This window comes from Candidatus Mesenet endosymbiont of Phosphuga atrata (assembly GCF_964020175.1).
Classification (GTDB): Bacteria; Pseudomonadota; Alphaproteobacteria; order Rickettsiales; family Anaplasmataceae; genus Mesenet.
This window is the reverse complement of sequence record NZ_OZ026541.1, coordinates 461,372-576,714: the sequence shown is the minus strand read 5'-3', so window position 1 is coordinate 576,714 and position 115,343 is coordinate 461,372. Positions and strand designations below refer to the sequence as shown.

The following is a 115,343-nucleotide window of genomic DNA, read 5'->3' as shown; positions in this document are numbered from 1 at the left end:
CTTAGCCAACTTTTTATTGTATGCCAACAGTGCTCAATGGGATTCAAATCTGGAGAATATGTAGGAAGATAGAGCAGATGGCAATATGCGCTTTCTATTAATTCCTTTGTTTTGGCAGTTTTATGGAAAGTAGCATTGTCCATAATTATTGTGGTGCCACGCTGCAATTGTGGCAGTAATATTTGCCCTAACCACATATTAAACACTTCCTTATCACATCCACCTGTAAAAGTCATTGGTGCGATAAATCTTTTCTCAATCCAACCTCCTATCATACTAATTCTTTGGCGTTTTTTACCTAAAATATCCGCATAAATTTTCTCTCCTCGCAAAGCTCTTCCATATTCCCGATATAACCTATTGTCAACTCCAGCTTCATCTACATACACAATGCTCGAATGGTCTATTTTGGCGATCTTTTTAATAAATTTTTGTCTATCCTCATAACTTCGCTCTCGATAAATTGTGACTTTTTTTTAATGTGATTTTTAGCTGTTATACCAAATTGCACTTATTCCGAAACCAAGGTTCTGTTTCATCTCTGCTAGCGTATGATCTGGGTGCTTTTTTACATACTCTGCAAGCATTTGTGGGTCTATTTTTCGTATGAAACCACTGGGTTTCGTTGGTTTCAGACTTTCACCAGCAGCTTTCTTTTTTAGCCACCTATATAATGTCGCTATCCCCACCTCAAAAAGCTCCGCAATCTCAGCTTTTGATTTTCCTTTTTTAACCAAAGATACTGCTTTTTCCGTAAATCCACGCTGTACGCCATTTCCTTCATTCCCCAAAATGCTCATTATACCTTTATCATTTGTTTTTGAAAGTACTATAGTAGCATAAAGGAGTTCCATCACTTACTTTGATATCTACATGAATCCCTTGCGCAAGTAATTTTTTAATTTGTTCAATATCACCGTTTTTTGCAGCATTGTGCATTAAATGTGCATTTTTATGAGAATCTAGCCAATCTGGTTTATATGAAGTAATGGTTATAGCATTCTTATCTAATGGTAATTTAACAGGTAATTTTGCTTCAAAAATATTTGAGTTAAATAATATATCAATAGCTGGCTCAACATTTGCAAGAATTGGGTTAGATAAAAGCTTATTACGGTAAGAATCGCCAATATAGCGTAATTCCAGCACTAAATTAAGTGCTATAAATTCTACAATATCCCTTCCTGATACAGTTTCATCACCAAGATTAACTACGCGCTCTAATTCAGTACTATCTTCTCTAACATAATGATAAGTTTTTGTAGGAAAATTGACATTGTGACAATATATCTATATTAATATATAGAATAATGAATAAAAAGATTTAAAAAATTAGTTGATAGCATTCATTAGTATAGGGGGTACTAAGATGAAAAAAGTTAAAAATTCAGAATTATTAAAAAGAATTTTATTCTGCTTAATATGCATAGCAATTATCGTCTCTATTACTTTTTTATTTGCCTACTTGCACTCAATTTTGCTCAGTAAAGGGCATGAATTAGCTGCACGTTATATCAATGAGGCTATGCCTGTTGTATTATTAGTTACTTTGCTTTTTATGGTGTGGTTCGTATATGATCAAGTGTTCAGTAAAATGAAGGAAATAGAGCTGCCTATTTCGATAGAATTAGCTAATTCAGGTGATAAAAAGATAACATTTGCTGATGTTGTAGTAGATGACTCCTTAAAACAACGATTACGGATGGTTTGCTGCAACCAAATGACAGAAGAAATGCGCAAGATGTTTAAGAGCAAAAGTATCACCTCACTAGGAGGTTATATATTATATGGTCCACCTGGGAATGGCAAAACTCTTATTGCTCGTGCAGTTGCAGGAGAATCGAATATGAACTTCATAAGTATTTCAGGTTCTGAACTTATTGGAGTGTATGTTGGTCATGGTGCACATGCTGTACGCGAACTTTTTAAAACAGCAAAAAGATATTCCCCTTGTATAGTCTTTATAGATGAAATAGATGCAATTGCTCCAAAGCGAAGTGGGGGTTTCATTAACAACTCAGCTTATCATTGTCGAGAGAGTTTAACACAATTATTAACTGCAATAGACGGATTTGAGAGTAGAAAAGGTATAATAGTGATTGGTGCAACTAACCTTATCGACGATATAGATCCAGCACTTATTAGACCTGGACGTTTAGGTCAGAAAGTTTTTATACCTAATCCAGACACAAAGGCGAGGCAAAAAATATTGGAGCTTTATATGCAAGATACAGAGACTGATCAGAAGCTAAATCTTAAAGATGTCGCAAAAAGAACCAAAGAGTATTCGGGAGCTGAGTTGGAGCAATTGGTAAATGAGGCAAAAATTTGCGCAGTTGAACAAGGATGTTCTACAGTTAATATGGAAGATTTTAATCGCACATTTCAAAGGCTAAACCAAGAAAGAGATATGGTGAGATCATTCTCAGACGTACATGTACAAACGGAAGAAATGGTTTCTTATACGGCATTAACGTAAAAATAGAAATCTAAAAAAGTCAAACGAGAAAATAACAAATAAAAGCTGGTGAATTATGAAGAGGCGTATTATCCTGGTGCCAGAAAATACTCTACTCCTACTGCCTAATTTTGAATGTTGATACCATACTTTGCTTCTTCTACAAGATATCATCTTTGATATTAACAGATTATCAAATTACAATTAAGCAATTTTTAAGGATGCAAGCTTTTCTTATAGGGTATTTTCCTTCATCTGTTAAACACTGTTTTGAGCTTGATTTTGAATTTAAATCAGCAAAATTACCTAAGAATGATCTATAATCGCATTTTTAGGGTTATTTGGTATAATTTCCTCTTCTATACCTAATGTACAATAATTACTATACTTTTAATATTTCTTGTTCTTTTACAGATAATAGTTTCTCTATTCTTCCTACGCTGTCATTGGTAATTTTTTGTATCTGATCATTAATATCACGGGCATCATCTTCCGATATCTCTTTGTTTTTTTCCATACTTTTTATTTTGTCAATAATATCACGACGTATATTTCTGACTGCAATTTTGGCATTTTCAGCAAATTCATTCATTAACTTAATAAACTTCTTTCTGCTCTCTTCAGTAAGTTCAGGCAAAGTTACACGTATTACACTACCTTCTATTGTTGGGTTTAGGCCCAAGCTTGAGTTCAATATTGCATTTTTAACAGAACTTATAACACTTGCATCCCAAACATTGATTAATAAAGTCTTATTATCAACTACAGAAACTGATGCAACTTGACTTAATTTTAAATTACCATTGTAAACATCCACAGTAATTCCATCTAAAAATGATGGGTTTACCTTACCTGTACGTATACCCTTAATATCATTTGAGAAGACTTCTATAGTTTTTTCCATCCTCTCTTTAGTAGTATTTTTAATGTTATCCAACATTTCCTAACCTATTAATTTGAAATTTCAGTATAATCTCCATGACCTTTTACAAGATCAGTTATCTTCTCCTTATTTATAGCAAAAACTATTATAGGGATAGAGTTTTCACGTGCCATCGACACTGCAGATGCATCAATAATTTTTAAATCTTGTGATAATAAATCAGTATACGATATTTTTTTATATTTTTTTGCATCTTTATTATATTTTGGATCTGATGAATAAACACCACTTACCTGTGTGCCCTTGAGAATAACATTACAACCTATTTCAACTGCACGAAGTGTAGCAGCTGTATCGGTAGTAAAAAACGGATTTCCAGTTCCTGCTGCACATATTACAATTCTTCCTTTTTCCAAATGACGAATTGCTCTTCTCCTTATATACGTTTCACAAATAGTTACCATCGGTATTGCAGATAACACTCTAGATGGAAGATTGATCTTATCTAAAGAATTTTGCAAAATTAAAGCATTCATTACAGTTGCAAGCATACCAATATAATCATTACTTGCTCTCTCAAAACCGGTTGAAGAAGCTGAGGCGCCTCTAAATATATTACCTCCTCCAACAACTAAACATATTTGTATTCCTAACTTATGAATCTCTTTTATCTCTTTAGATAACTTATTAATAGCATCTACGTCATGACCAGATCCCTTAGAACCCATAAAAGCTTCTCCAGATACCTTTAATAGAATTCTGGAATACTTGATTTCTTTATCTAAAATCATAAAATTAAGGTCATATAATAAACAGCTTATAATCAACCAAGTTGATTGCACAATTCAATTCTGCTTCACTTGATTTAATTAAATCGACAATTTTTACTTTTTCACCTAGAAAAAATTGCTCTAAAAGTACAACTTCTTCATAATATTTAGCAATGCGGCCATTAATTATATTTTCCATAACTTTCTCAGGCTTACCTAATTTTTCTACATCTTCTATAATTTTAAGACGCTCGCTTGCCAGTTCTTCCTGGTCTAAATGACTAACAGATAGTGCTTTTGGTTTCATGCTAGCTATGTGAATAGCCAACTGTTTGCCAAGTGCTTTTAATTTTTCTTTATCACCCTTAGATTCTAGTATCACTAATGCACCAACTTTACCAAAAATAGGTGGGGCATTACCATTAAATGATGCATCTTCACTAGAAGGGATACTGCTATGAACATAGCCAGCAACTACTCCATCTTCTATGTCTAAATAGCAAATTTCACTTAAGTTGATTTTTTCCTTTAGCACCATAACTTCATTCATTATTGTTTCTTCAATACTACTGTTTACATTGTAATTACTTCTTTTAAAGCTATCTAAATCGTTAGAATTATTTCTATGTGCAAGTAAAACAAGCTTTTCAGCTAGAACTTGAAACCTACTACTACGGGCAACAAAGTCACTTTCACAATTTAATGCAATCATTGCGGCAGATTTCTCTTCTATATGAGCTATAATAACCCCTTCTTTAGCTTCTTTATCTACTCTCTTTTGTGCATTAGATAAACCTTTTTCCCTTAAATATTTAATTGCAGATTCAATATCTCCTCCACATTGCTTTAGTGCTTCTTTACAGTCAGATACACCAGCACTAGTTTTATCACGCAAAATTTTTATATCGTTTATATTCATATCACTCATTTTTGTCACTCTCCAAAGCTCTTCGATATCTTTTTTGTGAAGCATCATCTATCTCTTCCCCTGAGTCAAATTTCAGCTTCTTTTTTGGTGGCGTATTACCTATTTCTGTATTTCTTTTTAATTCCCTTTCAAATTTACTATCTTTTATATCGTCAATCTTGACACCAGACTTAGCAAGATCCAGCTCAATACCAGCTAAAATAGCTTGCGATGCAAGCTTACAGAATAATTCTATTGATCCCTTTGCATCGTCATTGCTAGGTATAAGATAATCTATTCCTGTAGGATCAGAATTTGTATCTACCATAGCAATTATTGGTATTCTCAGCTTTTGTGCTTCCTTTATAGCAATGCGTTCCTTATTTGTGTCTATAATAACTAAAATATTAGGCATACCACCCATCTCTCTAACGCCACCGATGAATCTTTCTAGTTTAAATCTTTTTTTATCAAGGTCAGATACTTCCTTCTTAGTTAAGGTAGTATCCTCGTCCTGAATCATCTTCTCATATTCTTGTAACCTCTTAACTGAAGAGGAAATGGTTGACCAATTTGTTAACATACCACCCAGCCAACGATGGTTAACGTAATATTGGCTACAATGAGTTGCAGCTTCTACAACAATAGACGCAGCTTGTAGTTTTGTTCCAACAAATAAAATACGCCACCTCTTTAAGGCAGCATCGTGTAATATTTGAAGGGCCCTTTTTAAAAATGGAACCGTCTTTCGTAAGTCAATTATATGGGTCCCATTATGAATCCCATATATATATGGAGCCATTTTAGGATTCCAGTGACTGGTTTTATGACCAAAGTGCACACCAGCTTCAATTAAATTCTGTAAAGTAAAATCGGGTGAATATACCATAGTTTTCTCCAAATAGTTTTTCCTCCATGACTATACCTAACTTAAGGACTATTTGTTTTGTCATGTGCGAAGTATAAATTTTAAGTATTATCAAAAATATACTCATAAGCAATATATATTGCAATATTTAAATGCATTATGTAATTGTTTAAATATGTTTTGTCTTAATTATTTTTTTAATGTTACTTTAAAAATATCCCTTCTACTTTATAGCGTTCCTTCTCTTAACGATATTAAGGAGAGTCGTCAGAAGGGAAGAAGCAAATGCAAAATATATATATTTTTGTGATAATTCAATATGTAATCCATCTAAGATAAGATAAACGCCAATGGCGAATATAAATAAGATCGCTACTATTTTTAATTCAGGGTAAGAACTTACCAATGAAGTTGTATGACTAGATAGGAAAAACATAACTAGCATAGAAAACATAAATGCAATTGTGATAATTACAATGTTGTGAGTTAATGCTATAGCAGTTAATATTGAGTCTATAGAGAAAACTAGATCTATTAATACAATTTGTAGTACAACTAGTATAAGCTTAGACTTAGGATCAGTATTTCTAACTTTATTACTATCCCCAATAAAGATATCTCTATACAACTCTAAAAAACTTTTAGTTGATAAAAATATACCACCTATTACTAGTACACAATCTTTTATTGATATATCAAACCATAGAAAAGAAAGTATGATTTTATCCATACTAAGTATAGAAGAAATAAAAAATAATGCTACAAGACGCATAAGAAGTGCTAAACTAAGTCCAAAAATACAAATCTTATTACGTAATGCACTAGGTATTCTTTGAACTAAAAGGGAGATAAAAATTAAATTATCTATGCCCAGAACAATTTCTAATGCCGATAGTATAAGTAGGACAAAAATATCATGAAACATTTTATGTAAAATAAATAATGCACTATCTAATGCTTAATAGGCTGATTGTTTTCTTATAAACTAATATGGTTTAAAAATCTTTAAAACTTCAAATTTATTTTGATTATGGTATGAAACTGATTAAAGTCCCTTTCAAGAAAAATTTGCCTAAATAAATCAATAACAACCTAAATCAGTCATTATCAACAAGTAAACTAACACAGTTAAAATTTCAATATAGGATTAATAACCCTGACGTGCTTTAAATCTAGGTTTTAATTTATTTAAAACATAAATCCTTTTCCCTCTACGAACAACCAAGCAATTTCTGTCACGTTTTTTGGCAAATTTTAAAGAACCAAACACTTTCATAATTTACTGCTACATAGTATGTAAGCTATATTAGAACATGATAACATTAAGTCAATTAAAAAATTTATTTTATCTTGATAAAAAGTTAATTAATAAAAGATATTTTATAATAAATATAATATATTATAAGAGGCCGGGACCGGAATTGAACCGGTATGAAAGGATTTGCAGTCCTCCGCATAAACCATTCTGCCACCCAGCCATAGAGTTAGCTTTTATATAAGCCAATTACTTTTTCTAACATAGATAATGCATCTTTTTTGTTTTTTTGAAAAGTGTTGCGTCCTATTATTGAACCATCACCTCCACCTTTGGCAATTTCTCTGACTTCATTATATAAATCACTTGGATCCTTGGCTTCTCCTCCTGAGAAAACTACTATTCTTCTTCCAGCAAAACAAGCCTTTTTAACGTATTTTATCCTTTCTGAAATCATATCAATTGCAGGAGTTTTATCACGTTCTATATAATTGGTTGGCAATTTTACCTTTATAATATTAGCACCAAGCAATGCTGCCATATGTGCTCCATATGCAACAATGTCAAGTGCAGTTTCACCTTCTTTTGAGATATCTCCACCTCTTGGATAAGACCATATTATAACTACTAAACCATATGATTTAGCTTCAGCTATTATTTCACGGGCTTCTTCAATCATATTTAAGTTATTAGAAGAACCAGGATATATAGTAAATCCAATAGCACTGCAACCTAAGCGCAATGCATCTTTTACTGAGGCAGTAATTGCTTGATCATGAGAACTTGATTTAGGATGCAAAGAATTAGAACTGTTCATTTTTAAAATAAGTGGTATAGAACCAGCATAAGACACAGCTCCAGATTCAATCATGCCAAGAGGTGCAGCATATGCACTTAATCCTGCATCGATTGCCAATTTGAAATGATAATGTGGATCATATGCTTCAGGATTGACATCAAAGCTCTTTGTTGGACCGTGCTCAAAACCTTGATCTACAGGCAAAATGACTAATTTACCACTACCACCAAGTTTACCATTCATTAAAATGCGTACTAAGTTTGCTTTAACTCCTGGATTTTCACTTTCGTAGTTATTTAGGATCTCAGTTACTCTGCTATTTAGAGCCATAATGTTTTAAAACTAACAATAACATCAAAACTATAACAATATTTCCTATCTATACAAATAAAATTAGACTTCTGTGTAAAGAGCTCTTAAAGTTGCTTTAAATAAAAACATATCAACTAAAAAAGCATTCATCTTAGCTTTTTTAAAGGTGGTTGAATAACCAAATCGAATGGGGGATAAACATGAATGAAAGAGAAAGATGGCAATACTATACTTCTCTTGCTGTGCTTGATAAACACATTGTTTATACATCAAAGCAAGAAGGGAAATATGAAAATAGTAGTATTACTCTAAAGCCAGGAAATGGCTCTATATATTTTGAGTTACATTTCGATGTAGGTAATGCTACAAAAACTAAGCAAATTTATACCTATAGTTCTGAAGTAAAAAATAATTATTCAAAAAGTTTTACTGATACTGCTATCCTAGTTAGCTGTGAGGAAGATCATAAAAGTTATAATCTTATAAGACAATGTTTTAAAGAAGCATTAGATATAACCTTTCCAAGCAAACAAGAGTTAATTGAATGTTTGCAAGGCTTTGTCTATGATGAACGATGTCAGAAATATTGGCGTTTACCTAGTGATTTAGCAGTAGATAGTGATGAATGTAACCGTCATAATAAGAAATTAAAAAGTAGAATAACTTCACGCGTACCATTATTTAGTCAAAATATTTCCAATGCATCAGTTGACTCAACTGATTTTCCTCTTATAAGGATTAATAATTCTAGCTCATATACGCTGCGGCCAAATTATACTGCTTTTAATCAAGGAGTGTTGGAGTTCAATAGTACTAATGGTATGTCATCTAATGGAAACGAAAATTCTGGAATTTTTTTAGCTTTTTTACCACTTTTCTTTCTAGCAGGGTTATTCATAGTGACTAGATACGTTATCTGTCAGTTAAAAAACAAAGTATATGTAGAAAAAAGTAAGGAGCGAATAGCTTTGCAAGAAGTTGATGTTGAAAATAATTTTAAACCCACAAAAAACAACCTTTAAGATTATGTTGCCTTTTATAATGGATAAATAGATTTGAGTATTAAATACTTAAGTTGAATTTACACTGAATCTATTAAACAGCATGTTTAATTAAATTTTTAATATAATTATTATTAGTCTTTTTTATCTCTTCTACAGTGCCGCAGAACAGAATTTTTCCATGGTATAGTACTGCTATTTTATTTGCAATTCTAAATGCACTATGAATATCATGTGTAATTGTAATTATTGTTGAATTTAGTTCATTAGATAACTTAATTATTATGTCACTAATTAAATCTGTTACTATCGGATCAAGTCCAGACGTCGGTTCATCAAGGATTATCATTTGTGGACTATGAGCTATTGCTCTTGCAAGTGCTACCCTTTTTTTCATGCCACCTGAGAGCTCTAAAGGAAACATATCAGCTGTATCTCGGCTTAACCTTACCATATTTAACTTATCTATTGCCAGCTTCTTTGCCTCTTTTTCACTTACATTTAAACGTTTTTTAAAATTGAACGATATATTTTCCCACACAGTTATGCTATCAAATAGGGCACTATTTTGAAACAAAACTCCAAAATTCAGTACTTTATTATTGCCTGGAATATTTATTTTAATTGTTCCTAGATCAGGGCTCATAAGGCCAATGATGATCTTAGTAAGAACAGACTTTCCGCTTCCTGACTCACCAATGATAACTAGGGATTCTCCTCTTGACACTTGTAAATTAATCCCATCGAGTATTTTTCTACCATTAAAGGACAAATGCAAATCTGAAATTGATATTATATTGCTCATGAATAGGTTAAAGTGATAATATAGTTTAATAATATTATAAAAATTGAAGACAATACGACAGCTGAAGTTGTTGCAACTCCGACACCACGTGCACCTTCTTTGCAAGAATAACCATAATAGCAGCTTACAAGTGATATAACTGCTCCAAAAACAAAAGATTTTATAAGTCCAAGTGTTAAATCGCACATATTTAAGGATTTGATGGCATGTTTTATGTATATATCTGGGCTGTAATGCAATTCAAAAACTGCCACTAAATATCCTCCATATATTCCTATCAAATTAGCACAGGTTATAAGTATAGGTAGAGTAATGACCAATGCTATAATTCGTGGAGCGATAAGATATTTAAAAGGATTAACACCAAGCGTTATAAGTGCATCTATTTGCTCACTTATACGCATAGTACCAATTTCTGCTGCTATTGCTGCTCCTACTTTTCCTGCAATTATTAGCCCTATTAAAACCGGTCCTAACTCTCTTGTAATTGATGTAACGACTATATATGGTATTATGGAATCAGGGTTAATAATTGGTGGATTTAATCCACTTTGCAGTACTATTATTGCACCAATAAAAATTGAAGCTAGGCCAACAATTGGTAGAGAAAAATATCCTACTTCCATGATTTGTTTTAAAAGAGTATGAAAGTAGTAAGGTGGCAAAAAACACTGATAGATAGATTTAATAAAAAAAATAAACATCCTGCCAATGGATGACAGAAAATTAATTGAGTATTTACCACTACCTATAAATATACCCATAGTGTAAAATAGCATCACACTTTACCCCAGCAACACAAGTTATATATTACAGAATAAATTAGCAGCTACATAGTAAAAAAGGGTTAATACAAAAAATTTATCTTAAAATTTTTTAATTGATATATTCCATTTTATGATTTTTTTGGATTGGAATAGTTCCAATCCAATACATTCTTATTTTTGCGTTTAACTCTCTACTTTATTACATAATTATACAATTCTTATTATCTTTTTCTACTTTTGTAGTATCAAAGGAAGTACTAGGGCTATCTTTGGAATCAGACATTTGAGCTCTTTTAGCGGGGCTGCCAGAATTCTGAATGTACTTATCCATCAACGGCTTTAAATTTTTAGATAAGTTTTTCACGCAATTTTCAATTGATTTATTTGAGTGGTGCTTTAGTGCTAATTTTTTATATACTTCCCTTATCTCACCTTCAGTAGCATTTCTATCTACACCTAGCACTTCATAGTAATTGATGAACATAATATCTCTATATATTTAAATGGTTTATATTATAACATTATTTTATTAAAAAATAAAGCTATTTTCTTAATTTATCTAATATCTTTTTAACTAAACTATCAGCGTTGATGTTAAAATGTTCATATAGTTTCTTATATGGAGCAGAGCAGCCAAAGCTTTCCATACCAACAAAAATTCCATCTTGACCTATATATTTATGCCACCCCAGGCTGCTTCCTGCTTCAACTGCAGCTTTAATGTTATTATTATTTAAAATTTCTAACTTGTATTTATTGCTTTGCTGATCAAAAAGTTGCCAGCACGGCATGGATACAACTCTTACTCCAATTCCTTTTTGCTGGAGTTTATTCTTTGTTTCTATGGCAATTTCAACCTCTGAACCTGTAGCAAATATGGTGACATCTAAGCTATCTTTATACTCAGATAGAATATACCCACCAAATTCACAGAGATTTTCCTTTTGATATGGTCTGCCCATGTAGTTTAAATTTTGCCTCGATAACACAAAAAGGGAAGGTGAGTCTTTAGAGCTTAAAGCAATATCCAAACATTCTAAAGTCTCAAGTGCATCAGCTGGCCTAAACACAAGAAGATTTGGAATTGCCCTCAGTGATGCAAGGTGCTCAACTGGTTGATGCGTTGGCCCATCTTCACCAAGGCCAATGGAGTCATGCGTCATTACATATATCACCTGCTGCTTCATCAAAGCTGACAGACGAATTGCAGGACGGCAGTAATCAGAAAATACTAAAAACGTTCCTCCATATGGCAATATCCCACCATGAAGTGCCATGCCATTCATACATGCTGCCATCGCGTGCTCTCGTACTCCAAAATGAATATATGAACCATTAAAATTGTTTCGACTTATAATTTGCATATGCGGGTATTTTGTACAGTTTGAATCACTCAAATCAGCAGAACCACCTATAAGCTCTGGCATGATTTTTGTCAATTCCTCCATAACCCTACCAAATGAGCGCCTAGTTGCTTCACTTGGCTTTAAGTTAAAGATCTGTTTTTTTAAATTTTCCAATACCTCTTTTACATTAGGAGGCTTCTCTATAATTCTTTTAAGTTCTGCATTGGAATTAAGCTTTTCATTATATTTTTCGTAACCAGATCTAGCTCTTTCTACTGTCTTCCTCCACATATTTAACATGTCTTGTGGAATAATAAATGGCTCATGCTTCCAATTTAAATCCTGACGCATTTTAAGCACTGCACTTTCTTTAAATGGACCACTATGAGCACAAGATTTACCAGCATATTCTGCAGCAAATTTACCAATAGTAGTTTTGCAGCGAATAAGAGAGGGCCTATCGGAGTTATGTGCATTTTTGATGGCGCTTGAAATTTGAGCATAATTGTGGCCATCAATGCTTTCCACATTCCATCCGTATGAGAGAAAACGAGCAGTGATATCATCTGATAATGCTAAATCTACACTACCATCTATCGATATATTATTATCGTCAAAAATGGCAATAAGCTTATTTAACTTCAAATGACCAGCAAGTGATGCAGCTTCAGAACTTACCCCTTCCATCAAGCAGCCATCACCTAGCATAACGTAAGTGTGATGATTAACCAAATCTGGACCAAAACGTTCTCTTAAAACAGCTTCAGCTATTGCCATCCCAACTGAGCAAGCAAAACCTTGTCCTAGTGGACCTGTGGTTACTTCTACCCCTGGCGTTAATCCATACTCTGGATGACCCGGAGTTTTAGAACCAAGCTGTCTAAAGTTTTTTATTTCATCAATTCCTATATAACCAGTTAAGTATAAAATCGAATACAGTAGCATTGAGCCGTGACCGTTTGATAAGATAAATCTATCTCTATTAAACCAATTTGGATCACTTGGGTTGTGGCGTAAAAATTCTGAAAACAAAACAGTTGCAACATCTGCCATCCCAAGCGGCATTCCTGGATGCCCTGATGCAGCTTTCTGTACCGCATCAATTGATAAAAACCTTATGGCCTTTGCCATATTAAAATAATCATTTATCATTTTTTAGTATCGTATTGAAATTAATAAATCTTAGAAAAGATGCATAAATCTTGCAAGTAAAGGATTTTTCTCTGCGATAACTGCTACTCTTTACGCACACAATATTTCTGATATTATAATTTAAGTTTTTTATCAAAGATCAGATGACAGATTATGATTTAATTGTTATAGGCAGTGGACCTGGTGGCTATGTAGCAGCAATAAAAGCAGCACAGCTTGGCCTTAAAACTGCTTTAGTTGAAAAAGAGGAAAACTTAGGCGGTGTATGTTTAAACTGGGGATGCATTCCAACAAAGTCATTACTGAAAACTTCTGAGCTGTATCATTCAATAAAAAAAGCGAAAGATTTCGGCATAGAAGTTAAAGATATAAGTTTTAACATAGAAAATGTAGTAAAGCGTTCTAGAGATGTTGTGGCTAAATTAGCAAGTGGTATTAGTTATTTAATGAATAAATATAGTATCACTGTTCATAAAGGGTTTGGTAGGATAGCTAATAAAAATACAGTAGACATCACAAGTGGTAAGGAAAAAGTTAGCATATCTGCAAAACACATTATTTTGGCAACTGGAGCAAGAGCGCGCAGCCTTCCTGGTATGGAAGCAGATAATAACCTAATATGGAATGCGAAAAGCGCTATGGTGCCAAAAGTATTACCTAAATCTCTACTTATAATAGGCTCTGGAGCAATTGGTATAGAATTTGCAAGTTTCTATAACACAATGGGCAGCAAAGTTATTATTGTAGAAGCGCAAGATCGCATTTTGCCGCTTGAGGATCAAGATATTTCTAAGTTAGCACAAGATATATTTGTTAAACAGAAAATGGAGATATATACAAACAGTACTGCTAAAATTTTAAATAAAAAAAATGACTCTGTAGAACTAAGTATAATCGATAATAAAGGTAAGTCGATTCAAGTAGAAGTAGATAGGGTTCTTTTGGCTGTTGGAGTGCAACCTAACACTGAAGATATTGGTCTTGAGAACACTAAAATCGTAAAAGATAACTTAGGTTTTATAAAAACAAATCAGTGGTATGAAACAGCGGAACCAGGAATTTACGCTATTGGTGATGTCGTTGGCAACCCATGCCTAGCGCACAAGGCAAGCCATGAAGGAGTAATATGTGCAGAGAAAATTGCAGGAAAAAATGCTATTTGTTTAAAAAAAGAAAATATACCTAGTTGCATATATTCTTATCCACAAATAGCAAGTGTTGGGCTCACCGAAAAGCAGGCGATAGAAAATGGATATGAGATAAAAGTGGGTAAATTTCTTTCCAATTGTAATGGCAAATCCATTGTAATAGGTGAAGATGAGGGAATGGTAAAAACTATTATTGATAAAAAAACAGGAGAATTACTTGGTGCTCACATGATTGGAGCAGAGGTTACCGAGATGATCAGCACTTACGTTGTCAGCAGACAACTTGAAGCAGTGGATCTTGATATAAAATCATCAATATTTCCTCATCCAACTCTCTCTGAAATGATACATGAGTCGGTGCTATGTGCAGATGATGAGTCATTAAGTAGCTAAAAAATTATTTATCTAGTCTAATGACTCGCTAAGTCTTTTTAAAGAACCAAGTTTCTGTATGAGTTGGGAAATTCCCTACTTTATGTAACATTGTCCGGAAACTACTTCTGGCTGAGATGCAGCTAATGCTGTACTTGGACTTTGATAAACATTTTTTAATTCACTTAAAAACACATCTGCTTTTTCGTTTAAAGCTAATAATGCATTATCAAAATTTAATTCATTTAGATTTGAATATGATGATATCTCTTGTATTATTTCATTAGGTAATCTTTCATATTCATCTCTTGTTTTATCAGTTATTTTACTATCAACTAGTACTGCTTTGGTTATTTTAATATCATCTTTTTGTTCTAACAATAGCTTAATTGCCTTTTTATTATCTGTATGAAATTTTAAAAATTTTATGGTGATATGCTCAACAAAATCTAACATATGCTCAGGTACAAAAGACAACTGCTCATCAGAGCTATATTTTTCTTTAATTGTTTTGAACTCTTCAATTAACTTTTGTCCTTCTGCTTCATTGTTTATGTAACTAGCAATAGTTTTTGCACCTTCTTTTTTTGTGTTTGCTTCTATTAATTTACCTAAGTGCGGCATTGCTTTTATTTGTTTAAATGCTGTAAAGCATTTTTTAAGTTTAGATGAATTGTTTATTATATGTTTAGTATCATCATGTAAAATTGCGCCATAAATTAAAAGCAATACTACAATCTCTGTACGATCTCTTTCAGCAGCCTGGCGTAAAGGTGTCTTCCCCTTATTATCTTTAGCATTAACATTTACTCCATTCTCTAAAAGCAACCATACAATCTCTATATAACCACGGTAGGCAGCGCCGTGTAAAGGTATCTCACCAAGAAAATCTCGGATCTTAATACTTGCTCCATACTTTAGAAGCAATCGTACAATCTTTGTATGACCGTTGTTTACAGCCTTATGTAAAGGTGTCTCACCATAACAATTTTCAACATCAACATTTACTCCATGCTTTAAAAGCAACTCTGCAACCCCTGTATGACCATTCATGGCAGCCTCATGCAAAGGTGTAGGTACCTGATGATTATTAATTTTAGCCTCAGCATCTGCTCTCTCATCTAAAAGCCACTGTGCGATCTCTGTACGACCATATTCGGCAGCATAGTGTAAAGGTGTCTTACTATAATAACTTGCCTCAATATTTGCTTCCTTATCTAAAAGCAACTTTGCAATCTCTGTATGACCATATATGACAGCACTGTGTAAAGGTGTCTCATCATAATAACTTTTATAATTAACATCTGCTCCTTCTTTTAGTGAAGAACGTACTTTTTCTATATCGCCTTTCTCTGCTTCATAAGCTAATTGTTTTTCAAGTGACATAAATTCCCCCAAATTTATGATAATAATTAATATATTAATATATAATGCTATACTTGTCAATTTATAGATTGATATTTTACTTTTTTATAAAAATAGTTATTATATTTCTGCTATAAGAAAGTTGTTGTCTTAGTGTCCCATATTTCAATTATGTCATCGCTAAAGTTGAATGACTCAACTTTTTTTAGGGCATAACATTGACTTATATCTACAATGTTTAAATTTCCTATTGCAGGTAGCGCTTCATTGCCAAGAATTTTGCCCGCTCTGCAGCAAATTATTCTGTCAGCCAGCTTTTGCTTAAGCAATTCTGTAAATAGAATGCCTCCACCTTCTACTAATAGTCTGGTGATACCAAACTTTGTTGTTAGTTCTTGCATTACCTCCTTTAGAGAAGTTTTGTAATTATCAGCTATAAGATAATCAATATGTTTTATTCTTTCCTTTGGTTCACGGTCTGTAATTACTACAGTCTTTATTTTACTAGCTGTTTTTGCAATCTGATGCTCTGGTTTTAATCTTGCTTTGCCATCTATTATGATCCTCATTGGCGATTGCTCTTCAAGTCCAGGTAGGCGGCAATCTAGCATAGGATCATCAATTTCTAAAGTATTACCACCTATCATAACGGCATCGTGCTCAGCCCTAACCTTATGGACCCATTTTCTAGTAAGAGAACTAGTTATCCACTTACTTTCACCTGCAGAAGTGGCAATTTTGCCATCAAAGGACATTGCCATCTTTAATGTTATAAAAGGCCTGAATAGTTTTTTGCTGTAAAAAAATCCAGCATTTAATTCTTCTGCTTCTTTTTTCATCACATCGCATTTTACTTCGATTCCTGCCTTTAATAAGGCTTCAATCCCTTTACCTGATACACGACTATCTGGATCGCATGTGGCAACTACAACTTTTTTTATGCCGGAAGCAATTATAGCTGCAGTGCAGGGTGCTGTATTTCCATGATGGCAACATGGTTCAAGAGTAATATACATAGTGGAGTTATGTGCTAGATTTCCAGCACGTTCTAAGGCGATAACTTCTGCGTGAGGGCGCCCACCAGCTTGAGTCCAGCCTCTACTTATGATAACATCATCTTGAACAATAACGCAGCCAACTGTAGGATTGGGTGAGACGTTTCCTAACCCTCGCTTTGCCAGTCTTAAAGCAATTGACATGAAATGATCATCATCGTACATAAAAAATTTAAAAAGACGTCATTTCATACGAAGTATCAAATATTCTTCTATGCTCCTGAATAGCGAACCTGTCAGTCATGCCAGCAATGTAATCACAAACTATAATAGAACGCTGTTTTTCACCTACGCTAGATGCAATTTTGCTCCATTCTGTAGGTAATATATTTGGTTCATTGTGAAAAATATTGAAAAGATCGCAAATTATTCGCTTTGCTTTGCTGGTTACTCTATTAATTTTATAATGCCTATACACCTTTGCATTTAAAAATTCTTTAAGCTTTTTATTACTTTCAGTAAGCTCTGGGGAAAAATGCACTAAAGGCCTTTTTAGCTTCCTTATATCTTCAGAAGTCTCAATATTATAAACTTGAATGTTTTTTTCAACCTGCTTGACAATATCTTGAATCATGAAATTTATCATTCTCCTTAGAAATTCATATATTATTTTATTTTGTGGTAAATTTGGATATTCGTTCAATACTTCCTTAAATAACTCACCAAATAAAGGAAGAGTTGATAAATCATCAACAGTAAAAAACTTCGCCCTAAGCCCATCATCTAGATCATGTGCATTGTAAGCTATATCATCAGAAATTGCAGCAACTTGGGCTTCAGCGCTTGAGAATTCCGCAAATTTTAAATCATATTTTTCCTTCTTTTTTTCATATTCAGGTATTGTTTGTACCAAATGATTAGTAATTAGAGATTTTTTATTCTCAGGTAAAGGACCATTATGTTTGGCGATGCCTTCTAAAATTTCCCAAGTAGGGTTAATGCCGTTGAAACGAATATATCGCTGCTCAAGATACGTTAAAATTCTTAAAGATTGTATATTATGATCAAAACCAATAAAGTTCTTTGTTGCTTGATTTAAAGCATCTTCCCCTGCATGACCAAAAGGTGCGTGTCCTAAATCATGAGCTAAAGATATCGCTTCAGCAATATCTTCATTCAAACGCAATCTTTTGCATATAGAACGTGCAACTTGTGCTACTTCTAAACTGTGAGTTAATCTTGTACGATAATAATCTCCTGTGTAATTAATAAATACTTGTGTTTTATATTCTAACTTGCGAAATGCACCAGAGTGAATAATGCGGTCTCTATCGCGTTGAAAACAGCTGCGATATTTATCATCTTCTTCATCAAAAAATCTTCCTTTTGTTTGATCAAATGCACAAGCAAAGCTTGATAAAATATTTTTATTTGACATTATCTAATATTATTATTATAATATCTAGTTAAAATAAATTTGGGTATTTATGTCAATGAATTATAATATAACTCTAACTGAAAATGCAATTAGGAAAGTTCATTCCCTTATAGATGAAGAAGGTAGTTCTAATTCTGCCTTACGTGTTTTAGTATCTGGTGGTGGATGCTCTGGGTTTCAATATAATTTCAAAATGGATGAAGTACAAAATGATGATGAAGACGATGATTACGATATAGAAGATGACGATTTTGATGATGAAGATGATGATGAAGATGAACTTGATGCATCTGGTATCATGATAAATGATGAGTGCGGAAAACCAATCTTACTTGTAGATAATAATTCTGCTCAGTTCTTAAAAAATTCGGTAGTAGATTATACTGAAGATTTAAATGGATCTGGGTTTATTATCAAAAACCCTTTAGCTAAGTCTAGATGTGGTTGTGGTAATAGCTTTGCGGTTTAATATATAAGTAAATTATGGGTACAATTGGTCTATTTTCCAGCTATTATCCTCAGTTAATTGATATTTGTAGCGGGTATGATTTCTGTGCTTACCCCCATGCCAAAACTCTATGGCTTTTGGGATAACGCAGAACCCTACCCAAAAATCTGGTCTTGTAATTTCTTTATCTTTAAATTTTTCTGCCATTTCTTTCATTTCATTTCTAAAAGAATACAAGTCTTCTAGAGTACTTGATTGTTTTGAGCACCAAGCATTTATTTGACTTTCTTTTGGACGCGAAGCAAAATAATTATCAGCTTTATTGCTTTCTAATAGCTTTACTTCACCTTCAATTCTTATCTGTCTGTAAAGCTCTACCCAATAAAACACTAAAGCTGCTTTTGGATTCTCTGTTAGTTCCTTGCCTTTACGGCTATTTACATTAGTAAAAAAAACAAACTCTTTCTTGCTATATTCCTTAAGTAGTACAACTCTTGCAGATGGAGTATAATCTTTACTACAGGTTGCAAGCACCATTGCATTTTGATCCTTAACTTTTGTTTGCAAAGCTTCTTGGTACCAAAGGTCGAAGAATTCTATAGGATTTGCCGTAGGTATAATAGTCATGACACAATATTAAGGTCAGCTAACATTATTGACAGCTTTTCTTTAAATATCAAATTTTGAATATCAAAATGAATACCATTTTAAGAATATTTAAATATTAATTATTGATATTTATTATTTTTTTAAGCATAATATTTAATATACAGGGGGGATAATTATGCTATACATCAACAATCAAGCTATTGATAAAACAATTGATATCAATCAGATAATTGAAGCTATAAAAGCTTTGCCTTCTCCTTTTTCAAATTTAGAGGAAGATAAGGTAATTGAGGATAAAAGTTTATTTGAATTGTTTCGCACAAAAATAGAATTTCTAGATCATCTTGTAGAAGGCGAAAAGAGAAGTTTAATTAGTGTCACCTACTGTGGTAAAGATTACGACTTAGATAGTTATTTTGATACAATTAAAAATGAGCTTGATGAGCAAAAAATTGATTACTTTAGTTGTTGCAATATCTTAAAATATGCTGAAATGATATTAGTATATCTTGCTCAGTCAACAAAGCTTGCTAGTTTTTATTTTAAAGACATTCGTGATTTAAGTTTTAATAAATTTCAAGGTAAGTATGATAAAGAGGCACATATTGTTGCTCAAGGAGAAGTGGGTTTTTCATCTAATCAAAAGATGGGAACTTTTGGTCTATTTAGCTGTATTGCCTTAATTATTAGAGACATAAGTAGTAAAAAAACAGCTCTCATTCATGTAGATACAGGTGTTACTGAAGATCACTTATTTAATGTACTTAAATACATGCCTGCTGGCAGCAAAAAAGTTATCTTAATGGGAGCTAAGGAAGGAGATAGAAGATCACAGCAAAATCTTGAAATGGTAATAAAAGCTCTACTAAAATACGAACATGATATCAATATTGATCAGTCTAATATTCTATGTCGCCATGGACACATTACCTCATGCGTAGTTGATCCCATTACTTTTAAGATAAGGTATCTTGTACCTAAGTTAGAGATGGATAAAGAATTTAAACGATGTTCTCAACCTAGAATGCTTCAAATATTTAAAAATGTAGTTTTTACAAAAAATGGCTCTGAGTATTCTATGTCTTTTAACAATAGGTTTAAAGACAGGCTTGAATACGCTTTTGATTTAGATGTAAAAGAGTCTTACTTGCCTATAGAGATTTGTAAAGAAACTGCAAATAGCGTATTTAATATTATAAAATATATGAATATTAATAACAATTATCCTTTTTACAGTGTAAATGAAAGTTGTGTTCAAAATCATGTTAGCTATTTCGCAAAATATGCAATAGATAATGTTAAAAATGGCAGTTACGGTGAGTCTAGTGAAATGGAATTGCCAAGAGTAATGGAATTATACTGTAATGCCTTAAATAATCTAATGGGTGCAATAGACAAATATGTTTCTTCTTTTTCTAATGTTGTAGGTTTTTTAAAGAAGAAATTTATTCGAGATGTTGCTGAAACACTAAAAACCAAAAAGATCTTCATTGGACCGAACTCTCAAGAGTTAAATTTGGAGTTTTTACGTGTCATGAAAGAATACGAACTTGAAAATCTTAGTGTAGAAGAGTTTGAGTTGCAAACGTCAAAGTTAATTGGTGATTTGAAACGTTATCAATTACCATTCTCAACTGACTTCAGTGATCTTGATGGCTGTCAAAAGTTAAGAGAATTTTTGATAAGAAGTAAAGCAGAAACGTTAATTTCATCTACCAAATTGTCCGAAGTATCCTTACAAAAAGTATCGAGTTCTGTATGCTGCAATAGGTAGACTGTTTATTTTAACTTCTTCACTCTATATCTATTAACTCATACTCTGCAAAGAAAAAAGCAATTTCTTTTTTAGCGTTTTCAATGCTGTCTGAACCATGTACGCAGTTGGCATCAATATTATCGGCAAGATCACCTCTTATTGTGCCTTTATCTGCTTGTTTTGGGTCTGTCGCTCCCATAATAGTTCTGTACTTATTTACAGCATTCTCTCTAGAAAGGACTTGAACAATAACAGAGCCAGAAGTCATAAATTCAACGAGATCAGGAAAAAAGGGCCTTTCTCTATGAATCTCATAAAATAATTCTGCCTGCTTTTTTGTCAGTAGCATTTTTTTCTGGGTAATAATTTTTAATCCAGATTGTTCAATATATGAGATGACCTTACCTATAATATTACGTTTTATTACATCAGGTTTTAAAATAGAAAGAGTCTTTTCGTTCAAAATTTATCCTTTTAGTTATAATAATGTTATTTTACTTATAAATTTTCAAATTTAAAAGGGATTTTTTCATTGTACTTAAAGCTAGCGTACAATATAGTTAGCTTTAAAGGTAAATGATAGAGGTACAGGTGGGAGACTGCTGTAAAAAGAAAAAAGAAAATTCCGCATACTTTGGTCACATTAAATCATCTGTGTTTTGTGCAGTTAAGGGTCACTTTACATTCCAATTGGCATTTGTAAGCTATATTAATTATTCTTTACGTTATTTATTGCTTAAACAACAAAATAGTAATGGAGCATTGACAGAAAAATATCGCCACCTAAAAAAAAGTGCTGCTTTTTCAATGGCAAGAAATATTATTCCATTCTTTGAAATTGCTATTATCATGCCGCTTGTATGTTTTGGAATACCAAGAATCCCAGGTGTAGATAGCGCTTTACAAGATCATATGTATTTGTATTGTACTTTGATTTGTATTATCTTGATGGTAGCTATTTGTTTTACAGTTAGAACTTTTGAGCTGCGTGAGAAGCTAACTAAGTGTTTTTATAAAGATTACAATTTAGAAGAAATCAAAAGTAGTTTTAAGCAAGATGATATCCACTACCCAATCTATGAAGACGGAAATTTGATATTCAACTTTCCTGGTCATAGTAATTATAAAGATAAACAAAATGCACCTTCAAGAGGAGATTTTATTTTACTAGTTTTATTAAACATAATTACATTGCCACTTAAATTAATACAGGCTACCACTATGCTATCTCTTTCTGTTGTGGAACTTTGTGAGGCAATATTTAATCTTCCTTTTGATCTACTTACTTGTTGCAGCGATAAAGATAAATTTGCTGCAACTAAAAACGGTCTAAAGCGCTCTGGGTATTTATTTTATGGGTTTATCAGAAATGCTATTGATATAACTTTTTTTCCAGTTACGATTTTTGTGGACAGTCATTACCAAGTTTGCAAAAACATGAATTCTCCCTTTGAATGTCTGGATAATGCAGTAGCTAAATGTATAGGACAGGTAAAGTCTACATGCTGTAATGCATAGGAAAAAAGTTGCTGTAGTTTTATTTAATCTAGGTGGACCATCTTCTTTAGAAACTGTAGAGCCTTTTTTATTTAATCTTTTTTATGACAGAAGGATAATCAATTTACCAAATCCTTGGCGATTTCTCTTAGCAAAGCTAATTTCTAAGAAACGGCTCAGTACAGCAATAGAAATATATAAACAAATAGGCGGAAAATCACCAATTCTTAAAGCAACAGAGATGCAAGCAGAAAAGTTAGAAGGCAGGTTGAATGAGAGCAGTTGTGGTATTTATAAAACTTTTGTTTGCATGCGTTATTCACCTCCATTTGCTGATGAAGTCGTACAAAACGTTAATAAATTTGATCCAGATAAAGTTATCTTATTGCCGCTATATCCACAATACTCTACTACTACAACATTATCCGCAATTGAAAATTGGTACAGAGTAGCCTCTTATTATAAGTTTAATTTTATAACAGAAGTTGCATGTTGTTACTATGAAAATAAAGACTTTATCATATCTTACAGTAACTTAATAATAAAATACTATAAATTAGCTAGTGAATTTGGGAAGCCAAGGATTTTATTCTCTGCTCATAGTTTGCCTATTAGTGTTATTGAGAAAGGTGATCCATATGCATGGCAAATAGAAAAGACAAGTGAGCTGATAGCTGAGTCTTTAAATATTGAAAATTTAGATTGGAACGTATGTTATCAAAGCAAAATTGGCCCTGTAAAATGGCTGGAGCCTAGCACTAAAGATGAGTTATTGCGTGCTAAGAGTGACAAGGTGCCAGTGATTTTAGTGCCTGTTGCATTTGTTTCAGAACATTCTGAAACTTTAGTAGAATTAGACATAGAATATAAAAAGTTAATGCTTGACCATTATTATTATCGCGTTCCTACACCAGGAACTAACACTTTTTTTATTAATTGCTTATTTCAAATTTGTTTAAATGTGAAAAATAGTAAGTGTTGTAAGAGATATAAAATGTGTTGGAGGAATTATAATCTCAGGTATTTTTATTTAAATAGTAATAGATAAATCACTTGTATACTTATAGAAATATGATATTAATATTATTAACCTTTATAATTTAATAGGATAGCCTTTAGTGGTGTTTGTATTTTCATTATTTTGAAATTGGAATATGTTTTATGTCGATAACTTCTGAAAGAAAAAATGAGTTAATTAGTGAGTATCGTACTACAGGAAATGATACAGGTTCATCTTTTGTCCAGTGTGCAATTTTAAGTGTAAGAATTAGTAACTTAACGGATCATTTTAAAATACATAAGAAAGACTATCATTCTAAACGTGGATTGTTAGTCCTAATAGGTAGAAGGCGTAAGCATTTAAACTATATAAAACATAAACATGGTGACGAGGAATATAAAAAATTAATAGGAAGGTTGGGCATTAGAAAATAATTTTTTTTGAAGGATATAAGTATGTTTAAAATGATCAAAGAATCTATAGAGTGGGGTGGGTCTGTTTTGTCTTTAGAAACTGGCAAAATAGCACGTCAAGCAAACGGTTCAGTAGTTGTAAGTTATGGTGATACAGCGGTATTAGTAACTGTTGTAATTGGACAGGCAAAGGAAGATGCTGATTTTTTACCTTTAACTGTGCAGTTTGTTGCAAAAAGTTATGCTACGGGCAAAATTCCCGGCGGTTTCTTTAAAAGAGAAGGTAAGCCATCGGATAGAGAAACCTTAATTTCTAGGTTAATAGATAGGAGTATAAGGCCATTGTTCCCAGAAGGTTTTTATAACGAAGTAAGTGTAATATGTAATCTACTGACTTACGATATGATAAATGTTCCAGAAGTGCCAGCATTAATTGGTGCTGCTGCTGCTTTAGCTATCTCTGGTGCACCAATTAATGGAAGTATTGCTGGTGCAAAAGTTGGTTGCTGTTTTGATAAAAATAACAACTGTAATTATATACTCAACCCATCTGTAAAGGAGATATCATCAAGTAGATTAGATTTATTTTTATCTGGTAATGAAGATTCTATACTTATGGTTGAATCTGAAGCAAATGAGCTATCTGAAGATCAAATGCTTGAAGCTATAAAGTATGGTCATGAAAAGCTTCAGGATGTAATTAAATTAATCAAAGATTTTGCAGGTAAAGTTGAAATCAAACCTATAATTTTCACTCCTTGCAGTGAAGCTGATAATATTATTAACGAAATTAAAGAAAAATATGAAGGTGATTTTTCTCGTGCTTACACAAATATTATTAAAAAGGATAGGGTAGAAGCTCTTGATAATATTAGAAATAGTATATTAGAAGAGTTTAAAGAAAAAGATGAGCAACTTGTATCTTGTGCAATTAAAAATTTCGAACGAGTGTTGGTACGTAGTACAGTTCTGTCTACAAGTAAGAGAATAGATGGACGTTCTGCTACTGAAATACGCCCAATAGAAGTTGAAGTTAATATTTTGCCTAAAACTCATGGCTCTGCTCTTTTTACTAGAGGTAATACTCAAGCGTTAGTTGTTGCTGCTCTAGGTACCACTCAAGATGAGCAGATTGTTGATGATCTTGAAGGTGATCGGCGTGAACATTTCATGCTTCATTATAACTTTCCTCCTTATGCTGTTGGTGAATCTACAGCTTTACGTGCTCCAGGAAGAAGAGAAATTGGCCATGGTAAACTTGCATGGCGTGCTATACAGCCTGTCTTACCTGATAAAGCAAATTTTCCGTATACGATTAGATTAGTATCTGAGATTACAGAATCTGATGGTTCTTCATCTATGGCAACAGTTTGCGGTGCATCGCTTGCTCTTATGGAGGCTGGTGTTCCAATTAAATCTGCAGTTGCTGGTATTGCTATGGGGCTTATAAAAGAAGAAAATAGTAATTATGTGATTCTTTCTGATATATTGGGTGATGAAGATTATTTAGGCGATATGGATTTTAAAGTTGCGGGTACTAGGGCTGGTATTACGGCGTTACAGATGGATATGAAGATCTTTGGTATAAATTTTGATATTATTAAAGAGTCATTAGCACAAGCTAAAGAAGGTAGGCTTTATATAATGGATAAAATGGATGATGTTAAGTCAGAACCAAATGATAATCTAAAAGAAAATGTTCCTAAAATGATATCTATGCTTATAGATAAAAACAAAATTCGTAACGTTATAGGAACAGGTGGAAAAAATATCAGAGATATACAAGATAAGTGTAAGGCAGTTATCAGTATACAAGATGATGGGGCAGTAGTGATTTCTGCATCAACTACCAAACTGGCAGAGGATGCTAAAGAAATGATTATTAATATTATTGCAGATCCTAAAATAGGGGTGGTTTATGAGGCAAAAATTACTGCAACAGGAGACTATATTGCAAATGCTGAGTTTTTAGGTTCAAAACAGGGAACAATACATATTAGTGAAATAGCAGATAAAAGAATATCTTCAATAAGTGAGCACTTAAGCATTGGAAAAGTTGTCAGGGCTGCAGTTATTGGTATTGAACGTGACCGCTTTAAATTATCTATACGTAGGGTAGATCAAGAAACAGGAGAATTACTTGAAGGTGCACTTTCTGAAGTACCAAGGAGTTTTTCAAAAGATAAAGGTAGTTTCTCTAGTTATGATAATAAATCTAATAAAAGCTATGATAGTAGCAGTAGAGGTAAACCTTCTTTTATGGGCAGTAGAAATCGTAGTGGTGATTCTCGTTTTAGTGATTCTCGTGGTGGTGGTTCTCGTTTTAGTGGAGGAAATGTTAATAATCCTAGAAAGCCGAAAACATATTAGGAAGCCGGAAACTTATATATAGTTTTTTCTTTACAGCAAATAGTATTATATTTTTAGTAATAAATTGATATTTGATCGTAGTTTATACAGAAAATATAGAGATAGAGCAGCTTGTTTAGATGTAGAATGTGATTTCTTATTTAATAAGATAATTGATATAATATTTGAAAAGCTAAGCATTTTTTTAAATCAAGATGATAGCTTACTTCATCTAGGTTGCAGGAATGATAAACTGGCTAATCTTTTACAAAGTAGTAACTTTTCTTTTGAAGGAAAGTTACTACAATGTGATATTTCTTGTAATGCAATAAATAAAATCAAGTATGATAAGAAGGTTGTACTTGATGAAGAATTTCTACCGTTCGCGGAACAAACGTTCGATATTGTAATGAGCACGATGTCGTTACACTGTGTTAATAACTTGCCAAGTGTTTTGCTAAGAATTAACGATGTTCTGAAAAAAGATGGTGTGTTTATTGGTACTGTGTTTGGCTCACAAACTTTAAATGAACTGCGATATTCCATATTGAGTATTGAGTCAAAATTTGGTGTGGCGACACCCAGGGTAATACCATTTATAAATGCAGTAGATGTCACTAATTTATTAAAGCAAAGTAGATTTGTAAATTCAGTATTAGATGTATATACTATAACTGTAAAATATAAAAGTATACTTGATTTATTCCACGACTTAAGGGGTATGGGAGAAACTAATATGCTATACACAAGAAATAAAAGTTTTTTATCTAAAAGTTTGATTGCTGAGATTGAAAAGTTTTATATAGATAACTTTGTACAAGATGATCGTTACATTCCAGCAACATTCGAGATGATAATTATGCAAGGTACTAAATTAAAATAGAGAGTTAAATATAAAAATAAAAATTAGAACCGCAAAGGGGAGGAAAATATCATCTACTAAGTGGTTATCTCGTCATGTTAATGATAGGTATGTTAAAAATGCACGTACTAGTGGCTATAGATCACGTTCTGCTTTTAAGCTTATTGAAATAGATGATAAGTTTAAGCTCTTTAAAGCATGCCACAAAGTAATTGATCTAGGGGCATATCCTGGTGGCTGGTCACAAGTTATAGCACAAAGAGTTATTAAAAATAATCAAGGTTTAGTTTTTGCTGTTGATATTCAAAAAATTGAAGATATTCAGGACGTAAAATTTGTGCAGTGTGATATCATAGATGATGCGCATATTTTACATAATAAGCTGGGCTCTTATAAATTTGATCTAATACTTTCTGATATGGCACCAGAATCCTGCGGTTGTAGCAGAACAGACCATATTAGAATTATTAATCTTTGTGAAGGAGCACTCGAGCTTGCTAAGCAATTCTTAGGTAAAGATGGCAAATTCGTAGTAAAAATATTTCCAGGTGAATGCGAAAAATCTTTTTTAGATGAGTTAAAGCAAGCTTTTAAAGTAGTAAAATACTTTAAACCCAAATCTAGTAGATCTGATTCTGCAGAAATATATTTACTGGGATTAGGTTTTTGTTTATAGGAAATAAGTCTAATAACTGTTTTCTAACATAAAATCAGCTGCTAGAAATAATGAGCCACAAATTATTATATTTTTAATTTCGCTGCAAGTAGCTTCATTTAATATCTTAGATATTGCATCACTCAATGAATCACAAGCTATAGCGTTTATTCCTGCAGCTACTGCTTTCTCTTTAACAAATTTAGCATTTTGGCTGCGTGGTTCTGATTTAACGCAAACTGCACATAATAACTTTGCGTGAGGTTTAATATACCTTAAAAACCCTTCAATGTCCTTATCTTTTGTTACACCAAGTATAATATACACACCTTTTTTAAAATTATCTGCTATCCATTCAGATAAAACCTGAGCTCCTGCAGGGTTATGGGCACCATCTATAAACAATTTCCAACCATTAGGTAACATATCAATTAGCTGTCCACTTTTTACATGTTCAAGTCTTGCAGGCCAATACGTTTTTTTTATGCCAGAAGCAATGTGTTCATAATCTATATTATAGTTGTATTTTCCGCTCAGTATACTACATGCTGCTATTGCATTACCAGCATTGATAATTTGATGCGCTCCTTGTAAAGATGGCAAAGGTAATTTCAAAGATTGAACAGATGAGTTAAACGACATGGTATGATTATCATGCTGTTTACATATCCATTCATATCCTCCTCTATATAAAGGAGATTTATTTTTAGACGCATAAAACTCCAGCATTCTCATCACGGAATCTTGTTGTGGAGCTATAACACAGGTAACATTAGGCTTTATTATACCGGCCTTCTCACCAGCAATAATCTCTACTGTTGGTCCGAGATATTCAGTGTGCTCAAGCGATATAGAAGTAATAATCGTAAGCAATGGGTTATCTATTACATTTGTTGCATCAAGACGTCCGCCCATTCCCACCTCAATTAGCAATATATCAGCTTTTACACGTGAAAACGCTAAAAATGCAGCAGCTGTTGTACCTTCAAAGAAGGTAATGGGAATACCTTCGGCAGCAATTCGACACTCTTCCAGTACATTATATAATTCCCTATCAGCTATGTGTTTTCCTGCAACGGTTATTCTTTCATTGAAATTAATTAGGTGGGGTGACGTATAAGCATGAACTTTATAACCCGCAGCTTTCATTATAAAGTTAATAAAAGCTATTGTTGATCCCTTACCGTTAGTACCTGCAACGTGTATTACTGGAGGTAGTTTCTTTTCTGGATTTCCAAGCCTATTTAGTAAATTAGATATGCGATCAAGACCAAAGTCTTGAGGCCTAAAACCTAAAGGCTTTGGCCAATGCGGCATCATTTTAAAAATTATTGTTGAGGTTAGATTGTTTTAAAGTAGCTATAATATTTTTAAGTCCATGCTCTTCTATTTTTTGTTCAAACTTTAAACGTTGTGTTACAACAACACTAATACCATTAACTGTAATATCAGTTATATAAAATGAATCATCAGATTTTCTAAGTTTATAATTCATATTGATAAAATCATCATTACTACTGAATCTTGTACTTACTAAATAGCCATTGTTTCCTAAATATCGATTACCGATTATCGTAACCTTATTGCCTTTAAATTTATATAAATTATTAACATATAAATGTTCTAAGTAAATACTGTATTCTTGAATAAAAGCTTCTTTTTCCTCTGCATTTGCTAATTGCCAATGTTTTCCTATAACAAGCTTTGCCATTTTTTGAATATCAATATTCTCTTCTACTATTTTTCTTAGCTCTTGATAAGAATACTCCTTAGACTCATTAGATATACTATTTATTTGATAATTAAGGGAGCGTATAAAGTCACGAGATCTACTTAAATCTTCTGCTACATCTGGCTTTTCTATTTGGCTAATTAAGGTTGCTTGTTTTGCAAAACAATTACTATTTATAATCAATAAAAACATAAAGATTACAAAATTTATAAAAAGCCTCATATTCATTACCGCTACCTATATTCTTAATAAAATAACCGATGAAAAATAAAAATTAATTAACAGTAGAGAAAATGGGACCGGTGCGATTCGAACGCACGACCCCCAGATTAGGAATCTAGTGCTCTATCCTACTGAGCTACGGCCCCTCATTAAAAAATGAACTTAATATAAGTCATTTCTATAAAATTAGAAAGAAATAAAAATAGCAGAAGTTTTTATATTGATTATATAAAAAATCTAAAGCTTTAATTAAAAAACAGCTTCCTCCTCTAGAAGTTGGCTACTGCTATTGATAACGATAGAATTATCATTTGATATATAATCCCTAATTTTTTTTTCTATCTCATCTATAGTACTTTGATTTTGCTTTAAATAACTTTTTACATTTTCTCTTCCTTGCCCCAGGCGTATGTTATTATAAGAGTAATAAGAACCAGCTTTTTCAATAAAACCAAACTTTACTCCCATATCTATTACTTCACCCAATTTTGATATACCTTCATTATACATTATATCAAAATCAGCTTGCCTAAATGGAGGAGCTACTTTATTTTTAACTACTTTAACCTTAGTTTGATTGCCAACTATAATATCCTTATCTTTAATAGAGCTAACCTTGCGTATATCGAGCCTAATTGAAGTGTAAAATTTTAGTGCATTTCCACCTGTTGTTGTTTCAGGATTGCCATATACTACACCTATTTTCATGCGAATTTGATTTATAAATAGCAATATACAATTTGCTTTTGATACAGCAGAAGTCAACTTACGCAAAGCATGACTTAAAAGCCTTGCCTGCAGTCCCATATGCTGATCTCCCATATCTCCCTCAATTTCAGCTCTCGGTGTTAAAGCAGCAACAGAGTCAACAACTATCACATCAACTGCACCAGAGCAAACTAAATATTCAACTATATGTAATGCTTGCTCTCCTGTATCTGGTTGAGAAATAACTAAGTCATCAGTTTTTACACCTAATTTACCAGCATACAGTACGTCGAGTGCATGCTCTGCATCGATAAATGCACAAGCACCACCTTTTTTCTGTGCTTCTGCAATTACATGTAGGGCTAAAGTAGTTTTTCCAGAGCTTTCTGGACCAAAGACTTCAATAATACGTCCTTTTGGCAAGCCACCAACACCAAGTGCTGTGTCAAGAGCAATAGAACCAGTAGATATAGTGTCAATTTTTTCCACAGGATTTTGTTTCAGCCTCATGATAGCACCTTTACCAAAGGCTCTTTCAATTTGACTTATCGCACTATCAAGTGCTTTCTGTTTCTCTGAACTTATGCCGTTTTTGTTTATCTGTTTATCTACTGCTTCTGTCATGATTTTCTTTTTAGAATTAAAGATTAATTATAATTTAATTACCAGAAGCTGCAAATACATTATAAGTAAATATTTTAAGAAATAGGTTCTTGTGCATTAAATTTTTCTATGCAAGCCCTAGGTAACTTGCAAAGTATTAGCAATTTAGCTACATTTTGGCCTAAAAAATTAGGATCCTCTTTATTTTCACTATTATTTTTACAATCTTTTTTTTCAGATTCATTTACTTTTTCACAATCACCTTTTTTATCGCCTTGTATCATCTTTTTATCTTCTTTATTGAGATACTTATAAATGCTAAGTGTACCTAGTCCAATTGCTGCGACTATGCATAAGAATGTACCGAGATGCAATGGAAAAGATGTTTTATTTAAATAACCCATACCTAAACGGTCAAAATCATTACTCTGTAAGAGTGCTTGCACTTCAAATATAAATGCAACAAAGGTTAATGCTACCGAGATTGAAGCTAGAATTGGAACTAAACGTCTATGTAATCTGCTGTAGTTACAATCTATACATGAGTTATCTAAAGCATTACTTTCTACTTTCTTAAAAACTAAATTAATTGTGCTTTTTATGGTTTTTGCATTGTTCAACTTATGTATACCAAGCCCTAAGAATGCTGTGCTAACAAGTGCAAATACAATAGCTATACTAAAATGTATAGGAAGAAAAGTTATAACATTTGCACCTGTAGGTAAATTAACATTTTTCAAGAAGGGTAGGGTAGATATTCCTGCTGCATGCAGCATCAATGCACTTGCGATACTGAATAGTAAAATTGATAAGGTAAATGCTATAGGAACATAGACTTTGTTTCGATTTAATTGAGCATCTTTAATCCAATCGAGTAAGAACATCCGTGAGATAAAATATACGATTGAAACTAGTGATATTCCTGTAGGTGGGGCAAAGTTGGTATTTTGATTCTCTTTGATATATTTTTGCTCTTTATAATATTGATAACTAGATTTGCACCCTAATTCAAAATCTTCTTTTTCTTTTAATATTTCCTTATATTGATTTGTACACTCTTTTATTAAATGTACTGTTGCATCATATTCAGCTAGCTTAACACGTGGATTATTACCTATATGTTTATGATAGAGGTAAATTTTGCACATTTCAAATTTAATGCGCTCTTCTAAACCATCCTCAGCATATTGGTCAAAATAGTTATTACCTATTATCTTTAAATGTTCTTTTAAAGATTTTGTATCATTTATTTCTATACTGCATTTGCATTTCGTCATTTTCTTTGCATTGTCCCTCTACAATACTTAATTGTGGCATACTTAATGAAAAATGCAATTTTAATAATGTGTATTACTTAATAAATAAGTAATTTAAGCTTTTAAAGGTGCGGATGCCAAAAAAGAAATAGATTTTTATTAGGTAAAGCTTGCTATATGAGTATGGAAAGGGTAGGGGCATTAAAGTTTTTTGATATAGAAAAAATCAAGCAGCAAAATAAAAATAAATGTTGAAAAATAGAATCAAAAATTGATTAAAATTATTTGTTTTAGTCTAAGCTGGTGTACGTAAAAATCCATTATATGAATAGATTTTTTGATTTGATCTGGGCTTTATAAATTAGAGATGAAAAGTATGTGTTTTATTTTCCATAATAATTATTATGTATTTTGATTTTTATCAACTTTTTCAAGTTAAATAATAAACTTTAGGATATTTTGAATTTTTCCATAAGCTTCCATAAGCTCCAAATCGCTTATTGAATATGGTGGTAATAAATAAACTGAATTGCCTAAAGGCCTGATTAAAAGCCCTTGCTCTAAACATTCAATTTTTAACTTTTGTACAGTTGAATAATTACAAACATCAAACGCTGCTATTGTACCAGTAATACGCGTGTGTTTAACATTTACGCAAGTTTTAAGTAAAGCTAATCCTTCTTGATGTGCATTATTAATTTTTTTAATTGATTTGGCAGTACTAGATTTCATTAATAGGTTTAAAGAAGCAATTGCAGCTGCACAGCCCAAAGGGTTAGCAGTATAAGAATGCCCATGGGCAAAAGCTTTGGTGAAACTTTTATCTAAAAATGCTTCATAAACTTCTTCAGTAGTAACAGTTAGAGCAAGCGGTAAAAAGCCTCCTGTTAGTCCTTTAGAAAGGCATAAAAAATCAGGTATGATTTCAGTTTGCTCAAACGCAAAATTGCTACCAGCGCGACCAAAACCGGTCATAATTTCATCAAAAATTACTAAAATCTTATACTCACGTACTAAACGAATAACTTTATTAATAAATTCTGGGCGACACATCTTCATGCCACTTGCTCCTTGTACTAAGGGTTCTAAAATCAATGCGGCAATTTTATCACTGCATATATTTAAATGATTTTGCAGCACATCAAGTGCGTGCTTCTCTTTAATTTCTACTTCCTCATCTCCATCCCACGTTTCTGGAAAAGGTACTGTCATTACGGAAAAAAGTAATTTTGCAAATGCATTGTGAAAACCAGACTTAGCTCCCACGCTCATTGCTCCAAAGGTATCTCCATGATATCCTCCTTCAAAGCTTAAAAATATAGTTCTTTCAATATCACCCTGGTTATACCAATACTGATAAGCCATTTTTAGAGCCACCTCAACAGCTGTTGAACCATTATCTGAAAAAAAGAATTTGGATAAAGTGTTGGGCAGCAAGGTATATAATTTTTCACAAAGTTCAACAGCAGGCTTATGAGTAAATCCTGCAAAAATTACGTGTTCTAAAGTCATACTTTGCTCATATATAGCTTTGGCAATCTCAGGATGAGCGTGACCATGTAGATTCACCCACCAGCTAGAAATAAGATCTAAATATGATTTATCATTTTCATCGTAAAGGTATGATCCAAATGCTTTCTTAATTGCAATTGAAAATCCTGCTGTTTTTTCTTGCGTGAATGGATGCCATATAATTTTTTTATCGCGTTCACTTAAATTCATAAATTAGATGGGTTTTTAACACTTATTGTCATAATAATCATTCCAATTACAACCATAGGTATTGAAAGTAGCTGTCCTGCTGTTAAGTTAAATAAAAGATAACCAATTTGCAAATCAGGCTCACGAAAAAACTCAATTAAAAATCTAATGACGGCGTAAAACGTTATCCCAATTCCAGTTAATGCCCCTCTGTATGACCTGAGATTTGTAAAAAACAGCAGTAAGTTTAGGATTATAAAAAGCAAAAGCCCCTCCCCTACTGCCTCATATAACTGGCTTGGATGACGGGCTAGATCATCTCCTGGAAAAACAACACCCCAAGGAAGATTAGTGATTCTCCCAAATAGCTCTCCATTTATAAAATTCGCTATGCGTCCTAAAAACAGTCCAATAGGTGCTGCACAAGCAAGTAGATCCATGACAAGCAATGCAGAAACGTTGTGTTTTTTACATACTGCTATAATTGCAATAATACACCCAACCAATCCTCCATGAAAGGACATTCCCCCATGCCATATTTTAAATATTTCTATTGGTGAGTTTAAATAATAGCTTAGGTTATAGATGAAGACGTACCCTACCCTTCCCCCAAGTACTACCCCTATAATCGACCATGCAAGAAGAGAATCATGAAATTTTTGGCTAAAAATCTTATGCTTATCTACTTTATGCAAATACCAATGTGCAAATATTATTCCAAGCACATATGCAATGGAGTACCACCGAACGGACATAGGACCTACACTAAAAATCACTGGGTTAATATGTGGAAAAAGTATTACATTCATCTTTTTTAATTAAACTCTTATAAAATAAGCAAATTATTTAATGTCAAGAAAAGTAAACCTATCACGTGTAGCAAAAGCTAAATCAACAACTTTTTTATATTTACCGGTATCCCAACCTAAATCTTTAGCATCAGTTGCCATACCCAGATCACAAAATATCTTTTTCAATACCTTAGATGGAATATGATTTTTTTTCACCACCTCAGAAAATTCATTCCAGTTTTTTTGCACTATATCGTTTAAATGCTCAGCTTTTTCTTTGTCAATTTTTTTATTATTAAAAATCTCTATAAACTCATCACTGCCAAAACATTCAATGATTTCTTTTTCGTTTGCTGCTGTTGGTTTTATCGTTGGTATAATCAGTAACTTTTCCTCTTGCAACTTAGCCATGGTGAGCGTAGTTACAGCTATCTTCTCACCATGTAGAGGCAATAAGTTATGACCATAAACTGCATCCATAGCATGGGCAATCATATGCTCTCCCTGACTTGCAGGATGGCTTCCTCCACTGATTGTCATTCCAATCCCGGACAACAAAAGAGCTTCTATCAGCAGCATCACAATGCCTTTATCTTTTGCAATTAACTTTTGGTACTCTTTAAGTAATTCTTGCTCGATATCGCGTAAGAGTGAAAAAGGCAAATTGTTATATTCAGTGTTAAGTAAAAGGTGTGACAGTAGCCAATCAGCTTGTGCTGTAGAGCGACAGATAAAATCAGCAAAACCACTACGCGTAAGACGAAATGGAGCGTTTGTCACTACATCCAAATCAATATATATTGCTTTAGGCAGATGTGCCTGAAATGACTTTTTATAGCCACCGGTAAGTATTGATGCACTTGCTGACATATAGCCATTCATAGAGGCAGCAGTGGGAAAGAGGATATAGTCTTTACCACTTATATAGCTTGCATACTTACATAAATCATTTATAGTGCCGCTGCCTAAAGCGACTAAAGTGTTAAAATCTTTTGCTTTGTTAACAATAAGTTCAACCAGGCTACTTGAAGGCGGTGAATCACCTGGAATAACATGATGAGAGATGCTGGCAGCTAATTTGCTGTCTAAAAGTCTTATTGTGTTTTCATCTGCAATTAAGTAGCTACTGTTATAGCATTTTATAATACTATCTATACCACTTATAATACCTTGTTCTATCACTACCTTTTCTGTAGAAAATTTAAGTAGCTTATTTGAACAAGGATCAAAAACACCATCACTTATAATTTGTTTACTGCAATACATTTTATAATTTTTAAGAAGATACCTCTTTTACATGGAAATTAAAGCTTAAAAAATATAGCATAATATATTAGTTTACAAGATTCAAAGGGGGAAAATATGTCACTTGAAAAACAATTGATCAGGGCTATTAAAAATAGAAACGTAGGAAAAGTAAGATCTTTACTGGAGCAAGGCGCGGATGTTAATGCTAAAACGAATGATGGAATGAGTGCTATATTTGTAGCTATGACAAAAAATAAAGATATTGTAAAGCTACTTTTAGATTATAAAGCAGATGTTAATGATAAGTTTACTGACTTTGAAAGATCTAATGATGGTACCATTGTTCGTATCTATACACCTATTACATTTATGCTTATGGGTAAATTAAATAAAAGAGACAAAATAGATATATTGAAGTTATTGCTACAGGCAGGTGCAAATCCTGATACTACATGCACATACAAAGATGCTAATGATACAATTTTAGCTTCAATACTATTTAATGCAAACCCAGAGATTCTATTTCTACTTTTAATTTTTGGTGCAGAACTAAAGAATGAAGATTTAGCAATAATTAGAGAAAAAGGTGACCTTCAAAGCTGCTTTACAGCATTTGAAACAGTAAAAGTAATGCCAAATTTAGGTAAGTTAATAGAAGCAAACAAAAGCAGAGATAAAAAAGAAAATGCAGAAGTTATTGCTAAACATATAAACAACAAAACTGAAAGACAAAAATTAATTAAGGAGCTTGGAGCAATTGAAGAAGGGTATGGCTCTGATGAGCAATTATCTTTTATGCCTGAGTATTTATTAGACACTATAGATCATATCACTCTAAAATCCCGAGAAGATAAAGGGGCAGGTGTTGTATCTCTTGCTCAAAAAGCAAATACATTCTTAAGCAAGTTAAAAGATGTTCACCAAAGTCCAAACACATCATTAGCTGAATCTCAATTAAAAGGAATAGAACCTTTAGCAAAACGTCAACGTATGGAGATATGATATAAATTTCCTAATTATTCAGATCATAAAACAGTTGCTGTGGGTAGGATTTAAAAATTTTTGAAAAAATAATAAAATTCTGCAAATTTTCTGCTTCCATAGTTGTGAATGTATATGATATAAAGAGAATGCCAATCTGGAGAGATCAAGGCTGTAGAGGCGGCCTTTAAAGTGGCAGATGTATAGGAAAAAAAGATCTGAATATACTGAATAGGATCTTTGGCGACCTACTGAATAGTTTTAGCTATTTTAGGCTCTTTTGCCTAGAGTAAGGGTTGATATCCTTATAGTTATATGCCTTAAAACATATAGCCATAGCGCTTCCAATTATCAATTGGTAGTCCTTTCATGGTGGGAATCCGTGAAAAGGGCTAAAAACGCTCCTCTCTCTGATGTTGTACACGTGCTTTCTCTCCAGATTGGCACTAAATCAACAATAGGTCGAAAAAGGTTGAAAGATAAGATCAAAATAAATAATGATTCAGAGAATTATATAACAACTACTTATGAATATTTTAAATTCTTTCTTTTTTATTATGTGATTATAATTAAATATTTATTTTATAGTTAAATTATACTTTTTAAGCAATCTGGAAGTGGTAATTGCATTAGAGATTTCTTACTTACTTCTTGTAATTTAGGAACTGAAGCTAATACTTCTACTTTGCCATAAAACTCTATGGCCTTAATATTGTCTTGATTATGTGATCCATTTAAAATTACTCCCAAAATAGAGATGCCTCGCGTGCGCAATGCCTCCAAGCTAAGTAATGTATGGTTAATTGTGCCAAGAGTAGAACGAGCAACTAAAATTACAGGAATGTTGAGTTTTTTGATTAAATCAACCATAAACATGATCTTATTAATCGGTACAAGAATTCCACCAGCGCCTTCTACAATTAAGTTACGTTCTTTAGGCAAATTGATTCTGCTAATATCAATACTGCTATTTTCTAATGAAGCTGCAAGGTGTGGTGATAGAGGATTTTTATAAATATAACTTTCTTCATAGATATTACTATTAGCTAGTTTACTTACTACATCACTATCTTTATCTGCTCCTGTCTGAATGGGTTTAAAGTATGAATATCCAGTATGTAAGCAAATCCAGCTACTTATAAGAGTCTTGCCAACGCTTGTATCGGTTCCGGTTATGAAAATCTGCATTTACTTAAAACTCCAAAAAACACTTTATAAGTGATATTAATTTTATCTGTATATGTTTTAATAACTTGTTTTAAGTCAGAAGGAAGTATTACTTTGCTGCCTTGATTTGCCCCTAAATTTTTTAGATATTTAATAAACTCACTTGCATTTGCAAATTCCAATGTAAATTCCTGTGAGTCAAAAAAATATTTTTCTGGATTTAAAGCAAGCAAATAGTTTTCCAATCCTTGTTTAAGTGGATACTTATAAGTTGGAACAGGTAACGAGAGTTCTGTAAAAATTTTAGACCATTCATCAAATGTGCCATCTAGCAGGCAGGAAAAAGCTAAAACACTTGAATTTTTATATGCTTTTTCTATCATATCTTTTAAATCATTTACCCACTGAAATGCTAGATTTGAAATGACAAGATCATAGAAACCAAAATTTTGTGTTTCCATATCATCTAAAATGAAACGTATCTTTTCATACTCTATCAATTTCTTCTTTGCTTTTGTAAGCATATTAAGTGAGATATCATTTAAAGCATATTTACTTTTTGGGAAACTTTTTAGCAAAATTTCTGCAATGTATCCTGTACCAGTTCCTAAGTCTAAAATAGACTGTGGATGAAATTTAGGGAAATAATTTGTTAAGACACTAACTAATTTCACAGCACATTTTTTTTGCACAAAGGCTACACTGTCGTAAGAAGAACTTGCTCTATTGAAGTTTTTTTGTATGTGCATTTTTTTATATATATAAAATAACTAGAAAAATTTAGAAACTAAAAATCTGTTTAAGAGCACATATTAGGTGATCTAAATCACTTTTACTATGACTTACATTCAGTGCAATGCGCAATCTAGATGTTCCAGGTGGCACAGTAGGGGGGCGCACAGCAGATACAATAAATCCTTGTTTTAAAAGCTCTGCTTTTGCAGTTATAGCCATATTCTCATCACCAAGAATTATTGGTATAATATGTGTAGTGGAGTTGCCCGTATTAAACCCAAGCTCCTTTAATCTTTTTCTTATATCCTCAGCCTTTAAAGATAGATTTTGGCGCTCATTATCAAGATCTTGCACTAAGCTCCAAGCCTTAGCTGCAGCTCCAACTATCATGGGCGAGAGCGATGTTGAGTAGATAAATCCCGAACACTTGTTAATAAGATAATCTTTTACAGCATAAGAACATGCAACATATGCACCAAAGCACCCTAAAGCTTTACTAAAGGTACCTAAAACTAAATGGGGAATTTCACTAAGGTTGATTTTTGTCGATAAACCATACCCTCTATCACCCACAATACCTGTGGCATGCGCCTCATCTAAATATAAAAAAGCCTTATGTTTTTTACTTAAAGCAAAAACCGTATCTATTGGCACAACATCCCCATCCATACCAAAAATAGTTTCAGTGACGATAAATTTCGCTCTTGGGTCACTTTCAAATTTCACAAGTAAACTATTTAAATGATCCATATCATTATGCTGGTAGCGTATAAGTTCAGCTTTGCTTAAAAACACAGCTTGATATAGACTTGCGTGGTTTAATTTATCAAAAAAAACAATAGGCTTGTTTCCCAGCACAGACTGATCCAACAAACTAGCAAGCACTGCAATATTAGCTTGAAATCCTGAATTTAAAATAAGGGCTGATTCAGTTTTTTTATCTTCGGCAATTTGGCTTTCAAAAGCCTCAAATATTTGCTTGTTACCTGAAAGTAATCTAGAGCCGGTAGATCCCACTCCAAATTTTTCTCCGGCAAGTTTTGCTGCTGCAAACAGCACTTTTGACTTACTTAAACCAAGATAATCATTTGTAGAAAAATCGATACATTTCTCATCGATAACTGCCTTTGGTAGCTGCCTATATTTACCTTCACCTTTTAGTATACTACAATGTTTACAATACAGCTCATACATAAAAACCTTAAAAAATCTTAATGTTGTAATTTCTGCAGTCCCAGCTTCTGAAATAAATAATTATCTTTCTCAGGTATCGGATTTTGAGCAGTAAGTAACTTCTCTCCATAAAAAATTGAATTTGCACCAGCAAGAAAACAAAGTGCTTGCAGTTCATCTGACATTTTTTCTCTTCCGGCTGAAAGACGAATATATGATTTTGGCATTATAGTTCTTGCTACCCCGATAGTACGTATAAAATCAAATGAATCTACATCAGCTGCATTTTCAAGGGGAGTTCCAGGAATTTTGATAAGCATATTAATCGGTACAGACTCTGGAGGTTCATCCAAATTAGCAAGAAGAACCAGCATTTTTACCCTATCTTCATTAGTTTCACCCATACCAATAATGCCACCACAGCAAACTTTGATACCAGATGCACGCACACATTTCAGTGTATTTAATCTATCCTCAAATGTACGCGTTGTTATAACTTTATCATAATACTCTTTGGATGTATCAACATTATGGTTATAGAAATCTAAACCGGCTTCTTTGAGCATGTCAGCTTGATGAGGTTTTAGTAGCCCAAGAGTTACGCAAGTCTCAAGACCCAACTTTTTTACTTCTTTGACCATCTCACACACAATTTCTAGATCTTGATCACGTGGACCACGCCAAGCCGCACCCATACAGAAACGAGTACTTCCAGCTACCTTTGCACGTTTTGCTGCTTCAATTACCTCAGTGATTTCAAGCAAAGGTTCTTTCTTTAATCCAGTTTGATAATGTGCTGATTGCGGACAATAAGAGCAATTTTCTGGGCAGCTCCCTGTTTTAACACTTAAGAGCGTACTAACTTGTATTTTTTTAGGATTAAAATGCTGTCTGTGTACAGTTTGTGCTTTGTAGATCAGTTCAGGAAATGGAAGATTAAAAATCTGATCTGCCTCAGCAAAACTCCATTCCTTTTTCACATTTGCCTCTTTATTCAGTAGTCTTATCTCTAATAAATCTTTCAGCATCCAAAGCAGCCATACATCCACTACCAGCTGCAACCACAGCTTGACGGTAAACTTTATCTTGCACATCACCAGCAGCAAACACCCCAGCTTTACTTGTAATTGTTGTTCCAAGCTGAGTCACTATATAACCAGCATCATCAATTTTAACTAAGTTTTTAAATATATGAGTATTAGGGGCATGACCAATAGCAATAAAAATCCCATCAATTTCTATTTTCTTTAACTCTTGATTTCTTACAGATTTTAGTACCATTGCTGTAACTCTTTTGGGATTTTCTTCTCCAACTATTTCTTCTACAACGTGATCCCAAATAACTTTAATTTTTGGATTATTAAATAACCTGCCTTGCATAACTTCTTCGGCTCTGAGCTGATCGCGTCTATGTATTAGCACAACCTCACTTGCATGATTAGTTAAAAATAAAGCCTCTTCAACTGCAGTATTACCTCCGCCAATTACTGCAACTTTCTGTTTTTTAAAAAAGGCGCCATCGCAAGTTGCACAAGCTGAAACTCCATAGCCCTTAAACTTTTCTTCGCTTTCTATTCCAAGCCATTTAGCCTCAGCTCCTGTTGCAATTATAAGTGTACTGGATAAATATTCATTCCCATAAGAAGAAGATTTAAATTTATATTTACCACCATCTATGCATTCTACACCCTTTACTTCATCTTCTATAATCTTTGCTCCTACATTTTCCGCTTGTAGCCTCATCTGCTCCATAAGATATGGCCCTTGCACAGCTTTTGCAAATCCGGGATAATTTTCCACATCGGTAGTAATTGTAAGCTGCCCCCCTGGTTGCATGCCTGTTACAACTATTGGACTTAGATTTGCCCGAGCAGCATATATTGCAGCGGTGTACCCTGCCGCTCCGGAACCTATAATTAAAACTTTTGTTTCATGTAAGGCCATATATATTTATAGCTCCTCACTATGTGAAGTTAAGTAATCACATACTCCTTCACTGCTTGCCTGCATAGCAGCTTTACCTTCTTTCCAGTTGGCAGGGCAAACTTCTCCATGCTCTTCATGGTGCTTGATTGCATCAATTATTCTTACAATCTCATCAATATTACGACCCAAAGGTAGATCATTTATCGATTGGTGACGCACCACAAACTTATCATCAATTATAAAAGTTGCTCGCAGCGCTATTGCATCGTCATGCAGTACTTCATAATCGCGTGATATGGATTTTTTTATGTCAGAAACTAAAGAATAATTAATTTTCCCTATTCCTCCTTCGGTAATAGGTGCCTTACGCCAATGATGATGTGAAAATTTTGAATCCACACTAATACCAATAACTTCCACTTCACGATGCGTAAATTCACTAATCTTATTATTAAGTGCGATCAGTTCAGTTGGGCAGACAAAAGTAAAGTCTAGTGGATAGAAAAAGAGAACAGCATATTTCCCCTTTACTTGTTCACTAAAACAAAAATTATCTATTATTTCTCCATCTGCCATTACTGCTGGTGCAGTAAAATCCAATGCTGATCTAGTAACAAGATTCATAAAATACCTAAAACTACTAAATTATATATTAATAAGTTATTGTACAACCTTTTTATATTTTTTGAAGCTGCTTTAGAAATAAGATATTATAAGAAACAGCTATATTGTAAAACCGCATCAAATGAATAATATAGAAGCTTATCGTCTTTTATTCACTGACAGTTTAATTTCATCTTTAATTTTGCCATTGAATGAACCGTTTATATTTAAAGCAATGCTTTATTTTAATACTTATAATCATTTTTTAATGCTAGTTACAGCAACAATGGGATCCTGCATAGGAGGAGTAATTAACTGGTGTCTAGGGAGGTTAATGGTTTATATTAGGTTAAAATACAATAAAACTAACAAAATATTTAACTATTATAAAAGCGTGATTATATGTCTGATTATATTTTTAGCTTGGGTACCAATTTTTGGAAGTTTAATAACAGTTGTCTCTGGCCGCCTTAAGCTCAACTTATATTACTTAATTCCATCTTTACTTATCTCTTATGCTTCTTATTTCCTTTACCTAATATTTTATACAATTTAGATTGAGACAAAGATATAATAGAGAATTGTAAAAGAGCAGATGGTGTTGTATCTCAAAATCTAGAATTAAGCTAAGTGAAAAGTTTTTATCCTATCCTCTATAACATGGCGAAAGTGCCTAACTAACCCTTGTATAGGCCATGCTGCTGCATCGCCAAGCGCACATATAGTATGCCCTTCTACTTGGCTAGCAATATCTAGTAATTTATCTATCTCTTCAGTAGTTGAGTCACCTTTAACCATTCTCTTCATAACTCTCCACATCCAACCTGTACCTTCTCGACAAGGGCTGCATTGCCCACAAGACTCATGCATATAAAAATGAGAAAGCCTCTCTATCGCTTGAATAATGTCTGTAGATTTATCCATAACTGTAACCGCTGCAGTGCCAAGACCAGATTGTACAGTTCTTAAGGAATCAAAATCCATTTCTATAGTATCACATATTGACTTAGGAATAAGAGGTACGGAAGATCCACCAGGTATTACAGCAAGTAAGTTATCCCAACCACCACGTACTCCACCTGCATGTTTTTCGATCATCTCTCGCAGTGATATTCCCATTTCTTCTTCAACGTTACAAGGCTTGTTTACATGCCCAGAGATACAAAACACTTTAGTACCTGTATTATTTGGCTTACCTAAAGATGCAAACCAGTCACCGCCACGTGTTAAAATGTCTGGTACAACAGCGATAGTCTCAACATTATTTATTGTAGTGGGACAGCCAAATAACCCAGAAGCAGCAGGAAATGGTGGTTTAAGGCGTGGCATGCCTTTTTTTCCTTCAATAGATTCAAGCTGAGCAGTTTCTTCGCCACATATATAAGCACCAGCTCCTCTGTGAATAAAAATATCTAGATCATAACCTGAATCACAAGCGTTTTTGCCAACTAGTCCAGCTTTATACGCTTCATCTAATGCTTTTTTTAATACTTGATACTCGTTATAAAATTCGCCTCTAATATATATATATGCAACAGATGCACCTATTGCTTTGCTTGCAAGTAATGTTCCTTCTATTAACTTATGCGGCTCATGCCTTATAATATCTCTATCCTTGCATGTTCCTGGCTCAGATTCATCAGCATTTACCACCAGATAAGATGGTTTATCATCTGATTTTTCTTTAGGCATAAAGCTCCATTTTAAAGCTGTTGGAAACCCAGCTCCTCCTCTGCCTCGCAATCCAGATTTTTTTATTTCATTTATGATATCTTCTGGACTTAGCTCCAAAAACTTTTTTGTTTGCTGCCAAGCACCACGCTTTTTGGCAGCGCTTAAAAATGGACTTTCTTTGCCATTTAAGTTAGTAAATATTCTATCTTCTTCTTTTAGCATACATTATATATACATTACTTTGGATCTTTAATAAGCTGGTCTTTTAAATTGTCTAGCTTTTTTTCTATCTCACTTTGTTTAACAGCAGTTTCTTTTACTACTTCACTTAAAGCTGAAAATTCATCACGATTTACCAACTCATCATTAAGACAAGTAAACATACCAGATTTTAACTTCTGTACACTGCATACCACAGTATCTAAAACTATACCAGTAAAAGACACAGCCAAACGACTTGCATCATAGAAGAAATGTTTCATAGAAATTACAGTTACTACCGCAACATTTTATTCGTTTATAAAGTTTTGGCTATTTGTTTTTTTTACTTTCTGGCATTAACATTTCTACTCCATTAGAATCAAACTTACTTAGTGGATCATTTTTTTTAGATCTATCATTTGAATAACACAAAAAAATTGAACCAAAAGCAATCATAAAAGTACCAGAAATAGCCAACGCTACAGCACTATGTAACTTGTCAATTTTAAAAAGCAACAAAGATAACGATAAAGTAGAAGCAATCATAGAAAATATCGTTAAACCTAAAAAGATCTTTTGCCCTTTAGAAAAATTAGTAAATAGTGATTTAGACACTTTCTTTTTTGGAGAATTATGATCACTTAAAATACTACTATCTTTACTCATACGCGAAGTTTTTGTATGAGGCGTGCTAGAATCAGGAGTACTATCAATTAAACTTTCACCATCACTAAGAGACTCTTTTCTCGATTGAGCCCTTATATTTTTTTCTACTTCATGCTCATTTTCTTCTTCTTTTAGCTCAGGCTTACTTGTATCATCAGCACTCAAATCTTCATCATCAGAAGAATGTACTGTGGTTAGAATTAAATTACTTTTTTCTTCTGGTTTTGAATCATCTTCTAGTTCACGTTCATCTGTATCATTATCAATATCATCTTCCTGTCTTACAGAGTTATCATTATTAATTGTTTTTGTATTACTAGATTCACTACGCTCAAGAGGAGTAGCATAATCAGCCTCAGTACTTACAGGGCTTTGTACTGTACTAACTTGATCTACTTTTATCTCATTACGAGCCTCGCTTGTTTGTTTAACGCTTTTATTTTCACCATCACTATCTAATTTTGTATGAGCACCATCAGCACTAACTACTTCTATATCATCGGATCCACCATGTTCAGAAAAGGGTAGCTCATTGAAACCGCTATCCTGACCTACCTGTGGATTATCAACATTAGTTTTATTTGTTTGCTCAATATCTTCGTCTAAACTTTTTGCATCAAAATCAAGTTCAATTGAAGTTTTTTCGCTTATTGAATCCTCTTTGCCACTTACATTACGAGCAGTTATATTTTGTTGTTGTTCAAGAATATTGTCATTATTAGTAGCAGTACTTTCAATAGACTCATCTTTTTCTGTTGGAGTCGTCTGTTCTTTTTCTAAGTTTGTCTTAGTTATATCTCCTTGTTGTCCAATAGGAGAGTTACCACTACTAGTTGCTCTTTTATTTTTATCTTTACCTTTTCCTGGCATAACCTATCCCCCTTTTTAAACATTTGTTCTGTTACTAAAGTGTAGCGTTATTAACAATTTTACACAACTAATAAGTTATATACTTATTATGCCCCCCAAGGACAATATTGAACCTATATGTTTTTATGCCATTTTTGTCTACTGTGTAAGGAGCTGCAAGCTGCTCTATGAAATCTTCTGATTTTGAGTTATCAGAGAAAAACATTTTTGTATGTAATTCAGCAAAATCAGGATGTTGTATAAGGAAATTAATATTTTGATAATTACCTGGCATGACAGTAATAAAATTATAATAGCCCATATTATTTGTAATATATTTTCCTGAACCTAAAAAATTTGGGTCAGCATTACTTGCATCTTTTATGTTTTGATAAATTCCATTCGCATCAGCTTGCCATATAAATACCACTGCATTTTGTACTGGCACACAATTTATGTCTGTTACTTTTCCTCTTATATATATTAACTCCCCTTTAGCTATATCTGCAGAGCCAGCTTTACGTCTTAAATTATTTGATGAATTAAACTCTTCCGGCTTGTTTTCTAAGTCATAACTCTCAGGAGTTTCAGTGCATTTCGTTTCAGCAAAATTTGACGCAAATAAAACTCTACCATATAGTAGAAAGCAGATAAAAAATAACCTATAATATTTCATCCCTTTACAACCTAAAATATATTATCTAAACTTATACCTAAATTTGGATTTTTTGTAAACTTTATGTAAATACTGAAGAACGAAAAACTTAAATTTAGAAGATCATTCTATTGACATAGTTTGTCATCTTCTTAACTACAATAGTTGCAAAAGGGGGATTCAAGATGGAAAGGTATAAGCAGTATAAACAAACTAACAATCTATTACATGTTTTTTCACTTACTCTCTTTATATTTGCCTCTTTGTTCTCTGTTACAGGTATCGTTTATAGTTTAGTAACAGTAGGTATTGGTAGCCCGTTATTCTTACTATGCTCTATTGGTTTTGCTACATGTACAATGCTCTCTGCTTATAATGCTTATGCTATTTGTAATAATATCACTCATAGAAGGGGTGCTCCTAAAAAAGGAACTGCTTGCAGCACTAACGAAAAGCTTATAAGATTAGAAGATAATCTAAAAAACCTTAACCCTATTGATTTTAATAATCAATCCATCCCTAATAAAAAATATGACACACAGCAATACATTTCTTGTGTACCTGAAACAGATAAAGAGATTTTAACTCCTAAAATTGTTCAAGATGTTGAGCAGAATAAATTAAGCTTGGCTTCAAATGATGAGAAATCAAGTAACCAGCTCTTAAGAAGCCCTGGTACTCCTCAAGTATCTGGTACAGGATGTTTTGCTGTATCTAACCCTTCTATAACAAGTAGAACGAACCAACAGTCAAACAATACTTCAAATTCTCATCAGCCACAGAAAAATTCAACTTCTTCTATATACGGAATTAATACGGGTAGTAAGTCTAAAACTTTGCCTCAATCACAGAATATCAGTAATCCAAGCAAATCTACTATGCTTATTCTTCCTTCCATGCCTATTGTCATATATGATAACTCTAAAGTTTTATCTCAATCTCAAGCTGCAAAACAAAGCAATTCTAATGAACGAAACAACATTAAGAATGATAAAGAAAAAATAGATCAACAACCAAACAGTGTTGCTTCTGAGTTTCAAGCACCTCCACCACCGCCTCCTATGCCTGAGAATAGTTTCTCAGTTGATAAGCCTAAAGGTATAGATCAATTGCAACATATAAAAGATATCAGCCAAACGAAGTTAGAGTGCATTGACGAGAGTGAGAAGGATAAATATAGCAAAAGTGGTAATAGGAATGAGCTCCTTGAAGATATAAGAAAGAATACAAAGTTAAGGCACTTTACTGATGAAGAAATAAGGCAGCGTTTCAAAGCTCCTGAAAATGATGAAAGTTTAAATTTGAAAAGTCAGTTAAAGAAAAGAGCAGAGGATATGGGTTATTCCGATGAAGAGAGTGGCAGTACTACACCTGGCTCTGATTATTGGGAAGATGATGATGTCCAAACTCCTCCTAAAGCACAAGTGGAAGATAATAATAAATCTACTGAAGATCGTGTTGAGGATAGTGATCATCGTATAGACAGTGGCATCAGTGATGGTGAAAGCAGTCCAGAAAAAATTAATAATCATATTGATAAAGGTAGACGCTCATCTTCTAATAGTTATACTGAGGGAAGTGTGGAGCAGCCAAAAAATTTCTTATCACATTCATCTTCTTGCCCAAGTTTTATAGCTATTAACATGAATACCTTATAGTGGTTTAGAAAACAGAAAGCATTTTAAAAAACGTTAGCTGAATACTATAGTAGCATTTTTTCGCATATTATCAAAATATATAGCACTTTGCATTGAGACTTTTTGTTCATAAATCTTCTGTTTTATCCATTCACGCTGATCTACATATTTTTTTTGTATATTGCACAGCATTATTAATCTTAGATTGCCTTTATTATCCTTAATATCTATTATCTCTCCTACTTGTAACTTCTGTAAAGGAGCTTGCATATAAGGAGCTAGTTCCCCCATTTTTACCTCAATTTTTTCTACTTTTGGTAACCCTAAATTTTCTACCACTCTATCAAACATTAAACAGTCCACTTTCTGACTTTTTAGATCATCTAGCTTTTCATAATATTCCTTAAAACTTTCCTGGTTATTTAATAGATAAATTTGCTTTAAGCTTAAAGTCGCATCTAGCAGTGATGGATCAAATTTTATTTTATCAGTAACTTTTACTACTAAGTATGCACCATCTACAGCAATTGGATCGCTAATATCATCAACATTTAAGCTTCCTAGTATATTTTGTAACTTAGAAGGCAACTGCATTATACTTAACGCTTCTTTTTGTACAGATACTGAGAACTCAGTATAATCTTTTACAATTGCCTCAAGGCTTTCATTATTACGTAATTTTTGAACTATGTTAACAGCGGTGTTATATGAACTATTAGATTTATTAGGTATTAGTATTTCTAAAGCATTAATAATCACACTTGCTCTATCTATTTGTTGTGCAATATTGTTTACTTCCTCATTACTAATATTGATAAAAGACAATATCTTTAATTCAGAGATTTTACTCCACAATAGTTGGGATTTTATCTGCTTTATTATTGAATCATAATCTATATCATTATTTTTAACTTGCTTTATAGATTCATCATAATTTAGCTTAAATCTTTTAAAAAATAAGGGAATTTCATCATTTAATTCATTGTTACTGACAGAGATTTTAAGTTTTTTTGCCTGATTTTCAATTAATACTTCATCTATTAAGCTTTGTAAAACTTGCTTTTGATCTGTTTTGATACCAAGATGCTCCATAGATAATATACGTTTCTCAACATCCAGACTTGAAATTAACTCTCCATTAACAGTAGCAACGGTTTTAACTGAAGCAAATACACTTGTAAATATACAGGATAGTGAGAGAAAGATGATTACTAACTTATTCATTTTGTTTATCTTAACATTTTAATTAATAAATTAACATCATTTGCAAGATTCACGTCAGTTTTTATTAAATTCTCTATTTGTCTTACCGCATGAATGATAGTTGTATGGTCTCTACCACCAAAACTTCTACCAATATCAGGTAAGCTTTTCTGTGTTAGTATCTTTGCTAAGTACATTGCAACTTGTCTTGGTCTAGATAGATTGCGAGTTCTTTTGATTGAATATATATCTGACAATTTTATCTTGAAAAACTCAGATACTTTTTTCTGTATTTCATCAATTGAGATCGTTTTGTAATTTGAACGTAAAAGATCCGATAGAGTATCATTAGCTAATTCTATAGTTATATTTTTACCATTTAATAAAGAGTGAGCCATAACCTTGTTTAATGCTCCTTCTAGCTCCCTAACATTAGACTTTATATTTTTTGCTAAAAATTCAAGCACCCCATCAGGAATATCAGCTTCCATATTTTCTACTTTAGACTGTAATATTCCTAACCTAAGCTCAAAAGTTGTGTCATTAATGTCTGCTACCAATCCCCACCCTAAACGTGACTTTATTCTATCCTCAACTCCATTTAAGCTACTTGGCGATCTATCAGCGGAAATTACCAACTGTTTGTTTTGATCAATTAATGCATTAAAAGTATGAAAGAATTCTTCTTGAGTACTGTCTTTACCACTGATGAATTGTACATCATCTATCATAAGCACATCAGTTGAGCGAAATTGCTCCTTAAACACCATGATATCCCTATTTCTTAATGCTGTTATGTATTGGTACATAAATTTTTCTGCTGATAAATACACTACCTTTCTTTTACTTGAAGAATTAACAATATGCCATGCAATAGCATGCATTAGATGTGTTTTACCCAGCCCTACACCACCATATAAGAACAAAGGATTACTTCCAAGAATAGAAGCAGAAGATTCAGCAATACGCTTTGCTGCAGTGAACGCAAGCTCATTTGGCTTGCCAACAACAAAATTATCAAAAGTAAATCTTGGATCTAATGGAGAAGATAAATTATCATAACTAGTAGTAATGGTTTTATAGCCTTCCTTATCTACAACATTACTCTCTTCCTTAATAACTCGAACATCAAGTGAACGTATGGTATTATCTTCACTCTGCCATAGAGATAGTATTTTATCTATATAATGTATCGATATCCATTCCTTAATAAATCTAGTTGGAGCTGAAAGTAACACTTCTCCATTGTTATTACTGATGAATTTTAAAAAGCCAATCCAACTATTAAAAATAGCCTCCCCATAAAGCTTACGAAGTTGATTTTGTATCCTTTCCCAAATGTTATTGCAATCATCAATGGCAATAATGTGGTCACAGAATACACTTGCAACTTTAGGGCTAGTTAAATTCATAAATACACCAAAATATAATAAAAATTTAGCTCTTAAAATAAAATATTGATTAAAACTATTTGTATAAATTAACAAAAGTTACAGATTATTATCATTATGATGTTTTATTTATTAGTTGTAAAGCCTAGTAAATGCTTTTTCTTAAATCGACTATAGTAGGGGGTTACATTATAATATAGGAGCATTTTATCACTTTATAATTTTGATATAATAAATTTTTGTTGCGCGAATATATTAATTATTTTAATCTTTAATAAGATAATTAAATTAAATCCTTATTTTTTATACTATATTAACTAAAAATCAATATTTTAGGATTAATCTTAATTTATTATATTAAAAAATTAAGCTATTTAAAATCAAGGGGAAAGGTAATGAGCAACATAAGTATTAAGAAGAACAGAAATAATGATACCCTATTACAAGAGATAAAAAATTACTTATTTGGTAAAAAAAATAAGAAAGAGCTAAATTATTACACTGTGTTAGATTTTAAAGATAAAGATGATTTTACAGAGAAATGCAATAATTTTAATCACAATGTTAAGGATTACTTACTTTCTTCTCATAAGAAGAAAGCTAAAAGGCAATTAAAAGCACAATTAAAAATTGAATTAGAAGATATACAAAGCAAAAAAGGAAGGAAGAAGCTTAAAGGTGACATTGAAGAAAAAGCCCTAAAAACTAGTAAGATTATTGATAGTGAAATACGTAAGAAGGGCTTGCAGTATATAATAGATCTAGAAAATAAAGTTATATCTTGTAATTTAGACGAAACAGGCTCTAATAACAAAGTGGCTGTTTTGCAAAGGAATAATAATAAACCTTCGAATGAATCTTATAGGGATAATGCACTTAATTATCTAAGCTCCTTAGAAGAATATTTAAATATTGAATTGTCTGCTATTAATTTAGATTCCTTGCCTCAAAGTGAGCAAGATAGACTTGAGGAAGAATTTCAAAAATTTAACGAAAAGAAGCAATTTAGCGAGAAAGTAATACACGATAGTATTAAAGAAGGAGGATTACATGATGCTATACGCTTAAAAAAACAAATTCTATCTTATCAGCAAGAATTTGAAAAGGAAAAGGAAAGTGAAAAAGAAAAAAATCGTGATAACTTAAACAAAGTAGATGAAAGTTATTCAAAGATATTAGGAAATGATCAAAAAAAAATCGCGCTTTGGCACAAATTTAATCTTGATTATATAAGCCAAGTGAAAAATCATCTTGGCTTTAATCTGGAATGTCCATTAGAAGAGACAATAGAGGGATGTTTCTTAATGAAACATAAAGATAAATTAGAAAGAAAATTTGGCAAGGAAATAAAAAAATTTAATCGGGAAAGTGCCGCAAAAATTTTATCAGATTCAAGTCTACGTTTAATTTACGACGAAGGCGTAGCTAGTAAAGAGCTTAGTCCTTTAGCTTCTTATGAAGATTGTGTTAAATATCAGCAAAAAGTTAATGAGAGAGATAGCAGTGTGGGGAAATCTGAGGCAATAGTAGAAGAAGCAAATAACCAGCAACAGATTGATTTAAAGAATGAACCTCTTCCGAAACTCACTTATGAGGAGAAAGTGGTAGGGAGCGGAGAATCGGAGTGTATTGATGAGGGTTCGAGCACCGGAATAACGATACAATTGTCCACAGAAGTAGAGTTGCAAAAGAAGTTTAATGATAGGGAGGCAGAAAAAGCTTCAGTTGTAAAACATGTGGATATAAGTTATTCACCTACTATCAATGTGAATGCACCAAAACCTAAAAAAGTGTTTTCAATTACACAATCACTTAAAAAAGCGCAAGTAGTTCAAAATCTTGATAGCAATACGATGAGTAATTTGCATATAGTGCAAAAGCAGAAGAGGTTATCATTTAGTAACACAATGACATTACTATTATCAATATATGGAAGGCCTATAAGCAGCATATTTGGAATGAAAAATTTTCAAACGTCTTTTATAATTAGATTTAATTGGCCAAACTTGAACGTTAACACGGAGATAAGCAATATAAAAGCTTTAGAAAGCCCACAGGAAAAATTGACTTCCGAAACATCACAAAATGTTCAGCAGCAAGATAATAAAGAAGAAAGTAATAACTCTTTCAGTACATTTAGTAATATTAAAAACTGGTGTTATTATAATATTGTAGAACCAGTGGTAAATTTTGTTGGTGTAACACTAGAGTATAATGCACTCAACTCAAATTTAAATACAGATTATAAGAGTGATATAGAACCTGGAATTTCAGGTCGATATACAAAAACCCCTGATAATATAACGAGCAGTGTAAGTAATGAATTACATGGTGTTACTATACACAAATTATTAACTACTATAAAATGTATAGGTTGATTTTTTAAGAATGCTAAATGAATTATAAGATGACAGATCAATAATTCTTAAATAACTTCTATCTCATATTGTAAAGATGGAGATTAATCAAGACATCAATGAAGAAGGCATTTTTTTTACTTCATTAGTTCGTTTATCTCGCCATTTTTTTAATTTATCAGCAATATCATTATTGCTGATAGATAATATGGATGCAGCCATAATAGCAGCGTTGAATGCTCCACTGCTGCCTATTGCCATAGTTGCGACAGGAACTCCTTTGGGCATTTGTGTGATAGAGAGCAAACTATCTATACCATTTAAATGCTTGCTCTGAATTGGCACGCCTATAACAGGTAGATGAGTTAGTGCAGCTGTCATTCCTGGCAAATGAGCTGCACCACCAGCTCCAGCTATAATCACTTTGAAACCTTCCTTTTCTGCAGATTTAGCGAAATCAAATAACCTATCTGGCGTTCTATGAGCAGATATTATACGGATTGCGTACGATATCTGTAATTCCTTTAAAACAGTTAATGAGTTTTCCATTGTTGTAAAATCTGACTCACTGCCCATTATTATAGCTACTTCTGCTGTCATATTCTTCTCATTTTTATGATTTTTAAACCCTTTGATCACATCAGATAGTTATACTTCCGATCGCTCACAGACCAAATTTTAACTTGATGTGTTTATATAATAGCTTCACATTTACGATATAAGAAGTCATTAATTATAGCCATGGTTATTAAAGTTGCTATTTCCCTTTTTTTGTAATTCTCAGAATAGTAACGCTTAGACCTTAAAATAAGAGATTCTGGATGTCCTTGAAAGTGAATATTGCCATGCTTATCTTCAATTGCTTCAATGACATCATCATCAGAAAGCCCTATAACTTTATAACCGAGTGATTGTAACTTTTCAATATTCTCATCACTGTTATTAATCATCTCTCCATGAGCGTCAGGGAAATAAATAGCAAACCAACCATCTTCATCAGGTTGTGCAAAGCGTGATACCATTGATGACAATCTACTTTCCGGTGCTATCTTTAACTTATTAAGACGGCGATCGTTATGATAAGATTTTTTGCTCTCTTGAATCTTATGCAGCTTTTTCATGCTGATTATCTCAATCCCTTTTGCATGCATAATTCCCTGCAGCCCCCCACAAATAGAAAGCAGGCTGATATTGGGATTTTCATCTACGATTTGTACGATTGCTTTAGTCACTAATTGACGATTTGGGGTAGGAGGTAAAGGATCAGAATCAAGATTATAATAATTTCCTGGTAATAATATTCTATTTATTTTGCTATCCTTAATAAAATCCTTAACTACTTCTTTTATTTTCTTAGATTCTAATTGTTCTGCATGTATCACATCATCCTTAGTTTCAGATAATGCTTCTTCCTTTGCTTTACTGAAAAGTTTATTGTAATCAATTAATATAACATGTGCACCCATACTAACAAGCATCTCACATATTTTATCAGAAGATGCCCATTCATGGTCATAAGTTTCTTTTTCCGTTCTCAGTAAGCCAACAGTAATATCACAGTCTTTGTTAGGAAAATCTCTTACTTCTGCAATAGCAAAGTTAAATTTAAGCAAAAATAGCAACGTTAATATATTTATAAAAATTCTCATTCTCTATAAAGAAAATCATTTAAAATAGCTATAGCCACCAAAGTAGCAATTCCCCTCTCTTTTTCTTTTGCAGGGTAATTTTTATCAGATTTTATCACAAGTGCTTCTGGATGATCTTGAAAATATAGGTTTCCATGCTTATCTTCAATCACCTCAATAATGCCATCATCTGAAAATCCAACTACTTTATACCCAAGATGCTCTAACTTTTGTTTATTCTGATTACTGGTATCAACCACTCCACCGTGAGCATCAGGGAAATAAACAGAAAACCAACCATTTTTATCTGGTTTGATAAATTTAGATGCTATTTCTCCTAACCTACTTTCTGGAACGATTTTTAGCTTATGCAGATGCACATTTTCTTGCTGCGGATTTGGCATTGATATTAAATGTGCCTCTTGTTGCTTTGCATCTACCAGTTTATCAACACGAATTATTTCAACTCCTTTTGCATGCATCACACCTTGCAATCCACCACAGATAGCAATAATATGAATATTAGGATTATCATCTACTATTTTTACAATTGCTTCAGTAACTAATTGACGATTTGGTGTTGGTGGAAAAGGATCATAATCAAGATTGTAATAATTTCCAGCTATAAATATTCTGTTGATTTTATTTTCTTCAATAAAATTTTGAACAACTACCTTAATTTTATCTAATTCTAACTTATTTGCTAATAATTGATCTTTTTTAGCTTCAGATAGTGCTTCTTTTTTTATTTTATCAAAATCTACTATTTTATTATAATCAATCAGTAAAACATTTGCTCCCATATATGTAAGCATTTCATATATATTATCAGAAAATTCCCATTCATATGGGTAAGTTTCCTTCTCTGTCCTAAGCAAGCCAACCACTACCTCTTTTTGATCATTAGAAACATCCGTACTCTGATTGCTAATTTCGTTTGCGTTTACAAAACTAGATATCAGGAAAAACAGCAATATGAATATTTTAACAATAAGCAATTTATGGCAACTGTTTTGCAGCTTAAACATACAATTAATTAAAAATATAACACTATATAATATAATGCAATTTGCTATAAGAGGCAAATATTCTTGTAAAAATTTTAATAAACGTGGCTTGAGCTGGAATCGAACCAGCGACACAAGGATTTTCAGTCCTTTGCTCTACCGACTGAGCTATCAAGCCAACTTAAAAGTTCTAAACAAAAAACTTTATCATGTCTATAATAAATTTATTACATTGTTTTAAATCTTATGACGATAAAGATAGGTGTGTATCCTGGTACTTTTGATCCAATTACTTTTGGTCATGTTGATATAATTAAGAGGGCATATAATTTAGTTGACAAGTTGATCATTGGTGTAGCTTGTGACGTTAAGAAAGACATGATTTTTTCTGCTAATGCGCGAGCAGAGATGGTACGAGAAGAAATTAAATTACTCAATATAAAAGCCGAAGTGATAATATTTAATGGATTATTGATATATTTTGCTCAAAAGCAGAACGCTTCAGTGATAATTAGAGGTTTAAGGGCAGTATCGGATTTTGATTATGAATTTCAAATGAGCTGGATAAATTATAAACTATCTCCTAAAATTGAAACAATATTTTTACCTGCTGCTGAGGATACTCAGTTTATCTCTTCAAGTTTCGTTAAAGAAATTGCAAGACTGAATGGAGATGTAAGTAAGTTTGTTTCGAAAAATGTGAAAGAACAACTTTTAAATTTTTATTATAAATAACTTTTATTTAAAAAAAGAATTCAAGCTACTTTGGAAACCCAAAGTAGCTTATTTAGTAAATTATCTTTTGCGACCACAAACTTGCTTAACTTCTTTTATATTAATCATTTTACACTTTGATTCAGCATTTGAATCTAGATTATTTTGATTTATTTTCTCTATAAGAGTGGCAACTGTTCCTTTAGGTTGTTCGAAATTTCTTCTTATATCCTTTACAGAAACCTCACAACATTCTTGCTCAACAGTGATATTAACATTTGATTCTTGACGATTAGAGCCACAAATTTTTTCATCGTGATGCTCTAGTTTTGGTCCTTGAGGTTTTGGTGGTGGTATAGGTTTTGAGGATACAATAGATTTAGGCCAAAAATCATCTGGCAACTCAAAAGATTTTTGCTCTATAACTTTCTTTTGTATGATGTCTTGATTTTCTTTAGTCATACTTCCCCCTATTTTAATTAATAATAAAATATTAAAAATTACTTATAAGTCAAGAATTAAAGTTAAATTGAAGTAATATCAACCTACATGTATTTTTTCTCCATCATTAACAAAGTAATGCCCTGAAGTAATTAATTTTATATCCTTAGGAAGGCCAAAAATTAATATATTATCTTGATCTATAATTTCTACGGGTAAGAAAGAAACAGTATTATCATTTTCAACAATTTTAACGCCAATAATACCATCATCATTTAAAATCAAAGTTGAAGCAGGTACTTTGTGCGCAATTACTGTACCCACCGCTAACTGAACGTCTGCTATCATGCCTTTAGTAATAAACATTTCATAATTGTTTTTTGGAATTGTTACCTCTATTCTATAAGTCCTAGTTGCTGGACTTATTACCTTACTTATAAAACTTACTTCTCCTTCAGTCTGATAACTATTTGCTAAGTTTATCTTGGCAGTATTTCCCAATTTTATTTTGTTTACATCTTTCTCCGACACATGTACTGCAATAATAACTTCATCAAAATTAATAATAGTAGTGATAGGTTTGCTAGTAGTTATAAAATCTCCTTTTCCAACTACGATCTTATCAACGTAGCCAGATAAAGGTGCTACAACAGTTGTATTTTCTAAATTTATCTGTGCTCTTTTTAGGTCAGCTTTAGCACTTTGCACAGCAGCAAAGGCTGCTTCAGCTTGAGTTTGAGATCTATAACCCTTTTCATTTAGAGATTCAGAGGCTTGATATTCAGCTTCATATTGTTTTACAAGAGCTTTAGCTCTTTCGTACTGCTCTATGTAATCATACTCTTTTAATTTTAAAATAGCGTCTCCCTTATTTACTTTATTTCCACTTGAAACATAAATATCAACAACTTTTCCGTTGATTTCTGGTACAACATTTATGAATTGATGCATATCTACTGTTCCAGTAAAAGATAAATATATCGTTTCCTCTTGTGCTTTTGACTCCACTAGCTTAACTTGTACTGTTTCTGTGATGTTATTACCTTTTTCTATTACGTTATTGCTATAAAACAAACCGCTACTAAACCATAATATGGAAAGGATCAATATTGATAACGCTATTTTATATTTTAATTTTAAAGCTTTTAACCTAATAAGTAGATCTCGCAATTGAGCGTAAAATTTAGTGTTATTGTTCATGGTATATTTTTTTAATAATTGGCTAACATTATATTAGCATAACAGTAAATCATTCTTCTAATTAAAAAACTAAACAATGTAGAAATTATTAAATAAACTTAATTATGAGGATTGATTAATATATTAACTATAATATACCTTGAGCATTAAAATAAGTAAATTAATGATAGGTGGCAGGAAAAGGCTATTGGATGAAGCTCCTATAATAGTAACCTGAATACCAAGAGAATTAGGTGCATCGCTGCCAGATGGTAAAAATAGCAAATTTAATTATTTAGATATATTAATAAACAAGAGAATAAAGAGGACAGATATATATTTAATAATAAATGGTAATGATCCAGGATTTATAGTACTTTCAAAAATAAGTGATAAAGGTATAATGAAATTTTTAATATATAAAGAGATAGCTTAGATTTACGGGAGAAAGCGGTATCTATGGTTGAGAAAGGGAAGTCGAAAGCTGAGGTTGTGGAGCTGTTGGAATAGCAATACTATACAGATGGCTGAAAAAGCAATCTGCCGGATAAAACCAGCAAAAGCTAGTGGTTTCATACGAAAAGTGGTTAGAACAAATATTATTACCACAATTACAGTGCGATAGTTATCGATAATGCAATAAAACCGCTAAAACAAGAGAATTAATTGAAAAGGCAATTTACTCTATCTTCCTCCATATTCACCAGATCTTAATCCAATTGAAAATTGCTGGCACACAATTAAAAGCTGGCTAAGACCTAGAATGTATCAACAAGAAAACTTATTACTTCTTGTTGGTAACTCTATTATTTAGGCTTATAATTCAGTTTAGAATATATTATAGTTATGGATATATTGATTACATATTTTATAATTCTCTATCACCTTAAACCCTCTAGTATATATATGATATATAACAAGTTTATTCATTTAACGTTGCTATTTTGTACTGGCTCTAACTGTTTTAATATTGATTTTAATCTAAAAAGACATTCATCTTTATTAAGTATTACCATTATATCAATAATACTTGGTGAATTTATTGTTCCTACAATTGAAGCACGTAAAATCTTATAAATCTCACTTATTTGTATGTTATGTAAATTTGTAAACTCTTTAATTTCTATGGAGATTGTATCTCTATTCCAATTTTGATCAATAATTTCTGATAAGAAAGATGCTAACAAACCAATACTGTCAAGGTTAGATTTTATAACTTCATATGCATGTTCATCAGCAATAATTGGAGGACTTTCAACATAAAAGAGAGCTGATTTAGCTAAACTAATCAAAGAATTAGCTCTTTTTTTTAGTTCTGTAAGCCCTTGCAATAAGTAATTTTTATGCCTTTCAGTTATTCTGTTCTTAACTTCTTTTTCTAAAATTGGAATAAGCATATTGAGAAGCTGTTCATTACTCATATTATTAATATAATAACTATTGAGATGCTCAAGTTTTTTAAAATCTAAACGTGCAGGTGAACGTCCAATTCCTTGTAAATTAAATATCTTAACTGCTTGCTCATTACTTATAATCTCATCATTATTATGGCCCCAACCAAGCCTTAAAAGATAGTTGCGCATTGCTTTCGGCAATATACCCATTTTTTCATATTCAACTACACTTAAAGCATTATGCCTTTTAGATAATTTGTGACCGTTTTCATCATGAATAAGTGGAACATGTGCAAAATTAGGAGGATTAAAGCCAAACGCTTGATATATCAGTAACTGCTTAAAAGTATTAGTTAAATGATCAGAACCCCTAATTATTTGCGTGATCCCCATATCATGATCATCAACGACAACAGCAAAAATATAGGTTGGAGTCATATCTGAACGTAGAATTACTATATCATCAAGTTGTGCATTATCAATTTTCATTGTGCCATATACATTATCATTAAAAGCAATTTCCCCATCTGATGGAACCTTAAAGCGTATTGCCGGAGTGTTACAAGACGCTGGACTATTTGTACATTTATGTCTATAAGGTTTTGTCTTTAATTCTCGTTCTTCAGTATTATTAGGGGGACAAAAGCAGTAATAAGCTTTACCAATTTTAACTAAATGGTTAGCTGCTTCTATATGTCTCTCTATTCTTTGCGATTGAAATATAACTTCTCCATCGTAATCTATGTCAAGCCAAGAAAGACCCTTAATTATTGCATCTATTGCTTCTTTGGTTGATCTTTTTTGATCTGTGTCCTCTATTCTCAATAAGAATTGACCATTATTGCGCTTTGCGTATAACCAGTTAAACAAAGCAGTACGTGCTCCACCAATATGCAAAAAACCTGTCGGGGAAGGAGCAAAACGTGTGATAACTTTAGGCATTTTCAATTCTATCTAAAATAAAGTCTAAAGCAGCATCTACAGCTGCAACTTGTATTTTATTGCGATCACTGTAATTAAAGTGATATTCTTTGCAATCAATATTAATTTTGGAAAGCATACAGCTTATATATACCAAACCTACAGGTTTACAGCTTGATCCTCCATCTGGACCTGCAATTCCAGTAATTGCAACTGCAATATTGGCATTTGATCTAAGTAAAGTACCGCGTGCCATTTCATTTGCTACTTCCTTGCTAACAGCACCATAATTTCTTAATGTTTCTTCCTGCACACCTAAAATCTTACTTTTAGAATTATTAGAGTAGGTTACAAATGCACAATCTAATATTGTTGATGCTCCAGAAATAGTGGTAAATAAAAAAGATAAAAGACCACCGCTGCAAGACTCAGCAATAGCAATCTTAAAGTTACTTTCTTTAATTTTTTTGTAACATGCTAAAGCTTTATTTAGTATATCTTGATCAATCATTTTATTTGGAAATTTACTTTTTCATGAACTGAACTGTATCAAGAGCATAACTTAAAATCAATCTTATATTAATTAATCGCTTATCTTAAATGCAACGGCACTTTGTTTATCATTCATAACAATATTTAACTTTTTCCCTTTTGATAATCTCCCAGATAATATTTCATCTGCAATTTGCTCCTTTATCTCCTTGGTTATTACTCTTTCTATTGGACGAGCTCCTAACTCTTCATTATAGCCAATTCTTGCTAGATAATGCCTTGCTTCATCATCAATTTCACATTTAATTCTTTTTTTCATAAGTTGAACCTTAAGTTGTGAAATAAACTTATCTATTATGCAGGTAATAATTTCAGGCTTTAAGTGGGAAAATGATACAACAGCATCTAAACGATTACGAAACTCAGGAGTAAATACCCTTTCCATAGCTTTCTTACTGGAATCAATATTAAAATTTTTATCCCTATCAAAACCAACAGAATTCTTGCTTAATTCGAAAGTTCCAGCATTTGTTGTCATGATTAAAATTACATTACAGAAATTAACTTTACGTCCATAAGTATCAGTAACACAACCGTAATCCATCATCTGTAGCAGTATATTATATATGCTATAATGGGCTTTTTCTATCTCATCAAGCAGTAGCACGCTATGCTGATTTTTAGCAACAGCATCGGTAAGAAGTCCTCCGTTATCGTATCCTACATATCCAGGTGGAGATCCTATAATCCTTGATACAGTGTGAGGCTCCATATATTCAGACATATCAAAACGTATGAACTTCATGCCTGTATTTTCTGCTAATTGTTTAGCAAGTTCAGTTTTTCCAACTCCTGTTGGTCCAGCAAATAAATAGCTTGCCAATGGTTTATTTTCATTACCAAGACCTGACTTTGCTATTTTAATGGAATTAATAAGACAATCAATTGCCTCATCTTGACCAAAGACAAGATTTTTTAATTTTTTTTCTAAGGACTTAATTTTTTTCTGATCATTAAATGTTAGTTGGTTGCATGGCACACCAGAGATCTTCGTTATAACATTCTCAATGTCTTTTGCAGTTACCATCCTTCTCCGAGTATTTAGTAATTTACAATATGCACCAGCTTCATCAATGACATCCACAGCTTTGTCTGGCAACACTCTATCAGAGATATATCTACTTGATAACTCAGCAGCTAATTTTATTGCCTGATTGGTATAATATACACCATGATAAGCTTCATAATGAGGCTTAATACCATGTAATATCTTTATTGTTTCTAGAATAGGAGATGCTTTAATATCTATTTTTTGAAATCTCCTGGCAAGTGCTCGATCCTTCTCAAAACTATTATTATATTCTTTATAAGTAGTCGCTCCTATGCAGCGTAATGTACCACGAGCTAAAGCTGGTTTAAGTAAATTACTAGCATCGAGAAATCCACCACTTGTTGAACCAGCACCAATTATTGTATGTATCTCATCAATAAAAAGTATAGCATTTGGCCTTACTTCGATTGCTTTTATTACAGACTTAACACGCTCTTCAAAATCCCCACGATAGCGTGTTCCTGCAAGCAGACATCCTATATCAAGAGAATAAACTGTACTAAATCTTAGAGGATCTGGAACATCACCTTTAATTATTTTTAAAACTAAGCCTTCAACAATAGCGGTTTTGCCAACACCAGGATCACCCACGTATATAGGATTACTTTTTTTATGTCTTAGCAAAATTTCAATAGTTCTATTAAGCTCATATGTGCGCCCAATTACACTATCTATTTTTTCATCTTTTGCTTGATGATTCAGATTGACGCAATAGGCTTGCAGGCTTTCGTCATCTTTAAGTAGCGCATTATCTTCAGTAGTAGTAGATTGTTTTTGATCAAAATAATCGACACCAGATTCTTCATTACAATGTAATATACTAGATGCGGTATTAATAATATCACTTAGGTCTAAATTATATTCATGTAGAAAATTTGCTTTTAGCAAATGGCACTCAGAAAGCACCTCAACAAGCACGTTAGTACCATCAACTTCCCTTTTTCCCAAACCATGAGCATGTATAATAGCCCTATGTATTACACGTTGAAATGCAAAATCAGGTTTAATAGTAGCTAAGTCATATTCAACTACCATTCTGTCTTCATGCTGGAGAAAATTCACAATATTATTTCTTAGCTCACTTATTTCAACATTACACTTATATAAGATTTTCTTAACATCTATATCTTCTGTAAGAGCAAGTAACAAATGTTCAAGTTTAGCGTATTGATGTTTTAAATCACAAGCAATAGTTAATGCTCTATATAAGCTAAATTCGAGATTTTTAGATATCACTAATGCACTCCTAAATAACATATTATACTTACCATATAAGCGTTAAAAATAAGTTGAAGATGAAATGCCTTTTTAAATTTGCTAAAATTCTGTCTTTAAAGATTAGTCAATGCTGACAATAAAGAAGAAAATAATATTTTAAGGAGAAGAAAGATGCTATATACCTTCTTAAAAAGATTTTTAACTTTATATATTTTGAAGTTTAAGTTTTCTGAATAATCGTGATGAAAGATAAATTTTATTTAGAGTCTTTTTTAGAGGCATTAGTTGCGGAAAAATACGTAACACAAAACACGTTAGATGCTTATAGGCTGGACTTGCTGGGATTAATTGATTTTTTATCCGCAAAGAATATTAATTTAGTACGAGCAAGTACAGAAAATTTACGTGCCTATATAAGTTTTTTGCGTAAACAGGGTTATAAAATTAGCTCAGTACAGAGGAAAATATCATCTATTAAGCATTTCTATCGTTTCTTATGTAGTGATGAAGTAATAGATTATAACCCAACAATTAAGCTTATCGTACCTAAATCACATCGGCCATTACCGAAATATCTAAGCATAGATGAAGTAAACAAATTGCTGACTTCAAATTATGAAGCAAGATTAAACGTAATTGTGAATGTTCTTTACTCTTCTGGAATGAGGATTTCTGAACTGATAAGTATTAAGCTTGATGAGACTTTAGCAGCAATTAGTAATGGCGAAAAGTGCAGTTACATTATAATAAAAGGAAAAGGAGAGAAAGAAAGGTTAGTTTTATTGAACGAAACAGCAATTAACAGCATTAATAAATATCTCACTATTCGAGCAAAATTTATCACAAATAATCAAGAATCAAAGTGGTTATTTCCCGGAGATAAGTTTGACAATCCAATCACTAGACAACGCATAGGCCAGCTACTTAAAGACTTAGCAAGAAAATGTGCTATAGATGAGAAAAAAGTCTCCCCACACGTTATTAGGCATTCCTTTGCCACTCACTTACTTAATAATGGCGCTGATATTATTTTTATTCAAAAAATGCTAGGGCACAGCAGCATATCTACCACACAAATATACACTCATGTTGCTAATGAAAAACTTAAAAATATCTTACTTAAGTTACATCCACTGGCTAAAGAAAAGCCAATATAATTGCTTTTTTTAAAAGAACTATATAGTTATAAGACATTGTTTAGGGGGAAATATGCCTGGGGGGAGTGCAGCTGAAATAGATATAGAGTTTTTCAGTAATAAAGAAGGTAAAACACATATAACATCTCCACCAAAGCCGAAATCTCTCTTTGGTTGGTATGATTCTGAATTTATAAAAGCTTCACTTGGGGATATTACTACTAATGAATATGCTAATAAGGAAGCAAATGCAATTATTATCGTACAAAGTGAAGCTTATGAATCAAACAACGATAAGGAGTCAGATAAAGAATTTATAAAAAATGTGGTAAGTGAAGAGTTTAGTCAGGCACTTATGCTTCTTAAGCAAACAAAACTTTCAGTATGCTTCATTAGAAGTATTCCTCATTATGATGAAGGATATGAAGAAAAAATTACTGAGCATTACATATTTTTATACTTTTTCCGTAACCACAATCATAAGAAAAGTGTTCTGATAATTGATCCTCAAGGATCAAAGTTCGGCACCGATCAAAACGAAAAAGCTATTGATGAAGAATTTGTTGATATTATCTATTATGCTGCGAAAAAAAGTGGAGCTAAGTTGTATGTTTCTGAAGATGTCATACAACAAGATGGCCGTTCTTGTGGGCCAATATGTGTAGAGTTAGTTCGAGCTTTTTATGAAATAGATAGTGATGAAGGAAAAAAAGAAAGATTGTTTGAGATTTTGAAAAAAAACGAACCTAAGCCTGGCCTTTTCGACTATTTTACATCAAAGCAACTTTATAGGCTCTGTAAACTTGGCACTGATATTATACCTCAGAACGTAATTGATGATTTTAGTATAAAAGAACCAGTTACATTTGTTGATGGTAATCATGAAGATGTTGGTGGGGAGAAGACTAGAGAAAAACATCACAACACTACTGCCTCTGTTGACAAAAAGAAAAAGTATTTAAAGGAAAGTTACTTTATATCCCATATCAAGCCCTTTCTTATAAAATTAGGTGCAGATCCAAATCTACTAGATCTAGAAAAATTATGTCCATCTTTTAAAAGCGGGATTATTACTGGTGCTGAAATACTTGATCAGGTAAAAACTTCAAAAAATGCAGTAGACACACCAGAAGCTAAAGGCAAAAAGAAAGATAAGAGAAAAAAGTCACTAATAAAAAAAGATAATAAAAGGGTTACACTTCAGTTAGCCGATGGGCAAATAAAAAATCCATACACACAATTAAGCAATGAGGAAAAAAGAGATCATCAACATACTAGAAAGAATATAAAACGGATTGCTGATGAAGATCACAATGAATACACAGAAATTCAGAGTGAAGAATGCTTGCAAAAATTCAATCCTTGCTTAACATTACTGATTGCTGTCTGTATTTCTGGTTCTATCTTATCTTCCATGTTATTACTTACAGGTAATAATGGTATGAGTATAGGGAAAATGATAAATATAGGTATTCTGGCTACTTCATCAATAACGCTTGTCTGCACTATTTCTGTTGTATGTTTTGTAAAAAATAAGGAACAAAAAGTAGCACCTAAGATAGATGATCCAAATATACAAGCTGAGCTACAACAAACTAAGAGTTATAATTAGTTACTTTATATAATTAATACTTCTTCATCTGCAGAAATAAGAGTTTCAAAAATGGTTGCTTTTTTAATAAATAAATGATATTATTTCCGGTATAGTAGCTATTGGTTTTGTTATGAATGGTGGTGGTCAATTTATAAATAATAACTTAAATTCCCAAGTTAACTTTTTGAAAGACTGGTACACTCCTGAAATCATGAAAGCATCACTTAGCGATATTACTGCTAAAGAATACATTGATAAAAAAGCAAGTGCAATTATTGCAGTACAAAGCGAGAGTAGTGTTGAAGCGTATGGATTTGAACTAAATCAACAAAAGGATCAAAAACTTATAAAAGAAGCAGTAAATAAAGAATTCAAGCAAGCATTTCAGCTGCTTGAAGAAACAAAATTGCCTGTATGTTTTATTAGGGGGATACCTCATTGTGATGAAGGATACCGAGCACAAGTTGCTGGGCATTATGTGTTTTTATACTTTTTTCATGGTCATAAAGATAAGAAAAGCGTCTTAGTAGTTGATCCTCAGGGTTCAAAATTCGGTGACCGCCCTACTGATCAAGGAGAAAAAGCTATTGATGAAGAATTTATTGATATTATTCGTCATGCTGCAAAAGAAAATGCAGCTCAGATATATGTTTCTCAAGATGTAATACAACAAGATGGTCGTTCATGTGGACCTGTGAGTGTGGAACTAGCACGAGCTTTTTATGAAGCAAGCAGCAACGAAAAGAAAAAAGAAAAATTATTTGAAATTTTAAAAGACAGTCAGCTTAAGAGCACTAAGTTGAATGACAACTCAACATTAAAATATCAACTTTGCAAGCTTGGAAATTCTATTATATCTCAGAAAATCATTGATGATTTTAATAATAAAGTTAAGCATGAATTTACTAATAATGGAAAAAAACCTACTGAAGAGGTTGGAGGGCAGAAAGTTAGGGAGGCTCATTATCATACTAGTATTCTTATCAATCAAAAGGGCATAAATAAGATAAAAAGAGGAGACGAGAACTACAATGAGAATGTTAAACCGTTTTTGAGAGCACTAAATGCAAGTGAAGGTTTGTTAAAAAGCATATGTTCATCTTTTAAGAGTGGTATTATTACCGGAACATCACTTCTCAATCAAGAACAAATCCAACAAGTTCAGCGAAAAAGAGAAAAAATACTTGACATAAAAGAGAGAAAAAACGCTAAGTCTGAGATTTCAAATGAGCACAAATCAAGTAAATCAGAACTACATAACAGTGCTCAAGATCATAAACCAGCAGGGAAGTGTGGATTATTAATGGGGTTAATGGTAGCTAGCATGTTTGCTATCATATTTTTTGCTTTCTTTTTATCTAGAAGTGATACAGATATAGGAAAAGAAATTTGTGGTGCTGGCCTTGCTGTTTCGATATTAGTGTTTGTTTCTACTATCGCTTATCTTTGTCTGAGAAAAACTCCAGATTCTAAAATGACTATAGGTATAAAAACTCCTCTTATAGAAACTACAACTACTACAGTTTAGCCTTCCCAAAAATGAACTTAATTAGAAATATCAGCTTTAACTTATTTCTAGTTGTTTGGGCAGCTTTATATACTATAGCTGCCTTGCCTATACTTCTTATGCCATTACCAGTTATTATTGTGTTTTCTTCATTTGCTGTAAGAATTGTACTTTTGATGCTGAAATTGATTTGTGGTATTACCTATGAAGTTAGAGGGAAAGAAAATATTCCAGATAGATCTTTTATAGTTGCATCTAAGCATCAATCTCCTTTAGAAACATTCATTTTGATGGTTTTATTCAAACGGACGGTTTTTATCCTAAAAAAAGAGTTACTTTGGCTACCTTTTATTGGGCTACATTTTTTTGCACTAAAGATGATATTCATTGATCGCAAGGGTGGCAGTAGTGTTATACATAATATGACTAAAACCACAAAACTTCGTTTAAAAGAAGGAAGAACTGTAGTGATATTTCCAGAAGGAACTAGAGTGGCAATTGGTCAAAAAAGAGAATATAAATCTGGTATTGCGTTTCTATATTCAAATTTATCCGTACCGGTTTTACCTATTGCACTCAATACAGGACTGTTTTGGCCAAGAAATATAATGTCTCTACAAAGAAACTGCGGGAAAGTTATAGTGGAAATATTGCCACCTATATATCCTGGGCTTACTAAGAAGGATTTTCTTACTTTATTACAAAACTCCATTGAAGAAAGAAGTATATTATTGACTTAAGTTTATGTTTCATATTAAATTATGAGGGATTTAATAATTTATTGGTTGTAAATATGGCAAACACTGCAAGTGCTAAAAAGATGATAAGGAAAATAGAAAAACGCACTTTAATTAACAATATGCGTAAAAACAAAACACGTACTACTGTTAGAAAAGTAATGGATGCGATAAGTGCAGGTAGCTATGAAAGTGCAATGTTAGCATTTAAAAGTGCTATGTCTAATTTGCATAGATGCGTAACTAAAGGTGTGATGCATAAAAACACAGCTGCACGTAAGATAAGTCGTTTGAATGCAAAAATACATAAATTATTTAAAAGCACAAATTCACAGGTCAATTTAGTAGAAAAAAGCTAGTGTAACGGGTTTATAATATTATTACTTAAGAAAAAGTCTAAAAACTCAGAAAGTTCTATTAAATTTGTGAAAATAATAGAATTCGTGCTAGTATAAATTAAATCAATTGCTTATAAAACTATTCTTTTTACTTACTTCAAAGAACGATAAATTGTCAGCAGACAGTGAAGAATATAAGATATTGTTTACATCTTTTAATGTAGTTTTTTCAAAATTATTTATATAATTGTCGATATAATCTACATTAAAGTTATGCAGCTGCATTTTCGTTAAATAGTGAATTATGTTATCATTATTTGATAATGAAAAAATAAACGAATTAATGATATTAATTCTTGCATCTTCAAACAGTTGACTATTTATTCCTTTTTCTTTAATTTCGTTAAAAACTTGTTTTATAGCCGATATAGCTTGAGCAGCTGTAGAATTATCAGTATATAAAACACCACTTAAAATGTTGCTATGCTCGTTGGTATCAAGAAAAGTGCTAATATGATATGTAATTCCTAGTTTGTCACGTAATTCATGCATTAACACGGAATTTAAGCTCATACCACCAAGAGCATAGTTTAAAAGATAAACCTTATAGTAATTAGGGTCATCTATAGCAATTCCTTCTTGTCCAAAGAACACTACACTTTGTGGGATATCCATAAAAGCATGACCATTCTTGCCCAAATTAAGGTTAGCGTTTTCAACCCTATGTACTGATTTCTCTGCTTTAGTAGGTAACTGTAATAAATAATTGTCAATCAACTCACTTAGCTCTTGCGAGCTTGCAGAGCCTACAACGCTAATTACCATTTTCTCTTGATTAAAATTTCTTTTTACATACTGCAGAACATCATCTTGCGTAATATTTTTGATAGTATCAAGCGACCCGTATTCAGCATTTGCATAAGGATGCTTACCAAACAGTAACTTCCTTAATCCACTTTTTGCTACAAACTGAGGATCATTATCAAGCTTTTTGATTAGGACAGTCTGCATTTCTTTTGCCCTGTTAAAACCATTGTCATCAAAATTGGGTCTTAGTAAATAATCACTAAGTAAAAATATCGCATCAGGCAAGTTTTCGGATAAAGTTTTTAAATAGACATGAAAATATTCTTTACTGACATTAGAGGATAATTTAATGCCCTTATTTTCAAGCTTTCTTGCAAATTCTAAAGCATTACTATTACCTGCACCCTCGTGAAGAAATGCAGAAGTAAAAGCAGCAAGCCCTTGCTTTTCCTGGTCATCATATGCATAACCAGAGTTTTTAAATGTAATATCTAAAGACACAACTGGTAAATCATGATTTTCCACAAATAAAAACTTAAAATTATTATTGGTAGTAATTTCTTCTACTTTAATGTTCACATCGCCAGCATGAAATGCTGTACAAAAAAATAGTAAAAGAAATAGTAGTAGTTTATTGTGCATTACTTTCACCCTCTTTAGGAAGTAAATAACCAACCAATTTAGCTTTAGTAAAAATAGAACTAATCTCTGGGTTTATCTCATCCACACTAATATTATCAAATTCCTTATAAGTTATATCTATATTTTCGATTGGAATACCCAAGACTAAATTACTACCATAAAAATAAGCTATAGATGTTAAATCGTCCAAATCATAAATTTTGTTAGCTTTATACCTATATTTTGCACTTTGCAATTCTTCATCAGATATACCTTTATTAATAAAATTAGCAATAGCTTCATTTAATGCATTTTCTATTTCTTGTATCTGTACTCCACTTTTGGGTAATATTGAAACTTTTATAGCACTGTCATTATACACCATTTCATCATAATCCACACTAATGCTAACTGCTAAATTTTTGTTTAAAACTAAGTCCTCATATAACTTGCTAGACATTCCTCCACCCAAAATGTCAGCTATTAAACTAATTTTTAGATAGTTCTTTCCAGTTACCTTGCTTGGAACTTTATACCATACAAATAACTCAGGCTCCTGTACTCCATCACTATCTAAAGTGACAGCTATGTTGGCATTATGCTCTGGTTCAGATCCAGGGAAACGCTTAGCTACTGGGCCAGATTCTACAGATCCATAATGTTCTTTTGCTAGACTTAATACCTTGTTGGTATCAACGTCACCAACAACTACAAGTATTGCATTGTTTGGATAATAATATTTATTGTAAAAACTTAAAGCATCACTTTTATTTAAAGAATTAATTTCATTTTCTAAGCCAGCAACTGGCCTACCATAATTACTTCTGTAAAACGCTCTTTCCATTTCTTCTCTAAGTATTGCTCTAGGGGAATTATCTATCCTCATTTTCCTTTCTTCCAGTACAATATTACGTTCCTTCTCTGCTGCTTCATCTGTTATATTTAAATTACGCATTCTATCTGCTTCAATTTCCATAGCTAAACTCAAGTCCCTTTTTTGCACTAGCTCGTAATACACAGTAAAATCAGCAGAGGTTCCAGCATTAAATTGACCACCTATCTCCCCTATAGTGGCAGATACATCTTTAAATTTTTTAGTACCTTTAAACATTAAGTGTTCTAAGTAATGAGCAAGCCCCGACTTGCCAACTGGATCATCAGCTCCTCCAACCTTATACCAAATCATGTGCATTACTGCTGGAATTCTATGATTTGGTATAATATAAACCTCCATACCATTTTCCAATTCTTCGTGACTGATTCTCGCATCAAGTGCAAAAGCTGATTGACTAATTATAAAAAATGAGAGGAGGATAAACAGTTTATATATCATGTTTAGAATCAACATATGATTAAATATTTAATACTTGATATAAAATAAAGATGCAATAGTTTTTATTACGCTTTTTTGATTAAATCATAAACATACCACTTAAAGATCAATAAGAGCATCCCTATAACTATAAAAGTATCTGCGAGGTTAAAAGTTGGCCAATGCCATTTTATGATTTTTATATCTATAAAATCATAAACTGCACCCCAGTATATTCTATCAATAAGATTTCCCATAGCACCGCCAATTATCAGGCTAAAATTAAAGCGAACTAGCTTACTACGTGTTTTGTATAAAACATAAGTAAATATACAGGTGATAATAATTGAAGATAATGAAAAAATAATATTATTCCTTGGCAAATCATCAAATAAGCCAAAACTAATTCCAGAATTCCAGATCTCTATGAATTTTAAAAAGCTACAGATCTTAATTGTACCTTTGCTTGCAATCAGCAACCTAATCAATAATTTACTTATCTGATCAATAAGTACAATGATAGATATAATTAAGGGGTAAAACATTCTCATAAACAATCCTTTAATTTGCGTGCTTCTATTACGTCAGAACGTATCTGTGCTATAAGTTCTTCAGCATCAGAAAATTTCTTTTCTGGACGCAAGAATCTTAAAAATTCTATTTTTACCAAATGATCGTATAAGTTATAATTAAAGTCAAATATATACATCTCAAGTATTGGTTTTTTAAAATCTTCAAAGGTTGGTCTGACTCCAATGTTTACTAACCCATAAAAATGATTATTATTTTGTACTACTTTAGCAAAGTAAACACCAAATTTTGGCTTAACCACATCATCATCAATATTTAAGTTTATAGTCGGAAAACCAATTTTTTTACCTCTACCCACTCCTCTTACCACAGTACCGCTCATGCAATATGGCCTGCCAAGTAATTTATTTGCAAATTCTGTGTTGCCGCAAGTTAAGCACTCTCTAATTAAAGATGAAGAACAAACAGTATTATCTTCTATAGCCAGTGAGTTAAGCTCTACAATCTTATAATCACAGATTGCCGCAAAGTCTTTAATCAATTTTAAGTTGCCCAAACGCTTATAACCAAAAACACATTCATAACCTGTTACTATATATTTAGCTTGGTAATTATTAACTAGTACTTCCTGAATGAAGCACTCTGGGGTCATTTTTGCAAAATTTTGATCAAAATTTATAATATATAGGTAATCTATACTATGATTTTTTATAAACTCTATTTTCTGCTTTACATCTGTTAGTCTAAAATCTTTTTTATTGAATAGAATAGATGCAGGATGAGGTTCAAAAGTGAGTACAGCAGAAGGAATGCCTTTTTCTACAGATAAACTTTTAACAGCGGATATAACATGACTGTGACCTAGATGGACTCCATCAAAATTGCCAAACGCTAAAGCAACTTCTCTACCTTTATATTCTTTATAATCATAAACAACTTCCATGCTAGTTCAATTAGGTGAATTTTAATAAAAGATACTTATAATCAAACCAAAAGTAAAATGGAGAGTGATTTATGGCACATACAAAACCAGTTGTGATTTATACAATAGAAGGATGCCGTTGGTGCATAAAAGCAAAAGCATTGCTTGATGAAAAGCAAATACAATATCAGGAGTTTATTATAAGAACAAAAAATGGCGAAATTAATTATGATCTGTTAAATGAGATGAAAACGAAGTCTAACAATGCTGCAACAGTCCCTCAAATATTCATTGGTGATGAACATATTGGTGGCTATGGTGATTTAGAGAAACTTAATGCGGAGAATAAATTAGATAAAATGTTACAAGATTATTCTTTTTACATGGCAGATATTTATGAAAATGATATGGATCAACTTGATGCGTTAGATATAGTATTACGTACTAACTATGACGATATATTATAATAAAATTTAAATTGTTTTAGGGAGAATATTTTTCTACCTAAAAGACACTACTTTTGATATTGTATAAGATTACCTATAAGGCTGTAATAAATCAAGATAAATACAATTTCTATCCAGCTTTCTTAAGACCCCCTGCGAAAGTGAGGAAATAGGTATCAAATTTGGCAGAGGGCAATAAGTTATGAAAAAGTGGCAAATATATTTTCCGTTAATTAACTGGTCTGACGAAAGAATCAAGAAAAGTTTAATATGTTAATAAAAATATATAGTTTTTATAAGGTTTTTACGATTTTTAGCAACTTGATTGCATTGGTGTTAACTAACCCTCCACCTAATCGTTTAGTGGTATAAAGCTTTACAAATCCTTTGCTGGTGAATGGATCTCTTAAAATTTTCATTCCTCTATGATCTACTATTTTATATGCCTGTTTAAAATTTGCGATAGCTATCACTTTATGCGATTCTTCTATGCCACTTGGAAGCTTTGACTTAGCGTCCCGAGCGCTAGAGGCAAGCCCTGCCGGCATCTCAGCTACTTGGTAGACCGGAATTCCCATTATTGTATCTTTTGCTCCCAAAGATAACCCTGGTTGCCATAAGTATTGACTTGATTGCTCCAGTTTTAACAATCTCACTTCTTGTAATACACTTCTATTCATCAAAAACGATGCATTTTTAGCATAATATTCATTTAATGAATAATATAGTTTGATTACTGCATCACTATTTAATTCTTTAGACTCTATTTGTTCTACTTCCCCTTGCCTTTTACTGTTTTTATAGGACAATATTCCTTGAGGTTGTGTTTTTCCATCTCCTTTGATGAAAGCTTCATTTTCTTTTGCACTAAAAGCTTCAACTAGTTTATCTACCAGCCATGCTTCAATGTTAACGAATGCATCATCAAGCAGCTTTTGAGTAATTTGTGGTTGGGCATACAGCTCATAAGTTGTAATCTTTATATTTTTAAATTTTTGCGTATTTTGATCTTCTGATATTTCTTCACTTTCTTCGTGCCAACCAACAAAGGTTTTATCATCACCTTCAATTATATATTCTATACTTTCAGTTGATATTTCTTCGCTAGAACAAAGCTGACGCATAGGAGAAATATCTATGATATTTTGATGTATACGCTTTGATATTTCTTTTATGATTAAATACCCTCCTTCTGGTCCAGTAGAAGTTAAAGCTTTTTGCTCATATTTCATTAAATTATCTGCTGTACCCTTACGCAAATATTCAGAAAAAGCTTTATTCTGAAAACAATTATCCTCAAATTTTCCGTTTATTTCTGGCCTCTGCATAGCCGTTTCTAATGTTTCTATTCTCTCTTTATAATCATCAATTGCACCACTAATTTTATTTAGCTGCTCAGTAGTTGCAGATTCTGCGTGACCTTTGCTTTCTATTTCTTTAAGTCTACGCTCATTAATTAGTTTAAATTGCTCCCATGATGAAGCAAGATCATTAATACGACAGGCAATATCAGTAAGTGACATAAGTAACCTCCTATAAATTAAAATTTTCAGAAAAAGCCTAATGTTTAATTATGGTTTGAAATTTTTGATTAGACTGAAGTGTTTTTAAAAGAACAATCCTTTCGCATGATAAATTACTTGTTCGACTTATGTCAAACACTTACTCAAGCTCCATAACAAGTGCACAATTTACCTCTTTGCTTTTGATATTATATGCATCACCTGTAAAGCATGGTTCTTTACTGTCTTTTGTATTAATTCCCCTAATTTTCCCTGTAGTTGGGTTACCATCATCCATTTTTTTATCTATAAGGTATGCTTGTTTTGCTGTTAAAATAGGGCCAACATTTAATTCCTTTTCCATATTTTCTCTTGGAGCACCAATAACAAGTACATTACTTCCCTTAAATCCATGCACTCCATAATTTAGAAAAAACCCACTACCCTTAATTTTAGAAGTGGGGATATCGACCCCAAGAATTGGCATAGCTGAGATTGAATCAGGCCCACCACCAGATTGATACCCAAGCTCAGCTTGACTTAAATGACACCAAGCTAAATATGATTCTATACCACCATCCCTGCGGTCTTTGAATTCAATACGACCATCACCATTACCATTAATTTTCCTTATTCCTCCACATTTACTTGAATCAAAAAAATCCGAAGCATTGGGCATGTCTCCGGGGTAATAATGATATTCCGTATAAAAGAAATTAACATCTGACCATACTTTCCACATATCTTGCATAAGTCTATGAAGACGAGCGTATTCAATCAAAGATGAACCTTTCATTACTGTAAAAAACAAAAGTCCACTAATTAATAGAACCACAGAAATTTCAATTAACGTAAAACCATCTTTCTTCACCTTACAACCTAAATATCACTTGAAACATATTTTAAAAAATAAAGCAACATACTTTCATATCTTTAAGGTTAATAAATACAATTAGATTTAATTAAAGCCTTTCAAAAAATTGATTAAAATACTATATTTAGTATATAATATATTGCTTAACATTTCAGAGAAGTAGGGGAGAAGTGATTGGCTCAAAAGAAACACTGGAAACATTAAACAGAATTCTCTTTGGATTAGTTCATAGCAATAGCATAGAAAAAACAATTACAATATTAGGTTTGGGCCTTGATATCAATACACAAGATGATCGTGGGCAAACACCTATTTTTTTAGCTGCTCTGCACAACAATTTACTAATGGTCGAAAAATTAGCTGAACTTGGGGCTGATCTTGAAACAAAGGATAAGCTTGAAGATACAATACTAAGTAAAATAGTATCAAAAAACAACCTATATAAGAAAATATCAAAAGAGGAACAATTGGCTATGGTTAAGCTTTTAATAAAGCAGGGTGCAAAACTTACCACTCGTAGTCATAATGCTCTTCCTATTCATAGAGCAATTCAAGCAAGGTGTAGTTTGAATATAATAAAAATACTGCTAACAAAAGAAACTATCAATGAAAAAAATTGTCCTGGGCGCACACCATTACACTTAGCAGTGTTGACACGACGAGCTGACATAGCTGAGCTACTGATAAAACATGGTGCTGATATTGATACACAAGAAGATGGTGAGCAGAACACTCCATTGATGTTAGCAGTAAGTAAAGATTATGCAGATTTAGCAATACCACTGTTAGTTAATGGTGCTGATCCTAATCAAAAAAACGTATATGGACAAACATTTTTTGATCTTGCAAATTCAGAAGAAATGAAGTCACTTGCATTGGATGTTATGCGTCCATTATCCACAGACACGGAGTTTGAAAATAAATCGATTGCACAACCCTCCCCTTCTAATAATCATTCACCTGTTAAGCGTCAAGTACTAGAGAATAAGCCTCAATCTACCAGGTCTATTCTTTCTGATTTAAAATCTATACACAATATATTGCCTCATCCTGATTTATTAATACCTAGTGTCTACGCAATATCTCAATCCAGAATGTTGGATGTCAGTCCACCAGCATCTGAGCATAGCACATCAGCAATTTTAGGTTCACAAAAATCAAGTTTGTCTGGATCTTTTACAAACCAATTCCAAGGAGCATTAAATATTGACTCCTCATCCAGATCTACTATTTCTGAAATATCTCAATCTGAGGGTATAATCTCACCTGGATATAGTATTTCTGGAATATCACAATATGAGTATACAAGCTCGCCTGGATCTGGTATTTCTGCAGCATCTCGACGTAGAAATATAAGTCCACCTATATCTAATATCTCTGAATCTACAAGATCAAGTATAGACTCATTTAGCCCATCAGGATCACATGCTGTAGACACTAAAAGAAGAAGGTTTTCATACACTCTCCTATAGTAATTTTTTTATCAAATTATAAAGATAAGTTACATTTTTAAGTAATTTAAAACAGCTTATTTTACATAAAACATAATGTAGTACTCCACCACTTTTAAAATTTCAACTGCAGTTTCACTCAGTATTTTAATTTTATATATTGATTAAAATACTATATTTAGTATGTAATATATTGCTTAACATTTCAGAGATCAAGCAAAGGGGGAAAAATGATTGGCTCAGAAGAAACACTGGAAACATTAAACAGAATTCTCTTTGGATTAGTTCGTAGCAATAGCATAGAAAAAACAATTACAATATTAGGTTTAGGCCTTGATATCAACACACAAGATGATCATGGGCAAACACCTATTTTTTTAGCTGCTCTGTATAACCATTTATCAATGGTTGAAAAATTAGCTGAACTTGGTGCTGATCTTGAAACAAAGGATAAACTTGGAGATACAATACTAAGTAAAATAGTATCAAAAAACAACCCATATAAGAAAGTATCAAAAGAGGAACAACTGGCTATGGTTAAGCTTTTAATAAAGCAGGGTGCAAAACTTACCACTCGTAGTCATAATGCTCTTCCTATTCACAGAGCAATTCAAGCAAGGTGTAGCTTAGATATAATCAAAGCATTATTAACAGAAGATACTGTTAATCAGAAAGATTATGCTGGACTGGCACCATTGCATTTAGCAGTGCTAAAAGGACGAAGGGATATAGTAAAGTTACTAATAGAATATAAGTATGTTGATATTAATATACGCGAAGATACTAACGAGGATACCCCATTGATAATGGCAGCTCGTGACAAGTGGCAAGACGTAGTAATGCTATTATTAGCTCATAAGGCTGATCTAAATCTAAAAAATAAATACGGGGAATGGTTTTTCGATTTTGCTTCACAAGATGTGTTATCTTTTTTATTCACTAATGTATCTATGTTAATGGAATCTAGAAATGAATTAGATGAACACTTACCTAACCATGACCCATACAATAATCATTTACAAGTAAAATATCAAGTATTAAAAGGTGAATCCCGTACTGCTCCTTTGATACCTATTCTTTCTGATTTAGGGCCTACGTATGATAAGCAGCTTTACCACGATTTATCAGTACCTAGTACTTCTAAAATGCTTCAACCTAGTATACTAGATCTAGATTCACTTAGATCTAGCCTTTCTGGATCTTTTACAAACCAATTCCAAGAAGCATTAAATATTGATTCCTCATCCAGATCCACTATTTCTGAAATATCTCAATATGAGGATATAAGCTCACCTGGATCTAGTATTTCTGCAGCATCTCGACGTAGAAATATAAGCCCACCTAGATCGATTACTTCTGAATCTACAAGATCAAGCATAGACTCATTTAGTCCATCAGGGTCATATGCTGTAGATAGTAAGAGGAGAAGGTTTTAGTAATTTTTTTATCAAATTCAATTTTTATATATTCAATAGAACATAATGCAGTACTCCACCACTTTTGAAATATTCAACTTCAGCTGCAGTTTCAATACAACATTTCAGTTTTATATTTTGTAGAGTATCATCTTGTTTTTTAATAGTACAATCAACCTCACCACGAGGTTTCAACTCTCCTTTTATACTCACTATCTCATTGCCATCAAATATTTTTCTATTTACTTGATTGCAAAATATTAGCGGCAGCACACCCATACCAACTAAGTTTGATCTATGTATACGCTCAAAACTTTCAGCAATCACTGCCTTCACTCCAAGAAGCGATGTACCTTTTGCTGCCCAGTCTCTACTTGACCCAGTTCCATACTCTTTTCCTGCGATTACAACTAAAGGAATATTATCTTTTTTGTAGAGCATAGCTGCATCAAAAATTGATATCTCCTCTTCAGAATACTTAGTGTACCCCCCTTCCCTACTTACCATTTCGTTACGTATTCTAATGTTAGCAAAAGTACTACGCATCATCACATTATGATTACCCCGGCGTGCACCATAAGAATTGAAGTCTTGTGGATTAACTCCATGCTCTCGCATATAGTTCGCTGCTGGAGTATTTATAGCGATATTCCCTGCAGGAGAGATATGATCTGTAGTTACACTATCCCCAAAAATTGCAAGTATCTTAGCATTTTCAATTTCTATATTTTGTTTTGAATGAAAATTCTCAAAGTAAGGGGGATCTTGTATATAAGTACTCTTCTCATCCCAATTATAAACAACGCTCTGCTCAGTTTTTATTTGCTGCCAATGTTTATCTCCAGAGAAAATATCCTTATACTTTTGAATAAACATATCACGTGTAATAATTTCACTTATTATGCTTTCTATTTCCTCATTTGTTGGCCATATATCTTTTAAATAAACGTCCTCTCCTTTCTCATTTTTGCATATTGGATCTTTGGCAAGATCAACATTAACTGTACCTGCAAGTGCATATGCTACAACGAGTGGCGGAGATGCAAGATAATTAGCCTTAACCAAAGGATGAATTCTCCCTTCAAAATTACGATTTCCAGATAGTACTGCCGCAACTGTTAAATTATTGTTTTTTATCTCTGCTTCAATATTATCATCCAGCGGCCCAGAATTACCTATACACGTTGTACAGCCATAACCAACTAAATAGAATCCCAAAGCATTTAAACTATCTTGCAAACCAGATTTTTGTAAGTATTCTGTTACAACTTTAGATCCTGGGGCAAGTGACGTCTTAACCCATGGTTTAGACTTAAGCCCAAGCTTCTGAGCATTACGTGCCACAAGACCTGCAGCAATCATAACACTTGGATTTGAAGTATTTGTACAACTTGTTATTGCTGCAATTACTACATCACCATTTTTAAGCGCTCCTTCCTCCTTATTTGCCCCTTCTAATTTAATTAGATCAGTAAAAGATTTTGCAACCTGCGATAAAAAGATTTTATCCTGCGGTCTTTTTGGCCCTGCCATAACTGGCTCAATTTGAGAAAGATCAAGCTCCATTCTATCGGTAAAAAGAGGCTCATTGTTTGTACGCCATAAACCCTGTTCTTTAGCATATACTTTTACTATTTCTATTAGCTCTGAAGATCGCCCAGTTAAATATAAATAATCCAAAGTTTTTTGATCAATAGGAAAGAATCCACAAGTTGCTCCATATTCAGGTGCCATATTGGCAATTGTGGCTCTATCTGCAATAGATAAATTATCTAGCCCACTACCATAAAACTCTACAAATTTCCCTACAACTCCTTTATTTCTGAGTATATGAGTAATTGTAAGCACCAAATCTGTAGCAGTTGTTCCTTCAGGTAATTTACCTATCAACTTAAATCCCACAACTTCTGGAATCAACATAGTTATCGCTTGGCCAAGCATTGCAGCTTCTGCCTCTATCCCACCCACACCCCAACCGAGCACTGAGAGGGCATTGATCATTGTAGTATGGCTATCTGTTCCTATCAGCGTATCAGGATATATCACATCATCCTTTATGCAAACAACCTGTGCTAAATACTCAAGATTAACCTGATGGCATATACCAGCTCCAGGTGGAACTACACGGAAATTCTTAAATGCTAATTGGCCCCATTTTAAAAATTTATACCTTTCTAAATTCCTCTTTATTTCAAGTGCAACATTTGCTTCAAATGATAAGTTATCACCAAATCTATCTACTTGCACAGAATGATCAATAACTAAGTCTACAGGTATTTGAGGATTTATCACCTCAGGCCTTTTACCTCCCTTATACATATAGCTGCGCATTGAGGCCAAATCAACAACTGCTGGCACTCCTGTAAAATCCTGCATTAACACTCTTGCTGGCCTATAATTAATTTCATGTTTCCTATGACCATTTACACAATTCAACAGCTCTTTTATATCACCCCGTGTAACACTTATTCCATCTTCATTACGTAGCAAATTCTCAAGCAGCACCTTTAGCGCGCACGGCAATTTGTTTATATCTATACCAAAAAAATCCCCAGCAGCTTTTAAACTGCAGTATTGATATGATTTATTCGCTATATTTAATGATAACTTAGTGTTTAAAGAGTTTCCACTGTTCATAAAAGTTAACCATGAGTCCTACTATTAGGACGTTGGTTTACATTTTGGGATTGTTGCTCATACATAGCAAAAAAATCTATTGGATCAAGCATTATAGGAGAAAAACCACCGCTTCCTACTACTCTTGCTATTATTTCTCTAGCAAAAGGAAAAAGGAAACTAGGAGCTTCTATCAGTAATGTCCTCTTTAGCTCTTCTTCGTCAATTTGATTTTCAAATAGAAACACACCACAGTGCTTTATTTCACAGCGAAAAACGTCAATTTCGTCAGTATCTGCTTTAGCAGTTGCTTTTATGTCAACATGCAATGTCACTTCATGAAAAGACTTTTCTTCATCATTTTCTTCACTCTCTTCTTTTGCTTTTAATTTAGCAGAACTAATATTTACCACTACCTTAACATCAGGTGCTGATTTACTTAAAAGTTGAAACACAGCTGGAGAATTTGGATTTTCAAATGAAAAGTCTTTAATATACTGACCTTTGACTTTTAACTTTCTTTCTATCATAATCTCCTAATTTAATTATTCTTAAGCTAAGTATATTACACTTATATTTTAAATAACAAATTAATTTAATAGTAATTGATTAATGTACATTTATTACGATATAATTATGAAATTACACAAAGGTTAGCATTTATGATAGAGCTAGCAGTATATGCGCTTATTGCTGTTTTCATTTTTTCAAGGTTATATCATTCCCTAGGAAAAGCACCTATTTTAGGTTTTAAAAATCAGCATAGCAATGTTATAGACAATCATGCTAAAATAGAAGATGAAGAGAGTAAAGATGAAAATATAACTGATTATATTGATCAAAACAATGGTGATTTAATAAAGGCTGGTATTACTGCCATAAAAAGCAAAGATAAAAACTTCTCTGTTAAAAGTTTCATGAGAGGTGCATCTACAGCTTTTGATTTAATCATAAAAGCGTTTAATATAGGCAATTTAGAACAACTGAAATCCCTACTTGACAGCAATCTATATTCTTTATTTGAGCAGGAAATCAAAAAGCATAAAGAATTGAGTGAAATTCATGAATCAACTATTGTGTCGATAAAGTCACAAAAAATTATAGAAGTTAAATTGGTAAAAAATACAGCTTTCATTGCAGTAAATTTCCTTTCTGAGCAAATTAACTATGCTAAAAATCAATCAGGTGAGCTCATCTCTGGCAGCATATCAAAAATTAATAAAGTTGAGGATACATGGCAATTTAAAAAGAACATAACATCATCAAAACCGAAATGGCTTTTAACTTCTATCAATTATTCTATTTCTTAATCTTGTTGAATATTTTTTAAAATCAGATATTATTTATTAATATAATTAAAAGTTTTACCCATGAGTTTTATTGACAACCTTAATAATGAACTTGCTAAATACAATTTGCTTAACCATCCATTCTATGAACAATGGAGCATGGGTAAGCTGTCTTTTTCAACCCTACAAAAATATGCTCAGCAGTATTATCATCATGTTCAAGCTTTTCCTTGTTATATCAGTGCAATTCACTCTCAATGCAGTAATTTAAAGTCTAGGCAGGTATTACTTGAAAATTTAATAGAAGAAGAAAGAGGAGAAGAAAATCATCCTGAGCTGTGGATGCGTTTTGCTGAAAGCATTGGTGCTATAAGAGAATCAGTGTTAAATTCCACTTGGCTCGACGGTACCAGTAATCTTGTTAATGGTTATCACAAGTTATCTAGAGATTCTTATGCTAAAGGGTTAGGCGCCCTATACGCATATGAACGACAAGTACCAGAAGTTGCAAAATCAAAGATTGAGGGGCTAGAGAAATACTATAAGGTAGATAATATGAAAGATTGCCTAAAGTTTTTTGAGGTTCATATTACAGCTGATGAATGGCATTCAGAAGAATGTGCGAGTTTAATTGATGAATTAGATGAAAAGCAAAAAAATGAAGCTTATGAAGGAGCAACAACTGGAGCTAAATTACTGTGGAATTTTCTTGATGGTATTGATAGCCGCACGCTAACTTACTCAGTTTCTCTTTAATTATGGATCTTGCCTTACCTCGAACGTAAACTGGTTTATAGCCTGCATACTCACATACAACATCAAAATCTTGATTAAAATCAAATAGCCATTCAATTGCTTTTTTCTTTTCGAGTTGTATTTCTGTTCTTCTATTACTGCTAATTGAATCAGTTACTGCTTGTAATATTACTGCTTTCCAAAGTGAACGATATCTCTCGATGTCATTTATCAGTGGATCAGTTTCAAAATGGTCAAAAAAATTTACACCAGAATCAAATTTTAAATTTGACATATAAATCCTCCATTATAAAGATTGATTTTTAAAGAAATAAATTGAAATTGATGAAAGTCTCTTAGGAGACTAGAAATTTAGAGATATGAAATATTTAGGTGATTTTATATACTAATAGTAGTATATAATGCTACTATTTAGTATATCTTGAGTTCTTATAAAAAAGTTCTGAAAAAAGTATTATTATCTTTTGTGGATTTGTGCTACTACAGGAGCAGTACTTGTTTGTTGCATACTAGAACTTGGCTGTATTGATATTGGTTGTAGCTGTATAGCAGCTTGTGCATTAGAGGGCGATGCTTCAGTGTTACAACACTTACCAGAATGGCCAACACAAGGTGTTATACCACACCCTGCCATTCCCGCATACCCTAAACTATACCCTACTTCATAAGGTAAAACACCTGTTCCCATTCCACAAATGCCAGTTGCTACAGACGCTACAGATAGCCCACATAACACCCGTGCAGCCTTACCTGATTTAGTATCCTTTGGCCCACAATAACAATTATTTACAGCATCGCTCGCAGAATCTATACATGTTCTCTGCCTATGTGCAGAAGTTCCAGGAATATGTGCTTCTCTATCATATCTTGCGTGAGCTTCTAATCTTTCACGCATCCTTTCTTCTCTTACCCTTGTAGGATTTAACAACTCTTGTTGCCTAACTCTCCAGTCATTACTTTGCATTGTACCCCCTATGTTTTATGCTATAGTAACTATATAATTTGCAAATCAATAACGCAAAGCAGCTTTATATCATTTTAGTATAAGATTTCATCAATCTTAATATTGTCTTTACTTTTTTGACTTTTCCTTTTCCATATACCTACAAATAAGTATTGAAATTTCGTACAATATCATCATTGGTATTGCTAGCCCAATTTGACTTAAGACATCAGGTGGAGTTAAAATAGCTGCAACTATAAATATTATAACTATTGCTACTCTACGCTTGCTTACTAAAGCTTCTGTAGTAATTATACCAGCTTTTGTCATAAGCGTAAGCAATATAGGCATCTGAAAAGCAGTACCAAATGCAAACATTAGTTGAATAACAAGATCCAAATATTCACTCACCGATGGCATAAATTCTATTGGAATGGTACCTGCTGTAGGGCTACTGTTTTCAAAGGCAATAAAGAACTTCCACGCTAAAGGAAATATGTAGTAGTAAGCTACAGCAGCTCCCAGAACAAATAACAACGGTGTTGCAATCAAATATGGTAATAGAATATCTTTTTCATTTTTATAAAGCCCAGGAGCTAAAAACATATAAAACTGCCATATAAAAACAGGAGAAGAAAACAGCAGTGCTGACATAACTGCAACTTTTAGATAAACAAAAAAAGCTTCTGTTAAGTCAGTATATATAAGGGAAAATTCACTATTATTTCCTTCAAGGTCTATTAAAGGTACAAGTAAAAAACCATATATCTTATCAGAAAAATAATAACAGAAGCAGAAAATAACACAAAAAACCAAAAAAGAAAAAATTACTCTTCTTCTGAGTTCTACAAAGTGTTCTAAAATTGATATTTTTTTCACTTAAGCATTTGACCTAATAAAATGGCAATATCCAACATTCTAAGCGAGAAGGCCCATTCATTATCATACCATGCAGCAACCCTACATAAGGTAGAATCAACAACATGTGTACCCTTAAGATCCAAAGTAGCACTATGTGGATCATGAACAAAATCTATTGATACTAACGGTTCTTCACATACAGCCAGCACTCCTTGTTTCTCATTTTCAGCGGCATTTTTAAAAATATCATTCAATTCTTGTGCTTTTACGCTCTTCTTTGCAGTAAATTTCAAATCAACCAAAGATACATTAGCAACTGGCACTCTAATTGCTACTCCATCTAGCTTTCCTTGCAGCTCAGGAATAATTAAACCTATAGTTTTAGCTGCTCCAGTAGTTGTAGGTATCATAGAAAGTGCACAAGCTCTCGCTCTGCGCAAATCTCCATGACTACCATCAACAACATTTTGATCATTGGTATAAGCATGTATAGTTGTCATAAAACCATTACTTACACCAATACTATTATGTAAAACCTGCAGAACAGGGGCCAAACAATTTGTTGTACATGAACCAGCTGAAATTACTTCATGCTCATTTTTTAAAGCGTAGTTATTTACACCATATATTATTGTCGCATCAGCATCTGTCACTGGTGCAGAAACTATAACCTTTTTTGCTCCAGACTTTATATGCTTTTTCGCTTCATCTTTTTTATTAAACGCACCTGTGCATTCCAAAACAATATCAACTTCATGCTTACTCCAAGGAATATTCTCAGGATTACGCTCACGATAAAAAGGTAACCTATCATCCTTTATAGCAATTATACCCTGCTCTGCCGTTACTCCGTATTTAAACTTACCATGGACAGAGTCATACTTTAGTAAGTGTGCATGTTTCTCCCCCTCCATAGAACCATTAATAGCTGCAATCTTTAATTTGTCTCTATACTCTTTAATTTCATAAATAGCACGTAGTATATTATTACCTATCCTACCTAATCCATTTATTCCCAAACGAACTGCCATATCTATAAATTATGAACCTTCTATAAATTTAACTAATTTATCAATAGTCGTTAATTTAATTTTATGCTCCTTAGCAAATTCTAAAAGGTGAGGTAATCGCATCATAGAACCATCTTCCTGATTCATTACCTCACAGATTACAGCTGATTGATCTAACCCTATTATACGTGCTATTTCAATACTAGCTTCCGTATGACCACGCCTTTTTAAGACACCGCCTTGATTTGCAATTAGAGGAAAAACATGGCCAGGGGTTGTAATATCATTCACTGTGCTGTTTTTATCAATAGCAGTAAGTATCGTATGAGTCCTATCTTGAGCAGATACTCCAGTGGTAATACCATACCTTGCATCTATAGAAGTAGTAAATGCTGTGTGATAACTACCGATATTTCTCCTCGGCATAAGGTCAAGCCCCAAATTATTCGCATGTGAATTAGTTAGTACTAAACATACAATACCACTACCATATCTTATCATGAAAGTAACAGCTTCAATATTAACTCTCTCTGCCAAAATAACCAAATCACCTTCATTTTCCCTATTTTCGTCATCAGCAAGTATAAATAATTTCCCTTGCAATGCATCTTCTAGCACATCTTCTACAGGAGAAGTTTCCAATGAACCCATTATAAGACCAAAATTATAAGATAAATTAGGTAATACCTTACTTCAAATCAAGAGTCAATAAGGCTTATTTAAATTCAATATTAACTACAGTGTATGATTTTTCACCATTAGGAGCTTCAACCTCAACAGAATCTCCTACTTTCTTACCAATTAAAGTACTAGCTAGAGGAGATGTAACCGATATTAGTTGTTTTGAAACATCAGCCTCATACTCACCAACAATTGTATAAATACATTTTTTATCTGGATCGCCATCTATACATAGTTCAACAGTAGCACCAAATGCAATAGTATCCCCTAAAAAATTATCAATATCTATGACTTCAGCATGAGAAAGCTTATCTCCTAGATAAGCTATACGACCTTCAATAAAACTTTGCTTTTCACGTGCAGCATGATACTCTGCATTTTCAGATAAATCTCCATGATCACGAGCATCAGAAATTGCTTTAATCATACTTGGCCTTTCTTTTTTTAGCTCTTCAAGCTCATTTTTCATACGCTCTAGACCGAGTCTAGTTATCGGGAATTTAGTAGTTTCCATACCTTATACCTATAAATATTCGAGATCAACTAAAATTAGATATAAATTTCTCTAAAATACCAGACATTTTAATTTTTATATCACTATTTATAGTTTTTGACAAGATTTCTAAAACATCTGGATAATTATTACGTAGATGTGCGATAAAATCGCATTCAAACGTACTGATATCTTTAATATCTATACTATCTAAATAACCATTAACACCAGCAAATATAATTGCAACTTGCTCTGCTACTGGAATAGGCGAATATTGTTTCTGTTTCAACAATTCTATTAAACGCCTTCCTCTATCTAACACAGCTTGAGAATAACAATCCAAATCAGAACCAAACTTAGAGAAATCTTCTAGCTCCCTGTACTGTGCTAAATTTAATTTAATAGGCCCCGCAACCTTTTTAATAGAATCTACTTGTGCAGATGAGCCAACTCTTGATACAGAAAGCCCAACATTTACTGCAGGGCGAAAACCCTTATTAAACAGCTCTGATTCAAGAAATATTTGCCCATCAGTAATAGAGATCACATTTGTTGGTATATATGCAGAAACATCTCCAGCTTGTGTCTCAACTATAGGCAGTGCAGTTAAAGAACCTGACCTTTTTTTTTCGGACATTTTGGCAGCCCTTTCTAAAAGACGCGAATGAATATAAAATATATCACCAGGATATGCTTCGCGTCCTGGAGGTCTCCTAAGCAATAAGGACATTTGTCTATATGCAATGGCATGTTTTGATAAATCATCATAAACTATAAGACAGTGCATACCATTATCGCGAAAAAACTCACCCATGGCACAACCAACATACGGTGCTAAAAATTGAAGAGATGCTGGATCGGATGCACTTGCAGCAACAACAGTGGTATATTCTAATGCTCCACTCTCTTTAAGCTTATTTACCACCCTTGCAATTGTAGATATCTTTTGCCCAATAGCCACATAGATACAATATACTTTTTGATCATTACTACTTGTACGATTAATACTTTTTTGATTAATTATTGTATCTAGTGCAATTGTTGTTTTACCGACTTGCCTATCACCAATTATTAATTCGCGCTGCCCTCTACCTATTGGAATTAATGCATCTATAATCTTAATCCCAGTCTGAAGAGGTTCATGGACAGATTTTCTCTCTATTATACCTGGAGCTTTCGACTCTACCGGCATTCTAATATTACTCTTTATCACTCCATTGCCATCAATTGGATTACCCAAGGGATCAACTACTCTGCCTAATAATTCAAAGCCTACATTAGTCTTAATAACGTCCCCTGTACATTTAACAACATCTTTTTCCCCAATATTACAATCGTTACCAAATGCTATTATGTTGGTAATATCACCATCTAAACCTTGAACAACTCCTTCTATATTATTAGCAAAAACTATCCTTTCACCAAATTTAGCTTTTTCTAAACCATAAGCTATAGCTATACCATCAGCAGCTGAAACAACTTCACCAATATGCTCATATTTTATATGTACATTATATTGTTCAACCTTTTTCTTTATAACACTTAATATTTCAGAGCCATCTATACTCATATTAAACTCCCTTTAATAAAACCGCTTCTTTACTTACCTCCAATAACCTTCTTAAATAACTTTTTAAAGAAGCATCAATAATCGTAAAATCTACCTTAACTATAAAACCGCCTAAAATAGAAGGATCAACAATATTAGTGAAACTAATAATTTCACCAAAACTAGACATAGAATTACTAATGAGCTTGATGTCACTTTTACCCAAAGAAAATGCAGATGTCACAACAATGTCAATTTTATTTTTGAATTTTTTTACTAAAGTTAAAAACTTCTCAAAAATAGTTTCTAGTAAGAAAAAACGTCTATTATTAACAATCAGTAATATAAAATTTAGTAAGGTATTACTGATATAATTCCTAAAAAGAGATATAACATCACTTTTTACTTTAGCAGAATTAACTGGATTTAGAAAAAACAAAACCACCTCTTTTTCATTTGTAAAAAAATTCAGCAAAAACTGGATATCCTTTTCAACAATTTCAAGCTTTTCATTTGATAATTCAAATAAAGCATAAGCATAACACGATATTAGTTTTTCAAACTTATTTTTTCTCATATCACAAAACTTAAGCTAACAACCAAAATAGCATCTACTACTCTACCCAAGCATTTTCTATATAAACAGGTAACCTTCTTAATGATAAAAAACAAAAATCAAAACTTAATATAAAGTTCTGAAATTTAGAATTTAGACTAATAAAATATTTAGCAGAACTTATTATTGCATTGCGTTGAAAATTAGAAATTGGAATTTCACCACTAAATAAACTAGTCTTTACTTCCACAAAGAGGAGCTTATTTTTCTTACATGCAATTATATCTATTTCTCCTAAATGACATCTATAACGGTGTTTAATAATATTGTACAATTTCAATCTCAAAAAAAGCAAAACTATCACCTCACCAATATAACCAATAAAGTTAGATAAATTAACTTTATTCACTATTAAACCCATAAATTTATGATAATTTCTTTTTAGTAATAACATCTCTATCAATAAGCTCTATAACTGCTAAGGGGGCATTATCTCCTTTTCTAAAACCGTATTTCATTATTCTACAATAACCACCATTACGATCTTTATAACGTTTAGATAGAATAGTAAATAATTTTTCAACAAGTACTTTATCTTTTGTTTTTGAATATAAAATACGCCTACCTTGCAAATTATCTTTCGTCTTGGCAACTGTAATAATCTTTTCAACATAAGGCCTTAACTCCTTAGCTTTAGGTAAAGTAGTAATAATTTTTTCCTGATCAATCAAAGACATTGACATATTGTGCAACATAGCCAACCTATGCTTAGAAGTACGATTAAATTTTCTTTGATTTATGCCATGCTTCATAAATTACCTACCTATCAACATGTCCCTTAGTATCTTCATTATAATTAGAAGATAAATCTGAATATTTTTCAACGAATTTTTTGATATCATCAGAAGGAGACCAATTTGGAATAGACATCCCTAGAGATAAACTTTTCTCAGCTAATTTATTTTTTATATCCTCTAATGTTCTTTTACCAAAACTTGGAGCTTTAAGCATATCATACTCTTTCTTTTGCACTAAATCTCCAATATAGACTATACCTTCTTTTTCTAAATAATTCTGAGCTCTAGTACAAAATTCTAAATCACTAACTTTAGATAGCAAAATAGGATCAAATGGTAGTTTGTTATTATCTTTAATCTTTGCGAGTTCAACATCATTACAATCAATAAAGGGTAGAAGCTGTCTTTGTAAGATTTTTGCAGCTAAAGCTACTGCTTCTTTAGGAGATAAAGAGCCATTAGTCCGTACCGACATGATCAACTTATCATAATCAATAACCTGACCCACGCGACTATTTTCTATTGTAAAAGAAACTTTATTAACAGGACTATACAGAGCGTTAACACGAATAAAACCTACTGAATTAGTAAAAAATCCCGTCTCTTCTTTTTCATACTCTACAGTTGAAGCATAACCTTTACCACTATTAACATATATTTTCATTTTAAAATTTGTATTACTATCTAGTGTACATATATAAAGATCACTATTAAGTACAGTACATTCACTATCACTTTCTATCATATCAGCTCTTATTTCACATGGACCCTTTGCTTTCAAATAAAGACATTTCTTACCCACAGAAGATAATCTAACACAAAGTTTACTTATATTAAGCACTATATCAGTTACATCTTCCCTTACTCCAGAAATTGAAGTAAACTCATGGGAAATATCATCAATTTCAATTCCATATACTGCTGGCCCACTTAAAGAAGAGAGCATTATACGCCTAAAAGCAGTCCCCAAAGTCAAACCATAACCTCTTTCCAATGGATCTAAAATAACATCTCCCTCATGATAACCTTCCTTCACAACCACTTCGCCTACAGAGAGATTAGCAATAGCATTTTTATCACTTATAATGATACAAGACTTATCATCAACAACATAAGACATAAATATCCTTTAAAATTAATAACACAAGTCAAACTCTTCTTTTCTTCCTTAACCTAGGACCATTATGTGGAACGCAAGTTTTATATTTTATAGAGATTATCGAAAGGCCAGCACTTTCCATAGCTTTGACAATACCATCTTTACTCGGCCCAATACTAAGACCAGCACCACTCATTACTACATGCAATGTTTTCATACCATCTTCCATAGCACTTTTAGCAATAGATTCAGCAGTTGTATTTCCTGCATAAGGAGTAGACTTCTTTGCCCCTTTAAAACCATGAACACCAGCAGAAGTGTATTTTATTACACGTTTATCAATAGCATTTGCAATAACAATCTTATAATTATTAAAAGTTACTAAAACATATGCAATACCATCAGTCACTTTTTCTTTCTTTATGGCTACCGATTTTTTCTTTAACACTTCTATCATAATCTTAACCTCTCAATCTACCTCCTAATAGTAATCAAACGCCTACAAGTCTTTGCATTAGAATGGGTCCTTTGCCCTCTTACAGATAAATGTAGCCTATGTCTAACCCCTCTATAACAACCTATACTTACTAAAAGTTTAATATCTTTAAAAACCTTCTCTTTTAAGTTTTCTTCAACTATATAGTTTTTCCTAATATGCTCATTAATAGCATTTATTTGCTCATCAGTTAAATCTGAAACACGTAAAGTTTTTGAAATACCACAAGCTTCACAAATTTTATTACCTAAAAAAATGCCCACACCCTTTATGTAAGCTAAAGAAAAAGGAACACATTTATTTAACGGTAGATCAACACCCACTACCTTATTACTTACTTTACGCACAGATTAAACACCCTTTAAAGTATAAGCTAGCAATTTAACATAACATATATTAAAGTCAATAAATAAACTAAGAAAAAAAAGCATACATTACCTCACTTACTTGAGCTATGCTCATCTCAGCATTAATCCCTAATATTTTATCTTGATAATATTTCCTTAAATCCTCCATTTGTATTTTATATTCCTTTATTCTTTTCCTGACTGTACTTAAATTTCTATCATCATATCTTTGTCTTATTTCTTTACTACCACACTTTTTACACTCATTAATGTACATAAAATTATATATATTCCCACAATTTAAACATATAAAACGATTTACAATTCTTTCTATTATTAGATTATCACTAATTTGCAATTCTACTATATAATTTATAACTTGATTCATTTCTTCCAATACTTTATTTAAAAACTTAGCTTGATTTAAATTTCTAGGAAAACCATCAAGTATAAAATTATTAGCCGACAATTTAATTTGCTTATATATAATGTCACATATAAACTTATCTTCTACTAAAATACCAGATTCAATAGCATTTTTAACTTTTATATCAATATTATTAGCAATAACTGCAGCTCTTAATAAATCACCAGCAGCAATAATATTTAAGCCATATTTTCTTGATAACATACATGATTGCGTTCCCTTACCAGAACCTGGAGGACCAAAAATTATAACATTCATTAAAGATTCCCTAACTCAGACTTTTTCATAAATGCATCATACCTATTTGCAAAAGTATGAGCTTGAATTTGAGAAATAGTATCCATAATAACATTTACAATAATTAGCAAACTAGTTCCACCAAAAATAAGAGGTATACTATAATAATATCTCATTATTTCAGGAATTAGACATATACTACACAAGTAGAGAGAACCAAAAAAAGTCAACCTAAAAACTACATACTGCAGATAACTACAGGTATGACTACCTGGCCTTTTTCCAGGGATAAAATTACCATTTTTTCTTAACGTATCTGCAACTTCTTGTGGATTAAAAACAAAAGCAGTATAAAAAAAACTAAAAAATATCATAAGCATTAAATAAAATACCATATATGTAATTTTACCAGCAGAAAAGTTACTCAGAATAAAACCTGACCATGCGTATTCCTTATGAAAATTTGCTATTGTTATAGGAGTTAAAATGATAGCATTAGCAAATATCGTAGGTATTACTCCAGCAATATTTAATTTAAGTGGTATATAAGTATGATTATCATTATATAAGCCACCTTTGGATTGTTTTCTTGGATATTGGACAAAAATTTTTCTATAAGAACGCTCAACAAAAATTACTAAAGTTAATAATAGTAAAAATAAAAGGAAAATAAAGAAGATCATAATTGTTGATATACTACCTGCTCTATTAAGTGTAAAAATAGATGATAGAGCATTATGTAATTCTGATATTATACCAGTAAAAATAATAAGAGATATACCATTACCTATACCATTAATATTTATTTTTTCACCAAGCCATACTAAGAACATAGTTCCACCAAGTAAACTAAAAACACCTATTACACGAAACCAAAAGCCAGGAGATAACACAATTATATTATCTTCAGTGTTCATATTCTCTAGCCCTAACAAAATAGCAAAACTTTGGATTATACAAAGAATTATCGTCACATAACGAATATAAGAATTCACCTGAGAACGCCATAATTCATTATTATTTTTTATCTCATTTAGCCCTTTTATTGTAGCTAATATAAGCTGAATTATAATTGAAGATACTACATACGGAACAACATTCAGAGACAATATAGTCATTCTACCTAAAGCTCCGCCCGAAAGTAAATTAAATATTCCAAAAACACCAGTATTATTTTTTAAAAAAAAATCATTAATTAATTGAAGATTAATTCCAGGAATAGGAATATAAGTAGCTAAACGATATGTAATAAGAGCCACTATAGTAAAAAGACAACGCGTTAACAGATCACCCTCATATAATAAAGAAAAATCAAACTTATTTAATAAATTTTTAGAACTCATAACTTTTTTTATAATTCTACTCTTCCACCAGCTGATTCAATTGAAGCTTGTGCTGATCTAGACACCGCATCAACATCAAATATTAATTTGCTTTTTAATTTACAATTATTTAACAATTTCACTTTACATCTTAGCGATTTAATTAAACCTAACCTAAATAGTACATTCTTATCTATGTAATTATCACTTATCTTATCAGCATTGATCAAGTATTCAATATCACCAACATTAACAATAGCATAATGCTGCTTAAATTTTGATTTAAACCCTCTTTTAGGTAAACGTGTAAATATAGATTGTTGACCACCCTCAAAACCATTGATTGAAGCACCACTCCTTGCCTTTTGTCCCTTATGCCCTCTACCTGAAGTTTTACCTTTACCGCAACCAATCCCTCTACCTAAAAGTTTTGCTTTCTTTTTCTTAGGCAAGCCTGTAAACAAAATATTTAATTTCATATAATAACCTATCTTTTTCCAATTATTTCATTAATTTTCTTACCCCTTTTATTTGCAATTTGTCTCAAAGATAACATTTTATTCAAAGCAGAAAATACCGCATATATGACATTATGAGGACTAGTTGATCCGATAGATTTAGCAACTATATCTTTTACACCTAAAGCTTCAAACACAGATCTTATAGCCCCACCAGCTATAATTCCTGTACCCGGCTTTGCTGATCTTAGCAAAACCTTACCTGAACAAAATTTAGCTACAACATCATAATGCAAAGTTCTACCTTCACGCAAATGAACTTTTATTAACCTTTTTTTTGCTGAATTTGCAGCTTTTATTTTAGCTTCCGCTACTTCACAGTGCTTACCTAACCCACAACCAACCCTTCCTTTCTCATCCCCTACTACAATCAAATCTGAAAAAGAAAATTTACGTCCACCTTTTGTAACCTTTGACACTCTCTTAGCAGAAACTAATAACTCCAACAACCCAGAATCATCTTGAAAATTTTTCACCATAACCATAAATCAACCTAAAAATTTAATCCAGATTCTCTTAAAATCTCAGCAAACTTAGATACAACAGTATTTTTAGCATATCTATAAGGACCTTTATCGAAAATCAATTGCTTATTAGAAAGATCTTTATCAGATAAACGACTAATAATTAATTTACCTACAGCTTTTGCGGATTCCTTATTTACTCTACGACCACACTCAACTTTAAGGGCTTTCTCCAAAGTTGAAGCAGAAGCAACAGTAACACCATTTTCATCATCAATTAATTGAACATAAAAATACCGATTTGACTTAAATACTGATAAACGCAGATAACCACAACCTTTTTTTATTTTTGCACGGGTACGTAGCTTTCTTTTCTCCTTATTATCTAATGTATCTAATAAAGTTTTAGAGTTTCTCATAAATCATTCCATTTTGTAAAATTATTTCTTTTTACTAGTCTCTTTACGTAACATAATCTTACCTTTTAATACAATACCTTTACCTTTATAAGGATTAAATTTCCTTATTTTACATAAATCAGACGCAGTCATATGAACTTTTTGCTTATCTATTCCCGTTATTACAATATCTTGTTTAATACACTCGCATTTAATGTCCTCTGATACCCTATAAATTATATCATGACTAAAGCCTAATGATAAAATCAAATACTTACCATCACACCTTGCTTTATATCCTATACCATTAACTTCAAGACAGAGAGAAAAACCCTTAGTTATACCATGAATAAAATTATTAATATTACTTATATAAGTTCCCAACAAAGCATCATTTTTTTTATCAAAATTGTTATTATCAATTGATAATAACAACTTATTACCATCACGCTTATACAAAATAGAGCTATTTAAAACAAATTCCCTCTTCCACGTACTATTTTGAAATAACAATTTATCATCATAACATTTAAGTTCAATACTATCAGGAATAGTTATAGGTACTAGATTAATATGAGACATTAATAATTCCTACTTAAAAAACACCACATAAAATCTCTCCACCAACATTTAATTTTCTTGCATCAAAATCGGATATTATTCCTTTTGAAGTAGATAAAATAATAATGCCCAACCCATTGTAAAATCTAGGAATTGCCTTAGCTGCAGAATAAATACGTCTTCCAGGTTTAGAATATGCCTTTATTTCATGAATCACTGGCATGTTATTATAATATTTTAATTCTATAATAAAACTAAATATTTTACTCTTCACTTCTTTTTTATCAAAATATGTTATATATCCCTCATCTCGTAAAATCTTTAAAACAGAACCTCTCATCTCAGAAAATGGAACTTCTACAACCTTCATCATTGCTGATTGTGCGTTACGAATCCTTGTTAAAAAATCACATAAATTTGCCATTACATATTCCTCATAATTATAAATTACCAACTATGCTTTAACATTCCTGGAATAGACCCAGAAGAGGCTAACTTGCGCAAAGCACTACGAGATAAGCAAAATCGCCTATGAACATCTCTACCCTTACCACTCAAAAAACATCTATTCCTAATCCTTACTTCAGCAGAATCTCTTGGCATCTTAGATAACTTAAGTTGAACAATAAATCTTTGATGAATAGGAATATTTTTATTCTTTGTTATACTTTTAAGTCCTTGCCTTTTACTCCTATATCTATCACACATTTGTCTTCTTTTTAAATTTCTTTGTATAACAGATTTTTTTGCCATAATACCATCCTTATTAATCAAAAAAAGGGAATTTTAAAATAGATAACAATTCCTTTGCATCCTCATTATTAGTTGCACTTGTAACAATATTAATATCCATTCCTACAACTTTTCCTTCTACAGTATATCTCCCTTCTAAAAATGAAGTATGCTCCTTAATACTCAATGAAATATTGCCACGATTATCAAATTGTTTAGAGCTTAAACCCTTAAAAGCCCTCTCCTCAGGCAAAGTAATGTAAATAAGCTTCTCTAAAAATTCATACATTCTTCTCTTACGCAAAGTCACCTTACATCCTATAATTTCACCTTCTCTTATCTTAAATCCAGAAATTGATTTTCTTGCATAAGTATAAACAGGTTTTTGACCTGATATCAAACGCAAAATTGTAAAATAATAATTAGCTATTTTACTATCAGACGCAATATTACCCATACCTATATTAACGCACACCTTCACTAACCTAGGAACTTGTTCTTTCTTATTATAAGCAAGCTTTTCACACAATAACCCTAAATTATTTTTATATAAATTCTTCAAAATCGACATAAGATTAATCCACCACTTCTCTAGAATTTTTAGCAAACCTAACCTTATTATTATCTAACAATTTAAACCCCACTCTAGTTCCAATTTGATTTTTAGGATCAAATAAAGCAACATTAGAAATATCAATAGGTAATTCGTCCATTAATATACCATTTTTTTTATTTCCATTTTGTTTAATATGCTTCTTACACAAATTTATACCAGAAACTACTACCTTATAGCCTTTATCTTTCACTACCTTGATTATTTTACCAATTTTTCCTTTATCATCACCACTTATTACGATTACATCATCACCACCAACTATTTTCATACCCATTATAAAACCTCAACAGCTAAAGACATTAATTTCATAAAAGAACCAGAGGTTAATTTTTTAATTGGACCAAATACCCTGGTACCCAAAGGATCACCATGATTATTAATTAAAACAACAGCATTAGAAGAAAAAGATATCACGCTTGTATCAAATTTACGCACTAATTTCCTAACTCTTACTACCACTGCTTTATATACTTTACCTTTTACAACCTTTGCTTTAGAACTTGAAGATTTGATAGAAACAGTAACTATATCACCTATAGATGCAAATTTCTTTCCCTTTAATAACCCTATACACAAAACAGAGTGTGCACCAGAATTATCAGCTACTTGTAACAACGTATTCTTTTGAATCATACATGACCTCTATAACCTTAACGCATTTCCTCTTTAAATACTATCCACTTTTTAGCAGATGAAACTGGCCTATATTCTTGTATTTTAACTAAATCACCTTCTTTATAAGGATTACAAAACTCACCAACATAAGGGTTATGGACACTATATTTTTTACATCTCTTTATAACCTTTTTATACAATCTATCTCTAGTAACACTCAAAATAGAAACCATTATCGTTTTATTAGATTTATTGCTAATTACAGTACCACATAAAATTTTCTTAGACATTATCTTGCTCTCTCTTCTCATTTAAAACAGTTAAAATACGAGCTATAGACTTCTTAATCAAACTAAAACGCATAGTATTACTAAATTGATCCATTTTTTTTTGAAAGATTATATTTACAAACTCTTTTCTTAGAGTTGCTAAAATATTATACAATTCTTGAGAAGATTTCAATCTTATTTCTTTTATTTCCAATTCATTCTCCATAATTTTATAAAATATTACAATCAGATACAAGTTTGCATCTTACTGGCAATTTAGAAGAAGCTTTATCAAAAGCAATTTTTACTAAATCTATAGGAACATTACTAACCTCAAATAAAACTCGACCAGGACTTACTCTAAAAACCCAAAATTCAACACTTCCTTTCCCTTTACCCATACGAACATCAGCTGGTTTTTTACTAATAGGTATGTTAGGAAAGATTTTAATCCATAATTTAAACTTTTTATTATTAGTTCTCAATACTTTAACTATAGTACGCCTCGCAGCTTCAATCTGATTAGAATTAATTCTAGCAACATCAACAGCTTTTAAACCATAATCCCCAAACACTAAATTATTACCACCCTTGGTATTACCTTTGATTCGACCCTTAAAGATCTTCTTATACTTAGTCTTTCTCGGTACAAACATCACATTTACCACTAAATAACAACTTAATTACCCAAACAAACAAAAACCTTTACACCTATAATACCATATATAGTCTTTGCTTCACACAAGGCATAGTCAATATTAACACGTAAAGTACTTAAAGGTAATTTACCTCCCTTACTAGATTCAACACGAGCTATTTCAGCACCATTTAAACGCCCAGAACATATCACTTTTATTCCTTGTCCACCTGCCTTCAAACAATTTTGCACTGCTTTCTTTATAACACGTCGAAAAGAAGAACCTCTTTTTTCTAATTGTCGAGCTATAGTTTTAGCTATTAAAGACGCACTCGTTTCAACTTTCTTTACTTCTATAATATTAAATTCAACAGGATTTTTTATCATCTTAGAAAGTATTTGACTTGTTTTTTTTAACTCATTTCCATCCCTACCTATTATAATACCAGGCCTTGAGGAATATATTATAATAACCACCAATCCAGACTTACGAGATATCACCACCTCATCAACCCCAGCATCACAAAAGTGCTTATCAATATAAGCACGAATCAATAAATCCATACAAAGAAAATTCTTGTATTCTTTTTTTCCAGCAAACCATAAAGCATTATGCTGAGCTACTCCTCCTAATCTAAATCCAATAGGATTTACTTTCCTACCCATAACTTTAAACTCTCTTTTTTAATTCAATAATCATATTACTATACTGTTTGTTTATCTTATTAGCTCTCCCCATAGCTTTAGGAAAAACCCTCTTTAATGTTATAGATTTACCAATCAATATTTTATTAATATAAAGATCATCAACATTTAAATTATAGTTATACTGAGCATTAGCAAGTGCAGATTTCAAAACTTTATTAACATAAAAAGCAGCTTTCTTTCTACAAAAAGCCAACTGCATTACAGCTTGAGCAATACTACATTTACGTATTAAATTAGCAACTAAATTTAATTTTTGAGGACTAATCTTTAATACAGTTGCCTTAGCCCTAACCATCGGAACATCATTAATCACCATAACTATACCAAATTTATTTTTTTATTACCTTTTTATCGCCACTATGTCCCTTAAATGTACGAGTAGGAGAAAATTCACCAAGCTTATGACCTATCATATTACTGTCAATCAATACAGGAATATACTTCTTTCCATTATAAACATTAAACCACAAACCAACAAAATTAGGCAATATAGTAGATCTTCTACTATGAGTTTTAATTATAGAATTATTCCTCTCTCCTACTCTATCTAACAATTCTCTAACTACCTTGCTTACTTTATTAAAAAGATTAGGATGACAAAAAGGAGGTTTCCACGCAGACCGACTCATAAATTACCTATAAACGCCTAATATACTGATTACTAAATTTATTCTTTTTTCTTGTCTTTTTTCCTTTCGTAGAAACACCCCAAGGCGTGACTGGATGCCTACCACCAGAAGTTTTGCCCTCACCACCTCCATGAGGATGATCGATAGGATTCATTGCAACACCGCGGACAGTTGATCTAATACCAAGCCACCTACTTCTACCAGCTTTACCCAATTTAATATTTTTATGATCAGCATTAGATAATATGCCAACAGTAGCCCTACAAGCAGAAAGTACTAATCTCACTTGACCAGACCTTAATTTTAATAAAACATAAGAACCATCATATCCTAATACCTTAGCATAACTACCAGCAGATCTAGCAATAATACCGCCATTACCAGGCTTCAATTCAATATTGTGCACAAAAGAACCAACAGGAATAAATTTAAGTTGCAAACAATTACCAGGCAATATATCAACATCATTACCAGATGCAACGCTATCACCAGGCTTAACATCTTGTGGAGCTAATATATAAGATTTAACGCCATTTTGATCAGAAATTAGAGCTAAAAAAGCAGCACCATTAGGATTATACTCTATCCTCTCTACTGTAGCGATAGTATCGTAATTTCGTTTAAAATCAATTATTCTATATTTTCTTTTATGACCACCACCAATATGGCGAGTAGTAATTCTACCAAAATTATTTCTACCACCAGTAGATTTTTTACCAACCACAAGAGATTTTTCCGGCCCATCTTTCCATAAATGACTCCTATCTATTAAAACTGTACCACGAGACGATGCAGTAACTGGAGCAAGTAATTTTATACCCATTATACATTTACCATATCTAAATTTTGACCATTAGCTAATGAAAAATAGATTTTCTTCTTTTGCTTTCTATTACCTATTACACCCTTAAATCTTTTTTTTTTAGACGGGACTTTAATAACATTAATAGACAAAACATTAACATCAAAAATAGATTTTATCGCCTCTTTAAGTTGCTTTTTACTAGCTCTAACATCTACATACAAAGCATACTTGCCAAACCTTTCTTTTAAAAAGGATGCTTTTTCAGTGATAAGAGGAGATTTTATAAGATTATAATAATTCATCATAATAATCTAGTTTCTAAATAACTTAAAACATCAACAGTAAGAATAATATAATCATGATTTAATAAATCAAGAACATTTATTCCAACAGGCCTAATTATATCAATTCTTGGCAAGTTGCTACAAGCTGAGCTAATACTCTTATCGTAATCAGTCACTATTAAAAGAGTAGAACAAGATGGAAGTTTAAAACTATCAATGCATTTCTTCATTTCAGATGTTTTACTAGAATTAAGATGAATATTATCTAAAATGATCAGCTTACCATCAGAATACTTCAAAGACAACGCAATTTTAAAACCTAATTTACGAATTTTCTTGTTAAGAGAATAAGCATGATCTCTAACTACAGGCCCAAATATAACTGCTCCTCCTCTAAATTGAGGAGAACGCAAACTACCCTGTCTTGCTCTACCAGTACGCTTTTGCTTATATGGCTTAGCAGTAGTACCAGATATATCACTTATACCTTTAGTTTTATGTGTACCACTTCTTCTTTTAGACAATTGCCACTTTACTATATCATGCAATATTAACTTACCTGATTCCCTGCTAACAAAAAATATTGAAGGATTAAGATTTACCTCACCAACATCTTCATTGTACAAATTAACTAATTTATAATTCATATTATTTCAACACCCTAAAATCTATTCTAAGAGCAAATTTTCGTGCATAACTTTCTTACTTGCATCTCTAATAAAAATATAAGAATTACAATAACCAGGAACATTATTACCCTTTACAGCAATTATAGAAGCTTCGTTATCAATAAGAACAATTTTCATATTTTGTACTGTAACTCTTTTTACACCTAAATGCCCAGCCATTTTTTTTCCTTTAAAAGTCTTACCAGGATCTTGACATTGTCCAGTAGATCCTTGAGAACGATGAGCTATAGAAACACCATGAGAAGCCCTCAATCCCTTAAAATTATGCCTTTTCATTACACCAGCAAAACCCTTTCCTTTAGAATAACCTGTAATATCAACATACTGATTAACTGCAAAATGATCGACACTAAACTTTAATCCAATCTCTACATTAGATAAACTAATTAATTTACTCTCAAACAATTTATAATTATTATATATATTATTTTTTCGCAAAAATCTTAATTGAGGATAAGAAATATTTTTTACATTTCCTACACCCAAAATAGCGGCAAAATAGCCACATTTTTCAGATTTTAAATCAACAATTACTGTATCTTCAAGTTGCAACAGTGTAACAGGAATTAATTTACCTAAAAAAGGTAATGCTGTATGGCCAATATTCTTCATTAATAAACCAACTCTATTTAATGATCTAATTCTATTCATTATTTTTATCCTTAGTTTTAAAACTCACTTCTACACCACTTGACAAAGACAAATCATCATCTAATCTTTGTAAAGCATTATTAAAATCAAAGCTACTTAATAGAATCAGACGCTTAAATTCATCTTTTTTATACTGCTCTTGTGATTTCTTATCAATATGAGGGCTACGTTTAAAAGTAAAATTTTCACGCTTAGTTGGAAAGTAGATTGGACCTTTGAATTTAATCCCAAGTTTTTTAAAACTCAAAACTAATTTAACTACATTTCGCTCTAAACACTTACTATCAAAAGCTCTAATAATAATATATACTTGACTTTTATCTGTATTTGCCATTAAAAACCTACACTAAAATATCATTAACGATACCAGAACCGATAGTCTTACCACCTTCTCTTATTGCAAACCTCAATCCCTTATCCATTGCTATTCCACAAGGATTCTGCAATTCTACTTCCATACTTACCTGATCTCCAGGCATTACAATTTCCTTACCGTCTAAAATTTTCATGTTACTAGTTACATCAGTTGTTCTAAAATAAAATTGTGGCTGATAATGTGACCCAAATGGTGTTTTACGGCCTCCTTCTTCTGCTTTTAATACATATATTTCAGCCTTGAACTTCTTATGTGGCATAACTGTACCAGGTTTCGCTAAAACTTGTCCCCTTTCTACATCTTCTCTCTTTATACCACGCAACAGAATACCAACATTATCACCAGCTTTTCCACGTCCTAACTTCTTTTTAAACATCTCAACACCTGTACAAACTGTCTTCTGTACTTCTCTAAGTCCAATTACTTCTATCTCATCACCTTCTTTTATCGTACCACGCTCAATACAACCTGTTACTACTGTGCCACGTCCAGGTATTGTAAATACATCCTCTATTGGCATTAAAAATGTCTTATCTAAATCTCTTATAGGCTCAGGAATTTTATCTAATTCTTCCATTAATTTTAATATCGCACCTTCACCTAATTCACTTTCATCGCCTTCTAATGCTTTAAGTGCAGAACCTTTTATTATTATAACATCATCACCACTATAACCATATTTATTTAGTAACTCCCTAACCTCCATCTCTACTAACTCTATCATATCTTGATCTGCAACATCAACTTTATTGCAAAAAACTATGATATGCTCTATTCCTACTTGCCTTGAAAGCAATACATGCTCTCTTGTTTGTGGCATAGGACCATCAACCGCAGATACCAAAAGGACTGCTACATCCATCTGTGCAGCACCAACTATCATGTTTTTTACATAATCAGCATGACCAGGACAATCTATATGCGCATAATGCCTACTCTCCGTTTCATATTCAACATGCGCAGTTGAAATAGTTATCCCTCTCTCCTTCTCTTCTGGCGCTTTATCAATTTGATCATACCCTATAGCTTTAGCTTGCCCTTTGCTTGCTAACACTTTTGTAATCGCTGCTGTTAACGTCGTCTTCCCATGGTCAACATGCCCTATCGTCCCTGTGTTTATATGACATTTCCTCTTCTCTACTTCACTCATGTGTGCCTCAAAAATTTCAAATATTTAACTTCAATTCATTTATTATATGCTCTGGCACTTCATCATACCCAGAGAAATTCATATTATACTGTGCTCTACCTTGAGAAATAGAACGCAAAACATTTACATATCCAAACATACTAGATAAAGGAATTAATGCCAAGATAACCACAGTATTATTATGTGTTTCCGAACTTGAAATTTGCCCTCTCCTACTACCTATATCTCCCATAATATTACCCATATATTCTTCGGGAGTTATTACTTCTACTTTCATTATAGGTTCTAATAATTTTGGAGCCGCCTTACTTGACATCTCCTTAAAAGCTCCTTTAGCAGCAAGTTCAAAAGCTAAAGTACTTGAATCAACATCGTGAAATGCACCATCAAGAAGAGTAGCCTTAAAATCAATTACAGGAAACCCAGCTATGATACCATTTTCTTTTATAATCTCTAATCCACTCTGTACACTAGGTATATATTCTTTTGGGACACTACCTCCTGTAATTTTACTTTCAAATTGAAATCCATCTCCTCGTTCAAGAGGCTCAAATAATATCTTAACTTTTGCAAACTGTCCAGCACCACCAGTTTGTTTTTTATGAGTATAATCAATCTCAACTACTTTTGTTATAGCTTCCCTATATGCAACTTGAGGAGAACCAACATTTACTTCGACGTTAAATTCGCGTTTTATTCTATCTACAATAATCTCAAGATGAAGTTCTCCCATTCCTTTTAAAATAGTCTGACCACTTTCAGGATTTACAATTCTTTTAAGAGAAGGATCTTCTGCAACCAATCTATTTAAAGCCAAACCTAACTTCTCTTGATCTGCTGTAGATTTAGACTCTACAGCTATCTCCATAACTGGCTCGGGAAAATCCATACACTCTAAAACTATAGGAAAATCAGAAGAACATAAAGTATCGCCAGTTGTAGTATTTTTTAATCCTACCAAAGCAACTATATCACCAGCACATGCTTCAGTTATATCTTCTCTGTTATTAGCATGCATGAGCAACATTCTACCTATTGATTCTGTACTATTTTTTCTAGAATTTAAAATAGTAAACTTAGATTTGAGCACACCAGAATAAATACGTATAAAAGTCAAACTACCAACAAACTTATCAGTCATTATTTTAAAAGCTAAAGCAACAAGCTTTTCATTAACTGATGGCTTAACTTCAATTATCTGTTCCGGATCTTTTGGATTATTTCCTTCTATTATCTTAATGTCAAGAGGAGAAGGTAAAAAATTAACTACTGCATCTAAAAGAGGCTGAACCCCCTTATTTTTAAAAGCTGAACCACATAATACAGGAACAAAATCACCATTTATAGTACCCTTTCTAATACTACCTATCAATAAATCAGGAGAAATATCTTGATCATTGTAATACAAATCTTCTATTTTATTATCAATTTTAGAAGCTTTATCTAGTATCAATTCTCGATATCTTTCTGTTATCTCAAGCATATCATCCGGTATTTTATCATAATAAAATTCAGCACCTAATGTTTCATTCTTCCACAGCACAGACCTCATAAAAATCAAATCTATTATACCTACAAAATCCTTTTCTTTACCAATAGGTAGTTGAATGATTAATGGATTAGCACCAAGCTTCTCATTTATCATATTGACACATTTATCAAAATCTGCCCCAACCCTATCCATTTTATTGATAAAACAAATACGAGGAACGTTATACTTATCAGCTTGACGCCAGACAGTTTCTGATTGCGGCTCAACTCCTGCTACACCGTCAAAAACAGCAACAGCACCATCTAAAACACGCAAAGACCTTTCAACTTCAATTGTAAAATCAACATGGCCTGGAGTATCAATAATATTAATACGATAACCTTCCCAAAAACAAGTAGTTGCAGCAGACGTAATAGTTATTCCACGCTCCTTTTCTTGCTCCATCCAATCCATAGAAGCAGCGCCATCATGCACCTCTCCAATTCTATCTTCCTTACCAGTATAAAATAATATACGCTCTGTTGTAGTAGTCTTTCCAGCATCTATATGAGCCATTATCCCTATATTTCTATACTTTGATATATTAAATTCATCAACTGCAGAAAATTTAGTAGCCATAAAACCTATACAAAGTTAAAAATTAAGATGAGAATAAACCCTATATGACATAGCTGCCTTATATTTATCTTCACATATTTTAAACGCTTCACCACGCTTATTATAAGCATTAACTAACTCAATATATAAATAATAAGCAGTATTTTTGCTTTTTCTTGCAGCCCTAACTGCCTTAATAATCCACCTCAACGCTAAAGAAATAGCCCGCTCTTTTCTAACTTCAATCGGAACTTGATAAGTTGCACCACCTACACGACGAGAACGTGCTTCTAAAGTAGGAGTAACGTTCTTAACCGCATTATTAAAAATCAGTAACGCATCCTCTCCAAGTTTTTTTTCAGCAAGAGATAGAGCTTCATAAATAATCTTTTCAGCTATAGATTTTTTTCCACATTTCATAAATTTATTAATAAAACATGTAACTAAAATACTATGATAGCGTACATCTGGAAGAATAATCCTCTTTTTTATTTTATTATAACCACGCGACATATAACCTCATTTGCCAGATTTCTTAACACCATATCTTGAACGAGATTTCTTGCGATTTTGCACACCAGCTAAATCTAAAGCACCCCTTATAATGCGATAACGTACACCAGGTAAATCCCTTACACCACCACCACACATTAAGACAACAGAATGCTCCTGCAAATTATGCCCTTCGCCAGGAATATATGCAAGCACCTCATAATACTCCCCACTGCTCCTTTTAACTCTCACTTTCGCCACTTTACGTAGCGCTGAGTTAGGTTTTCTGGGAGTAGTTGTATACACTTTCACACACACTCCCCTTCTCTGAGGACTGCCGCAAAGGGCTAAAACTCTATTTGTACGACAAAAAGACGACCTACCCTTCCGTATTAATTGATTTATCGTCGGCATAAAAACTTAAATAACAGCATTACAAACCAAAAGATAAAATAATAAATATCAATAGTCAACATAAAAATAAAATTATTTTAATATACCTTGTAACATCATTAAGCTATCCGAAAATTTAAAAAACCTTTACATTTTTAGCACTTCATTTAATAATTACTTGATGAATTTAATAGAGTAATCTCATGGCTATAATGCCTGATAAATGGATAAAAACTAAAGTTAAAAAATCTAATATGATAGAGCCTTTTGTTGATTATAAAAACAGTAAAGGTGTTATCTCTTATGGACTTTCTTCTTACGGTTATGATGCAAGAATAGATAATAAATTTAAAATATTTACAAATATAAACTCAACTATTATTGATCCTAAAAATTTCTCTTCAGGAAATTTCATTGACAAACAAGATGACATATGTATAATTCCACCAAATAGTTTTGTTTTAGCAAAAACCATTGAGTATTTTCGTATACCCAGAGATATTTTAGTTATTTGCGTTGGTAAATCAACTTATGCTAGGTGTGGGATAGTAGTAAATGTTACCCCTCTTGAACCAGGATGGGAAGGGTATGTAACTTTAGAATTTTCTAATACAACACCACTTCCAGCTAAGATATATGCAAACGAAGGTGCATGTCAGTTTATTTTCTTAAAAGCTAATGATGAATGTGAAAAATCATATGATGAAATAAATGGGAAATACATGAAACAACAAGATATTACCTTACCAATCGTTGAAAACAACAATTGAAAAAAAAATAAAACCAATTTATACGCTGCACCTGTACAATAGCATATGCAGCTATGCCTTTGTGGCGTCCTATATCATCTAATTTTTCTGTAGTAGTTGCTTTTATACTAACAAGGTTATTATTTATTTGTAAAAGCTCTGACATACGTTTTTTCATATTATCTCTATATTGACTTATTTTAGGTCTTTCACATACAATGATAATATCAGCATTAGATACAAAATAACCTTTATCTCTTACCTGCTTAACAGCAAATTCTAAAAAATGACTAGAATCTTTATCCTTCCATTTTAGATCTGTAGGGGGGAAATGCTGTCCTATATCCCCAAGTGCCATAGCTCCAAGCATTGCATCAACAACTGCATGAATCCCAACATCACCATCAGAATGTGCTTCTATCTCCATATCATGCTTTACAGGCACTCCACAAATTTTAATTTCGCAACTATCCATGCCATCCTCAAGTGCAATAAATCTATGCACATCATATCCTATACCAATACGAAATTTTGGTGCATTTGTCACATTATTACTCAGTAGATCTCGTTTTGATATGTATTTTGCGCTCCTTAATTCTTGCTGCTTTTCCATATAAATCGCAAAGATAGTAAAGCTTAGCTCTACGTACTTTACCTAGCCTTATAACTTCTATTGATACCAATAGAGGAGAATAAACAAAGTATTGTGATACTATACTCTCCCCATAACTCACCTTTCTTAGAAAAAAAGAAGCATGTAAATTAGAAGAAAGGTTACGCATTCTCCTTTTAGATATACATACCCCCTCAAAGACTTGGGTACGCTCACTTGTAGCATCAACTTTTGCTGTAACTTTCAAAGTGTCACCAACTCGAAATTCAGGTATTTTTCTATCCATAGCTTGAATTTGTTTACGATTAAATTCCTCAAGTAAGTTAGTCATTTTCACCTCCATTTAAATTATTTAACAAATCAGGACGACGCTCTTTTGTAATGAATAAAGCTTTATCTTGTCTCCATTTATTTATTGCTTCGTGATTACCAGAAAGCAACACTTCTGGAACTGAATATCCTCTCCACTGACGAGGTTTAGTATATTGAGGATATTCAAGTGTATTGCCAGCAAAGCTCTCATTTGCAACACTATCGCTGTTTTTCACTACTCCAGGAATAAGCCTCACACAAGCATCAATTAATACCATAGCAGCAAGCTCACCTCCTGATAATATATAATCCCCTATACTTAACTCATAAAAAGGATAAGCGTCAACTATTCTTTGGTCCACACCTTCATAACGACCACACAATATCGTGATATTAGAAAGACAAGATAACTCCCTTGCAACATTATCATCAAACTTATTACCAGATGGTGTTACATAGATTAACTTAGTATCTTGATTTAAGGATAAGACATCATCTACTGCTTTACCTACCACATCAGCACGCATAATCATGCCTTGCCCTCCACCATACGGCGTATCATCAACACTTGCGTGTTTATCGTCTGCAAAAGAACGAATATTTCTAGCCTCTAAACTCCATATTCCTTTGCGCAAAGCTTGACCAATAAGAGAATAATCTAAAGGCCCAGGAAACATTTCAGGAAATAAAGTCAATACGTTAAATGTAATCATTTTTATCAATAAATTCAGGCAAATCTAATGTGATAATTTTTTGTTTAGAATCTATATGTATAAATATCTCTTTTGAAAAAGGTAGCATGATTGCTTTATTACATTCTTTTATTAAGATCTCAATTATATCACCAGCACCAAAATTGTACACAGCTTTAACATAACCATAATCTGTATCATCTATAAGTTTCACCTTAGAGTCGATTAAATCTTCTACATAAGATTCATCTTCATTTGTTAACATCGGCAAACTTTCTCTTGATATGTATAACCTTCTATTTCTTAAAAGATCAGCACCACAACGAGAGTCAATACCTTTAATATACGCAATAACAATATTATCATTTATTATAGATACAGATTGTATTGTATAGCTTTTGTTACCATCAGTTAATTCACCATAAATAGCAATATTCTCTGGTTTTTCTGTAAAAATTTTTATTTTTACTGCCCCTTTAATACCATGTGGCGACAAAACCACACCCAGGCACACCATTCCATTATTCACATTACAAAAAAAAATTTTTATAGAATAATTCTATTCAAATTAATGAAATTAGCAACTTAAAGCATTCCTAAGTATAAAATAACTGACTGATTATTCAATAAAACTATTTTCTTTTTTACCAAGCAAAGCTTTACTACAATTAGCAAAATATTAATCTTACAACATAATTTTATACGAATATATTATTGAATAATATTAATAAATTTGCTATATTTATCAACAATAAATAATTAAAAATAATTTTTAAATGCATGATACAGCAGAGGTTAAAAACTTAGACGAATTGAGCAGTAACGTTTGTAAAATATTTAACATTGAGAAAGTAGAATATATAAGACCTCAAGACAAAATAACAGGAGTAAAATTCAGTCTTAATCAGAGTAGTAAGGATTTAAATATAATTGCAGAATTATTAAACCTTTATATTGTCCCAGCTTTTGTTTTACCAAGCGATCGAAAAAACAAAGATGTATCGGTAAGAATAGGAAATCGTCAAGAAACATTTATAGTAAAAAGATACATTAAGCAGAATGATGCATATATAGAAAGCACACAACTAGAGCAGCAGAAAAGCAGTGGAGGATGGCTTGAGAAAGCAAAAAATACCGTTAAAAGTTCAATCAATGTTGTTCACAATCTAATTAATGGAAAAGAAGAAATAGAATTTATTGAGATTAATAAAGATAATTTAAACTTTCAAATTAGCAGCAATGAAAGTACAGAAGTTGAAATTACTTTTGCTGAAAGTGAAATAAATATGCAGCATATGGAAGGCATATTAAACTGTATATCTAATTTTAAAGGATTAACAAATAATGATGCAATAAAACCACAAATTAAAATTAATTGCGACCATCCAGTAGCTGAATCGCAAGATAAATTAAACATACACCCGTTTTTTGCTCAAAGAACTATTAAAAATAATAAAGGTAACATTAAACAGCAAGAGACAACACTGTGCTTAACTACAACACAAAATGATGTTGAATTAGTAAGTAGTATTTTTAGAGATAACACAAGCCAGCTTAAGATTAAATATAAAGAAAATGAATATTCACTTCTTAGCTATAATTTAGATAATCCTTTTTCGCAGAACTTAGTTGATTTTTTGTTGTTCTTTAATGATTCATCTTGTAATGGAAACGCTAAAATTAGCAATTTACAGAAAGTAGAAAAGATATTTAGTGAAGATATTGAGATAAAAAATGGCCAGGAAGATAGTAGAATTAAAATCGAAAATGCTACTTGTTTTACTTCTTCTCTTTATTATAAAGATAGAAATTTGCAATTAAAGAAGTCGAGCTTAGGAGAAAAAATATATTTTAATTTTGAAGTGAGAGTTGAAAATGATTTAGATCAAATAGAAAAGAAGTCAGGTCATATATATAGAGCTGTAATTTATAAAATTATTTCCCTGATAAGTTTTTTTGATCTGCTCTTAAACGAAGATAAGTTTTCTATTCTTATAGAAATTGATGGGAAAAAAAATTACTCCATTGAAAGATCTTTAATTAATAAAACTGTAGCAAAATTTAATAATTTATTTAATGTAAAATACTACACAGAATACTTAAATGACAATATCTCTACACAACTAAACGCTCTTGCTAAATCATTGAATATGCAAGTTTTAGATTTGTTTTGCACTAAAAAAGTAAGTTTAAAACTGGAAACTGAAGTCCAAAAAATTGCAATCAATAGATTAGAAAATATTAAACATTTAGTAAATGGTATATCTGCATTAGAGTCATGTAAAAAAGAATTTTTAGATAACACCAGCAATCCATCAATGCACTGTTATTTGTCTAATTTTTTCTATGAAGGTAATAACCTATCATGCGTATATGTTATTACTCATCCAAAAAACTTAAGTATTAACGGTGGACTTTTAGACAAAAATTCAGCAATTGACTTTTTGCAAAATGAACTGCAAAAAAACTTTGATCGTATTTCTAACAATTTAAAGCAAATTCAAAAAGAAGAAAATTTTTCAGTCTATTCAATAGACATCAATATAGATAAATTGTTAAGCCAGCACATCGATAAATTCCAAGAAGAAGAGGCAATTGAAGCAAAAGAGGAAACAAAAATTATAGAAGTAAAAGCTGAATCTGAAAAATATGATGTAGATTGGCAAGAAGAATGCTTTGTAAAGATTACACCTGCAAATGACTATACTTCGCTAGAGCTAAGTTTGAAAGAAGCATGCGAATTTGTCCATCGTAGAGTACAACACGTTTGCAAGCAATTACTAGAAAAAATAAATGCCTTACAATGTGGCAAAGAGCAAAAAGCAGAGCAAGATGATCAACTTTCTATAGATGAGTCTATTATACAAGCTACTTTAGATGATAATATCAGTAACTTTAATAAGTTTGCAGATGAGAAGGTCAGAAAGTTTAAAGATATAAAACCAGATCTTGATGTAGAACAAAGAAAAGTCATAGACTCTATTGGAAATAGTACTTTAAATGCAGTTCAACGTTATGGAGAGGTTGCAAAGATATACCTCTTCATTAACAAAAATGCTAATGACTTACAAGGAATCTTAAAAAAGAATGTTGAAGAACTTGAGCGATTAATGCTTGGTATTTCAACAAGTAAGGAAGAAAGTGAAGAAGTTGAAAATGAAGTTACACTTAAGCACGTTCTTGAGCTATTCGATAAGCTTAGTAAGAAGCTCAGTGAGTGGGAAGGCCAGGATCAAGATTTTCAAAACAAAATCGCAAGTAGTATCCAAAAAAAAAGTATTCCTGATTTATTTTGCAATCTTACATCTAAAATAACACATCTAATTAAGCAAAAAGACGCTAATGTAGAACAAACTCAAACCTTAGACCAATATAAACAAATACTGAATCTTGCATATAATATCTTCTATAGTGCTAAAATTTTACACTATTATAAAATACAAAATGGTTTTGAAAAGTTAGAAATAGAAATACATAACATAACACATGATTGCCTAAAAAAAGAATTAGATGAGAAAGAAGAAGAGTTAAAAAGAAGGGAAGTGCAATTAGAACAAATGACCAGTGTAAAGGAAGATGGAAGTGATATTATTATAAGTACTGCTCAAAGTGTAATATCTTTGTGTAAAGAAGTAAAAAATAAAGTAATTAATTTTAAAAATCAATTTCAACCACAAAACTCTAATGTGCAAAATATAGAGTATTTAAACGATTCATTTTGTAATCAAGGTAATGGTAGTACCCATAATCACAGTAGTCAACAATCAGGCTATAAAGAAAATAATATTAAAGTAACAAGTCAGCTCAACTATTCCACCGCCGACAGTGCTTACAACCATAAATCTAACCTTCAAAAACTAAAGGCAGGTATAAAAGATGCGTTTTCTGAAAAAGAAAATTATGCTTTCTTTGTATTCATTGCTGTAGGAACAGCTGGAACTTTAGCATACTTTGTTCCTGAAGGTTTAAGGAAATTTGTTCCTAGTAAAAAGCTAAATATCATTGATATCACAGTCGCTGTAGGTGTAACAGCTTTAATTGCTCTTAGCGTTGTTGCTTTAGCTTATTCCGTATATACTAATATAGTACACTCTAATATGACTGATCCTACGGCTTTCTCTCATAATCAGAATCTTACCCATAAATCATAACAAACAAATGATCTTAATACCAAAATAAAGTTGTTTTGTACTGAAGTTACTATATCTTTATCTTTCTAATTTATTAAATTTTAAACATGTGCAATGCAAAAACTCTTGTATCTATCTTAGTAATTTTGTCTATAGCAATTACTGATATGTCTACTGACATATATGCTGTTGCTTTACCTAAAATAGCTGAATATTTTAAATCCTATAATAGCATCGTACAATTTACTATCGGTTTAAATCTTATCGGACTTTCTCTATCAGGGCTGATCTATGGACCGCTCTCAGATCAATATGGTAGGCGTAAAGTAATACTGGTTGGCATGACAATATTTGCTTTAGCTAGTATAGCATGCTGTTTTGCGCAAAATATAATGCAATTGATACTGATGCGGCTTATTCAAGGCTTTGGTGCTGGAGTTGCAGTTGTTGTTGGCTATGCAACAATAAAAGATATGTATTCTGGATATGAGTGTTCCCAAGTTATATCAAAATTAAATATGATAGTAGCCCTTTCCCCCGCAATAGCACCAATAATTGGCAGTCATATTATATCACATGGCTATAGTTGGCGTTTTCTTTTTGTAATTATATCAGTACTGTCAGTACTTACTCTTTTGTCACTCTTTTTTAAATTTAAAGAGACAGTTGATAAATCTAAGTGCAAAGATTTAACTTTAACTGAGCTTTTGTGCAAAATACTAAAACAATATATTAAAATCTTTAAAAATTATAGATTTTTAGGTTTTACAGCAATTAATTCTCTAAATTTCATGTGGATCTGGGCATATATTGGCAATTTACCTTTTGTACTCATTGAGGGAATGAATATATCAGCTAAATATTATGGATACTTAATTGCTATAATGATTATATCATACATGATAGGTGCTGCTATCAATAGAAAATTCGTCAAAAAAGTTGGAATAAATAATATGTTGCTTATAGGTCTGTTTTTACCTCTTATATCTGATTTATCCTTAATCTTTCTATATTACAATATTGGCTTAACTATAATAATTATGGAGTCATTTTGGCTAATAGCAAATGTTGGCTTTGCCTTTATAATTAGTAATGGTGTTACCTCAGCACTGGAAGAAACTGAAGAATCTGGTTTAAGCTTAGCATTGATAGCATTTATGCAAATGATTTTTGGTGCAGTAGGTGTGTCAATAGTTGGGTATTTTAGTAAGATAAGTTATAGTATTGTGCCAAACTTACTGCTAACGGTAACATGTTCTATAATCGCAATTGCGATATACACGCT

127 protein-coding genes and 3 tRNA genes (2 of these 130 running past the window's edge) are annotated in these 115,343 nt (G+C 32.2%); 30 read left to right on the top strand and 100 right to left on the bottom strand.

Going from position 1 to position 115,343, the window contains the following annotated elements:
• The 3 genes from AACL09_RS02885 to AACL09_RS02875 all read right to left on the bottom strand — a co-directional run.
• Positions 1-407, bottom strand: partial view of an IS630 family transposase gene (locus AACL09_RS02885; RefSeq protein ID WP_339049005.1) — the 5' portion only. Its footprint begins 76 nt before the window's first position; only the first 407 of its 483 coding nucleotides appear in the window; the start codon lies at positions 405-407; its stop codon lies off the left edge, out of view.
• Positions 408-488: 81 nt separating this feature from the next.
• Positions 489-800 (bottom strand): IS630 transposase-related protein, encoded by a 312-nt coding sequence (locus tag AACL09_RS02880; protein WP_339048434.1) that lies wholly within the window; start codon positions 798-800, stop codon positions 489-491.
• 10 nt (positions 801-810) lie between these two features.
• On the bottom strand, positions 811-1,149 hold the full coding sequence (locus AACL09_RS02875) for a hypothetical protein (RefSeq protein WP_339048820.1): 339 nt from the start codon (positions 1,147-1,149) through the stop codon (positions 811-813).
• Positions 1,150-1,369: 220 nt separating this feature from the next.
• Between AACL09_RS02875 and AACL09_RS02870 the strand changes: the two genes are divergently transcribed.
• Positions 1,370-2,479 carry an ATP-binding protein gene (locus tag AACL09_RS02870; RefSeq protein ID WP_339048818.1) on the top strand — a complete coding sequence of 370 codons (1,110 nt, stop codon included), beginning with the start codon at positions 1,370-1,372 and terminating at the stop codon, positions 2,477-2,479.
• Between the two features lie 361 nt (positions 2,480-2,840).
• On the opposite strand, the gene frr is transcribed toward AACL09_RS02870, so the two are convergent.
• The 8 genes from frr to AACL09_RS02830 form a co-directional block, all read right to left on the bottom strand.
• Positions 2,841-3,398, bottom strand: coding sequence for a ribosome recycling factor (gene frr, locus AACL09_RS02865; RefSeq protein WP_339048816.1), 558 nt, complete (start codon positions 3,396-3,398; stop codon positions 2,841-2,843).
• Between the two features lie 11 nt (positions 3,399-3,409).
• Positions 3,410-4,132: a UMP kinase gene (gene pyrH / locus AACL09_RS02860; protein WP_339048814.1), complete on the bottom strand. Its 723-nt coding sequence runs from the start codon at positions 4,130-4,132 to the stop codon at positions 3,410-3,412.
• A 10-nt stretch (positions 4,133-4,142) separates the two neighbouring features.
• Entirely contained in the window at positions 4,143-5,087 is a 945-nt protein-coding gene (gene tsf / locus AACL09_RS02855) for a translation elongation factor Ts (protein ID WP_339048812.1), read from the bottom strand.
• Positions 5,032-5,907 (bottom strand): 30S ribosomal protein S2, encoded by an 876-nt coding sequence (gene rpsB / locus AACL09_RS02850; RefSeq protein ID WP_339048810.1) that lies wholly within the window; start codon positions 5,905-5,907, stop codon positions 5,032-5,034. The genes tsf and rpsB overlap by 56 nt, the downstream gene beginning before the upstream one ends.
• 202 nt (positions 5,908-6,109) lie before the next feature.
• Positions 6,110-6,811, bottom strand: a complete 702-nt coding sequence (locus AACL09_RS02845; protein ID WP_339048808.1) for a TerC family protein — start codon at positions 6,809-6,811, stop codon at positions 6,110-6,112.
• 222 nt (positions 6,812-7,033) lie between these two features.
• The gene (locus tag AACL09_RS02840) at positions 7,034-7,162 is read right to left on the bottom strand and encodes a ribosomal protein bL36 (RefSeq protein ID WP_339048806.1); all 129 of its coding nucleotides are present in this window, start codon (positions 7,160-7,162) and stop codon (positions 7,034-7,036) included.
• A gap of 130 nt (positions 7,163-7,292) precedes the next feature.
• A tRNA-Cys gene (locus tag AACL09_RS02835) sits at positions 7,293-7,364 on the bottom strand.
• A gap of 6 nt (positions 7,365-7,370) precedes the next feature.
• Complete coding sequence (locus AACL09_RS02830) at positions 7,371-8,270, bottom strand: class I fructose-bisphosphate aldolase (protein ID WP_339048804.1); 900 nt, start codon at positions 8,268-8,270, stop codon at positions 7,371-7,373.
• A 182-nt stretch (positions 8,271-8,452) separates the two neighbouring features.
• Between AACL09_RS02830 and AACL09_RS02825 the strand changes: the two genes are divergently transcribed.
• Positions 8,453-9,274 carry a hypothetical protein gene (locus AACL09_RS02825; RefSeq protein WP_339048802.1) on the top strand — a complete coding sequence of 274 codons (822 nt, stop codon included), beginning with the start codon at positions 8,453-8,455 and terminating at the stop codon, positions 9,272-9,274.
• Between the two features lie 73 nt (positions 9,275-9,347).
• Here the strand turns inward: AACL09_RS02825 and AACL09_RS02820 are convergent, their stop codons facing one another.
• From AACL09_RS02820 to tkt, 4 genes are all read right to left on the bottom strand, one after another.
• Positions 9,348-10,058 carry an ABC transporter ATP-binding protein gene (locus AACL09_RS02820; protein ID WP_339048800.1) on the bottom strand — a complete coding sequence of 237 codons (711 nt, stop codon included), beginning with the start codon at positions 10,056-10,058 and terminating at the stop codon, positions 9,348-9,350.
• Positions 10,055-10,837: an ABC transporter permease gene (locus AACL09_RS02815; protein WP_339048798.1), complete on the bottom strand. Its 783-nt coding sequence runs from the start codon at positions 10,835-10,837 to the stop codon at positions 10,055-10,057. The genes AACL09_RS02820 and AACL09_RS02815 overlap by 4 nt, the downstream gene beginning before the upstream one ends.
• A 187-nt stretch (positions 10,838-11,024) precedes the next feature.
• On the bottom strand, positions 11,025-11,309 hold the full coding sequence (locus AACL09_RS02810) for a DnaJ domain-containing protein (RefSeq protein ID WP_339048796.1): 285 nt from the start codon (positions 11,307-11,309) through the stop codon (positions 11,025-11,027).
• Between the two features lie 58 nt (positions 11,310-11,367).
• Entirely contained in the window at positions 11,368-13,323 is a 1,956-nt protein-coding gene (gene tkt, locus AACL09_RS02805; RefSeq protein WP_339048794.1) for a transketolase, read from the bottom strand.
• 143 nt (positions 13,324-13,466) lie between these two features.
• Here tkt and lpdA point away from each other — a divergent pair, with 143 nt between their 5' ends.
• Positions 13,467-14,864: a dihydrolipoyl dehydrogenase gene (lpdA, locus tag AACL09_RS02800; protein WP_339048792.1), complete on the top strand. Its 1,398-nt coding sequence runs from the start codon at positions 13,467-13,469 to the stop codon at positions 14,862-14,864.
• A gap of 75 nt (positions 14,865-14,939) precedes the next feature.
• Here lpdA and AACL09_RS02795 read toward each other — a convergent pair whose 3' ends face one another.
• The 3 genes from AACL09_RS02795 to AACL09_RS02785 all read right to left on the bottom strand — a co-directional run bounded on the left by AACL09_RS02795 (position 14,940) and on the right by AACL09_RS02785 (position 18,641).
• A complete protein-coding gene (locus tag AACL09_RS02795) occupies positions 14,940-16,229 on the bottom strand; it encodes an ankyrin repeat domain-containing protein (RefSeq protein ID WP_339048791.1) in 1,290 nt (429 codons plus the stop codon).
• A gap of 110 nt (positions 16,230-16,339) precedes the next feature.
• The gene (ribD, locus tag AACL09_RS02790) at positions 16,340-17,428 is read right to left on the bottom strand and encodes a bifunctional diaminohydroxyphosphoribosylaminopyrimidine deaminase/5-amino-6-(5-phosphoribosylamino)uracil reductase RibD (RefSeq protein WP_339048790.1); all 1,089 of its coding nucleotides are present in this window, start codon (positions 17,426-17,428) and stop codon (positions 16,340-16,342) included.
• A 7-nt stretch (positions 17,429-17,435) separates the two neighbouring features.
• A complete protein-coding gene (locus tag AACL09_RS02785) occupies positions 17,436-18,641 on the bottom strand; it encodes a deoxyguanosinetriphosphate triphosphohydrolase (RefSeq protein WP_339048789.1) in 1,206 nt (401 codons plus the stop codon).
• A 49-nt stretch (positions 18,642-18,690) separates the two neighbouring features.
• Between AACL09_RS02785 and erpA the strand changes: the two genes are divergently transcribed.
• On the top strand, positions 18,691-19,110 hold the full coding sequence (erpA, locus tag AACL09_RS02780) for an iron-sulfur cluster insertion protein ErpA (protein WP_339048787.1): 420 nt from the start codon (positions 18,691-18,693) through the stop codon (positions 19,108-19,110).
• Between the two features lie 12 nt (positions 19,111-19,122).
• Here the strand turns inward: erpA and pdxH are convergent, their stop codons facing one another.
• Entirely contained in the window at positions 19,123-19,716 is a 594-nt protein-coding gene (pdxH, locus tag AACL09_RS02775; protein ID WP_410519813.1) for a pyridoxamine 5'-phosphate oxidase, read from the bottom strand.
• Between the two features lie 157 nt (positions 19,717-19,873).
• Between pdxH and AACL09_RS02770 the strand changes: the two genes are divergently transcribed.
• Positions 19,874-21,472: a hypothetical protein gene (locus AACL09_RS02770; protein ID WP_339048785.1), complete on the top strand. Its 1,599-nt coding sequence runs from the start codon at positions 19,874-19,876 to the stop codon at positions 21,470-21,472.
• 19 nt (positions 21,473-21,491) lie between these two features.
• Here AACL09_RS02770 and ndk read toward each other — a convergent pair whose 3' ends face one another.
• A complete protein-coding gene (gene ndk / locus AACL09_RS02765; RefSeq protein WP_339048783.1) occupies positions 21,492-21,917 on the bottom strand; it encodes a nucleoside-diphosphate kinase in 426 nt (141 codons plus the stop codon).
• 113 nt (positions 21,918-22,030) lie between these two features.
• Here ndk and AACL09_RS02760 point away from each other — a divergent pair, with 113 nt between their 5' ends.
• The 6 genes from AACL09_RS02760 to AACL09_RS02735 all read left to right on the top strand — a co-directional run bounded on the left by AACL09_RS02760 (position 22,031) and on the right by AACL09_RS02735 (position 28,251).
• Positions 22,031-22,972: a hypothetical protein gene (locus AACL09_RS02760; RefSeq protein WP_339048781.1), complete on the top strand. Its 942-nt coding sequence runs from the start codon at positions 22,031-22,033 to the stop codon at positions 22,970-22,972.
• Entirely contained in the window at positions 22,965-23,999 is a 1,035-nt protein-coding gene (gene hemH, locus AACL09_RS02755; RefSeq protein ID WP_339048779.1) for a ferrochelatase, read from the top strand. The genes AACL09_RS02760 and hemH overlap by 8 nt, the downstream gene beginning before the upstream one ends.
• Before the next feature lie 113 nt (positions 24,000-24,112).
• The gene (gene rpsO, locus AACL09_RS02750; RefSeq protein ID WP_339048777.1) at positions 24,113-24,385 is read left to right on the top strand and encodes a 30S ribosomal protein S15; all 273 of its coding nucleotides are present in this window, start codon (positions 24,113-24,115) and stop codon (positions 24,383-24,385) included.
• Between the two features lie 21 nt (positions 24,386-24,406).
• Positions 24,407-26,734 (top strand): polyribonucleotide nucleotidyltransferase, encoded by a 2,328-nt coding sequence (gene pnp / locus AACL09_RS02745; RefSeq protein WP_410519825.1) that lies wholly within the window; start codon positions 24,407-24,409, stop codon positions 26,732-26,734.
• Positions 26,735-26,798: 64 nt separating this feature from the next.
• The gene (locus tag AACL09_RS02740; RefSeq protein WP_339048775.1) at positions 26,799-27,596 is read left to right on the top strand and encodes a methyltransferase domain-containing protein; all 798 of its coding nucleotides are present in this window, start codon (positions 26,799-26,801) and stop codon (positions 27,594-27,596) included.
• A gap of 46 nt (positions 27,597-27,642) precedes the next feature.
• Positions 27,643-28,251, top strand: coding sequence for an RlmE family RNA methyltransferase (locus AACL09_RS02735; protein WP_339049001.1), 609 nt, complete (start codon positions 27,643-27,645; stop codon positions 28,249-28,251).
• A 9-nt stretch (positions 28,252-28,260) separates the two neighbouring features.
• On the opposite strand, the gene AACL09_RS02730 is transcribed toward AACL09_RS02735, so the two are convergent.
• From AACL09_RS02730 to AACL09_RS02695, 8 genes are all read right to left on the bottom strand, one after another.
• Positions 28,261-29,547, bottom strand: a complete 1,287-nt coding sequence (locus AACL09_RS02730; RefSeq protein ID WP_339048773.1) for a folylpolyglutamate synthase/dihydrofolate synthase family protein — start codon at positions 29,545-29,547, stop codon at positions 28,261-28,263.
• A 4-nt stretch (positions 29,548-29,551) separates the two neighbouring features.
• On the bottom strand, positions 29,552-30,154 hold the full coding sequence (locus tag AACL09_RS02725) for an ABC transporter substrate-binding protein (RefSeq protein WP_339048771.1): 603 nt from the start codon (positions 30,152-30,154) through the stop codon (positions 29,552-29,554).
• A 102-nt stretch (positions 30,155-30,256) separates the two neighbouring features.
• Positions 30,257-30,330, bottom strand: a tRNA-Arg gene (locus AACL09_RS02720).
• 103 nt (positions 30,331-30,433) lie between these two features.
• Positions 30,434-31,516: a recombinase RecA gene (recA, locus tag AACL09_RS02715; RefSeq protein ID WP_339048769.1), complete on the bottom strand. Its 1,083-nt coding sequence runs from the start codon at positions 31,514-31,516 to the stop codon at positions 30,434-30,436.
• 74 nt (positions 31,517-31,590) lie between these two features.
• The gene (locus AACL09_RS02710) at positions 31,591-32,772 is read right to left on the bottom strand and encodes a hypothetical protein (RefSeq protein ID WP_339048768.1); all 1,182 of its coding nucleotides are present in this window, start codon (positions 32,770-32,772) and stop codon (positions 31,591-31,593) included.
• 414 nt (positions 32,773-33,186) lie between these two features.
• The gene (gene bioA / locus AACL09_RS02705; protein WP_339048766.1) at positions 33,187-34,473 is read right to left on the bottom strand and encodes an adenosylmethionine--8-amino-7-oxononanoate transaminase; all 1,287 of its coding nucleotides are present in this window, start codon (positions 34,471-34,473) and stop codon (positions 33,187-33,189) included.
• Positions 34,470-35,261 carry a prolipoprotein diacylglyceryl transferase gene (gene lgt / locus AACL09_RS02700; protein ID WP_339048764.1) on the bottom strand — a complete coding sequence of 264 codons (792 nt, stop codon included), beginning with the start codon at positions 35,259-35,261 and terminating at the stop codon, positions 34,470-34,472. Before lgt ends, bioA begins: the two co-directional genes overlap by 4 nt.
• A 33-nt stretch (positions 35,262-35,294) precedes the next feature.
• Positions 35,295-36,509: an iron-containing alcohol dehydrogenase gene (locus tag AACL09_RS02695; protein ID WP_339048762.1), complete on the bottom strand. Its 1,215-nt coding sequence runs from the start codon at positions 36,507-36,509 to the stop codon at positions 35,295-35,297.
• A 96-nt stretch (positions 36,510-36,605) separates the two neighbouring features.
• Between AACL09_RS02695 and AACL09_RS02690 the strand changes: the two genes are divergently transcribed.
• Entirely contained in the window at positions 36,606-37,493 is an 888-nt protein-coding gene (locus AACL09_RS02690; protein ID WP_339048760.1) for an ankyrin repeat domain-containing protein, read from the top strand.
• A 567-nt stretch (positions 37,494-38,060) separates the two neighbouring features.
• Here the strand turns inward: AACL09_RS02690 and bioD are convergent.
• From bioD to AACL09_RS02660, 6 genes are read right to left on the bottom strand one after another with little or no spacing between them, the layout of a single operon-like run.
• The gene (gene bioD, locus AACL09_RS02685; RefSeq protein ID WP_339048758.1) at positions 38,061-38,660 is read right to left on the bottom strand and encodes a dethiobiotin synthase; all 600 of its coding nucleotides are present in this window, start codon (positions 38,658-38,660) and stop codon (positions 38,061-38,063) included.
• Positions 38,645-39,388, bottom strand: coding sequence for a methyltransferase domain-containing protein (locus AACL09_RS02680; protein ID WP_339048756.1), 744 nt, complete (start codon positions 39,386-39,388; stop codon positions 38,645-38,647). Before AACL09_RS02680 ends, bioD begins: the two co-directional genes overlap by 16 nt.
• A gap of 31 nt (positions 39,389-39,419) precedes the next feature.
• On the bottom strand, positions 39,420-40,568 hold the full coding sequence (locus AACL09_RS02675) for an 8-amino-7-oxononanoate synthase (RefSeq protein WP_339048754.1): 1,149 nt from the start codon (positions 40,566-40,568) through the stop codon (positions 39,420-39,422).
• A 17-nt stretch (positions 40,569-40,585) separates the two neighbouring features.
• Complete coding sequence (gene bioB / locus AACL09_RS02670) at positions 40,586-41,575, bottom strand: biotin synthase BioB (RefSeq protein ID WP_410519824.1); 990 nt, start codon at positions 41,573-41,575, stop codon at positions 40,586-40,588.
• Positions 41,538-42,491 carry a thioredoxin-disulfide reductase gene (trxB, locus tag AACL09_RS02665; protein ID WP_339048752.1) on the bottom strand — a complete coding sequence of 318 codons (954 nt, stop codon included), beginning with the start codon at positions 42,489-42,491 and terminating at the stop codon, positions 41,538-41,540. The genes bioB and trxB overlap by 38 nt, the downstream gene beginning before the upstream one ends.
• A 6-nt stretch (positions 42,492-42,497) precedes the next feature.
• A complete protein-coding gene (locus tag AACL09_RS02660; RefSeq protein WP_339048750.1) occupies positions 42,498-43,097 on the bottom strand; it encodes a peroxiredoxin in 600 nt (199 codons plus the stop codon).
• A gap of 121 nt (positions 43,098-43,218) precedes the next feature.
• Between AACL09_RS02660 and AACL09_RS02655 the strand changes: the two genes are divergently transcribed.
• Positions 43,219-43,632 (top strand): DedA family protein, encoded by a 414-nt coding sequence (locus AACL09_RS02655; protein ID WP_339048749.1) that lies wholly within the window; start codon positions 43,219-43,221, stop codon positions 43,630-43,632.
• A gap of 65 nt (positions 43,633-43,697) precedes the next feature.
• Here the strand turns inward: AACL09_RS02655 and nuoF are convergent, their stop codons facing one another.
• From nuoF to AACL09_RS02635, 4 genes are all read right to left on the bottom strand, one after another.
• Positions 43,698-44,972 carry an NADH-quinone oxidoreductase subunit NuoF gene (nuoF, locus tag AACL09_RS02650; RefSeq protein WP_339048747.1) on the bottom strand — a complete coding sequence of 425 codons (1,275 nt, stop codon included), beginning with the start codon at positions 44,970-44,972 and terminating at the stop codon, positions 43,698-43,700.
• A gap of 14 nt (positions 44,973-44,986) precedes the next feature.
• Positions 44,987-45,232, bottom strand: coding sequence for a hypothetical protein (locus tag AACL09_RS02645; RefSeq protein ID WP_339048745.1), 246 nt, complete (start codon positions 45,230-45,232; stop codon positions 44,987-44,989).
• Positions 45,233-45,281: 49 nt separating this feature from the next.
• Entirely contained in the window at positions 45,282-46,487 is a 1,206-nt protein-coding gene (locus AACL09_RS02640; RefSeq protein WP_339048743.1) for a hypothetical protein, read from the bottom strand.
• A 67-nt stretch (positions 46,488-46,554) separates the two neighbouring features.
• Positions 46,555-47,142: a protocatechuate 3,4-dioxygenase gene (locus AACL09_RS02635; RefSeq protein ID WP_339048741.1), complete on the bottom strand. Its 588-nt coding sequence runs from the start codon at positions 47,140-47,142 to the stop codon at positions 46,555-46,557.
• A gap of 164 nt (positions 47,143-47,306) precedes the next feature.
• Between AACL09_RS02635 and AACL09_RS02630 the strand changes: the two genes are divergently transcribed.
• On the top strand, positions 47,307-48,779 hold the full coding sequence (locus AACL09_RS02630; RefSeq protein WP_339048739.1) for a hypothetical protein: 1,473 nt from the start codon (positions 47,307-47,309) through the stop codon (positions 48,777-48,779).
• 33 nt (positions 48,780-48,812) lie between these two features.
• Here AACL09_RS02630 and AACL09_RS02625 read toward each other — a convergent pair whose 3' ends face one another.
• A complete protein-coding gene (locus tag AACL09_RS02625; protein ID WP_339048737.1) occupies positions 48,813-49,982 on the bottom strand; it encodes a SurA N-terminal domain-containing protein in 1,170 nt (389 codons plus the stop codon).
• Positions 49,983-49,987: 5 nt separating this feature from the next.
• On the bottom strand, positions 49,988-51,373 hold the full coding sequence (dnaA, locus tag AACL09_RS02620) for a chromosomal replication initiator protein DnaA (RefSeq protein ID WP_339048735.1): 1,386 nt from the start codon (positions 51,371-51,373) through the stop codon (positions 49,988-49,990).
• A gap of 374 nt (positions 51,374-51,747) precedes the next feature.
• On the opposite strand from dnaA, the gene AACL09_RS02615 reads away from it, so the two are divergent.
• Complete coding sequence (locus AACL09_RS02615; RefSeq protein WP_339048733.1) at positions 51,748-53,730, top strand: hypothetical protein; 1,983 nt, start codon at positions 51,748-51,750, stop codon at positions 53,728-53,730.
• 87 nt (positions 53,731-53,817) lie between these two features.
• On the opposite strand, the gene purE is transcribed toward AACL09_RS02615, so the two are convergent.
• The 4 genes from purE to AACL09_RS02595 all read right to left on the bottom strand — a co-directional run bounded on the left by purE (position 53,818) and on the right by AACL09_RS02595 (position 56,522).
• On the bottom strand, positions 53,818-54,309 hold the full coding sequence (gene purE / locus AACL09_RS02610) for a 5-(carboxyamino)imidazole ribonucleotide mutase (protein ID WP_339048997.1): 492 nt from the start codon (positions 54,307-54,309) through the stop codon (positions 53,818-53,820).
• A gap of 92 nt (positions 54,310-54,401) precedes the next feature.
• A complete protein-coding gene (locus AACL09_RS02605) occupies positions 54,402-55,358 on the bottom strand; it encodes a glutamine amidotransferase-related protein (protein WP_339048731.1) in 957 nt (318 codons plus the stop codon).
• Positions 55,355-56,365 (bottom strand): hypothetical protein, encoded by a 1,011-nt coding sequence (locus tag AACL09_RS02600; protein ID WP_339048729.1) that lies wholly within the window; start codon positions 56,363-56,365, stop codon positions 55,355-55,357. Before AACL09_RS02600 ends, AACL09_RS02605 begins: the two co-directional genes overlap by 4 nt.
• Before the next feature lie 84 nt (positions 56,366-56,449).
• Positions 56,450-56,522 (bottom strand) — tRNA-Phe (locus tag AACL09_RS02595).
• A 68-nt stretch (positions 56,523-56,590) separates the two neighbouring features.
• Between AACL09_RS02595 and coaD the strand changes: the two genes are divergently transcribed.
• The gene (gene coaD, locus AACL09_RS02590; protein WP_339048727.1) at positions 56,591-57,079 is read left to right on the top strand and encodes a pantetheine-phosphate adenylyltransferase; all 489 of its coding nucleotides are present in this window, start codon (positions 56,591-56,593) and stop codon (positions 57,077-57,079) included.
• Between the two features lie 60 nt (positions 57,080-57,139).
• Here the strand turns inward: coaD and AACL09_RS02585 are convergent, their stop codons facing one another.
• Together AACL09_RS02585 and AACL09_RS02580 are read right to left on the bottom strand one after the other, a co-directional pair.
• Positions 57,140-57,520, bottom strand: coding sequence for a hypothetical protein (locus AACL09_RS02585; RefSeq protein WP_339048725.1), 381 nt, complete (start codon positions 57,518-57,520; stop codon positions 57,140-57,142).
• 78 nt (positions 57,521-57,598) lie between these two features.
• Complete coding sequence (locus AACL09_RS02580) at positions 57,599-58,699, bottom strand: efflux RND transporter periplasmic adaptor subunit (RefSeq protein WP_339048723.1); 1,101 nt, start codon at positions 58,697-58,699, stop codon at positions 57,599-57,601.
• A 697-nt stretch (positions 58,700-59,396) separates the two neighbouring features.
• Between AACL09_RS02580 and AACL09_RS06355 the strand changes: the two genes are divergently transcribed.
• Positions 59,397-59,492: a hypothetical protein gene (locus AACL09_RS06355; RefSeq protein WP_410519823.1), complete on the top strand. Its 96-nt coding sequence runs from the start codon at positions 59,397-59,399 to the stop codon at positions 59,490-59,492.
• 112 nt (positions 59,493-59,604) lie between these two features.
• On the opposite strand, the gene gltX is transcribed toward AACL09_RS06355, so the two are convergent.
• The 3 genes from gltX to AACL09_RS02560 form a co-directional block, all read right to left on the bottom strand.
• Positions 59,605-61,014: a glutamate--tRNA ligase gene (gene gltX / locus AACL09_RS02570; RefSeq protein WP_339048721.1), complete on the bottom strand. Its 1,410-nt coding sequence runs from the start codon at positions 61,012-61,014 to the stop codon at positions 59,605-59,607.
• Positions 61,007-61,504, bottom strand: a complete 498-nt coding sequence (locus AACL09_RS02565) for a CinA family protein (protein WP_339048719.1) — start codon at positions 61,502-61,504, stop codon at positions 61,007-61,009. Before AACL09_RS02565 ends, gltX begins: the two co-directional genes overlap by 8 nt.
• Positions 61,505-61,576: 72 nt before the next feature.
• Positions 61,577-63,832 (bottom strand): AAA family ATPase, encoded by a 2,256-nt coding sequence (locus tag AACL09_RS02560; RefSeq protein WP_339048995.1) that lies wholly within the window; start codon positions 63,830-63,832, stop codon positions 61,577-61,579.
• A gap of 224 nt (positions 63,833-64,056) precedes the next feature.
• On the opposite strand from AACL09_RS02560, the gene AACL09_RS02555 reads away from it, so the two are divergent.
• The 5 genes from AACL09_RS02555 to rpsT all read left to right on the top strand — a co-directional run bounded on the left by AACL09_RS02555 (position 64,057) and on the right by rpsT (position 69,147).
• The gene (locus AACL09_RS02555; RefSeq protein ID WP_339048717.1) at positions 64,057-64,971 is read left to right on the top strand and encodes a tyrosine recombinase; all 915 of its coding nucleotides are present in this window, start codon (positions 64,057-64,059) and stop codon (positions 64,969-64,971) included.
• Between the two features lie 52 nt (positions 64,972-65,023).
• A complete protein-coding gene (locus tag AACL09_RS02550) occupies positions 65,024-66,562 on the top strand; it encodes a hypothetical protein (protein WP_339048715.1) in 1,539 nt (512 codons plus the stop codon).
• Positions 66,563-66,674: 112 nt separating this feature from the next.
• Positions 66,675-68,072, top strand: coding sequence for a hypothetical protein (locus AACL09_RS02545; protein ID WP_339048713.1), 1,398 nt, complete (start codon positions 66,675-66,677; stop codon positions 68,070-68,072).
• An 11-nt stretch (positions 68,073-68,083) separates the two neighbouring features.
• Positions 68,084-68,791 carry a lysophospholipid acyltransferase family protein gene (locus tag AACL09_RS02540; protein ID WP_339048711.1) on the top strand — a complete coding sequence of 236 codons (708 nt, stop codon included), beginning with the start codon at positions 68,084-68,086 and terminating at the stop codon, positions 68,789-68,791.
• Between the two features lie 53 nt (positions 68,792-68,844).
• Positions 68,845-69,147 carry a 30S ribosomal protein S20 gene (gene rpsT / locus AACL09_RS02535; protein ID WP_339048709.1) on the top strand — a complete coding sequence of 101 codons (303 nt, stop codon included), beginning with the start codon at positions 68,845-68,847 and terminating at the stop codon, positions 69,145-69,147.
• 102 nt (positions 69,148-69,249) lie between these two features.
• Here rpsT and AACL09_RS02530 read toward each other — a convergent pair whose 3' ends face one another.
• From AACL09_RS02530 to AACL09_RS02515, 4 genes are read right to left on the bottom strand one after another with little or no spacing between them, the layout of a single operon-like run.
• Positions 69,250-70,575, bottom strand: a complete 1,326-nt coding sequence (locus tag AACL09_RS02530) for a pitrilysin family protein (RefSeq protein ID WP_339048707.1) — start codon at positions 70,573-70,575, stop codon at positions 69,250-69,252.
• Positions 70,565-71,902: a pitrilysin family protein gene (locus tag AACL09_RS02525; protein ID WP_339048705.1), complete on the bottom strand. Its 1,338-nt coding sequence runs from the start codon at positions 71,900-71,902 to the stop codon at positions 70,565-70,567. Before AACL09_RS02525 ends, AACL09_RS02530 begins: the two co-directional genes overlap by 11 nt.
• A 50-nt stretch (positions 71,903-71,952) precedes the next feature.
• The gene (gene lspA / locus AACL09_RS02520; protein WP_339048703.1) at positions 71,953-72,417 is read right to left on the bottom strand and encodes a signal peptidase II; all 465 of its coding nucleotides are present in this window, start codon (positions 72,415-72,417) and stop codon (positions 71,953-71,955) included.
• Positions 72,414-73,340 carry a bifunctional riboflavin kinase/FAD synthetase gene (locus AACL09_RS02515; RefSeq protein WP_339048701.1) on the bottom strand — a complete coding sequence of 309 codons (927 nt, stop codon included), beginning with the start codon at positions 73,338-73,340 and terminating at the stop codon, positions 72,414-72,416. Before AACL09_RS02515 ends, lspA begins: the two co-directional genes overlap by 4 nt.
• 71 nt (positions 73,341-73,411) lie before the next feature.
• On the opposite strand from AACL09_RS02515, the gene AACL09_RS02510 reads away from it, so the two are divergent.
• Complete coding sequence (locus AACL09_RS02510; protein ID WP_339048699.1) at positions 73,412-73,786, top strand: glutaredoxin domain-containing protein; 375 nt, start codon at positions 73,412-73,414, stop codon at positions 73,784-73,786.
• A gap of 272 nt (positions 73,787-74,058) precedes the next feature.
• On the opposite strand, the gene AACL09_RS02505 is transcribed toward AACL09_RS02510, so the two are convergent.
• Both AACL09_RS02505 and AACL09_RS02500 read right to left on the bottom strand, forming a co-directional pair.
• Positions 74,059-75,288: a phage major capsid protein gene (locus AACL09_RS02505; RefSeq protein WP_339048697.1), complete on the bottom strand. Its 1,230-nt coding sequence runs from the start codon at positions 75,286-75,288 to the stop codon at positions 74,059-74,061.
• A gap of 139 nt (positions 75,289-75,427) precedes the next feature.
• Positions 75,428-76,138, bottom strand: coding sequence for a prepilin-type N-terminal cleavage/methylation domain-containing protein (locus tag AACL09_RS02500; protein WP_339048695.1), 711 nt, complete (start codon positions 76,136-76,138; stop codon positions 75,428-75,430).
• A gap of 173 nt (positions 76,139-76,311) precedes the next feature.
• Here AACL09_RS02500 and AACL09_RS02495 point away from each other — a divergent pair, with 173 nt between their 5' ends.
• Complete coding sequence (locus tag AACL09_RS02495; protein WP_339048693.1) at positions 76,312-77,613, top strand: ankyrin repeat domain-containing protein; 1,302 nt, start codon at positions 76,312-76,314, stop codon at positions 77,611-77,613.
• A 209-nt stretch (positions 77,614-77,822) separates the two neighbouring features.
• Positions 77,823-79,028: an ankyrin repeat domain-containing protein gene (locus AACL09_RS02490; RefSeq protein WP_339048690.1), complete on the top strand. Its 1,206-nt coding sequence runs from the start codon at positions 77,823-77,825 to the stop codon at positions 79,026-79,028.
• A gap of 24 nt (positions 79,029-79,052) precedes the next feature.
• Here the strand turns inward: AACL09_RS02490 and acnA are convergent, their stop codons facing one another.
• Both acnA and secB read right to left on the bottom strand, forming a co-directional pair.
• Positions 79,053-81,644 carry an aconitate hydratase AcnA gene (gene acnA, locus AACL09_RS02485; protein WP_339048688.1) on the bottom strand — a complete coding sequence of 864 codons (2,592 nt, stop codon included), beginning with the start codon at positions 81,642-81,644 and terminating at the stop codon, positions 79,053-79,055.
• 5 nt (positions 81,645-81,649) lie between these two features.
• Positions 81,650-82,153 (bottom strand): protein-export chaperone SecB, encoded by a 504-nt coding sequence (gene secB, locus AACL09_RS02480; protein ID WP_339048686.1) that lies wholly within the window; start codon positions 82,151-82,153, stop codon positions 81,650-81,652.
• A gap of 132 nt (positions 82,154-82,285) precedes the next feature.
• On the opposite strand from secB, the gene AACL09_RS02475 reads away from it, so the two are divergent.
• Both AACL09_RS02475 and AACL09_RS02470 read left to right on the top strand, forming a co-directional pair.
• Positions 82,286-82,933 (top strand): Tim44/TimA family putative adaptor protein, encoded by a 648-nt coding sequence (locus AACL09_RS02475; protein WP_339048684.1) that lies wholly within the window; start codon positions 82,286-82,288, stop codon positions 82,931-82,933.
• A 60-nt stretch (positions 82,934-82,993) separates the two neighbouring features.
• Positions 82,994-83,668, top strand: coding sequence for a CADD family putative folate metabolism protein (locus AACL09_RS02470; RefSeq protein ID WP_339048682.1), 675 nt, complete (start codon positions 82,994-82,996; stop codon positions 83,666-83,668).
• On the opposite strand, the gene AACL09_RS02465 is transcribed toward AACL09_RS02470, so the two are convergent.
• The 39 genes from AACL09_RS02465 to rpsL form a co-directional block, all read right to left on the bottom strand.
• Positions 83,601-83,942 (bottom strand): hypothetical protein, encoded by a 342-nt coding sequence (locus AACL09_RS02465; protein ID WP_339048680.1) that lies wholly within the window; start codon positions 83,940-83,942, stop codon positions 83,601-83,603. The two genes, AACL09_RS02470 and AACL09_RS02465, sit on opposite strands and share 68 nt — an antisense overlap.
• A gap of 183 nt (positions 83,943-84,125) precedes the next feature.
• Positions 84,126-84,632 carry a hypothetical protein gene (locus tag AACL09_RS02460; RefSeq protein WP_339048676.1) on the bottom strand — a complete coding sequence of 169 codons (507 nt, stop codon included), beginning with the start codon at positions 84,630-84,632 and terminating at the stop codon, positions 84,126-84,128.
• Positions 84,633-84,740: 108 nt separating this feature from the next.
• Entirely contained in the window at positions 84,741-85,490 is a 750-nt protein-coding gene (gene tatC, locus AACL09_RS02455) for a twin-arginine translocase subunit TatC (protein WP_410519812.1), read from the bottom strand.
• Positions 85,487-86,503: a type I glyceraldehyde-3-phosphate dehydrogenase gene (gene gap, locus AACL09_RS02450; RefSeq protein ID WP_339048674.1), complete on the bottom strand. Its 1,017-nt coding sequence runs from the start codon at positions 86,501-86,503 to the stop codon at positions 85,487-85,489. The genes tatC and gap overlap by 4 nt, the downstream gene beginning before the upstream one ends.
• Before the next feature lie 9 nt (positions 86,504-86,512).
• On the bottom strand, positions 86,513-87,133 hold the full coding sequence (gene ribB / locus AACL09_RS02445; protein ID WP_339048672.1) for a 3,4-dihydroxy-2-butanone-4-phosphate synthase: 621 nt from the start codon (positions 87,131-87,133) through the stop codon (positions 86,513-86,515).
• A gap of 64 nt (positions 87,134-87,197) precedes the next feature.
• Positions 87,198-87,677 (bottom strand): transcription elongation factor GreA, encoded by a 480-nt coding sequence (gene greA, locus AACL09_RS02440; RefSeq protein WP_339048670.1) that lies wholly within the window; start codon positions 87,675-87,677, stop codon positions 87,198-87,200.
• Positions 87,678-87,702: 25 nt separating this feature from the next.
• On the bottom strand, positions 87,703-89,226 hold the full coding sequence (atpA, locus tag AACL09_RS02435; RefSeq protein ID WP_339048668.1) for a F0F1 ATP synthase subunit alpha: 1,524 nt from the start codon (positions 89,224-89,226) through the stop codon (positions 87,703-87,705).
• A 1-nt stretch (position 89,227) separates the two neighbouring features.
• The gene (gene atpH / locus AACL09_RS02430; protein WP_339048666.1) at positions 89,228-89,782 is read right to left on the bottom strand and encodes an ATP synthase F1 subunit delta; all 555 of its coding nucleotides are present in this window, start codon (positions 89,780-89,782) and stop codon (positions 89,228-89,230) included.
• Positions 89,783-89,819: 37 nt separating this feature from the next.
• Entirely contained in the window at positions 89,820-90,182 is a 363-nt protein-coding gene (locus AACL09_RS02425) for a YraN family protein (RefSeq protein ID WP_339048664.1), read from the bottom strand.
• A gap of 4 nt (positions 90,183-90,186) precedes the next feature.
• Positions 90,187-90,573, bottom strand: coding sequence for a 50S ribosomal protein L17 (rplQ, locus tag AACL09_RS02420; RefSeq protein WP_339048662.1), 387 nt, complete (start codon positions 90,571-90,573; stop codon positions 90,187-90,189).
• 7 nt (positions 90,574-90,580) lie between these two features.
• Complete coding sequence (locus AACL09_RS02415) at positions 90,581-91,678, bottom strand: DNA-directed RNA polymerase subunit alpha (protein ID WP_339048660.1); 1,098 nt, start codon at positions 91,676-91,678, stop codon at positions 90,581-90,583.
• Between the two features lie 28 nt (positions 91,679-91,706).
• Positions 91,707-92,114, bottom strand: a complete 408-nt coding sequence (gene rpsK, locus AACL09_RS02410) for a 30S ribosomal protein S11 (protein ID WP_339048658.1) — start codon at positions 92,112-92,114, stop codon at positions 91,707-91,709.
• A 17-nt stretch (positions 92,115-92,131) separates the two neighbouring features.
• Entirely contained in the window at positions 92,132-92,500 is a 369-nt protein-coding gene (locus AACL09_RS02405) for a ribosomal protein uS13 (RefSeq protein WP_339048656.1), read from the bottom strand.
• A 67-nt stretch (positions 92,501-92,567) separates the two neighbouring features.
• Positions 92,568-93,185: a nucleoside monophosphate kinase gene (locus AACL09_RS02400; protein ID WP_339048654.1), complete on the bottom strand. Its 618-nt coding sequence runs from the start codon at positions 93,183-93,185 to the stop codon at positions 92,568-92,570.
• Positions 93,185-94,507, bottom strand: coding sequence for a preprotein translocase subunit SecY (gene secY / locus AACL09_RS02395; RefSeq protein ID WP_339048652.1), 1,323 nt, complete (start codon positions 94,505-94,507; stop codon positions 93,185-93,187). Before secY ends, AACL09_RS02400 begins: the two co-directional genes overlap by 1 nt.
• An 8-nt stretch (positions 94,508-94,515) precedes the next feature.
• On the bottom strand, positions 94,516-94,965 hold the full coding sequence (rplO, locus tag AACL09_RS02390) for a 50S ribosomal protein L15 (protein ID WP_410519811.1): 450 nt from the start codon (positions 94,963-94,965) through the stop codon (positions 94,516-94,518).
• 8 nt (positions 94,966-94,973) lie between these two features.
• Complete coding sequence (gene rpsE / locus AACL09_RS02385; protein ID WP_339048650.1) at positions 94,974-95,489, bottom strand: 30S ribosomal protein S5; 516 nt, start codon at positions 95,487-95,489, stop codon at positions 94,974-94,976.
• An 8-nt stretch (positions 95,490-95,497) separates the two neighbouring features.
• Entirely contained in the window at positions 95,498-95,887 is a 390-nt protein-coding gene (rplR, locus tag AACL09_RS02380) for a 50S ribosomal protein L18 (protein ID WP_339048648.1), read from the bottom strand.
• Between the two features lie 21 nt (positions 95,888-95,908).
• Complete coding sequence (gene rplF / locus AACL09_RS02375) at positions 95,909-96,448, bottom strand: 50S ribosomal protein L6 (protein ID WP_339048646.1); 540 nt, start codon at positions 96,446-96,448, stop codon at positions 95,909-95,911.
• A gap of 13 nt (positions 96,449-96,461) precedes the next feature.
• Positions 96,462-96,851 (bottom strand): 30S ribosomal protein S8, encoded by a 390-nt coding sequence (rpsH, locus tag AACL09_RS02370; RefSeq protein ID WP_339048644.1) that lies wholly within the window; start codon positions 96,849-96,851, stop codon positions 96,462-96,464.
• Positions 96,852-96,874: 23 nt separating this feature from the next.
• Positions 96,875-97,180, bottom strand: coding sequence for a 30S ribosomal protein S14 (rpsN, locus tag AACL09_RS02365; RefSeq protein WP_339048642.1), 306 nt, complete (start codon positions 97,178-97,180; stop codon positions 96,875-96,877).
• A gap of 13 nt (positions 97,181-97,193) precedes the next feature.
• Complete coding sequence (gene rplE / locus AACL09_RS02360) at positions 97,194-97,724, bottom strand: 50S ribosomal protein L5 (protein ID WP_339048989.1); 531 nt, start codon at positions 97,722-97,724, stop codon at positions 97,194-97,196.
• 10 nt (positions 97,725-97,734) lie between these two features.
• Positions 97,735-98,049: a 50S ribosomal protein L24 gene (gene rplX, locus AACL09_RS02355; protein ID WP_339048640.1), complete on the bottom strand. Its 315-nt coding sequence runs from the start codon at positions 98,047-98,049 to the stop codon at positions 97,735-97,737.
• Complete coding sequence (gene rplN / locus AACL09_RS02350; RefSeq protein ID WP_339048637.1) at positions 98,049-98,408, bottom strand: 50S ribosomal protein L14; 360 nt, start codon at positions 98,406-98,408, stop codon at positions 98,049-98,051. The genes rplX and rplN overlap by 1 nt, the downstream gene beginning before the upstream one ends.
• 17 nt (positions 98,409-98,425) lie before the next feature.
• Positions 98,426-98,680 carry a 30S ribosomal protein S17 gene (gene rpsQ / locus AACL09_RS02345; protein ID WP_339048635.1) on the bottom strand — a complete coding sequence of 85 codons (255 nt, stop codon included), beginning with the start codon at positions 98,678-98,680 and terminating at the stop codon, positions 98,426-98,428.
• Positions 98,673-98,873 carry a 50S ribosomal protein L29 gene (rpmC, locus tag AACL09_RS02340; protein WP_339048987.1) on the bottom strand — a complete coding sequence of 67 codons (201 nt, stop codon included), beginning with the start codon at positions 98,871-98,873 and terminating at the stop codon, positions 98,673-98,675. Before rpmC ends, rpsQ begins: the two co-directional genes overlap by 8 nt.
• 16 nt (positions 98,874-98,889) lie before the next feature.
• The gene (rplP, locus tag AACL09_RS02335) at positions 98,890-99,315 is read right to left on the bottom strand and encodes a 50S ribosomal protein L16 (RefSeq protein WP_339048632.1); all 426 of its coding nucleotides are present in this window, start codon (positions 99,313-99,315) and stop codon (positions 98,890-98,892) included.
• Positions 99,316-99,338: 23 nt separating this feature from the next.
• Positions 99,339-99,962 carry a 30S ribosomal protein S3 gene (gene rpsC, locus AACL09_RS02330; RefSeq protein ID WP_339048630.1) on the bottom strand — a complete coding sequence of 208 codons (624 nt, stop codon included), beginning with the start codon at positions 99,960-99,962 and terminating at the stop codon, positions 99,339-99,341.
• Positions 99,963-99,966: 4 nt separating this feature from the next.
• Positions 99,967-100,320, bottom strand: a complete 354-nt coding sequence (rplV, locus tag AACL09_RS02325) for a 50S ribosomal protein L22 (protein ID WP_339048627.1) — start codon at positions 100,318-100,320, stop codon at positions 99,967-99,969.
• Between the two features lie 13 nt (positions 100,321-100,333).
• Complete coding sequence (rpsS, locus tag AACL09_RS02320; protein WP_339048625.1) at positions 100,334-100,633, bottom strand: 30S ribosomal protein S19; 300 nt, start codon at positions 100,631-100,633, stop codon at positions 100,334-100,336.
• Positions 100,634-100,640: 7 nt separating this feature from the next.
• Entirely contained in the window at positions 100,641-101,456 is an 816-nt protein-coding gene (gene rplB, locus AACL09_RS02315) for a 50S ribosomal protein L2 (protein ID WP_339048623.1), read from the bottom strand.
• Positions 101,456-101,740 (bottom strand): 50S ribosomal protein L23, encoded by a 285-nt coding sequence (locus AACL09_RS02310; RefSeq protein WP_410519810.1) that lies wholly within the window; start codon positions 101,738-101,740, stop codon positions 101,456-101,458. Before AACL09_RS02310 ends, rplB begins: the two co-directional genes overlap by 1 nt.
• Positions 101,740-102,369 (bottom strand): 50S ribosomal protein L4, encoded by a 630-nt coding sequence (rplD, locus tag AACL09_RS02305; RefSeq protein WP_339048619.1) that lies wholly within the window; start codon positions 102,367-102,369, stop codon positions 101,740-101,742. Before rplD ends, AACL09_RS02310 begins: the two co-directional genes overlap by 1 nt.
• 21 nt (positions 102,370-102,390) lie before the next feature.
• Positions 102,391-103,062, bottom strand: coding sequence for a 50S ribosomal protein L3 (gene rplC / locus AACL09_RS02300; RefSeq protein ID WP_339048617.1), 672 nt, complete (start codon positions 103,060-103,062; stop codon positions 102,391-102,393).
• Positions 103,055-103,396 (bottom strand): 30S ribosomal protein S10, encoded by a 342-nt coding sequence (rpsJ, locus tag AACL09_RS02295; protein WP_339048615.1) that lies wholly within the window; start codon positions 103,394-103,396, stop codon positions 103,055-103,057. The genes rplC and rpsJ overlap by 8 nt, the downstream gene beginning before the upstream one ends.
• A 7-nt stretch (positions 103,397-103,403) precedes the next feature.
• Positions 103,404-104,588 carry an elongation factor Tu gene (gene tuf, locus AACL09_RS02290; protein WP_339047451.1) on the bottom strand — a complete coding sequence of 395 codons (1,185 nt, stop codon included), beginning with the start codon at positions 104,586-104,588 and terminating at the stop codon, positions 103,404-103,406.
• A gap of 16 nt (positions 104,589-104,604) precedes the next feature.
• Positions 104,605-106,698, bottom strand: a complete 2,094-nt coding sequence (fusA, locus tag AACL09_RS02285; protein ID WP_339048612.1) for an elongation factor G — start codon at positions 106,696-106,698, stop codon at positions 104,605-104,607.
• Between the two features lie 15 nt (positions 106,699-106,713).
• Positions 106,714-107,190 (bottom strand): 30S ribosomal protein S7, encoded by a 477-nt coding sequence (gene rpsG / locus AACL09_RS02280; RefSeq protein WP_339048610.1) that lies wholly within the window; start codon positions 107,188-107,190, stop codon positions 106,714-106,716.
• A gap of 6 nt (positions 107,191-107,196) precedes the next feature.
• Complete coding sequence (gene rpsL, locus AACL09_RS02275; RefSeq protein WP_339048608.1) at positions 107,197-107,583, bottom strand: 30S ribosomal protein S12; 387 nt, start codon at positions 107,581-107,583, stop codon at positions 107,197-107,199.
• A gap of 182 nt (positions 107,584-107,765) precedes the next feature.
• Here rpsL and dcd point away from each other — a divergent pair, with 182 nt between their 5' ends.
• Positions 107,766-108,332: a dCTP deaminase gene (dcd, locus tag AACL09_RS02270; RefSeq protein WP_339048606.1), complete on the top strand. Its 567-nt coding sequence runs from the start codon at positions 107,766-107,768 to the stop codon at positions 108,330-108,332.
• Here the strand turns inward: dcd and ispF are convergent.
• From ispF to rimM, 4 genes are read right to left on the bottom strand one after another with little or no spacing between them, the layout of a single operon-like run.
• Positions 108,301-108,924: a 2-C-methyl-D-erythritol 2,4-cyclodiphosphate synthase gene (ispF, locus tag AACL09_RS02265; RefSeq protein WP_339048604.1), complete on the bottom strand. Its 624-nt coding sequence runs from the start codon at positions 108,922-108,924 to the stop codon at positions 108,301-108,303. The two genes, dcd and ispF, sit on opposite strands and share 32 nt — an antisense overlap.
• Complete coding sequence (gene rplS, locus AACL09_RS02260; protein WP_339048601.1) at positions 108,863-109,255, bottom strand: 50S ribosomal protein L19; 393 nt, start codon at positions 109,253-109,255, stop codon at positions 108,863-108,865. Before rplS ends, ispF begins: the two co-directional genes overlap by 62 nt.
• On the bottom strand, positions 109,248-109,946 hold the full coding sequence (gene trmD, locus AACL09_RS02255; RefSeq protein ID WP_339048985.1) for a tRNA (guanosine(37)-N1)-methyltransferase TrmD: 699 nt from the start codon (positions 109,944-109,946) through the stop codon (positions 109,248-109,250). The genes rplS and trmD overlap by 8 nt, the downstream gene beginning before the upstream one ends.
• Entirely contained in the window at positions 109,936-110,430 is a 495-nt protein-coding gene (gene rimM / locus AACL09_RS02250; RefSeq protein WP_410519822.1) for a ribosome maturation factor RimM, read from the bottom strand. Before rimM ends, trmD begins: the two co-directional genes overlap by 11 nt.
• A 274-nt stretch (positions 110,431-110,704) precedes the next feature.
• On the opposite strand from rimM, the gene AACL09_RS02245 reads away from it, so the two are divergent.
• Entirely contained in the window at positions 110,705-114,079 is a 3,375-nt protein-coding gene (locus AACL09_RS02245; RefSeq protein ID WP_339048597.1) for a hypothetical protein, read from the top strand.
• A gap of 86 nt (positions 114,080-114,165) precedes the next feature.
• A protein-coding gene (locus AACL09_RS02240) for a multidrug effflux MFS transporter (RefSeq protein WP_339048595.1) crosses the window boundary here: on the top strand, positions 114,166-115,343 show its 5' portion. The gene runs 43 nt beyond the window's last position; the window shows 1,178 of its 1,221 coding nt (coding positions 1-1,178); its start codon is at positions 114,166-114,168; its stop codon lies beyond the right edge, outside the window.

Coding starts and splice junctions, on each gene's coding strand:
- AACL09_RS02810 (WP_339048796.1), bottom strand. CDS start 11,309: ATGTTCATCAATTACTATGAAGTGCTAGGTGTAGATAGAAATGCTACT.
- AACL09_RS02675 (WP_339048754.1), bottom strand. CDS start 40,568: ATGTATGAGCTGTATTGTAAACATTGTAGTATACTAAAAGGTGAAGGT.
- frr (WP_339048816.1), bottom strand. CDS start 3,398: ATGTTGGATAACATTAAAAATACTACTAAAGAGAGGATGGAAAAAACT.
- rplX (WP_339048640.1), bottom strand. CDS start 98,049: ATGGGTATGAAAATAGTTGGTGGTGATGATGTAATCGTAATAAGTGGT.
- ispF (WP_339048604.1), bottom strand. CDS start 108,924: ATGGAAAAGCAGCAAGAATTAAGGAGCGCAAAATACATATCAAAACGA.
- ribB (WP_339048672.1), bottom strand. CDS start 87,133: ATGGGTTCATTGGAAACTTCTCCTGTAGAAGATGTGCTAGAAGATGCA.
- bioD (WP_339048758.1), bottom strand. CDS start 38,660: ATGCAGATTTTCATAACCGGAACCGATACAAGCGTTGGCAAGACTCTT.
- coaD (WP_339048727.1), top strand. CDS start 56,591: ATGACGATAAAGATAGGTGTGTATCCTGGTACTTTTGATCCAATTACT.
- rplD (WP_339048619.1), bottom strand. CDS start 102,369: ATGAATTATAAATTAGTTAATTTGTACAATGAAGATGTTGGTGAGGTA.
- AACL09_RS02680 (WP_339048756.1), bottom strand. CDS start 39,388: ATGCACATACAAAAAAACTTCAATAGAGCAAGTTCTTCTTACGACAGT.
- rplS (WP_339048601.1), bottom strand. CDS start 109,255: ATGACTAACTTACTTGAGGAATTTAATCGTAAACAAATTCAAGCTATG.
- gltX (WP_339048721.1), bottom strand. CDS start 61,014: ATGCCTAAAGTTATCACACGTTTTGCTCCTTCCCCGACAGGTTTTTTG.
- tkt (WP_339048794.1), bottom strand. CDS start 13,323: ATGATAAATGATTATTTTAATATGGCAAAGGCCATAAGGTTTTTATCA.
- rpsL (WP_339048608.1), bottom strand. CDS start 107,583: ATGCCGACGATAAATCAATTAATACGGAAGGGTAGGTCGTCTTTTTGT.
- rpsQ (WP_339048635.1), bottom strand. CDS start 98,680: ATGTCTAAGAAAATTTTATGTGGTACTGTAATTAGCAATAAATCTAAT.
- rpsK (WP_339048658.1), bottom strand. CDS start 92,114: ATGATAGAAGTGTTAAAGAAAAAATCGGTAGCCATAAAGAAAGAAAAA.
- lgt (WP_339048764.1), bottom strand. CDS start 35,261: ATGAATGTAATACTTTTTCCACATATTAACCCAGTGATTTTTAGTGTA.
- AACL09_RS02830 (WP_339048804.1), bottom strand. CDS start 8,270: ATGGCTCTAAATAGCAGAGTAACTGAGATCCTAAATAACTACGAAAGT.
- AACL09_RS02730 (WP_339048773.1), bottom strand. CDS start 29,547: ATGCCGCATTGGCCAAAGCCTTTAGGTTTTAGGCCTCAAGACTTTGGT.
- rpsH (WP_339048644.1), bottom strand. CDS start 96,851: ATGGCAAATTTATGTGATTTTTTAACAAGGATTCGTAACGCACAATCA.
- rplR (WP_339048648.1), bottom strand. CDS start 95,887: ATGAGAAACTCTAAAACTTTATTAGATACATTAGATAATAAGGAGAAA.
- AACL09_RS02615 (WP_339048733.1), top strand. CDS start 51,748: ATGAGCAACATAAGTATTAAGAAGAACAGAAATAATGATACCCTATTA.
- rpsJ (WP_339048615.1), bottom strand. CDS start 103,396: ATGGCAAATACAGATAAAAGTCAAGTATATATTATTATTAGAGCTTTT.
- purE (WP_339048997.1), bottom strand. CDS start 54,309: ATGACAGCAGAAGTAGCTATAATAATGGGCAGTGAGTCAGATTTTACA.
- AACL09_RS02540 (WP_339048711.1), top strand. CDS start 68,084: ATGAACTTAATTAGAAATATCAGCTTTAACTTATTTCTAGTTGTTTGG.
- gap (WP_339048674.1), bottom strand. CDS start 86,503: ATGGCAGTTCGTTTGGGAATAAATGGATTAGGTAGGATAGGTAATAAT.
- rplP (WP_339048632.1), bottom strand. CDS start 99,315: ATGTTTGTACCGAGAAAGACTAAGTATAAGAAGATCTTTAAGGGTCGA.
- bioA (WP_339048766.1), bottom strand. CDS start 34,473: ATGAATTTAAGTGAACGCGATAAAAAAATTATATGGCATCCATTCACG.
- bioB (WP_410519824.1), bottom strand. CDS start 41,575: ATGCTGAAAGATTTATTAGAGATAAGACTACTGAATAAAGAGGCAAAT.
- AACL09_RS02625 (WP_339048737.1), bottom strand. CDS start 49,982: ATGAATAAGTTAGTAATCATCTTTCTCTCACTATCCTGTATATTTACA.
- AACL09_RS02470 (WP_339048682.1), top strand. CDS start 82,994: ATGAGTTTTATTGACAACCTTAATAATGAACTTGCTAAATACAATTTG.
- AACL09_RS02695 (WP_339048762.1), bottom strand. CDS start 36,509: ATGTATTGCAGTAAACAAATTATAAGTGATGGTGTTTTTGATCCTTGT.
- tsf (WP_339048812.1), bottom strand. CDS start 5,087: ATGATGCTTCACAAAAAAGATATCGAAGAGCTTTGGAGAGTGACAAAA.
- AACL09_RS02245 (WP_339048597.1), top strand. CDS start 110,705: ATGCATGATACAGCAGAGGTTAAAAACTTAGACGAATTGAGCAGTAAC.
- AACL09_RS02525 (WP_339048705.1), bottom strand. CDS start 71,902: ATGTTGATTCTAAACATGATATATAAACTGTTTATCCTCCTCTCATTT.
- nuoF (WP_339048747.1), bottom strand. CDS start 44,972: ATGCTAAAAGAAGAAGATAGAATATTTACTAACTTAAATGGCAAAGAA.
- AACL09_RS02645 (WP_339048745.1), bottom strand. CDS start 45,232: ATGAAACATTTCTTCTATGATGCAAGTCGTTTGGCTGTGTCTTTTACT.
- hemH (WP_339048779.1), top strand. CDS start 22,965: ATGCATAGGAAAAAAGTTGCTGTAGTTTTATTTAATCTAGGTGGACCA.
- pyrH (WP_339048814.1), bottom strand. CDS start 4,132: ATGATTTTAGATAAAGAAATCAAGTATTCCAGAATTCTATTAAAGGTA.
- rpsO (WP_339048777.1), top strand. CDS start 24,113: ATGTCGATAACTTCTGAAAGAAAAAATGAGTTAATTAGTGAGTATCGT.
- lspA (WP_339048703.1), bottom strand. CDS start 72,417: ATGAGAATGTTTTACCCCTTAATTATATCTATCATTGTACTTATTGAT.
- AACL09_RS02600 (WP_339048729.1), bottom strand. CDS start 56,365: ATGTTTAAGCTGCAAAACAGTTGCCATAAATTGCTTATTGTTAAAATA.
- AACL09_RS02690 (WP_339048760.1), top strand. CDS start 36,606: ATGTCACTTGAAAAACAATTGATCAGGGCTATTAAAAATAGAAACGTA.
- AACL09_RS02465 (WP_339048680.1), bottom strand. CDS start 83,942: ATGTCAAATTTAAAATTTGATTCTGGTGTAAATTTTTTTGACCATTTT.
- AACL09_RS02415 (WP_339048660.1), bottom strand. CDS start 91,678: ATGTCTTATGTTGTTGATGATAAGTCTTGTATCATTATAAGTGATAAA.
- AACL09_RS02825 (WP_339048802.1), top strand. CDS start 8,453: ATGAATGAAAGAGAAAGATGGCAATACTATACTTCTCTTGCTGTGCTT.
- rpsC (WP_339048630.1), bottom strand. CDS start 99,962: ATGGGTAGGAAAGTAAATCCTATTGGATTTAGATTAGGAGGAGTAGCT.
- AACL09_RS02400 (WP_339048654.1), bottom strand. CDS start 93,185: ATGAATGTTATAATTTTTGGTCCTCCAGGTTCTGGTAAGGGAACGCAA.
- rplO (WP_410519811.1), bottom strand. CDS start 94,965: ATGAAATTAAATATTTTGTTTACAGGCTTGCCTAAGAAAAAGAAAGCA.
- AACL09_RS02460 (WP_339048676.1), bottom strand. CDS start 84,632: ATGCAAAGTAATGACTGGAGAGTTAGGCAACAAGAGTTGTTAAATCCT.
- AACL09_RS02580 (WP_339048723.1), bottom strand. CDS start 58,699: ATGAACAATAACACTAAATTTTACGCTCAATTGCGAGATCTACTTATT.
- rpsG (WP_339048610.1), bottom strand. CDS start 107,190: ATGTCGCGTGGTTATAATAAAATAAAAAAGAGGATTATTCTTCCAGAT.
- AACL09_RS02585 (WP_339048725.1), bottom strand. CDS start 57,520: ATGACTAAAGAAAATCAAGACATCATACAAAAGAAAGTTATAGAGCAA.
- rpsN (WP_339048642.1), bottom strand. CDS start 97,180: ATGGCAAAAAAATCTGTTATACAAAGAAATTTAAAAAGAAGACAAATG.
- AACL09_RS02710 (WP_339048768.1), bottom strand. CDS start 32,772: ATGACGAAATGCAAATGCAGTATAGAAATAAATGATACAAAATCTTTA.
- AACL09_RS02820 (WP_339048800.1), bottom strand. CDS start 10,058: ATGAGCAATATAATATCAATTTCAGATTTGCATTTGTCCTTTAATGGT.
- AACL09_RS02510 (WP_339048699.1), top strand. CDS start 73,412: ATGGCACATACAAAACCAGTTGTGATTTATACAATAGAAGGATGCCGT.
- AACL09_RS02725 (WP_339048771.1), bottom strand. CDS start 30,154: ATGTTTTTATTGATTATAAATAGTAATTGTTTTGCAAAACAAGCAACC.
- recA (WP_339048769.1), bottom strand. CDS start 31,516: ATGACAGAAGCAGTAGATAAACAGATAAACAAAAACGGCATAAGTTCA.
- AACL09_RS02425 (WP_339048664.1), bottom strand. CDS start 90,182: ATGGGTTTAATAGTGAATAAAGTTAATTTATCTAACTTTATTGGTTAT.
- AACL09_RS02490 (WP_339048690.1), top strand. CDS start 77,823: ATGATTGGCTCAGAAGAAACACTGGAAACATTAAACAGAATTCTCTTT.
- rplB (WP_339048623.1), bottom strand. CDS start 101,456: ATGGGTATAAAATTACTTGCTCCAGTTACTGCATCGTCTCGTGGTACA.
- AACL09_RS02565 (WP_339048719.1), bottom strand. CDS start 61,504: ATGATTGATCAAGATATACTAAATAAAGCTTTAGCATGTTACAAAAAA.
- secY (WP_339048652.1), bottom strand. CDS start 94,507: ATGAGTTCTAAAAATTTATTAAATAAGTTTGATTTTTCTTTATTATAT.
- erpA (WP_339048787.1), top strand. CDS start 18,691: ATGTCAATGAATTATAATATAACTCTAACTGAAAATGCAATTAGGAAA.
- AACL09_RS02845 (WP_339048808.1), bottom strand. CDS start 6,811: ATGTTTCATGATATTTTTGTCCTACTTATACTATCGGCATTAGAAATT.
- dnaA (WP_339048735.1), bottom strand. CDS start 51,373: ATGAATTTAACTAGCCCTAAAGTTGCAAGTGTATTCTGTGACCACATT.
- ribD (WP_339048790.1), bottom strand. CDS start 17,428: ATGTACGATGATGATCATTTCATGTCAATTGCTTTAAGACTGGCAAAG.
- tuf (WP_339047451.1), bottom strand. CDS start 104,588: ATGAGTGAAGTAGAGAAGAGGAAATGTCATATAAACACAGGGACGATA.
- AACL09_RS02760 (WP_339048781.1), top strand. CDS start 22,031: ATGATAGAGGTACAGGTGGGAGACTGCTGTAAAAAGAAAAAAGAAAAT.
- AACL09_RS02770 (WP_339048785.1), top strand. CDS start 19,874: ATGCTATACATCAACAATCAAGCTATTGATAAAACAATTGATATCAAT.
- fusA (WP_339048612.1), bottom strand. CDS start 106,698: ATGGCTACTAAATTTTCTGCAGTTGATGAATTTAATATATCAAAGTAT.
- AACL09_RS02515 (WP_339048701.1), bottom strand. CDS start 73,340: ATGGAAGTTGTTTATGATTATAAAGAATATAAAGGTAGAGAAGTTGCT.
- rplF (WP_339048646.1), bottom strand. CDS start 96,448: ATGTCTCATATTAATCTAGTACCTATAACTATTCCTGATAGTATTGAA.
- AACL09_RS02795 (WP_339048791.1), bottom strand. CDS start 16,229: ATGTCACTTGAAAAACAATTAGCTTATGAAGCAGAGAAAGGCGATATA.
- pdxH (WP_410519813.1), bottom strand. CDS start 19,716: ATGACTATTATACCTACGGCAAATCCTATAGAATTCTTCGACCTTTGG.
- greA (WP_339048670.1), bottom strand. CDS start 87,677: ATGGAAACTACTAAATTCCCGATAACTAGACTCGGTCTAGAGCGTATG.
- AACL09_RS02870 (WP_339048818.1), top strand. CDS start 1,370: ATGAAAAAAGTTAAAAATTCAGAATTATTAAAAAGAATTTTATTCTGC.
- AACL09_RS02530 (WP_339048707.1), bottom strand. CDS start 70,575: ATGCACAATAAACTACTACTATTTCTTTTACTATTTTTTTGTACAGCA.
- secB (WP_339048686.1), bottom strand. CDS start 82,153: ATGATAGAAAGAAAGTTAAAAGTCAAAGGTCAGTATATTAAAGACTTT.
- rpsE (WP_339048650.1), bottom strand. CDS start 95,489: ATGGTTATGGTGAAAAATTTTCAAGATGATTCTGGGTTGTTGGAGTTA.
- AACL09_RS02880 (WP_339048434.1), bottom strand. CDS start 800: ATGAGCATTTTGGGGAATGAAGGAAATGGCGTACAGCGTGGATTTACG.
- rplN (WP_339048637.1), bottom strand. CDS start 98,408: ATGATTCAAAAGAATACGTTGTTACAAGTAGCTGATAATTCTGGTGCA.
- AACL09_RS02785 (WP_339048789.1), bottom strand. CDS start 18,641: ATGTCAAATAAAAATATTTTATCAAGCTTTGCTTGTGCATTTGATCAA.
- AACL09_RS02640 (WP_339048743.1), bottom strand. CDS start 46,487: ATGCCAGGAAAAGGTAAAGATAAAAATAAAAGAGCAACTAGTAGTGGT.
- AACL09_RS02545 (WP_339048713.1), top strand. CDS start 66,675: ATGAATGGTGGTGGTCAATTTATAAATAATAACTTAAATTCCCAAGTT.
- AACL09_RS02555 (WP_339048717.1), top strand. CDS start 64,057: ATGAAAGATAAATTTTATTTAGAGTCTTTTTTAGAGGCATTAGTTGCG.
- AACL09_RS02310 (WP_410519810.1), bottom strand. CDS start 101,740: ATGAATTATTATAATCTTATAAAATCTCCTCTTATCACTGAAAAAGCA.
- AACL09_RS02550 (WP_339048715.1), top strand. CDS start 65,024: ATGCCTGGGGGGAGTGCAGCTGAAATAGATATAGAGTTTTTCAGTAAT.
- atpH (WP_339048666.1), bottom strand. CDS start 89,782: ATGAGAAAAAATAAGTTTGAAAAACTAATATCGTGTTATGCTTATGCT.
- rpsS (WP_339048625.1), bottom strand. CDS start 100,633: ATGAGTCGGTCTGCGTGGAAACCTCCTTTTTGTCATCCTAATCTTTTT.
- AACL09_RS02630 (WP_339048739.1), top strand. CDS start 47,307: ATGGAAAGGTATAAGCAGTATAAACAAACTAACAATCTATTACATGTT.
- AACL09_RS02505 (WP_339048697.1), bottom strand. CDS start 75,288: ATGTCACTTACTGATATTGCCTGTCGTATTAATGATCTTGCTTCATCA.
- AACL09_RS02660 (WP_339048750.1), bottom strand. CDS start 43,097: ATGAATCTTGTTACTAGATCAGCATTGGATTTTACTGCACCAGCAGTA.
- atpA (WP_339048668.1), bottom strand. CDS start 89,226: ATGAGTATAGATGGCTCTGAAATATTAAGTGTTATAAAGAAAAAGGTT.
- rpsB (WP_339048810.1), bottom strand. CDS start 5,907: ATGGTATATTCACCCGATTTTACTTTACAGAATTTAATTGAAGCTGGT.
- AACL09_RS02655 (WP_339048749.1), top strand. CDS start 43,219: ATGAATAATATAGAAGCTTATCGTCTTTTATTCACTGACAGTTTAATT.
- AACL09_RS02815 (WP_339048798.1), bottom strand. CDS start 10,837: ATGCTATTTTACACTATGGGTATATTTATAGGTAGTGGTAAATACTCA.
- AACL09_RS02635 (WP_339048741.1), bottom strand. CDS start 47,142: ATGAAATATTATAGGTTATTTTTTATCTGCTTTCTACTATATGGTAGA.
- dcd (WP_339048606.1), top strand. CDS start 107,766: ATGGCTATAATGCCTGATAAATGGATAAAAACTAAAGTTAAAAAATCT.
- trxB (WP_339048752.1), bottom strand. CDS start 42,491: ATGGCCTTACATGAAACAAAAGTTTTAATTATAGGTTCCGGAGCGGCA.
- rplQ (WP_339048662.1), bottom strand. CDS start 90,573: ATGAAGCATGGCATAAATCAAAGAAAATTTAATCGTACTTCTAAGCAT.
- rplC (WP_339048617.1), bottom strand. CDS start 103,062: ATGAATAGAATTAGATCATTAAATAGAGTTGGTTTATTAATGAAGAAT.
- AACL09_RS02475 (WP_339048684.1), top strand. CDS start 82,286: ATGATAGAGCTAGCAGTATATGCGCTTATTGCTGTTTTCATTTTTTCA.
- rpsT (WP_339048709.1), top strand. CDS start 68,845: ATGGCAAACACTGCAAGTGCTAAAAAGATGATAAGGAAAATAGAAAAA.
- lpdA (WP_339048792.1), top strand. CDS start 13,467: ATGACAGATTATGATTTAATTGTTATAGGCAGTGGACCTGGTGGCTAT.
- AACL09_RS02605 (WP_339048731.1), bottom strand. CDS start 55,358: ATGAGAATTTTTATAAATATATTAACGTTGCTATTTTTGCTTAAATTT.
- rplV (WP_339048627.1), bottom strand. CDS start 100,320: ATGGTGATTAATGATGTTCCGATGGTTAGGGCTAAGGCAACTGTATTA.
- acnA (WP_339048688.1), bottom strand. CDS start 81,644: ATGAACAGTGGAAACTCTTTAAACACTAAGTTATCATTAAATATAGCG.
- AACL09_RS02840 (WP_339048806.1), bottom strand. CDS start 7,162: ATGAAAGTGTTTGGTTCTTTAAAATTTGCCAAAAAACGTGACAGAAAT.
- pnp (WP_410519825.1), top strand. CDS start 24,407: ATGTTTAAAATGATCAAAGAATCTATAGAGTGGGGTGGGTCTGTTTTG.